This window comes from Hymenobacter sp. (assembly GCF_036388155.1).
Lineage (GTDB): Bacteria > Bacteroidota > Bacteroidia > Cytophagales > Hymenobacteraceae > Hymenobacter.
The window spans coordinates 1-84,568 of record NZ_DASVSI010000129.1; the positions used below are offsets into that span (position 1 = coordinate 1).

An 84,568-nucleotide genomic window follows, 5' to 3' on the forward strand; every position below is an offset into this window, starting at 1 on the left:
TGCCTTCCGAAAGCACCTTGCGGGTTTCCAGCGGGTCAATCACGGCATCGACCCAGAGGCGGGCCGCCGCGTAGTAGGGCGAGAGCTGCTCCTCGTAGCGGGCCTTGATGCGGTCGAGCAACTCCTTTTCGGCTTCGGGGGTAATGACTTCGCCCTTGGCTTTGAGGCTGGCCACTTGGATTTGCAGGAGGGTATTGGCCGCCGCGGCGCCGCTCATTACCGCTAGTTGGGCGGTGGGCCAGGCCACGATGAGGCGCGGGTCGTAGGCCTTGCCGCACATGGCGTAGTTGCCGGCCCCGTAGCTGTTGCCTACGATGACCGTGAATTTGGGCACCACCGAGTTGCTCATGGCATTCACCATCTTGGCGCCGTCTTTGATGATGCCGCCCTGCTCAGATTGGCTGCCCACCATGAAGCCCGACACGTCGTGCAGAAACACCAGCGGAATGCGCTTCTGGTTGCAGTTCATGATGAAGCGCGCCGCCTTGTCGGCCGAATCGGAGTAGATGACGCCGCCCATCTGCATGCCGGTTTTCTTGCTCTTCACGATTTTGCGCTGGTTGGCCACAATGCCCACTGCCCAGCCATCAATACGCGCCAGCCCGCAGATGAGCGTCTGGCCATACAGGTCCTTGTAGGGCTCAAATTCGGAGTTATCCACCAGCCGGTTGATGATGTCCATCATGTCATAGGGCTTCACGCGGTCCGACGGCAGCAGGCCGTAGATTTCCTGCTCATCCTGCGCGGGTTTGGCCGGAGCCACGCGGCTGAAGCCGGCCGTGGCCTGCCCGCCCATCTTGTCGAAGATGTTGCGGATGTGCGTGAGGCACTCCTCGTCGGTATCGAACTTGTAATCAGTAACGCCCGAGATTTCGGAATGCATGCTCGCGCCGCCCAGCGCCTCGTTGTCAATGGTTTCGCCAATAGCCGACTTCACCAGATAAGAGCCGGCCAGGAACACTGAGCCCGTGCCGTTCACAATCATGGCCTCATCGGACATGATGGGCAAATACGCCCCACCGGCCACGCAAGGCCCCATGATGGCCGAAATCTGCACGATGCCCATGCTGCTCATCACCGCGTTGTTGCGGAAGATGCGGCCGAAGTGCTCCTTATCCGGAAAAATCTCATCCTGCATCGGCAGGTACACGCCCGCCGAGTCCACGAGATAGATGATGGGCAGCTTGTTTTCGATGCTGATTTCCTGGGCCCGCAGGTTCTTTTTGGCGGTGATGGGAAACCACGCGCCGGCCTTCACGGTGGCGTCGTTGGCCACCACCACGCACTGCCGCCCGGCCACGTAGCCCATGACGACGACCACGCCGCCGCCGGGGCAACCTCCCTCCTCCTTATACATGCCCTCACCTGCGAAAGCGCCGATTTCCACCTGCGCCGCGCCCTTATCCAGCAAGTAGTCAATCCGCTCGCGGGCGGTGAGCTTGCCCTTGGCCTTGTGGGCTTCGATGCGCTTCGGGCCGCCGCCGAGGGCTACGCGTTGGAGCTTTTGGGCGAGATTGACGCTGAGCTGCTTGAGTTGGTCTTCGTTGCGGTTGAACTCGACGTTCATAAGAGGAATGGTGGTGGGCTTTTGGGAGGATTGGCACAAAAAAATCCGCCCGGAGGCGGATTTCAAAGGTACGGGGAGTTTACAGCACGAACTGTGGCGCGAAGTAACGCGCACTGTGTAGTTCGCGTCCCTAGCGGAAACCCGAACGACTCTAACGGCGCGGGGACGTGAACTACACAGTGCGCGCTACTTCACCGTCGTTTTGATTTCGGTATCGGTTTTAGCGCCGTTGGGCTTGGTCGTAGTGGTTTCCACTTCGGTTTTTTTCTTGCTGCCCCCGCCCCCAAACACCGAGAAGTGCACGTAGCGCTTGGGGTTGGCTTTGAAATCGACCAGCAACTCGTTGGAGCTGGCCGTGGTGGCAGCCAAGTTGTTGTAGAGCGTAGAGTCGCTGAGCAGCTTGCCCATCGACCCGTTTTTGTCGTTGATGGCGCGGTTGAGGCCGGCCACGGTGGTTTGGGCTTCGGCCATGGTGGCGTTGAGGCGGCGCAAGGCCGGGCCCACGGGCGCTTCTTTCAACGAGTCGGTCAGCTCCGAGAAGTTCACAGCAATGCGGTCGAGCTTGGCCGTGGTCTTGTTCAGCGCCGAGCTCATCTGGGCCAGGTTGCGGGTAATCTGATTGATATTGCGCTGGTTGTCGACGATGAGCTTTTGCAGGGCTTCGCTGCTGCCGCGGGCGCTGCGCAGCGTGCCTTGGATGTTGGTTTCGGCGTCTTTGTTGATGATGCCGTTCACGTGGCGCAGCGTGGAGTCGAGGCTGGTGAGCACGGGCAGGGCGCGGGCTTGAAGGGCAGTGGCCAGGCCGGCAATACCCGACGCCGACACGGTTTTTAGCTCCTCGCCGCCGCTAAACTGCTTGCTGTTGCGACCTAAGCTAAGGGTGATGGTTTTGGAACCCAGCAGCGAGCCGCCCAGGCTGGCCACCGTGGAGTCGCCCAAGGCAATTTCTTTGCTCATCTCCAGCGCCACGCGCACGGCATTGGCTTTTTCGGGCTGCAGTTCGAGGTTTTTTACCTGCCCCACTTTGATGCCGTTCAGGATGACGGGCGCGCCCACATTCAGCCCATCCACGTCGGGGTAGGTGGCGTAGTAGGTGTTGTCGGAAGACAGGATGTTGCTGCCGCGCAGAAAATTATAGCCGATGACGAGCGCGGCGATGGCTACCAGGGCCAGAAGCCCAACTTTTATTTCTTTAGACACGAGGAGCGGATGAGTGAGTGGGAGAATGGGGTAGCAGGGGCACAACCAAAGGACGGTACGGGAGAACGCGGGCAACAGATTGCATTGCCCGGTGGCAGTCGCTCAACTCAGGCGCCCGTCAGCCACCCTCCAGTTCGCGCTTGTATTCGCGAAAGGCGCGGTAGATACCTGCAGCCATATACGACTGGTTGGCTTTGTTGTTGAGGTAACGCTCTTCGGCAGGGTTGGTGAGGAAGCCCGACTCGATGAGCACCGAAGGCATGGTGGATTTCCAGAGCACAATAAAGCCGGCCTGCTTTACGCCGCGGCTGGGCCGCTTCACGCTGGTGCGCAGCTGCCGGTCTATCTGCTGGGCAAAGCGCAGGCTGTTGGTGATGTACGCCGACTGAAACAGCGAAAACATAATGTGGCTCTGGGGCGAGTTGGGGTCGAAGCCGTTGTAGCGCTTCTGGTAGTCCTTTTCCTGCAGAATAACCGAGTTTTCGCGCTGGGCCACGCCCAGGTTGGCGGTGGTTTTGTGCAGGCCCATGGTCCAGACTTCGGTGCCGTGGCTTTGGCTGGGGCCGGCGTTGCAATGGATGGAAATGAAAAGGTCGGCCTTGTTGCGGTTGGCAATGGCGGCCCGCTCGCCCAGTTCCACAAACACGTTGGTTTTGCGGGTGTAAATCACCTTTACGTCGGGCATGTTTTCCTGAATCTGGCGGCCCAGGGCCAGCACCAGGCTCAGGGCCACGTCGGCTTCGCGGGCGCTGGCTCCGGCGCAGCCCCGGTCTTTGCCGCCGTGGCCGGCGTCGAGCACCACGGTGCGCAAGCGGTAGCGGTAAGGAGAATTCGCAGCCGATGAATTCGCAGCCGAAGAAGCTGAATCGGGCGCGAACTGAGTGGAATCGGGCGTGGTTTGTGCCTCGGCTTTCCACTCCCCGCTTCCGGCGCCCAACAGGAGCAAGGCCGCACTGGCCAGGATGACAATAATCCGCACGTCGTTCGTTGAAGGGGCGGTAGCGACCTGCTACCTTTGTAGAAGCCCCAAAAGTAAACGATTTAACCCCTATAATACTTTGCCTGCTTGGTTTGGCTTTCTCTCTGCCGCTGATTTTGGGGCGTCGACGCCGCACCTCGCGGGTCGTTTTTGGGTCCGTGTGGGCCAGGCAGGGCTTCTTGTGTCGCTGCTGCTGGCTCTTGCCGGCTCGGCTTGGAGCCAGACGGTGACGCCGGCCAAGCCCAAAAAGAAGGCAAAAACCACCAAAGCCCGCCAGGCCAACCCCACGGCCACGGCACCGCCCGGCCGCCTCGGCCCCGCGGCCCGGCCCGATACCGGCAGTACCCGCCCGGCTCCGCGCCCCGTGCGCACCGCCAAGCCCGGCCAGCGCCCCGGCAGCGCCCCTACCCCGCCGGTCCGCTACATCTCGCCCGACCCGCGCGACCCCGTGGGGCCGCCCCCGCCCGGCGTGCAGAACTCCGGCCAGCCCCGCATTCCCGGCGCCTCGCAAAAGCCCGTGCCCGACACCCTGGCGCCCGGTGGCGCGCGGCTGCCCGGCACCATACCCACCGACAGCACCAGCCTGGTGAACGGCGTGACCCGCAGCGGCGACTCGTTGCAGCTCGCCGCCCGGCGCCGCGGCCAGATAGAAACCACCATCAACTACACGGCCAAGGACTCAATTCAGTTTGACGTGACCCAGAAAGTGGCGCGGCTCTACGACAAGGCCAGCGTGACCTACGGCGACACGGACCTGAAAGCGGCCGTCATCACGGTGGATTATGGCAAAAACACCATGACCGCCAACGGCCGCCAAGACTCGGTAAGAAACCGGTTGGACCAGCGCCCCGTGCTCAAAGACAAGGGCGGCCTGTACACGGCCGGCAGCATTGCCTACAACTTCAAGAGTAAAAAGGCCAAAGTGACCGAGGCCGTGACCACCCAGGGCGAGGGCTACGTGGGGGCTCAGGTCATCAAGCGCCTGCCCAACGGCGACATCAACGGCCTCATGGGCCGCTACACCACCTGCAACCTGGAGCACCCGCACTTCTTCATTCAAGCCAAGAAAATGAAGGTCATTCCGGGCGATAAGGTGGTCACGGGCCCCTTCAATTTGGTGATTGGCGACGTGCCTACGCCGCTGGGCTTTCTGTTTGGTTTCTTCCCCACGCCCACCAAAAGCCGGGGGTCGGGCGTCATCATCCCCACGTTTGGGCAGGCCGCCGACCGTGGCTACTTCCTCACCAACGGCGGCTACTACTTCGCCCCGAACGACTACATCGGCGTGCGCCTCACGGGCGACATCTACGCCGGCAACGCCCAAACGCTGGGCGGCTTCGGCGCCACGGCCGACGTGTCGTACCTGAAACGCTACACCTTCCAGGGCAATTTCAACTTCCGCTTTACGAACCGGCCCACTGCCCCCACCGTAGCCAGCGACGCCCTCAGCACCAGTCCGCTCTACATCCGCCCACCTGACGCCAACTCCTTCTGGGTGACGTGGAATCACACGCCCACGCCCAAGCCCGGCGGCGGGCGCTTCTCGGCCAGCGTGAACGCCGGCACCAGCAGCTTCAACAAAATCAACAGCCTCGACGCCCGGCGCTACCTCACGGCGCAGTTCAACTCCAGCGTCAGCTACTCCAAGCAAATTCGGAATTCGCCCATTCAGTACGACATCCGGCTGCAGCAAAGCCAGGGCGCCGACGGCTCCATGGCCTTCACCCTGCCCGACCTGAGCCTGGGCGTGGCCCGGCAGTATCCCTACCAGTGGTTTGGCGTCAAGCCAGGGCAGGGCGGCAAGTTCGGCACCAACTTTTACGAGCAAATCACGCTGAGCTACAACGTGCGGGCCAGCAACGAGGTGAAGAACACCGTGGCCGCCCGTACCCTCGACAACGGCTTGCCGCTGCTGGGCGGCTCGGCCGCCACCACCATCCCCTTCAATTTTAACAACATTGGCCGCTTGTTACGTAACGGCCGCAACGGCGCGCAGCACACCTTCGGCATTGGCCTGGGCTCTTACACGCTGGCGCAGCATTTCAAATTCAACCCTTCGGTGTCGTACGACGAGGTATGGTATGGCCAGCGCCTGAATTACGAGTTCAGTCCAGTGGCACAGGCCGTGCGCATCGACACTACTTATGGTTTTTACCGGGCGTTTAGCCACCGCTACGGCGCCAGCCTCAACACCGCTTTCTACGGCACCATTGTGCGCAAAGGCAACCGAAAAATTCAGGCAATTCGCCACAAGGCCACGCCGAGCATCAACTACAGTTACTCGCCAGACTTTACCAAGGCCGGCACTGGCCGTAACGACGTGTTTCAGCAAGTAAACCTGCGCGGCCTGACTGATGTTTTCGGCCGGCCAATTGAGAGCCAGGATGCCTTGAACCGATACATTTTCAACAGCTACAACAACTTCCTCTTCGGCACGCCCGGCGGGCCGGAGCAGAATCAAATTTCCTTCACCCTGCAAAACGCGGTGGAAATGAAGGTGCGCGACCCCAACGACTCCACCGGCCTCAACCCGTTCAAGAAGGTAAGCCTGATTGACGGCCTCAACTTTGGCATTGGCTACGACTTCGCGGCGCCTTCCTTCAAGCTGACTCCGCTAACGGTTCAGTTCAACACCCAGGTAGCCCAAAAACTGAGCTTGAACGCCAACGCGCAGTTCGACCCCTACCAGCGCGACAGCCAAGGCCAACGCATCAACGAGTACCTCTTCAAAGCCAGCCCCGGACGGTTGGCCCGCCTGAGCACCGCCAGCCTGCAAGCCAACTACGCGTTCAACCCCACCACCGGCAAGCGCCGCAGCGTGGTGCCCCGCCCCGTGGCCCCCACCAACGACCCCACGCTAGGCACCGTAGGTCTCCCGAATTACTACGCCGACTATGTGGATTTTGACATTCCCTGGCAGTTGGCCCTCACGTATTCGGCCGGCTACACCACCAACCCTATTCCGCGGCGAAACACCGACCGGCGCCCGCCCATCTTGGCCGTCAACAGCATCGGGGGCACGGGCTCGGTAAAACTCACCGAGAACATGCAGCTCAGCTACAACCTGGGCTACGACTTCGTGCAGAAAACGGTGACCTACCCCAACATCACTTTCTCGCGCGACCTCCACTGCTGGCAAATCAACGGCACCTGGATTCCCTTCGGCATCACCAAGGGCTACACCTTCACCATCGCGGCCAAGAGCAGCCTGCTGCAGGATTTGAAGCTCAACCGCAACCGCTATACCCAATTGCAGTAGGCCGTAGCCGACGTTCAATGGGTGCCGGGCATCACTGGCGGGGCGCAGGACTGGGTTGAACGTTAATGACGGTAAATGGGACAGTTGAAGTAGTTTCTTTATAAACCTCTTCGCTGCCTACCCTACTCTCATGAACACTTCTTTTCTGCGCGTTTTACTTGCTGCTGACTCTGTTCAGCAGACCGCTTTTTTTGAGCACCATCTGCGCGAAGCTGGCCACGAGGTCGTAACCGTGGAGGCCCGCGGCGACGCCACCCTCAAGGCCGCTCGCCTCATTTTCCCCGATTTGGTGGTGCTGAGCTGCCCTTTGCGCGGCAGCCTCGACTTGGGAGCCCTTTCCGCCGCGCTCCAAGCCGGGCCGGCCGCTCCCACGCCCGTGCTCTTCATCACGGACGCTTCGCAACTGCCGGCATTGCTCGCCATGCAAGCGCCTACCTGCACGTGCCGCACCCCCACAACGGCGCTCTCCGGGAACGTCGCTTAGGCTTGGGCAAGCGGCGTTAAGGGTTCCTTCAGCTGCAATTCGGTCATGCTGCTAAATGGCTTGCTGTTGCGTTAGGCAAGCGCAGGAGGCTTTTTTGGGCCAGTGCGGCGCGGGATAAAGAAATTGTTGCCAGCTTTGCCCCGCCAAGCGGCGCTTAACCCCGCAATTCCGCCCTCCTCGCCCCATGTCCCAGCACAAGGAAATTAAACTCGTCACCACCCACCAAATGCTGGCCATGAAGCAGCGGGGGGAAAAAATCTCCATGCTCACGGCCTACGACTACTCGATGGCCCAAATCCTCGACGGCGCGGGCATCGATGTGCTGCTGGTGGGCGATTCGGCCTCTAACGTCATGGCCGGCCACGAAACCACCCTTCCCATCACGCTCGACCAAATCATTTACCACGCCCAAGGGGTAGTTCGCGCCGTGAAGCGGGCCTTTGTGGTGGTCGACATGCCCTTTGGCTCTTATCAGGGCAATTCGTCGGTGGCGCTGCAGTCGGCCATCCGCATCATGAAAGAAAGCGGCGGCCACGGCGTGAAGCTGGAAGGCGGCGCCGAAGTAAAGGACAGCATCATTCGCATTCTCACGGCCGGCATCCCGGTGATGGGCCACCTGGGCCTCACGCCCCAAAGCATCTACAAATTCGGCACTTACACCGTGCGCGCCAAGGAAGAAGCCGAAGCCCAAAAGCTGCTCGAAGACGCCCGGCTGCTCCAAGAAATTGGCTGCTTTGGCCTCGTGCTGGAGAAAATTCCCGCGGCCCTGGCCAAGCAAGTGGCCGAGGAGCTCAGCATTCCCGTCATCGGCATCGGTGCCGGCCGCGACGTGGACGGGCAAGTACTGGTGGTGCACGACATGCTGGGCCTCACCAAAGAATTCAAGCCGCGCTTTCTGCGCCGCTACGCCGAGCTGCACGACATCATGACCGAGGCCGTACAACACTACGTGGCCGACGTGAAGAGCCGCGAATTCCCCAGCAAAGAGGAAGGCTACTAAGTGCCAGCCGTGCCAAACCGCTCGTTGCACAAGCCCAGCGCAGTTCTCTTTCTCTGCACGGCCGCCAACTTGCTGCTTTTTCTGCTGCGCTACTACGCTTCCATTCCCCCACCGAAGTGGCTGTTTTTGGCAACCGGCATGCAACTGCCGGCGGTGTTCATCGGGGCCACGCTGTTTCTGGTTTACAAGCTCCTGCGCCAGCAAAAGCGCCCCTCTTTTCTGCTGTACACTGTTGTGCCGATGGCTTTGGCCAATTACTGGCTGTTTTCGGTCATTGTGGACCATGCAGTACGCGCCAGATAGCCTGCGGCAATCACCGGCCCCACACTCTCGCTCAGCTTCGTATCTTCGCCGTCAGAAGAGCAAGAGCGGAGCGCCCGGTGTGTGTGGTCTGATGTCGTGCGGAAGCCCCCTGGTGGGCCCTGGCCCCCTCCTGCTGCCATTTCCTATCCCGCCCGCACCCGCCGCGTGAATCGTCCCAATATCTGGTCCGAAGGCAGAGAAATTCTGTTTGAAGACAATCATCTCCTCGTCATCAACAAGCCCGCCGGCCTGCTCGTGCAGGGCGACGCCACCGGCGACGAGCCCCTCTCCAAGAAAGCAGCAGAATACCTGCGCTTCAAATACAAGAAGCCCGGCGAAGCCTTTGTGGGCGTGTGCCACCGCATCGACCGGCCCGTGAGCGGCATCGTGGTGCTGGCCAAGACCAGCAAAGCCCTGAGCCGCCTCAACGAGATGTTTCGCGACAACTTGATGAGCAAAACGTACTGGGCCCTCACCGGCCGCCCGCCCGTGCCCGAAAGCGGTACCCTCGTGCATTGGCTGGTGAAAGACACCATCCGGAACGTGACCAAGGCCTATTCCGAAAAGCATTCGCAAGGCCTGCGCTCCGAGCTGCACTACGAATTGCTGGGCCAAGCCGGCAACCGCTACTTGCTCCAGGTAAACCCCGTAACCGGCCGGCCCCACCAAATTCGGACGCAGTTGGCCACCGGCCTGGGCACTCCCATCGTGGGCGACGTCAAGTACGGCTTCATCGCACCCCTGCCCGACGTAAGTATTGCCCTGCACGCCCGCCAGTTGAAGCTGCAGCATCCCGTCACCAAAGAGGCCATGACCTTTGTGGCACCCTTGCCCGATGCCCCGCACTGGGACGCCGCCCGCGAGCTCTACAATCAGCCCCACCAGTAACTCGCGTCACTCCCGCCTCCCTGCTGGAAGTAGGGCCACCCGATACTCACTGGAGAAACGGCTGCCGGGCAAGGCCAGGTGCAACATTTTGGCCTTATTGGCCCTAAAGATTCGCCAGCCTGCCCGCTGGCCGTAATTTTGCGTTACCACTTCTGAACCTTACCCCAGGCTTTTTGCTTGTGCGGGCAGTTCACGTTTGCAGTTCGCTATGGCTATTCTGATTTTTTTCGTTGCCCATTACTACTTGTCTCTGTTCACGCAGACATTTTACCTGCACCGCTATGCGGCGCACAAAATGTTCACGATGAACAAGTTCTGGGAGAAGTTCTTCTTCCTGTTTACCTACATCTGCCAGGGCAGCAGCTTCCTCTCGCCGCGGGCCTACGCGCTGCTGCACCGCATGCACCACGCCTACTCCGACACCGAGCTGGACCCACACTCGCCGCACTTCTCGAACAACGCGTTCGACATGATGTGGAAGACCAAAGTCATCTACAACGACGTGGTGAACAACGAGCACGAAGGCGCCAAGCGTTTTGAAGGCGACATTCCGGAGTGGAACTGGCTTGACAAGTTCGGCGGTACCGTGTACTCCCGCGTCGGCTGGGGCACGGCCTACGTGCTGTTCTACATTAACTTCGCCACCGCGTGGTGGCAGTACCTGTTGCTACCCATCCACTTCCTGATGGGCCCCATCCACGGCGCCATCGTGAACTGGGGTGGCCACAAATACGGCTACCAGAACTTTGACAACCGCGACAAATCCCGCAACACGCTGGCCCTCGATTTCTTGGCTTTTGGCGAACTGTTCCAGAACAACCACCACAAGCTGCCCATGCGCGTCAACTTCGGCGTGAAATGGTGGGAGTTTGACCCCACCTACGTGGCCATTTGGGGCCTGGACAAAGTGGGCATCATCAAGGTGAAGCGCAAAAACATGAACCTGAACGCCATTTCCAAGCTGGCCAAGCCCAAGCGCGAAGCCATGGCGGCATAGCAGGAAGCCGCTATTAAAAGAGAAAGTTGGGGGAGAGAGAAGTTTTGTCGTTCATTTACGGCATTATCTTTTCTCTCCCTTTTTTCTTTTTCTTTTTTATGAAAAATTTGGTACGCATGCTTGCCGTTGTCCTCTTCGGCGCCCTTTCCTTTGCATTTCGCCCAGTTCCCCCGGCCGAGGAAACGGCCACTATCTACATCTACCGCGGCGGCCAGTTTATGGGCGCGCTGGCTAATTATGCGGTTTATGTGAATGACCAGAAAATTTGCAAGCTGAGCAACGAGCGGTACATTGAGTACCAGGCAAAACCCGGCAAGCTCAACATCATGGCCAAGAATGGCGGCGTGGAAGTATTCAAAAAAGAAACCGGCTTGGAACTGACCGTTGAAGCCGGACGCAAATACTACGTTCGCGGCGACATCAAAACCAGTTTCACCCGGGCACGCATGGAGCTTTCGGAGGTAACCGAAAACACCGCCAAGCGCGACATGGAAAAACTCACGGCCGACAACTGCCAGCAGGCCGCCAGCAAGTAGAAGGCCCGTGCGGGCAGCTTTTATTTTCGGGCTTGCGCTAGCTAATGCCCTGAACAAACGCTACCTTTGCACTCCCAATTTCGGGAAATATTCATCAGACGCACGAGCTGCGTCGCACAAAACCCCACCGGTTTATGGCAGTTAAAATCCGCCTCGCCCGCCGTGGCCGCAAAAAGGCCGCGACTTACGACATCGTAGTAGCCGACTCCCGCTCGCCCCGCGACGGTCGTTTCATCGAGAAACTTGGCACCTACAACCCCAACACCAACCCCGCCACCATCAACTACGACGCCGACCGCGCGTTTTACTGGATGATGACCGGTGCTCAGCCCACCGACACCGTTCGGGCCATGCTCAGCTACCGCGGCGTGCTCTACCGTCGTCACCTGCAGTTGGGTGTTGACAAGGGCGCCATCACTCAGGAGGTTGCCGACGAGCGTTTCAATGCTTGGAAGAGCGAGAAAGACGCCAAAATCGAAGGCAAGCGCACTGGCTTGGTTGACGCGAAAGAAGAAGCCCGCAAGGCTGCCTTCGCTGCTGAAACCAAAGTGAAAGAAGCTCGCTCGGAGGCTCAGCGTCAGAAAGCCGCTGCTTTGCTGGCTGCTAACGCGCCCGCTCCGGCAGCCGACGAGGCCACCGAAGCCCCGGCCGAAGCCGAAGCCACCACGGAGGCTGCAGAGTAGTTTTTAGGTTTTTAAACCGAAAGGGTTTGGGGGTTGTGGGCCGGACTGGCTGGCAACCCCCAAACTTTTTTTCGTTACGCCCATCCCATGCTTCTCGACGAAACCTATCAGCTCGGCTACATCATTAAGACCCACGGCCTGCGCGGCCACGTAGTGGCCCATTTCGACGTGGACGACGCCACGGCCTACCAAAAGCTCAAAACGGTTTACCTGACCTTGGCCAGCGCCCCCACCAAGCTGGTGGAACACCAGGTGGAAAAGGTGCAGCCGCAGGCGAATTCGCGCGTGCTGCTCAAGCTGCGCGGCGTCGACCGCATTGAAGACGCCGAACCATTGCGGGGCTCCCAGTTGCACTTGCCGCTCACCCAGCTGCCAGAGTTGGCAGAAGACCAATTCTACTTTCACGACGTCATCGGGTTCACCGTAGTTGATGAAACCTTGGGTGAGTTAGGCACCGTGGAAAATTTCTACGAATTGCCGCAGCAAGACATGCTCGCCATGCGCTACCAGGGCCAGGAAGTCCTCATTCCGGTGGTCGATGAGCTGGTGAGCCACGCCGACCACGAGAAAAAACAAGTGCACGTAAACCTGCCCGAGGGCCTGCTCGACGTGTACCTGAAGCCCTCCTCCCGGGATAAAGACGAGCCCGATGAATTTGACGAGGCGTAAAGTAGCGCGGACTTGTAGTCCGCGAGTGAACCGCACTCGAACGAATTAAATCACTCGCGGACTACAAGTCCGCGCTACTTCCAACCATGCGCATCGACATTCTTACCTGCCTGCCCGAATTGTTGGTCAGTCCCTTCGCGCATTCTATCGTGAAGCGGGCGCAAGACAAAGGCCTTGTCGAAATTCACCTGCACCACTTGCGCGATAAGGCCATTAATAAGCACGGGCAAATCGACGACGCCGTGTTTGGCGGTGGCGCCGGCATGGTACTGCGCGTGGAGCCCATTGCGGCCTGGATAGACGAGCTGCAAGCCCAACGGCCCTACGACGCCATCATCTACCTCACACCTGACGGAGAAACCCTGCGTCAGCCCTTGGCCAATCGGTTGTCGTTGTTCCAGAACATCATCATGCTCTGCGGCCACTATAAAGGCATCGACGAGCGGATTCGCCAAACCTACATTACCCACGAAATAAGCGTAGGCGACTACGTGCTCAGCGGCGGCGAACTCGGGGCGGCCATTCTGGTGGATGCCGTGGTGCGGCTATTGCCCGGCGTGTTGGGGAATGAAGAATCGGCTTTGTCCGATTCCTTTCAGGACGATTTGCTGGCGCCGCCGGTGTACACGCGGCCCGCTGAGTGGCGCGGGCAAGTGGTTCCGGAGATTCTGCTTTCGGGCAACACGCCCAAAATCGAGGAGTGGCGGCACGAGCAAGCCCTGGCCCGCACCCAAGCCCGCCGGCCCGATTTACTGAGCTAGTGGAAGTCCTTACTGCTTTGCGTAATAAACACTTGCTATCCTCAATCGAAAGTCCTATCTTTGCGCTCCGTTTCGATAAAATACTAATTCCCGACGGCGGCGCCGTCTTTCGCAATTTTCTCAGCCATGAGCGTACTACTTGACTTTATCCAGGCCGAATCGCAGGAGCGCCGCGCCAGCTTCCCCCAGTTCGCCGCCGGCGACACGATTAACGTGCACGTGAAAATCCGCGAGGGCAACAAGGAGCGCATTCAGCAATTCCAAGGCGTGGTGCTGCAGCGCCGCAACCCCAGCTCGAACGGCGAAACCTTCACCGTTCGCAAGATTTCTAACCAAATCGGTACCGAGCGTATCTTCCCCCTGCTGTCGCCCAACATCGAGAAAATCGAGGTGGTGCGTCGCGGCAAAGTGCGTCGTGCCCGTCTGTTCTACCTGCGCGGCCTCTCGGGCAAGCAAGCTCGTATCAAAGAGCGTCGCTTGAACGTAGCCACCAAGGCTACCGCCTAAGCATACCCGCAACCCTCGGTTGCACCCAACAAAAAAGCCGGCCCCATGCGTGGGGCCGGCTTTTTTAGGCTCTGACTAAATTATTGTCGGGCCTACGTTGGCTTAGCTGTGCGACGAGTAATCTTGCGGCAGGTTGCCATCCACTTCAATCGGGCCGCCGCTTTGCAACTGCTGAGCAACGGCCGTGAGCACTTCGCCCAGTTTGGTCACCCGGGTGGCGGTGTTCACGTTCTCGGGGAAGTTGGCGGCCAGGGTGGTTTGCGCACCCAAGCGGGCTAGCAGCGGGGCAATCACGTTCACGTCGAGCGTGCCACTGCCGAAGTGCGCCTTTAGGGCTTGCAGGTCGACCACCAGTTGGTGAAAAGCGGGATTGTTGGCGTCTTTCAGGTCTTCAATCCAGCGCTGCAGTTGATTGTCGAGGCCGGCGCGCTCGGTTTCCTGGGCGAGGTCGCCAGTCAGTAATTTGATGGCGCTATCTAGGTGTACTTGGTGTTGGGATTCTGACTTTTCCATGGGTGGGCGTTGTAAGGTGTAAGCGACAGTTTAGATTACTGTCACATTAGCGAACGTAGTTCCCGCCCACGGGGTTGGGCCGGCATGCAAACAAAAGGCCCCGCCGGTTCCGGCGGGGCCTTTTGTTTCGCAGCGCGAGTAAGGCTCGCAACTACTCGATTTTATTCATCCGGTCTTTTACAGCTTCCAGGGCCACGCGCATGTTCACAATGTCGCCGCGAGCGGCTTCCTGCTCTTTCAGGTTCGAGTCGATGAGGTTATTGAACTGCTGCAGTTCGGCGGCGTTGGCGGCCAGCATCTGCTGGATTTCAATTTTGCGGGCTTTGTTCTTCTCAATGTCCTTCTTGATGGTGTTGGCCTTTTCAATCACCGACATGTGGTTATTCTGCGAGGCCACCAAGGCGCGCTCGGCTTCGGCAATCTGCGACACCAAGTCTTCGCGGTACATCATGCGGGCAAAATCCTTGAGGTACTTCTCGGCCGACTTCCACTGCACGGGCGTCTTCTCTTTGGCGAGGTAGGCATTGCCCAGGTCAATGCTCCACCATACGGTGGTACCGGTAGGAGCGGCTTCAACTTTGCTGATGATGCGAATGGGCGTGGGGGAGATTTCTTCGATAATTACACCGTCCATGGTCAGCACCCCTTTATTGTTCTTGAGTTTGCTGCCAAACTTTTCGCTGAGCTGCTTCAGCCAGGCAGCTTCCACTCGCTTATTGTCCAATTGCATGCTCACGCGCTGACCGGTGCGCGGCACGTTGTTGATAGACATATCGTACTCGTCCACCAAGGATTTTTGAGCGTAGCTGCCCAACGTGGTTAAGCATAGCAGGAGCAGGATGAGTAGGCTTTTTTTCATGGAAATAACAACTAATGAAGCTTTAAAGATGGTCTGATGTAAGTCGTCTTAACAGGGTAACGCTTTTCGGCTTTCCAAATTTAGTGTCTTTCTTCGATGCAAAATCCTTATTCTCTCAGTTTTTTCGGAATAATGCTGTTTTTATTGAAATAGTGCCAGTAATGCATCTCAAAATTACACTAACTATTTTATTCCAATTGCATTCCTATTATTGTTGCCTCAACTTGGCGCAACAAAGCTTGGCGGGTAGGGGTTGTATGCCCCTATGCAAGTCACTGTTTGCCGCACCGAGCATTTCAACGCCGCCCACCGCCTACACAACCCCTCCTGGACTGCCGAGCACAACCAGCGTGTATTCGGCAAGTGCAATAACCCTAACTACCACGGGCACAACTACAACCTCACCGTACGCCTGACGGGTAACGTTGACCCGGAAACTGGCTACGTGTACGACCTCAAGCGGCTCAGTGACCTGATTAAGCGGGAAGTACTGGACCGTTACGACCACCGCAACTTAAATTTGGACACGGAAGAATTCCGTGCGCTTAACCCCACGGCTGAAAACATCGCCGTAGTCATTTGGCAACGCCTGCGTCCGCACCTGGAAGCCGAACTTGCCCTTTCGGTCACGTTGTATGAAACGGACCGCAACTTTGTAGAATACCATGGATAACCCTTCCGGGCCGACCCCGGCAACCGACTCGCATTTGCCTACGGGCCTGCGAACGCCCCTTCGCGACGACGCCTTTGCGCAAACCGACGAGGCAAAAATCACGGCCATTGCCGGTCATTTTGAGGCCATCATGCACGAGCTGGGCCTCGACCTTACCGACGACAGCTTGGCCGGTACTCCGCGACGCGTGGCCAAAATGTACGTGCAGGAGTGGTTCAAGGGACTCGACTCCCGGAATCGCCCCGAGGTGCGCATGTTCGACAACCGCTACAACTACCACCAGTTGCTGGTGGAGCGCGACATCACGCTGTTTTCCTGCTGCGAACATCATTTCGTGCCCATCATCGGCAAGGCGCACGTGGCTTACCTGCCCGGCGAGCACGTGGTGGGCTTGAGCAAGCTCAACCGCGTGGTGCAGTACTACGCGCGGCGCCCGCAGGTGCAGGAGCGGCTTACCCGGCAGATTGCCGAAGAGCTCAAGCAAAGCCTTGGCACCGACGACGTGGCCGTCCTCATCGAAGCCGACCACCTGTGCGTGATGAGCCGGGGCGTGAACGACACCAGCAGCTCGACGCTGACCAGCGAATACGGCGGCCGGTTTGCCACCGACGAGGCCTTGCGGCGCGAGTTTCTGCGCCAAATCGGCAAGTAAAATCGAAAGTGTTGCCGCCTGTTTGTAGGTTCAAGCCCTGAAACAGTTTTCTCACTCACTCTGCGCCCATGTGTGGAGGCCAGGAAGACCGTTTGACTATTTGTTTGACTCACAACCATGACCGAAAACTCCCCGCGCAAAGTCCTCATCACCGGTGGCACCGGGCTGATTGGCACCCGATTGGCTGAACTGTTGATTGACAGCGGCTTTGAAGTGGCGCTGCTGAGCCGGGAGCCGGCCAAAAGCAGCCATTACCGGAGCTTCCGGTGGGACCCGCGCGCCGGCACCATCGACGAGGCCGCCGTGCCCTACGCCGACTACATCGTGAACCTGGCCGGCGCCAGCGTGTCGGACGGGAAGTGGACGGACGAGCGCAAGCGCGACATCATGACCAGCCGGCTGGGCGGGCTGGCCCTGCTGAGCCGGGAACTGTCGAAACCCGGCCACCACGTGCAAGCCTTCATTTCGGCTTCGGCCATCGGCGTGTACGGCGACACGGCCAATACCCTGCTCACGGAGGAATCGCCGCCGGGCTTGCCGACGCACGACTTTCTGGCCGATGTGGCACACCAGTGGGAACTGGCGGCGGCCCCCATCGCAGCGCTGGGCATCCGCACGGTTATTCCCCGCATCGGCATCGTGCTGAGCACGGAGGGCGGAGCATTACCCCAGATTGCCCGCCCGGTGAAGCTGGGCGCGGGCGCGGCGCTCGGTAGCGGCAAGCAGTATATGTCCTGGATTCACCTGGATGACATTTGCCGCTTGTTTATGGCCATGCTGGAAGACCCGGCCTGGCACGGCACATACAACGCGGTAGCGCCCAACCCGGTCACCAATCAGCAATTCACCGAAACGCTGGCCCACGTGCTGCACCGGCCGCTGGTGCTACCCAAAGTGCCGGCTTTTGGCCTAAAACTGGCCATGGGCGAGATGAGCGAAATCGTGCTGGGCTCGCAGAACGTGAGCGCGCAGAAAGTGCTGAAGCAAGGCTTCAAGTTCGAGTACCCGGAGTTGCAGGGGGCACTTGAGGCGCTGTACGGGGGATAAATACATGCTGGGCATGAATTGGACAGCATTTGCACGATGCCTTTGGAGCTCTGTGCTACTTGGCATTTTCACCTCAGATGTTTTTGCTCAACCCGTGAAAGTTCGTCCACTTACGGAACTCATCAATACGCAAGACCCCGGCTGGGCTCTGGTACAATACTGGATTAAGACGGCCAAGAACAAGGTTGAGGTACTGCCCAAAACACCCGCTAGAGCCGACAGCACCTTGTTGGCAGCTCAGGTTACAACTCGTTCCCCAATGGGCGCAGTGGTTTATGAGACAGGCGGAATTCTTATTGATGATGGCTGGCTTCGCATTCTCGGGTCCGGCTCGCCTGCGCTTGACCGTGACCTGATGAGCTGGAACAGAGAAAAACAAGAGGGCTTGCTTCTGATAGCCGATGATGTACTCGGCGGTTTCTTCGCCATTAATGGCGGCGCGTTCGGTCAAGGGTCGCTTGGCAAAGTTTACTACTTGGCCCCGGATAGCTTGGAATGGGAGGCGCTTGATTTCGGATATTCTGACTTCTTAAAATTCTGCCTCTCCGGTAGTCTGGACAAATTTTATAGCGACTTGCGATGGAAAGGCTGGCAGAAGGAAATAACAGCTATTACTGGGAATCAAGCCTTCTTCTGTTTTCCTCCCTTGTTCACTGAAGAAGGGAAAGACTTAAAAAAAGTCGTTCGAAAGCCAGTGCCAGTCGCGGAATTGTGGGGCTCACACAATGATTTCCGAAAGCAATTAGGCATTCACTAGCCCTACCTATAAACTATCCGGCACCCCTCCCACCCCGCTGTTCATGCGCTCTAGCAGGTTGTCGGCCGCTATGGTGTCCACAGCTTCGGAGCGGCGGCGGGGCTCGCTGGGCGAGACGCAGTTGTACTTCTTAGCAATTTTGACCGATGCCTTGGGGAATTGGCCGTAGGTGTAGCCCAGCTCTTTGTCGCGGTACACCTTCTCCATAAACTTGCCGAAGATGGGCAGGGCCGTGCGGCCGCCTTCGCCCTGCTGCGAGCCCACAAAATGGATGCTGCGGTCCTCGCCGCCCACCCACACGCCGGTCATCAGGTCTTTGGTCATGCCCATGTACCAGCCGTCGGAGTAGTTGGAAGTGGTGCCGGTTTTGCCGCCAATTTGGTTGTTTTTGCGCCAGAGGTCTTGGAAATCCCACAGGGCCTGGGAGGTGCCGCCGGGCTCTTCCATGCCACCGCGCAGCATGTAGGTCATCAGCCACGCGGTTTCGGCGGGGATGGCGCGCTTTTGCACGGGGTCGAACTGCTTGATGACGTTGCCGTTGCGGTCTTCGATGCGGGTCACCAGGCGGGGTTCGGAGCGGAAACCGGTGTTCATGAACGTGCTGTAGGCGTCGACCATTTCGTATACGCTCACGTCGCCGGCTGAGCCCAGGCCGATGCTGGGCACCGGCAGCAGCGGCGAGGTGATGCCCACTTTGTGCGCGTATTTGGCCACGTTCTCCCAGCCCACTTTCTCGGTCAGCTGGGCCGTTACGGAATTCACGGAGCGGGCCATGGCGTGCCGCAGCGTCATGTTGATGCCGGTGTATTCGCGGGTCACGTTGTCGGGCTTCCACTCCATGGGCTGGCCGTTCTCCACATAGTTGATGGTCACGCGCTCGTCGCGGATGCGGTCGCAGGGTGCGTAGCCATTGTCCAGGGCGGTGAGGTATACGAAGGGCTTGAACGTGGAGCCAGCCTGACGCTTGCCCTGCTTCACGTGGTCATACTGAAAAAACCGGTAGTCGAGCCCGCCCACCCAAGCCTTAATCTGGCCGGTGAAAGGGTCCATGGTCATCATGCCAGCCCGCAGGAAGTGCTTGTAGTACGCCAGCGAATCGAGCGGTGACATAACGAGCGTGGTGTCGCCGTCGTCTTTTTTCCAGGTAAACACCTTCATCGGCCGCTTGGCGTTCAAGGCCGAATCGAGGCGCGCGGGCTGGTTTTTGTAGCGGTTGGCGAGCGTTTTGTAGCTCTGGGTGCGCTTCATCTGGGTTGCGATGAAGTCCGGAATTTCGTTGCCCTCGTCGTCCACCCACGGGTTTTTGCCGCGGTTGCGCCAGAAATTATCGAACTGACGCTGCAGGGTTTTCATGCGCTCGTGCAGGGCTTCTTCGGCGTGGGCCTGCATCCGCGAGTCGATGGTGAGGTAGATTTTCAGGCCGTCGCGGTACATGTCGTGGCCCGTGCTGTCACACCAATTGCCCACAAACTGGCTGATGGCGCTCCGGAAGTACGTGTCCGGCCCGTCGATGTGGCGCTCCACGTGGTAGTCGAGCACAATCGGTTTCGCTTTGAGGGCCGCGATTTCGGCGGCGGGCAGCACGTTGGACTGGCCCATGCGGTCGAGCACCACGTTGCGGCGGCGCAGGGCCGCGGCGGGATGGAACTTCGGGTTAAACGCCGTGGGGTTGTTGAGCACGCCCACCAGCATGGCGGCTTCTTCCGGCTTGAGGCTGTCGGGCGAGGTGTTGAAGAAGGTTTTGGCGGCTACTTTAATGCCAAACGCGCTGGAGCCGTACTCCACTGTGTTCAGGTACATGCGCAGAATTTCTTCTTTGGTGTAGCGCTGCTCCAAGTCCACGGCGGTGAGCCATTCCTTGGTTTTCGACACGATGGTGCTCACCACCGGGATGTAGCCCAGCCCGCCGCGGCTCTGCTGGCGTCGAATTTTATACAGGTTTTTGGCGAGCTGCTGGGTGATGGTGGAGCCGCCCCGCTTTTCGCCGCGCAACGACGACACCGCCCCGCCCACCACGGCTGCCAGGTCAATGCCCGAGTGCTCGTAATAGCGCACGTCCTCGGTCGCGATGAGGGCTTTGATGAGCACCGGCGACATCTGGTTGAGCGCTACCGGCGAGCGGTTTTCGCGGAAGTACTTGCCAATCAGCACGCCATCGGACGTGTAGAGCTCCGAGGCCTGTTCTACTTTGGGGTTTTCCAGGTCCGACAAGCTCGGCGACTTGCCGAAGAGGAACATGAAATTGGTGCTCACCAGAAACGGGTACACCAGAAAAAGGGTGATGACCAAGCCGAACAGTACCCAGGCCCAGCTGATGACCCGGAGGGGCCAGCGGCGACGCGGAGCTTTCGGAGTGACGCCCGCGGCAGGGGCAGGATTTCGCGGTTTGAGGTTGGCCATGCGAGGCAACAGGTGGAAGACGGGCCCAAAGTCCCGCGGCAAGGAAGGACAAATATACCAGCCAGTGGCCCCAAAAGTCAGCGCTGCATGCCCGATGCTCCGGTTGAACGAGTTGCGCGGGCAGCGTTAGTGGCGGTGCCGGCCCGCCAGCACGGCTTGGTGGTGCACGTTGCGCCGGGCCTTGACGCGGGGGGCCTGCCAGCGCCACCCCAGCTCGGCCAGGGCCACTAAGATAATGCCCAGCCCCAGGAAGTAGCTCCAGTACAACATCCGGATTTGGGCGCGGGTAGGGGAATCCAGTTCCTCGAACAAAAACAGGCCCCACAGCTCATCGAGCAGGGTCAATGCCCACACCACGGCGGCAAACACCCGCCCGGCCCGGCCCAGCGCCAAGTGCCAGTGCAGCAAGTACAGCACCACGCCCGGCAAGGCCGAGAGCAGCACCAGCGGCGCCTCTTTTACCAAGGGAAGGCCCAGAAAAATGATGCTCAGCGTTTCTTTAAGCACCTGCGCACCGGCCAGGGCCCGGCCGAAGCGCGAGAGTTTGGGGAAAGCGGGCGACGGGTGCAGGTGGGTAGAAGTGGGCATAGCGGGAGCAAAGACGTGGAAGCCAAGTAACCACCGCCAATATAACGAGTTGCCGCTAGTAACGGCGCGCCATGACGCGGCTGGCCTGGCATCGACCAGTGAGAACGAGTATCAGCAACCCTTTTACGGAATCCAGCAACAAATTATCGGGTTTGCCGAAGGTGTAGTAAATGCCAATGCCAAGAGCTATCCACCACAAGCCCAGCAGGTAGCACCACGTTGCAAAGCCTGGCCGACGCTTCCATACCTGCACCGCGGCCATGCCCGCCACCATCGACACAAACAGCAGGAACCACGCCACGATGTAGGCCAGGAACTGGGTTTCGGGGCCGTACTTCACCCCAAACTGGGCCAGCGTGAACACTGGGTACCCAAACGCGCCCACCGTCAGGGCCAATTCCAGCAGCAGGGAAATCAAGAGAACAACCAGCAGCGCTGTACGGGCCATGGAGCAGAGGCAAACGTGAAACCATCAGGGCCTTTCCTCGGTGCCGAGGGCCCAATGGGGCGCCAAGCTAAACAATAAACTTCGATACATCATACTAATCAGGTGTTGCAGTATGACAGGCGGGAATTACTAAACTTAAAATGCAAATAAGGCCGCCCCGATGAACAGCACGGCGCCGAACATTGCCAGCCCGCCCACCGTGGCCGTTACAACGAAGCGAAACAGCACCCCCGCCCACTTTGGCCCGGTGTACGTAGCTGCCCAGCGCCATAAGATTCGCAGAGTCTCGATGCCCACTGCCCCAGCGGCGAGGTACGCTACCACCCGCCACACCAGGGAGGCCTGGGGCGTATTGGGCCAGATTTCGGCGAGGAAACACAAGTTCAGAGTGGCCACTGCAAGCAGGGCCAGCGTGAGCCAAAACCGGCGGGACACAACTGGCCACTGCGGCAGCAGCTGGCGCCACATGCTGGGGGTGCTGGGTGCGCTCATGACGACGGCTTAGCTTAATTATTGGACCACAACAGCATGAGCTGGGTAAAGGCCAACAGCAGCAGGCCCAACAGCACCGCCGTGGCCGGCAGCACGCCCCGCACGAAGCGGCGCCACCGGCCTTCGGGGGAGGGTGCGAGCTCCTGCCATGTGAGCAGCACACCGAGCAGGGCCACGTCGCCGATGCAGAAAAGAACGCCCAGCAGCGTGAGCACGAATTGAGGAATAGAAGTCATGGCGTTAAAGAGTGGTGGTGCCGGGTGCGGCAAAGGATGTTTCAGTTCGTGGCTGGCGGGGTTTCCAGTTCTTGAGCGCCTCATGGGTTTGCCAGTCGGCGTAGGTGCGGCCCTGCCAGTCGGGGTATTGCTCGTATTGGCGAAGCCACCGGTTGATTTCCTGGTCGAGCTGCCGTTGGGCCTGGTAGGCACTGATGAGCGTGGGGGTGCCGTATTCGGTATCTGCCGAGAGCTCGGCGGCGTGGTCGAGTAGCGCGCGGCGGGCCAGCAGCGTGGGCAGCGCGCGGCCGGGCATGTCGAGCAAGAAGCCGATGTCGACCTTGCGGAAGCGCGGCTGCAGGTTGTACTGCGCTATCCACACTTCCCAATTGCCGGCCGCCAGCAGGAGCAGCACCGCGTACACGGCCAGCGAGTTGAGGCGAATGAGGCTGTAAGCCGAGCGCCGCTGCCAGATTTTGAGCAGCACCGTGACCAGCCCGAAAAACGTCAGCAGCAGGAAAAAGCACACCCCGATGCGCTTGTAGGCCAAGCCGCTGTTCAAAATGTAGTAGTAGTTGCGCAGCCCCACCGACGCCGCCAGCACCGCGTTTTGCAGCACCCACACCGTGGCGCCCCACCGCAGCCACGGCAGGCCCGGCGCGTAGAAATTGAGGTTGCGGCGGAAAAACCACAGCACAATGCCCATGGCCAGCAGGATGCTGAAGATGAGCACATACGTCCCTTCGTGCACAAACTGCGCAAGGTCGAAGCCGGGCGCGGGCACAAAGCCAAACCACAGCCAGTTGATATCAATGATGTTCACAACCAGGAGCAGCGCATTGACCAGCCCAAAGACGGCCACCGCGGCAATGAACTCCTTGCGCAAGTCGAGCGCCCGGGTCGTTTTCCAGCCAAAGTCGGGGCGCCGCACCCCGAAGGAGGCCACCCGGTCCCGCTGACGGCGCACAAATTCTCCAAAGCGCGACTCGTGGTCGGCGAAGAAATGCACCGGCACGGCCACCACAATGCCCGCCGTGACCACAAAACCCAATAATAGAAAGAAGAAGTGGGCCAGCGAAATGGCCGGCAGCAGGCGCACCAACCACTCGCCCAGCCAGGCAAAAGCCCGGCTGCTTAGGCTGGCGTACACGGGGTTGGCCACCACAAACAGGCCATGAAACGCTACCAAAATCACCAGCGGCACCAGGAACAGGCGGCCGTAAAACCAGCCGCGCCGCACGCCCGCACCGGTGTAGCGGGGCGCGCGCAAGCTGCGCACCACCCGCGGGCAAGCCTGCACCGCGCTATTGAGCGCCGTGAGCAGCGCGTACAGCACCAGCTTGAGGTGAGGCTGGTTTACGTAGCCCAGCATCAGCAGCACCGAAGCCGTGCAAGCCAGCACCGCCGCACCCGAGCCATACACGGCCACCATGCCCGCACTAAACAAACTGCCGCCTACCATCAGCCAAAAGAGGCCCGAGCGCCGCGCGGCCGCATGGCGCGGCAGCAGCACTAGTTGCGCCACCACCACAAACACCGTAAATACCAGCACGTTTGGCCCGCCTCCCTCCCGCCAGAAAAGCCAGTCGAATAACACCACGCCCAATAGCAGCAGCACGTGCTGGGCGGTGGTGAGCGGGGTTGCGGCGGGTTTGGCAACGGTGGCGGGGGCCGAGCCCAGCGCACGGCCCAAAGGCCAGGTTTGTGAAGATTCCATATTATTTAAAAGTACTCTGTGATACAAAGTTTGAAAACAAAAAAAGGGGCGCCTGCGCAGCACAGGGCGGCTGGGGTACTATCCGCTGAACGACGGCGCCGTTGGCCTGCTGCATTTGCTCGAGGCGGGCATACTCGGCCGCAATGGTGTGGCTGAAGCGCCCCAGCCCATACCCGCCGGCCCGGAAAGTGCGGTGGCTCGCCGCGTACACCACCAGCGCGGTACCGGCCATCAGCCCGCGGTAGAACTGCTGCCACAGCCAAGTGCTCAGTCGGCCCCGGTCCCGGCCCCACCGCTGAATGGCCAAGCAATGGAAAGCAAGGTGCATTTCCTCGTCGTGCAGAATGCGGTGGCATATCTGCCGCAGCAGCCCCGAGAGTGTGGCCTGGCGCAAGGCGCGGTAGTACACCGCCGCCACTACCTCGGCCGTCAGTATCACCCGCACCATGTGCTCTAGGCCCAGCGGCCGGCCCAGGCTGCGGAAAACTTCGTGGAGCCAATGCGTTTCGAGACGTGGAATACCCTGCTGGTCCATGAACTGCCCCAGCATAGCGGCGTGGCCCTCCTCTTCCTGAATGAACAGCTGCATGGCCGCCGCGTAGTCGGGCTCGCTCCATTTGGTGGCCAGCGCCATCAGGTGGTCGCCGCCGGTGCCCTCACCGCGCTGGAAAGTTTGCAGGGAGGTGCTCACGGCGCGGACCTCCGCAGGCGAAAGGCGGTACAGGTCGTACCAGCTCAGGTCGGCCAGTTGGGCGCCGTTGGCTTCGAAGTAGGTTTTGACATCGGTGAAGGTCATGTCAGTTATCTGGGTCCGTTGTGTTTGTAATTCAACATATAAGTAGTCAAAACACCATTGGCCCACTCAAACCAAAAGCCAAAGCCAAAAGCATCACTCCCAGAAAACACAGCTGAAATAATACCAGAGCTATAAACCAGACTGTTGCCAGTCCAGTGAATTTGTTGGGTTCGGTATTGGATGCTCGTAGTAACCGCCAACCACTTGCCACTGCTTTTTGCCATATCAGCCAATGCGCGAGCAGGAGGCTGATGGCAACTAATAATGCCGTCACGTCAGTATCTAATCTCAAAAACAGCTTACCACCAACGACAACAAGCCCCATCCAGCCTCCTAAGCTGCTTAACACCCAGCAGAGGCTACTTATTAACCAATCAGTGTATGTCAGAGGCTTAGCTAAAGGATTTTTCATTATCACTATGAGGTGTTTTTGATTTCTAAACTTGTAAGTAATCTCACCGCTGAAGCACCGGCAGCGGCATTAGCATCTCGGAGTCCCCCGCTGGCTGAGACAAGGGGTCGATAGTGGCATTTCCATCCTTGCCGCGCACCTTGCTCAGGATGGCTTCCAGCAGCGGGCGCATCGAGTCGAGGTGGCGCGACTTTATCATGAAATTCCAGAGCGGCTCGAATTTTTTCCAGCCGCCAGCGTAGGCGAAGTGCTTGAGCTGGTGGCGCAGCGTGTCGTGCACCAGGCTGGCTTTGGTGATGTTGGTCCAGGAATAAAAGTCGCGGTAGGCCCGGTCGTACCCGTCTTTCAGTTGGCGGGCGGTGAGGTGCGGGCCGGGCTGGCACACCACGGTGCGGGTATCGTACTCGTTCCAGCGGCGGTGGAGCAGGCGGCCCTGGGCCTCCATTTGCTGGAAAAGGGCCGTGCCAGGATAGGGCGTGGCAATGTGGAAAGTGGACGTGGTGATGCCCTGGCCCACGGCCCAGTCCACGGTGCGCTGGAACACGTCGGGCCGGTCGTCGTCGAGCCCAAACACAAAGCTGCCGTTCACCATGATGCCTAAATCGTGCAGCCGCTGCATGGCCGCGGCGTAGTCACGGCCCAGGTTCTGAGGCTTGTTGCTGGCTCTCAAATTCACCGGGCTCAGCGTTTCGAAGCCCACAAACAGGCTGCGCAAGCCGGCTTGGGCAGCTTTTTCCAGCAGGCCATTATTCCGCAAGATGCTGTCGACGGTGGCCGCGCCCTGAAACAGCCGGCCCATGCCGCGCATGCCCTCAAACAGCCCCGTGGCAAAGCGGGTGTGCCCCAGCAAATGGTCATCGAGGAAATAGAGGTGGCGCCCCGGTAACCGGTCAATTTCGGCCAGGGCGTCGTCCACGGTCTGCGTGTAAAAACCCTTTCCGCCCTGGAAAAAGGCGTCTTTGTAGCAGAAGTCGCAGTGGTGCGGGCAGCCGCGCGTCACCACAATGGAGTTGGGCACGAGGTAGCGCTCCCGCTTAATCAGGTCACGCCGAATGGGCGGAATGCCCACCAGCGTTCGCCCCGCACCCGACACGTAACGCGGCCGCGCACGCCCCGTCTGCCAGTCCTTCAGAAACTCCGGAAATATTTCCTCGCCGGGCCCTAGGAAGATGCTATCGGCGTGCGGGGCGGCTTCGTCGGGAAGGCTGGTCACGTGCAAGCCGCCCAGGCACACGTAGGCGCCACGGGCGCGATAGTGGTCAGCCAGCGCGTAGGCGCGGTACGCATTGGTGATGTAGACCTGGATGATGACGAGGTCGGGCTCGTCGTCCAGATGTAGCGTTTCTACGTGCTCATCCTGCATGTCGGCCTCCCAGTGCGCGGGCAGGTAAGCCGCCAGCGTGGCCAGCCCCAACGGCGGAAACAGCGAGTACTTGATGGGCCGCCAGTACGGGCTGGTGGCTTCGGTCAGGGCCGGGAGAATGAGCTTTACTTTCATCTTAAAGAACTTTGTAATTCAAAGTAAATAGGCAAAAAAGAGAGGCTTTATCAGATGTCTCGTATAGTTAATTGAAGCTGACGGCTTCCATCGGAGGCGCGGCCACCCTACCGTACGCGATGAAGGGCTTTGCCCGCGGGTATGCGACCCGGATGAGGCCGTCGTTGAGATTGCAGTGAAAGCGACCAACGTGAAACCGCGTGTAGGAACGCCGGGTAAGGGGCTGGAAAAAGTAATTGTCGTAAAACACCACGGCGCCCGGCGTCCGACGGATGTAGAGCAAATCGAAGGCGTAGTACAGGCCCCAGTCGGTGCGACGAGCAATGTAAAAGGGCCCAGCCTCTGCCTGATGCCGGAAAGTTATGCCCGGCTTGTTTAGCCGGAGAGCCTGCTGAACCTCGGGGTGCTGCAGCAAGGCTCCCGCGTCAAAGCGCAGGGTGTCGCCGCGGCCGTCGCAGTAATAGTCCAGCAATTCCGCTACCTGCGGGTACACAACCTGTCCACCCAACTGCAACGTGCCATAGAGCAGCCGCAGGCCCAGCTTATCGGCGGCGGTGGACTGGCCCGCCAAGGCCCGGCTTTCCACGCCGTTCAGCACGCGCTGCGTCAGGCCGAAGTCACCAACGGCAACCAGGATTCCGGCCCCGGCCAGCACCGCCACCAGCGCTCCGGCCAACCGGTGTAGCCAGCGGCGCGAGTGCTTAGGAGCGGGAGCAAGCAGTAACATGAATGCGAAAAATGTGAAATGGATACCCTTTACCCGGCCCTCTCCTACCCTCGCAGCAGCTTCTCCAGTGTCGCCAGGTGTTGCTGAAAAGCCACTTTGCCGGCTTCGGTGGCGGCGTAGGTAGTGTTGGGTTTTTTGCCAATGAATTGCTTGCTCACCGCCACGTACTCGGCTTTTTCGAGCGCGGCGACGTGGCTGGCCAGGTTGCCGTCGGTAAGGTCGAGGGCTTCCTTGAGGTCGTTGAAGCTCACCGATTCGTTGGCCATCAGCACGGCCATTACGCCCAGCCGCACGCGGTGGTCAAATGCCTTGTTGAGGGTATGAATGAGGTGCTTCACGCAGAGACGTTGGGTTTGGCTGCTACACCGGCCACGCGCGGCCGTTCGTAGCGGTTGTACATCACCAGCCCATAACCGATGTGGCCGAGGCCGAAACCCAGCGCAAAGAAAAGCAGGCCCCAGTCGGGCAGCAGCATGCACACCAAGCCCAGGCCAATTTGGGTGAGGCCCAGCCAGCGAATTTCGTCCAAAGTGTATTTGCTGGCATTGAGCAACGCCAGGCCGTAGAACACCAATAGGCCGGGCACCACCATGGCCACGTCGCCGCCCAAGTACAGCCGCAAGCAGAACAGCCCGCCTGCCACCAGCGGCACGGCCAGCGCCACGGCCAGTCGCCGGCCTGGGGCACTCCACAGCTTTTGGCCGCCTTGGTGGGTGCGCCGCCGGGTAAAGAAAAAGGCCACCAACAGCGTCAGCGTAATCATGGAACCGGCTAAAAATAACAGCGCGGGCAATTCCGCCTCTCTCGCCTCGGCCGAGGCGTGGAGCATACGCTGATACCCCCCGGCCGCGTACCCACTTTCCTCTTGAAAGGCGCTCTCCAACAGCCGCATGCTAAAGGCCGACCCAAGCAAGGCCACCACCCCCGCCCCTATTCCGCTCAGGCCGGATAGCGACAAGAACCGAGAACTGCGGTCCATGATGGCGCGGATTTCGGTGAGTTGGGCAAGCGGGTCGGGGTTGGCGGGCTTCATAATTATCGAAGTGCTTTGTGACGCAAAGTTAATTAGAAAAATTGCCTCAGCTATACATTTTTAGTTGACAAGAAAAAAAGTTCTTCCCAAAAATAGAAAGTGGCTTCAGCGACTCTAGCCGTTCATTTCAGCACTCTTCGTCCGAAACATCGAACGCAACGAGCAATGCCATTCGTCGGAGCACCTTTTGGCCCGAAATCAAATTGGGAAAGCTGTTCTCATAAATATAATTTATCAAACCATAAAACCAGCCATTTACAAGGCCCCGTATATTTTTTTAACCGGTATAAAACGAGCTTTCACCTGGCATAATCATTCATTCACCGGCACTTTCCGCTACTTACCTTATTTTACCCTCACCTCTTTTTTTGCACTATGAAGTTTACTTACACTCCCGACATCGCCACTTCTCGTCCTTCTGCCTTGGCTCGCACTTTTGGTGTGTGGCTGCTAAGCAACGTGGGTGGCACGGCTTTACTTACTCTGGACTTTAACTACAAATACCCATCTGACTTGTCCGTTCCGCTGATGATAGGCCTTTTGGTGGCCCTGATGTCGTTGGCGTGCGTGCCTCTGGCGTGGCCCTTCTTCGCATATGCCCAGCGCGCCTGCACCGGTTGGCAGTGCCGACTGCTCGTATTGGTGGGCGTGCTTGTGGTATTCGCCGTGGCCAACCTCTCGTTGCTGTATTTGCTGCCCATTGGTCCTATTAGCAGCTTGTTAGGTTTTTCGCAGCCCTATTTGGGGACGGCAATAATGGCCATTGCGTGGCTGTACCGGCCTCGCCAGATGGCGATGCAGCTGTCGACGATACAGCCGGTGCCGTCTGCCATTCTGCACAGGCTGGGCTGGCGCAAAGTCACCCCGGCGCTGGTGCGCTAACGGACGTGCCTCGTGGCGGCTATCAGGCCGTGTTTAGTCAGAAGCAATGGCGTTTGCCGATGCTTTTGCGTATCCTAGGCCATGCGTCTACGGCTTCGGCTATTTGAATTTGAAGATTTGCCCTGGTTTCCGGCCGTCATCCGCGCCGGGATGATGGACTACTTGCGGTTCATGATTTCAACCATGGGCATATATAAGCCCATTGCGCCGCTGCTGGCCGAAGCTTTGCGCCGCACTGGCCAAACCGCCATCCTGGAACTGGGCGCCGGAGCGGGCGGCGGCACCGAAACCGTGCTGGCCGCCCTGCGCACGCACGGCCAACCCCAGGCCACTATCCTTCTCACCGACCTTTATCCCCAGTCCGCCGCCTGGGCCGACATCGCCCAGCGCACTCACGGGGCCATCGGCTACGAAGCCTCGGGCGTGAACGCGCTGGCGGTACCAGCGCACTTAAAGGGATTCAGGACCATTTTTTCGGCGTTTCACCACTTCTCGCCCGACGCAGCCGAGGCTCTGCTGCGCGACGCCGTGCGCGCCGGCACCGGCATTGGCGTGTTCGAGGGGGCGGGCAAGCACTGGGGGGAACTCCTGCTGGCCTGGACAGTGCTGCCCGTGGCGCAGCTGCTGCTCACGCCGTTTTACCGGCCGTTTCGGCTCAGCCGGCTTTTTTTTACCTACCTCGTGCCGCTCATTCCGCTTTGCACCATTTGGGACGGGACCGTATCCTTGCTGCGCATGTATTCAACCGCCGAACTGCTGGCGTTGGCGCAGCGAGCCGACCCCACTGGAAGCTTTGAGTGGCAGGCGGGCAAGGTGCGCCATTGGTGGGGCCCGGAGGTAACCTACTTGGTGGGCAGGCCAAAACAGTGAGCCTCTTGCACGGCCCGCTTGTTAGCTAACCGCTCCCCTTCGCTGATACTGCTCAGCCAAGTACGTCATGGCCGGGCCATTTGTGTGGTTTTACTTATCTTTCAGCACGCATTAATGATATAGTCAAAACCGGAAATCTATTAACTTATAACATGCATTACTAAATAAATTTATTCTCTTACTCACCTTTATTATTTTCAACCAATGCATTAATTCAAATTTTTCTCTAATCTAATGAAAAAAAAATTAGCTTTTATAAGTGCTGGCTTAGGCAATATTTCCAGAGGCTTTGAAATTTCTGCTGCTACTTGGGTGGAAGAACTCAAGCAATTGCCTCAATTTGATGTCCGTTTGTTTTCAGGAGCTAAATATCAAGATGCAACTCCCGTCTGGAATTTACCCAGAAATGGAAACGTAGCTAAGCTTCTGAGAAAAATCAACTTTATTAAGGATGGCTGCAGGCTGGAGCGAATTACTTACGGCTTAGGATTTTTATCTCACGTTCTGACATACCGCCCCGATGTAATATGGCTTCAGGAAGGGACCATAGGAGATATTCTTTTATCCTTCAGGAAAGTATTTGGGTTGTCTTATAAATTGGTTTTCTGCGACGGAGCCCCCATTGGTTATCACCTGGCAAAACAATTCGATTACCTAATTTTTCTGCACGATTACGCTAGAGAAGAAGCACTATTGGCAGGTGCCGACCTCGAGAAGTGCATTGTTATTCCTCACTTGTCGCTGTTTCCAACAACTGAAATCGACAAAACAACTGCAAAAGCTTCCCTGGGGCTTAATCCGCAGAAGCTGGTTATAATATGCGTTGCCGCTTGGAACAAGCACCACAAACGCGTTGATTATCTGCTTCGGGAAACAGCAAAATTAGGTCCGGATGTAACGCTGCTATTATGCGGCCAAGAAGAGAAAGAATCTGATGAGTTGAAAGCGGAAGCCGCTCAACTAGGACTAGACGTGCAGTGGCGGACGCTGAATCAGAAAGAGCTATCGGTGGCTTATCGGGCTGCCGATTTTTTTGTATTACCAAGCTTGCACGAGGGCCTGGGTGTGGTATTGATAGAAGCAGGTGCACATTCATTGCCGATAATTTCTCATCCGCACCAAGGCGCTAGGTATATATTAGGAGAAAATTACTTTGGGCTTGCTGACTTATCCGAGGAAGGAAATTTTGCGCGTCAGGCCCAAGCCCTTCTCCAGCGCGGTCCATTGCCTGAGCAGGGCGCAGAAACCTTTGAAATAATTGATAGTAAATTCAACAAAAAAATACTAATAGAAAGATTCGTGAAATTTATTGACATGATTTGCAAAAAATAAAAATACCCGTAGCTCTTGTAAACTCAACCTTACTTTTCTTGAATGATGTAGCCGCCTACCGCCGGGCCCTGCCGCTGCTCCGCATCCCCTTTTCGGTGTACCTCATGCCCGTTTTCTGGTTTGGGCTGAGTGCGTTGCGCGGGCCTTGGAGCGGCCCACGCGCGGCGGGCGTGTTCGTAGTGCTGCACTTGTTGGCGTACCCTGCTTCCAATGGATATAACTCTTACTACGACCGCGACGAAGGCAGCATCGGGGGCTTAAAGGCGCCGCCCAAAGTCACGCCGGAACTGCTGCACTTGGTTTGGCTTTTCGATGCGTTGGCCGTGGGCGGTGCCCTGCTTCTATCGTGGCAGTTCGCGGCGCTGGTAACCGTGTATTTGCTGGTGTCGAAAGCCTACAGCTACGAGGGCATCAGGTTGAAGAAATACCCGCTGGTGAGCACGCTGGTCGTAGTGGTGTTCCAAGGAGCCTTCACGTTTTTGATGACGCAGGTAGGCGCAGGAGCTACTTCCGCACAGTTGTTCGAGAACACCAACTTGCTGCTGGCGCTGGTGAGCACGCTGTTTTTGTGCGGCTCCTACCCCCTCACGCAGGTGTATCAGCACGAAGAGGACGCCCGGCGCGGCGACCGTACCCTGAGCTTGCGGCTGGGCATTCGGGGCACGTTTGTGTTTGCGGCGGTGGGGCTGCTGGCCGGCGCAGCCGCGCTGAGCCTGGCGTACTGGCTGCGGCAGGAACTGCGGCCGCTGCTGCTGTTTCTGGTGGCCACGGGGCCGGTGGTGGTGCTGTTTAGCCGGTGGGCCTGGCTGGTGTGGCACGACGAATCTGCTGCCAATTTTGAGCACACCATGCGCATGAACCAGGTTTCGTCGTTGTGCCTGAGCGCGGCGTTCATGGCCATGCTGCTATGGCGGTAGCGAAGCCGGCCATCGAAAAGCGGTAACTTGAATGGCTCGCCGCCGCGTAAAACAGCTGTTTCACCCTACTACCCTTCGGACCTATGCGTTGTTCCTGGCTTGCTCTCTTGCCGCTGCTTGCGGCCTGCAACTCCACTCCTTCGGCCGTACACGAAGGCACGGTTGCGCGCATCACCGACAAAACGCCAAAGGATTCTTCGGCCTTGCCCCCGCCCGACACCTCCCGTACCAAAGCCGTGTCGGCCAGGAGCGACACCCTGCGGGTAGTGCGGGAAAAACGCCATTTCACCAGTAACCAAGGGCTGCCCGATGCCTTTCAATTGGTTTTTCGAGGTCCTTCAATTTTGGAAGGCACTGGCGAGTTCACCATCACCAGCGCCGACGGCGACGTCATTTTTCGGGAGATGCTCACCGAGCCCGACCTGGAAGCGTCGCTGGTGTACGAGATGAAAACGCCCACCGCCACCCGTGCCGAACGCGAGACGTTTGTGCTACGGCGTATAGACCGGTTTTTCGTGCCTTCCCAGTTTCGCACCCCTGCCATCGACGCAAAGGCTACTTTCCCTACCGGAATTGAAAACCTGGACCGGACCGCCTGGAACGACCTCAAGCAGCGGCCCGACGCCATCGGCTTTGAATACCTGAAGGGCAAGGAGGACCGCCAACGCATTGCGTGGTCGCCGCTCAAAAAACAGGTGGTGCGGGTGCAGTAATGCCTCCTACGCGCCTTCTTGCTGCAGCAACTGCTCCAAGCCGGCTCGCAGCTGTTGGTAGGGCTGGTAGCCGCGGGCCAGCACGTAGCCCTGCTCCCCAATGCGCACAATGGCCGTGGGCAAGCCCTCGACGCCAATGCGAGCTACGGCGGCAAACTCCTGCTGGGTGGCACGGGCCGTCTCCGGCGCAGCCCAGCGCCGCTGAAACTCGACCACATCCACTCCAAACGGTAGCAGTAGCTCGTTGTAGGCAGTGGGATTGTTCAGGTCCTGCCCGTCTCGAAACAGCGCGGCTTGCACAGCGTGAGCAAAAGCCACGGTGCGGGCGGGGTCCTGCGTAATCTGGCGGAAGGCGGTAATGGCCCGGCTCGGCGGTTCGGAATTGTAGGTGTACTCGCCGGCGGCCCCCAATTCGCGGAATGCTGCGCCGAACTCAACGCCGGTGGTGCGCTCAACGTCGCCGAGGGCCTGCTTGAGGTAGTCCCAGGTCTCGGCAATGGGGCCGACGTCCTCGCCCGTCACCATGCCGCCGCACAGCACCGACACGTCCACGCGGCCCGCAAAATCTTGCTGGAGTTGGTTGATGTTCGGGCTCATGCCATAGCACCATCCGCACAGCGGGTCGTGGATGTAGAGCAGTTCGGGCAGATTGGCGGGCGTGGTTTCCATAAGCAGGTGGCAAAATAACCGCATGATTTGCGGGCGGCGGCCGAAACCTTCTTTGGCTTCCGAGAAAAATCTTCAAATTGCCTAGCCACTTGCTACTTGCCTCATGCAAACCTCTACTCCGGCAGTTCCGCACATTGCCCCGGCAGTGCCCATCTCCGCAGCCGAGGCTCCTACCTGCGCCAGCTGCGGCACGTCCCTGGCCGGCGCATATTGCCACGAGTGCGGCGAAAAGCGCCTCCATCGCCACGACTACGCCCTCAAGCACTTTCTCGAACATGCCGTCGACACTGTCACGCACTTCGACTTGCGCGTGCTCCGCGACCTGTGGCACCAGCTCCGACGGCCCGGTTTTTTGGCGGCCGAGTGGCTGCACGGACGGCGCGTGCGGCATGCCCCGCCCGTGCAGTTGTTTTTGATTACCAACCTCCTGTTTTATCTGGCCGCCGGGGCATCGCATTTCAGCACTTTCGAAACCCAGTTGCGCTTCCACTTCAGCAGCAACAATTTCTACGGCCGGTTTGCCTACCGCCTTGTGCAGGAACACCTGAGCAAAACCGGCTTGTCGTTAGAGGCTTTTGCGCAGCGTTTCGACGGGCTCACCCACGGCTACTCCAAAAGCTTGGTGTTTCTGTTCATTCCCCTGCTAGTGGGGCCGCTGTGGCTGCTTTTCTACCGGCAGCGGCGCTACTTTGTGGAATGGCTAACCCTGGCCACTTACCTGTTTGCCGGCATACTGCTGGTATACGGAGTAATGGGCCTGCTCATGCTAGGGCTTCGTTGGTCGTCTCTTCTCCTGCCGGCCCTCAACCATGACGGCGTTGTCTCTTTACTGATGGTCACCCTCACCACAGTTTATGTAGCCGCATTTGTGCGCAGGGCGTTTCTGAGCCAGTCGTGGCCGCTGCGGTGGGGCAAAGCGTTGGCTTTTACTTTCAGCTTCGCAGTGGCGCTGATGATTCCCTACCGTTTTATGCTATTTATGGTGTGCTACGGGCCGCGAAGTAGTATGTGGCTACGTTGCTACGCTTGTAAGGGCATTCATAAAAAAAGCCCCGTTGCATTGCTGCGACGGGGCTTTTGCTTAACGTTAGTGGAACAGCTTACCCGTTCATCGATATCAAGAACTCTTCGTTGTCCTTGGTACCTTTGATGCGGTCCTTCAGGAATTCCATGGCTTCGGTGGCGGTCATGTCGGCCATGAACTTGCGAAGTACCCACACGCGGTTCAGCTCGTCCTTGCTCATCAGCAGGTCTTCGCGGCGAGTGCCGGAAGCCGGAATGTCGATGGCCGGGAACACGCGCTTGTTGGCCAGCTTGCGGTCGAGCTGCAGTTCCATGTTGCCGGTGCCCTTGAATTCTTCGAAGATAACCTCGTCCATTTTGGAGCCGGTTTCAATCAGGGCCGTGGCAATGATGGTGAGCGAACCGCCGCCTTCCACGTTGCGGGCCGCGCCGAAGAAGCGCTTAGGCTTTTGCAAAGCGCCCGCATCGATACCACCCGACAGGATGCGCGACGAGCTGGGCTGCACCGTGTTGTAAGCGCGGGCAAGGCGGGTGATGGAGTCGAGCAGAATCACCACGTCGTGGCCGCACTCCACGAGGCGCCGAGCCTTATCGAGGGCCATTTCGGCAATTTTCACGTGGCGGTCGGCCGTCTCGTCGAAGGTCGAGCTGAGCACTTCGGCCTTCACCGTGCGCGCCATGTCGGTTACTTCCTCGGGGCGCTCGTCGATGAGCAGCACCATCAGGTACACTTCGGGGTGGTTCTCGGCAATGGAGTTGGCCACTTCCTGCAGCAGCACCGTCTTACCGGTTTTGGGCTGAGCCACGATGAGGCCCCGCTGCCCTTTGCCGATGGGCGCAAACAAGTCGAGCACGCGGGTGCTGATTTGCGTGGGCTTGGTGGTCAGTTTGAGCTTGGAATCAGCAAACAGCGGCGTGAGGTGGCTAAACGGAACCCGGTCGCGGACTTCCTCCACGGTGCGGCCGTTCATGCTTTCCACGCCCACCAAGGCAAAATACTTCTCGCCCTCGCGCGGCGGCCGAATAGTGGCCACTACCGTATCGCCGGCTTTCATGGCGTACTGCTTCACCTGCTGAGGCGACACGTACACGTCGTCGGGCGAGGACAGGTAGTTGTAGTAAGGCGAGCGCAGGAAGCCGTAGCCGCCGTCGGGCATCAGCTCGAAGGTGCCGCCGCCGGGCACCACCAAGTCCAGGTCCTGCCGCGGGGGGCGGGCCGGCTGCTGGTTTTGGGGCTGGTCGGTGCGGGGCGTGCCGTCGGGGTTGAGGGCGCGCTGCTGCCGCTGCTGGTCGCGCAGGGCGTAGCGCTCCTCGCGGGTCAGGTTCCGGTTGTCGCGGTCCTGGCGCTCGGGGCGGTCTTGGCCGTTGCGCTCTTGCCCATTGCGGGGCTGGTCGTTGCGCGGTTCGCGGGGCTCACGCGGTTGGTCGTTGCGGGGCTCCCGGTTCTCGCGGGGCTGGTCGTTTCGGTTTTCACGGGGCTGGTCCTGGCGCAGGGCCCGGGGCTCGCGGTTGTCGCGCACTTCCCGGTTGTCGCGCTCAAACCGGTCGGCGCGGTTTTCGCGGCGGTCAGCAAAGCCATTCCCGCCAAATTCGCGGCGGTTTTCACGGTTACCCTCACGGGTTTCAGCGCCGTTTTCGCTGGGGTTTGCAGCCGCCTCCGCAGCAGCGGCTTCGGCCGCAGCTTTTTCGGCGGCCATCTCGGCGGCGCGCTGCTCGGTTATGGGGCGGCCGGCGCGGTCTACCCGCTCGCGGCGCTCCCGGCGCTCGGGGCGGGGCTGGTTCGCATCGAGCTGTTGCTCGGTGCCGTTAATCTGCTGGTCAGCGCTGGGCGCAGCATCGGCGGCCGGCTCGGTAGGCGCGGGCGCTTCCACTGGCTCATTGGCTAACGCAGCGCCAGTTGCGTCAGAGGCGGGCACCAGGGCTAGTCCTTCGAGCGGGTCCAGAATTTCGACTGTTGCCTCGGGCGCGGCTTTGGCCGCGGGAGCTTCACGGCGCGGTTCGCGCGGCTCACGGGCAGGGCGGCTGGTTTGCGCCTTGGCCGCGGGCGGGGCCACGTCAGAAAAAGGTTGTTCGGCAGTGCTGGGGGCGGGGCGCCGGCCCGCGGCTTTGCGAGGGGCAGCCGGAGCAGTAGCCACGGCGGCAGCAGCAGGTGCGGGAGTTGCAAGCGCGGCAGTGGGCTGCTCGGCGGGACTTGGCATCAGGGCCTGCTGGTCTAGGATTTTATAAATCAAATCCTGTTTGCTGAGCCTTTTGAAATTGCCCACGTTCAGTTGCTCGGCAATTTCTTTGAGGTCGGACAGCAGGCGGTCCTTCAACTCGTTAATGGTGTGCATAAAGGGAATAAGGGGAGAACAATCGGCTTGAGCGAGGGGGAGCTGGCGCCAGCAATAGGCCCGCGAGGGGCTCAAAAGGCCAGCTATGGCACGGAAGCGGCAAAACCGCGGTATAGCATTCGCAGGGTACGCGGGCTATGAAATAATAGCAGCGCGCGGCGCGCAATGAATAGACAAGAAGTTAGGTGCAGAATGGGCCGCTGGGGATTCAGCAAAAGACGGGCCGAAGGCGAACACTGGGGTCCACTGGCCCGGCTACGGCGGCCGGTTGCTAGCGCAATGTTAGCGCATTACGAACAAACCGCCAAATCGGATATCCTCTACTGTGACTTTAAACACGGGAGACTTGAAAATAAGTTGCGACCGGTGGGCCGGACTTGTGTAATTAGCCGGCGGTGAGGTCCTTTTTATTCCGACCTTTGCCCCGTTCTCCCAATCGCATCCCATGCTGCAACTTTCCGTTCTCCGCGACCAAACCGACTTTGTACTGGCCGGCTTGGCCAAAAAACACTACCCCACCGGCCCAGCCGACGTGGCCGCCATCCTGGAACTGGACCAACGCCGCCGCTCCCTCCAAACCAGCCACGACGCCGCCCAAGCCGAAGCCAACGAATTGGCCCGCCAAATCGGAGGCCTGATGAAAGCCGGTGACAAAGCCGGCGCCGAAGCCCTCAAAGTCCGCACCGCCGAACTCAAGCAGCACACGCAGGCCGCCGCCGCCGAACTGGCGCAGGTGGAGGAAGGCCAGAAACAATTACTCTTTAAGCTGCCCAACCTGCCCCATGCCAGCGTGCCCCAGGGCCGCTCGGCCCAAGATAACGAGGTGGTGCACGAACACGGCACCAAGCCGGAGCTAGGCCCCACCGCCCAGCCGCACTGGGACCTGATTAAGAAGTACGACATCATCGACTTTGAGCTGGGCAATAAAATCACGGGTGCCGGCTTCCCGGTGTACAAGAACCAAGGCGCCCGGCTTCAGCGGGCGCTTATCAACTTCTTTTTGGACGAAGCCCGAGCAGCGGGCTACACCGAAATGCAGCCGCCTATTCTGGTGAACGAGGCCAGTGGCTACGGCACCGGCCAGCTGCCCGACAAGGAGGGCCAGATGTACCACGACGCCAAGGATGACCTGTACCTCATTCCCACGGCTGAGGTGCCGCTAACCAATATTTACCGGGACGAAATCATTGCTCTGGATAAACTGCCGGTGCGTATAACTGGCCATACACCCTGCTTCCGCCGCGAAGCCGGCTCCTGGGGCGCCGACGTGCGCGGCCTCAACCGCCTGCACCAGTTCGACAAGGTGGAGATTGTACAAATCACCGAACCGGAGCACAGCTACGCTGCTCTCGACACCATGGTGGCGCACATTGAAGGCCTGCTGCAAAAGCTGGAACTCCCCTACCGCGTGCTGCGCCTCTGCGGCGGCGATATGGGCTTCACCAGCGCCCTCACCTACGATTTAGAAGTGTGGAGCGCGGCCCAGGGTCGTTGGCTGGAAGTAAGCTCGGCTTCGAACTTCGAAACTTACCAAGCCAACCGCCTCAAGTGCCGCTACCGGGCCGACGGTGGCAAAACCCAGCTACTGCACACGCTGAACGGTTCGGCCCTGGCGCTGCCGCGCATCGTGGCCGCGCTGCTAGAAAACAACCAGACGCCGGAGGGCATCAACCTGCCCGCGGTGCTGCACAGCTACTGCGGATTCAGTAAGATTGGCTAAGCGCGTATTAGTCACAAAAAAAGCTCAGTTGATTGCTCAGCTGGGCTTTTTTTCGTGGCTTTAATATTCTGCCATGTCCTCGTCCACATAGCACCAGAGCCAACGCTCGCCGGGCTCGGCGGAGGCGATGACGGGGTGTTTGGTTGCCATGTAATGCCGGGTGGCGTGCTTATTCTTAGAATTGTCGCAACAGCCGATGTGGCCGCATTCCTGGCACGCGCGCAAGTGCACCCAATCATCGCCGAGTGCGACGCATTCGGGGCAAACGTATTCGGCAGCGGGCGTGAGCTGCGTGAGCGCGGCGAGGTGCTGACAAGGTTCTGGCATGGTGGGAAGCCGGGTGAGGGGACAAGGCACTCCCAAATGCAACGGCAGCAAAAGGGCGGCCCCAACCGCAGTTGGGGCCGCCCTTTTGCTGCCACTAGCCTGTGCTTATAAATTAGGACTTGGGAGTATAAGGAAATTTCTTGGAGGCGTTACGCATCAGCGCGTCCACGATGGTTTCGGGCGAGCTGAACACCGAGCCAGCAGCCACGTAATCGTACTTCCACAGCAAGTTGCCAGCACCGCCTTCATGAATGTTTACGGTGATGTTGGCTTGGTTGGTAGCACCCCAGGCGCCAGCAATGAGGCCAACGGCAACGGCCGCGCCGTCGCTCATGGGCTTGCTGGTGCGCACGCTGGTGGTCAGCACGGCGTCAACGCCCAAGATTTTGGCTAATTCCTGGGGCGTGCGGCTGCGCAGCTGGTCCATGGGAATGCCGCTTTCGCGCAGGCGAGCATCGGTCTGGCGCACGTCCTGGAAGCTCACGGTGTAGCCGCGCTGCTGGCCGCGGCGCAACAACCACGCGTAGATTTTTTCCTGGAAGTCCACACCGCTTTTGGCCTCCATGTCGTGCTGCTGGGCAGCGGAGGTGTTTTTGGCTTGGTTGGGGCGCAACTGCATGGTTACGTCGGCCGGCAGAATGGCCACCACTTTGTGCGAGGGGGCATAGGTCCGGAAATCCTTAGCCAAATAAATAGTTGGCCCGCACGCAGTGAGCAGCAAGGCAGCAAAGACCACAACAGCGGTGGTCCGAAGAGTAGAAAGACGCATACAGCGATTCGAAAAAGGTGAAAAAGAAATTGCATTAAGCCGGCTTAGAGGCTTACAAATATAGCATCTTTTCTGCTTTATCGGCCGTCACGGGTCGGCGGTAATTCCAAATTCAGCGCTTGGTCGCGCATGCACTTGAAATGGCCTTGCGGGCATTTCTCAAACCCAATCTTGGAACACGGGCGGCACGGCAAGCCGGGCACCTCCAGCACCCGAAAATCGGTGCGGTAGGGGTACATCCCAAAGGCCGGGACGGTATTGCCCCACACGCTGAAAATTTCCTTGCCGAACGCAGCCGCGATGTGCATCAGGCCCGTGTCGTGGCTCACCACGAACTGCGCTTGGCGCAGCAGCGAGGCCGACTGATGCAGTGAATAGCGCCCGCAGCCGTTGTGTATCAACGTCTGAGGAGCCTGACGGTCCGCCGACTTGGCGGGGAAACGGTAAGGGTCGTCGGGAATGGTGGCCGCGGGCGTGGCCCGGGCAACATTCGCTCCAAACGCCTGCTCGATGACGTGGCCGATGCTTTCGTCCTCGGGCCCGCCGAGCAGCACGATGGGCCGGGCCAGCTTGGCGCACAGCTCAATCAGCTTTTCAACGGGCAGGCGCTTGGTGGCGTGCTGGGCACCGATGGCCACGGCCACGTAGCCCCGCTGAAACGGCGCTGGGAGTGTGGTCAACTCAACTTCTTGGCCAGCTGGAATGAAATAGTCGAGCCCCTGCCGGTCGTCTTTAAGGCCCAGCGCGGCGCCGGTTTCGAGGTAGCGCTGCACGATGTGCACCCGCGGTAGTTTGTCAATTTTGAAGTTGACCAGCAACCATTTTTGCCAATTCAGCTTGTCGAAGCTGCTGGCCGGCACGCCGAGCCGTAGCTTGAGCAAGCGGGTGCGCAGGTTGTTGTGCAGGTCGATGATGTAGTCGAACCGCTCAGCTTTCAGGGCCTGCACCAACTCGCCCAGACTGCCGGTGAGGCAGTGCACTTTGGCGATGTAAGGGTTGGGTTCCAGCAGGCTCCGGTAGGCTGGCTTGGTGGCATAGTGCACCTCCGCCCCCGCTACCTGCTGGGCTAGGGCGCGCACCACCGGCGTGGTGAGCACGATGTCGCCGATGGAGGAGAAGCGGAGAACGAGAATTTTCATGCAATGCCGGTAGAACGTCCAAACTCCCCTCCTCAGCCGAGGAGGGGATGTTCGAACCGAAGGTTCGGACGGGAGTGGTTGAGTTGTTGAACAACGCCGGAACGATTTCGTGTCAAAGACCCAGACGCCCGCAACCACCCCAGTTGCCGCGCGCGGCAAACTCCCCTCCCTGATAAGGAGGGGAGTTTGCTGTTCAACTACTCGAACAACGACTTCTTGTATTCTAATGGGGGCGTGATGTTGGCTTTCCGCGCTTCAAAGTACGCCGCGGCTTCGTCCGCCGACTTAGCGTTGAAGGTCATTTCCTTAGTCAACAGCCCCTTGCGGCCCATGAGCACGCCGTAGCGCATGTCGGCGTAGCCGTCGGTATGGTGGGCGTCGGGGTTGATGCTGAGCTGTACGCCTTGGTCGAGGGCGTAGCGCACCCAGCGCCAGTCGAGGTCGAGGCGCCAGGGGTTGGCATTGATTTCGATGATTACCTGGTGCTTGGCGCAGGCGTCGATGACGGCTTTGTAGTCGATGGGGTAGCCTTGGCGGCGCAGCAGCAGGCGGCCGGTGGGGTGCCCCAGCATGGTGGTGTAGGGGTTTTCGATGGCGCGCAGCAGGCGGTCGGTGGCTTTGCGCTCATCCATTTTCAAGTTGGAATGCACCGAGGCCACGATGAAGTCGAAGCTGGCCAGCACATCGGGCGCGTAGTCCAGCGAGCCATCGCCGAGGATGTCGCTTTCGATGCCCTTGAAAATGCGGAACGGGGCCAATTCCGCGTTCAGCTTGTCGATTTCCTGCTGCTGCTGGCGCACCCGCTCCGGGCCGAGGCCGTTGGCGTAGTGCGCGGCCTGGCTGTGGTCGCAAATGCCGAGGTACTCATAGCCGTGGTCGCGCAGCCAGGTGGCCATTTCGCGCAGGCTGTGGTTGCCGTCGGAATAGGTGCTGTGGTTGTGAAGGGAGCCGCGCAGGTCGCCATCTTGGAGCAGGCGGGGCAGCTTTTTATCGGCGGCCAGGGCAATTTCGCCTAGCCCTTCGCGCAGTTCAGGCACCACGAATTGCAGGCCGGCTTTCTCATAAAGCGCCTCTTCCTGCTGAAATTGTTCGCGGCGCGCCCACTGGCGCAAGGTGGCCGGTGCGCCACCGCCGTGCCCCTCCACGCCGGGCAGGGCTTCATCTAAATGTTCTTCGGCAGCCGAGTTTAGGAACACTTCCGTGGTGAAGGCCTCGGGAGACACGAGCAGCACTTCTACCTGCACGCCGGATTGGGTGGCAGTGCCACGCCACGCAAACGGGCCCGAACGGCGCAGGTCGGCGGTAAGGCCGTCCATTGAGTTCAGCAGTTCGTGGGCTTTCAGGGGCTGGTCGGTGGCGGCCACCACGCGCACGGTTTCCACGGTCTCGAGGCGGCGGCGGATTTCGCCAGTTACGGCCACTTTTTCGGTTTTTAGGGCGTCGCGCAGGCGCTGGGCAATGTCTTCGGCTAGTTGTTCGGCCTGCGGGTAAAGCAGTTTGCCTTTGCTTTGGCCGGCAAATTCTAAGGCTTCGAGGATGGACTCTTGGGTCTTTTTGCCGAAGCCTTTCAGCTTGCTGACTTGGTCGCTTTCGGCGGCCTCGCGCAGCTGCTCCGTGCTTTCGATGCCCAGCTCACGCCACAGGCTGCGAATTTTTTTGGGCCCGATGCCTTTGATGCCCAGCATCTCGACCACGCCGGGTGGGGTGGCTTCGAGCAGGCGCTGCAGCTCGGAAAACGTGCCAGTATCGAGCAGCTCGGCCACTTTGGCGGCGGCGGTTTTGCTCAGGCCGGTGCGGTCGGGCAGGCCCGAGCGCTCAATTTCGGACACCGGAAAGCTCAAGGCGTCGAGGGCATTGGCTGTGCCTTCGATGGCGCGAATTTTAAAAGGGTTTTCGTCGTGCAGCTCCATCAGCTGGGCGGCCAGCTTGAAGGCGCGGGTCAGGGCGCGATTATCCACGGGGCAGGGGGTTTGTGGGAACGAATGTAGCGGTTGGGGAGACTTACGCGAGCGGCTGAACGGCGGCCATAACTGCCGGCATCGCGTACCAGCCTGATTAGCGCTACCTTTCCGCCCACCCACATTGCTAAGTTATTTCTATGAATACGCTTCGTTCGTTCACCCGGCTGCTTCCGTTGTCGTTGCTGCTGTTGTCGGCCACGTGCCAGCAGCGCAAGCCCGCCGTTGTCACCCCCACCGCCATGAAACAGATTGAAGGAACTTGGCTGGCCTCGCACGAGGAAACCAGCGGCGACACCCTGGTGTACCGCCCCAACACCTACAACTTCCCGCCGGCGCGGGGCCGCACGGGCTTTGCCATCAAGCCGTTCGGTCGGTTCGAGCAATTCGACATCGCCCCGACCGACGGCTTAGCTGGCCGCCCGGGCACGTGGACAGATGCCGGCGACAACCGCCTGCGCATCCACCTCACCGACGGCCAGGAACCCGACTACACCCTGGAAATCATTTCCGCAGAAAAGAAAGTATTGAAGGTAAAACGCTTGCAATAAGTCATTAAGCCACTTACTCTGTTAATATATTTCCTTTGCAGTGTGTAAACCAGCGGCTGGTGGGCATCTGATGCCTAAGCGGGCCGCTGGTTTGCATTCCTACTAGTCCGCATTCCCACCTATCATTTTCCTTACCCGTTGAAACATTGGCTCGTTAAATCCGAACCTGAAGCTTACTCTTGGGCCACTTTTGTGCAGGAAGACGGCACCGCCTGGACCGGCGTGCGCAACTACCAAGCCCGCAACAACCTGAACCTGATGCAGCCCGGCGACCTGGTACTGTTTTACCACAGCGTGAGCGAAAAAGCCGTGGTGGGCGTGGCCGAAGTGGCCGCCCTGGCCGCACCCGACGCCACGGCCGAAGCCGGCTCGCCGTGGGTGGCAGTGGCGTTGCGCCCGGTGCACCCGCTGCCCCAACCCGTGAGCCTGGCCCAGCTCAAAGCCGATGCCCGGTTGGCCGAACTGGCCCTGCTGCGCCAGTCGCGCCTGTCGGTGCTGCCGGTGCGGCCCGAAGAGTTTGACGCCGTGCTGGCGTTGAGCACGAAATAAAGGCCCTTGCAACGCGTAAACGGCTGCTGCGGTCGTAACTTTAGAGTAAACCTCACTGGTGAAAGTGGGTTTTGTAGTTGCTTTCTTCGCCACGCCCGGGCATGAACTTCCGCTTCCTTTCTCTACTGCTCTTGTTACTGGCGCTCACCGGGCCGCTGAATTTGCGCGCGCAAAAGCGCTCCAAGGATGCCCCGCCGCCGCCCAACGCGCCCCGGCAGGTGGCCCGCACCGAGCTGCCCCTCGAACCCGGCGAAAGCGAGGTGCACGTGCAGACCCTGCCGGCCGACAGCACAGTGGTCCTGCTTATTGGCCGCGACCGGCCCCTTTCCAGCAAAAACAACTTTGCCTTTCAGCAGTACGACCACACCCTGCGGCTGCGCAACGAACTGGCCCTGGAAGTGCCCGAAGAGTTTGACTTCACGCGCATGTGCTCCGAAGGCAACGTCGTGTTTGCCCTGTTCTCTTCGCGCAGCAAACCGGGCCGGTTGTGGGCAGCAGCTTACAATGGCCATCTGGGCGAGGTGCGCACCCAGCAGTACGAAAGCAAGCTGAGCAAGGAAGTGGTGGAGCTGAAAGCCGTGGACGGCCGCCTGTTTGCCACGGTGCTGCTCAACGACCAACTGCACGTGTCGGCCCTGTTGCTGGACCTGGCCACCGGCCAGATGCAGTACCTGTCGTCCATCTACGAGCCGCTGCCCACCCAGCTCACGTTTGTGGCCGATGCCGCCAGCCGTCGCGCCGAGTACGTGCTGAGCCAAACCAACGGCCGCAAGAGCCGCCTGTTACTCAAGCGCCTCACCGAACGCGGCCAGCTCGTCAGCTCTGAGTTTGTGCAAGCCGAGAGCGAGCGCAGCCTAATCACGGCCCAGCTTACGCCCCCGCAAGACACCACCGCCCGCTTGCTCATGGGCACGTACTCGTTGCGCAACCCCGCTTACGCGCAAGGCTTGTTCGCCACCGACCTGCGCACCGCCGCCAACGCGGGCATCAAGCCCCCGCTGCGCTTCTACGACTTCCTGCGCCTCAAGCACTTTTTCGACTACCTCAAGCCCCGGCGCCAGGCCCGCCTGCGCGAGCGCAACGAGCGCCGCGCGGCCCGCTCCGTGCCGCCGCTGCGGTGGCGCTACCGGCTGCTGCTGCACGAGCTGCTGCCCCAGCCCGACGGCGGCTACGTGCTGGTGGCCGAAGTGTACTACCCGCACTACCGCTACAACAGCTACAACAACTACATGGGGCCGTTCAACAACATCGGCAACCAGTTTGGGTCGGCCAACTACGGCAGCTCGCGCGTGTTCGACGGCTACCAAACCACCCACGCCCTAGTGTGCGGCTTCGACCGGGCCGGCACGCTGCTCTGGGACAACACCTTTGTGGTGGAGAACCTGCGCCGCTACGAGCTCGAAGAAGCCGTGCGCCTGCAAACCCTGCCCGACGGCCGCCTGGTGCTGGCCTACCTCGACGAAGAAAAGCTGCGCTACAAAATCATCAACCGGGCCGAGGCGGCGCCCAATGACCACGAGGTGCCGCTACAAACCGGTGTTAGCCCCGCTGCTGATACCACCGGCGCCAAGACCAGCGCCGTCCCCATTGAAAAAGTTACCAGCACGCAGCAGGCCGATATTCTGCCGTGGTTTGGCAGCCGCTTTGTGGCCATTGGCTACCAGCGGGTGCGCGCCGGCAACGGCCCTGACCGCGAAGTGTTTTTTCTCAACTCCATCGTTTTTTAGGGCGTGTCGTTAGCCGTTGCGGCTGGCGCCAGGCAACCGTGCCGAGGTGAGTATGCGTACAACGCACCCATCTTCTCGCCACCTTTGCCCCATGATTCTAAAACTTCGTTTCCCCGCCCTTTTCCTGTTTTTGCTGCTTGTAGGCTGCCGCGCCGGCGGTCCCGGCACGCCGGCCACCACCGTGGCATCCTTCTTCTCGAAATACGAAAAGCGCAGCGGTTTCAAAGCCACCGAGTGGTCGGCCGACTTGCTCCAACGTCTGGCCTTGGTGAAAGCCGCCAAGCTGCTGGGCGGCTCCAACCTCACCGATGCCATCACCGGCATCCGCTCGGCGCGGGTCATCAGCTTCACGCCCACCACTTCTTCGGCCCAGGAACTGGCCGCGCAAGGCTTGCGCGGCGAGGCCGAAGGAATACTTCGCAACAACAAGTACGAGCCGCTTTCCACGGCCGGGTTTGGCGGCAGCAACTACGCCATTTCCACTCGCGGCTCGGGCAGTAGCGTATCGGAGTTTGCCGCGCTGGGCACCCTGCCCGATGTAGCCGATTCGTTCGTGCTGGTGTCGGTGCAGGGAAATTTCACCCGCTCACAAGTAGAAGCCCTGAGTAAATACCTCCCCCAGATTGTGCAGGCAACCGCTCGTTAATGTGTTGATTTCTCGATGTGCTGATGTGCTGAAGGTATTCGCACAGTCGCTTTAAAAGAAAGGCCAGTTCCGTTCAGGAACTGGCCTTTTCATTTGGACAAACCCATGTGCCAGCACATCAGCACATTAAAGAATCAGCGCATTAGCGAGCCATCAACGCCTCAATCTCCTCAGCCTTTAGGGGAATGTCGGCCATCAGGTCCTCGTTGCCGTTGGCGGTGAGGAGGATGTCGTTTTCCAGGCGGATGCCCAGGCCCTCTTCGGGGATGTAGATGCCGGGCTCGCAGGTGTACACCATGCCCGCCTCGAAGGTGCGGTATTTGTAGCCCACGTCGTGCACGTCGAGTCCAAGGTAGTGGCTGGTACCGTGCATGAAATACTTCTTGTAGAGCGGCGCGGCGGGGTCTTGGTTCTTCACATCGGCGGCATTCAACAGGTCGAGCTTGATGAGTTCCTGCTCCATAAACTCGCCCACCTGGCGGTGGTATTCCTCGATTTCATTGCCGGGCACGAGGCGGGTTTTGGCGAAGTTCATCACAGCCAGCACGGCATCATACACCTGGCGCTGGCGGGCGGTGAATTTGCCATTCACGGGGATGCTGCGCGAAAGGTCGGCAGCGTAGTTGGCGTACTCGGCACCAAAGTCGAGCAGAATGACGTCGCCGTCCTGGCACTGGTTGTCGTTAGTGGTGTAGTGCAGCACGTTGGCGTTTTTGCCGCTGGCCACGATGCTGCCGTAGGCCGGGCCCCGGCTGCGGTTGCGCATGAATTCGTGCACGATTTCGGCTTCGATTTCGAACTCCCACACGCCCGGCTTCACAAAGCCCATCAACCGCCGAAACGCCTTGCCCGTGATGTCGCAGGCCTGGCGCATCACCCGAATTTCCTCGGCCGTCTTGATGGCGCGTAGGCGGTGCAGCAGCGGCGCCGCGCGGCGGTAGGTGTGCAGCGGGTACTGGCCCTGAATAGCTTTGATGAAGCGGGCGTCGCGCGTTTCTACTTCCACCACGGCCCGAATGTGCTCGTTCGAGTTCAGGTACACGTTCTCAGCCTCGTTCATCAGCGCGGGCAGCACCGACTTGAAGCTGTCGAGCCACATGATGGTGCCAATGCCGGAGTTCTGGCGGGCCTCGTCCTTGGTCAGCTTGTAGCCCTCCCAAATGAGAATGTGCTCCGACGTTTCCTTCAGGAACAGGATTTCGCGGTGCTGCGGCAGGCGCGCATCCGGAAACAGCACCAGGATGCTCTCCTCCTGGTCGACGCCGCTCAGGTAGAACAGGTCGTTGTTTTGCCGAAACGCCATGGTGCCGTCGGCGTTGGTGGGCATGATGTCGTTGGACTGGAAAATGGCCAGCGACGCCGGCGGCAGCAACTCGCGGAAACGGCGGCGGTTTTCAACAAAAAGCTCGGGAGCGAGGGGGGCGTAGCGCATGTGTAGCGGGGTTGGGAATGGGCGCGCAAGTTAGGCGAAGGGCCGCTGTTGCGCCGGCGCGGGCCACCAAAAAGCGGTAATCTCCGTGTTTTGACCATCTCCCGCCTTTGTCGCCACGCTAAAACGCACTGCCCTTGCTACCCACAACAAAAAGCCCCCGCCAAAAGGGCGAGGGCCTTTCGTTGCCTATATGACGTGACTTACATTTTTGGCTTCACCGACTTGGTGGTCGTCTTGTTGGTTTTGTAGCGCATGTCGGCCGTGCCGTCGGCTTTCATGGGGCCCGTAACGGTTTTGGTGCTGGCGGTTTTGTTGGTCGAATAGCGCATGTCGGGCGTGCCGTCGGCCTTCATTTTGGTGCTGGTCAAGGTCTTGGTCACGCCCGAGGGCGTGGTCATGGTGCTCGACTTGCTTGTGGTGGCCTCGCTCTTGGTCGACATCGACGACTTGGTCATGCCGGCCGGGTTGGTGCTCGACTTGGTGGTCGTGCGAGTAGCCGGGGCTTGGGCCGTGGTGGTTTCCGAGGAACTCGTGCTCGTTTTGGAAGTAGACGTGACGGTGGGCGTTTGGGCCAGAGTGACGGAGCCACCCAGCAGGCTCAGGGAAACGAGGAAACCGAGAATGCGCTTCATAAAATGTGGAAAATGAAAGGTGAAAGATGGAATATGGGTGAAGCATCGGGCTTCGCCGGGGCCGCCAATGTAGCCTTTTTTGCGAGTTTACGCGGCTGGGCCATTGGCAACCCAAGTGTATACGTCTCAGAACCGTGCCAAGTAATTCGACGCACCGTCAATTGCCCTTGGTTTACACCCGCCAAAAGCAAGAGACCAGGGTTGCAATGTTATTTTTTTGAAGCAGCGATGATTTAGTATGAATATTATTTTATCTAAATCTATTATTCCATACTTTAGTGCACTTCCAAGCCCCTCACGGTGCGGAAGCATTCATCCTTCTTTCACTTCATAAACCATCCTGTTCCTCTGCGCTCCATGAAACAACACCTTTACCTTCTATTGGCTGCTGCTGGCCTTTTCCTCTCCACTGTCAGCAACGCCCGCACCACCCACAAGCCTACCCCGCCCACCGAAACCCCAGCCGCTGCCGAGCGCAAAACCGCTGCGGCCGAACGCCGGGCCGCCGCCGCTACCAAAGCGGCCTCGCGCAAGACCTCAGCATTCAGCCTGACCCGCAAGTCATCGCTCAAGACGCACCGCACCGCGTACCGGGGCCTGGCACCCAGCAAGAGCTTTACCACGCCGCAGCAGCTGCGCTGGCAACTGCACCAGAACCAAAACCACCTCAAGCAGCGGGCGCGGCAGGAAGCCCGGGCGCGCCGGGCGCGGTGCATCCGCCAAATGAACTAAGCCAAACACCAACCCTTCAAAAACTGTCTTTCAACGAAAAAAGCCCCTTACCTATCCGGCAAGGGGCTTTTTTATATTCGCAACGGGTGAATTAGGCCGTTACCTGAGCTTCGAGTTTCTGAGCCAGCACGTGCTTGGGCACGGCGCCTACTTGCTTGTCAACGATTTGACCGTTCTTGAAAACCAGCAGCGTGGGGATGCTGCGGATGCCGAACTTCATCGAGGTCTGGGGGTTGGCGTCAACGTCAACTTTGCCCACTACCACTTTGCCTTCGTATTCACCGGCCAATTCTTCCACTACGGGGCCTACCATGCGGCAGGGGCCGCACCATTCGGCCCAGAAATCGACTAATACAGGCTTGTCGCCGGCGATGATTTCGTCAAAGTTGGCGTCGGTTATTTCAATTGCTTTGTGTCCCATTTCAGTTTGGGTTGGGGTTAATGATGGTCTGGCGTGTACGGCCAACGGGGTCGCAAGGTAGCAGATTGGTTGCTTAACATCGTCTGCGAGGTAAAGTTCAGCCCCTTCGTAGCCCACCCGTCTCCGCCGCCAGCCAATGGCCCAATTGGCTATCCGAAAGCCCACAAAACCACGTTGGACGCCGACAGTGACTAGATGAGGGTGCAGACTTCCATCTCCATCTCGTGCATCTTTTCGATGAAAGTTTTGGGCTCAATCTGGAAGCGCCGCGAGAACATGTCCACGGCCAGGTGCTCGTGCGGCTCCACGAACTGAATCTCGAGGCGCTTGCTGCCCGGGGCGTGGTCGATGGCGTCCTGCAGGCGGTCGAGCATAGGGCCGGTCACGGTGCGCAGGTCGAGGCGCACGCGCACGCCCTTGCTGCGCTTCTCGGCCACGTCGGCCAGGGGCTCCATCGTGAGGATGCGCAGGTCCCATTGGTCCTGGGTGTGGCGGCGCAGCTCCTGCTTGAGCTTCACGTACATGGGGGGCACCTGCTCGTTGGGGTAGTTGCGCGGGTTGATGAGGGGCGCAAACTTGGTATAGTCGTCGCGGAATAGCGCTGGGCTGATGCTCGTCTCGTAGTCCTCCAGGGTGAAGGTGCAGAAGGGCTGGCCAGTTTTGGTGGTCTTGAACAACACGTTGGTGATGAGGCCCGCCACGGCAATTTCCTTGTTCTTAATTTCCTCAACCTTGTCCAAGCCGCAGGTGCAGTAGGCGTCCAGCTCCAGCTTGTAGCTGTCGAGCGGGTGGCCCGAGAGGTAGAAGCCCACCACTTCTTTTTCGCGGCGCAACTGCTCGGTTTTGCTCCAGGGCTCCATCTCGTGCATCTTGGGCAGCGGCGCGGCCACGGCTCCAAAGGCGCCCGCCCCAAACAAGCTGTGCTGAGCCGACTCCTTTGCAGCGGCGTGCTGCTGGCCCATTCTCATGGCCTTCTCGATGAGGTTCTGGTCACCGGAAGGCGCGTCGAGATACAAGCGCCGGTGCTTGCCAAAGCCGTCGAAAGCGCCGGCCTGGGCCAGACTTTCGAAAGTTTTCTTGTTCACGGTGCGCAGGTTCACGCGCTTGGCAAAGTCGAAAATGTCGGTGTACTCGCCGCTTTTCTCTCGCTCCTGCACCATGCTTTCCACCGCGAGTTCGCCCGCCCCTTTCACGGCGCCCATGCCGAAACGGATGGCACCCTCCTGGTTCACGTTGAACTTCAGCAAGCTTTCGTTTACGTCGGGCCCGAGCACGGGCACGCCCTGCTTGCGGGCCTCCTCAATGAAGAAGGTCACCTTCTTGATGTCGCCCATGTTGTTGGTGAGCACCGCGGCCATATACTCGGCGGGGTAGTTCGCCTTCAGGTAACCGGTCTGGTAGGCCACCACGGAGTAGGCGGCCGAGTGCGAGCGGTTGAAGCCGTACTCGGCAAATTTCTCCATCACGTCGAAGACTTCGTTGGCCTTCTTGGCTGGGATGCCGTGGATGGTTTTGGCGCCTTCGATGAACTTCTCGCGCTCCAAGGCCATCTTTTTCATGTCCTTCTTGCCCATGGCGCGGCGCAGCAAGTCGGCGCCGCCCAGGGAGTAGCCGGCCAGAATCTGGGCCGTCTGCATAATCTGCTCCTGGTACACCATGATGCCCTGGCTGTACTCCAGAATGGGCTTAAGCAGCTCGTGCGGGTACACCACTTCCTCGCGGCCGTGCTTGCGGTTGATGAAGTTCGGGATAAACTGCATCGGGCCCGGCCGGTATAGGGCGTTCATGGCAATCAAGTCCTCAATATTCGTCGGCTTCAAGTCCTTCAAATACTGGCGCATGCCTTCCGATTCAAACTGGAAGGTGCCGATGGTGTCGCCGCGCTGGTAGAGGGCGTAGGTCTTTTCGTCGTCGAGCGGAATTTCGTCAATGTCGATTTTCACGCCGTGGTTGCGCTCAATCAGGTTCATGGCGTCCACAATGACGGTCAGGGTTTTGAGGCCCAGAAAGTCCATCTTCAGCATGCCCGCAGATTCAATCACCTTGCCGTCGAACTGCGTAATGAGCAGGTCCGAGTCCTTGGAGGTCGAAACCGGGATGTACTTCGTGATGTCGTCGGGCGCGATGATGACGCCCGCCGCGTGAATGCCGGTGTTGCGCACCGAGCCTTCCAGCTGCGTGGCGAGGCGCAGAATCTGGCCCTTGAGGTTGTCCGGCGAGTCGTCGCGCCGAATCATGTCGAGCTCCTGGTTTTCGGCGAAGGCGCCGGCTAGCGTGGTACCCGGTTTTTCGGGCACCATCTTGGTGAGGTCGTTGGTCTGCGGCAGGGGCAGCTCCATGGCCCGCGCCACGTCCTTGATGCTGGACTTGGCGGCCATGGTGCCGAAGGTGATAATCTGGGCCACCTGCGTCTTGCCGTATTTCCCCACCACGTAGTCGATGACTTTCTGACGGTTCACGTCGTCAAAGTCAATGTCAATATCAGGCATCGACACACGCTCAGGATTGAGGAAACGCTCAAACAGCAACGAGTACTTAATCGGGTCGATGTTGGTGATACCTACGCAGTAGGCCACCGCCGAACCAGCGGCCGAGCCCCGGCCCGGGCCCACGGCCACGCCGATGTTGCGGCCGTGGTTGATGAAGTCCTGGGTGATGAGGAAGTAGCCCGCGAAACCCATCGTCTGAATGATGCGCAACTCATAATCAAGCCGTTCCTCGATTTCGGGCGTGCGCTCAGAGTAGCGTGGCGGCTTGGTCATCGTCACGGTGCCGGTGCCGGCGCTCGGCCCGAAGGCGCCCACGTAGGTTAGCTCGCGCAGAAACTCGTCGGCGTTGGCGAAGGGCGCGGGAATAGGGAAGTTGGGCAGCAGAATGTCGCGCTGCAGCTTGGGCGGCGTGATTTTGTCGACAATCTCGTTGGTGTTGTCCACGCTCTCCGGCACGTCGTGGAACAGCTTGTTCATCTGTTCCTGGGTCTTGAAGAAGAACTGGTCGTTGGCGAAGCCGAAGCGGGTGTGCGGCTTGGGCTTCTGCAGTTCCTCGTCGATGCGGCGGAGCTGGCGCTGGGCTTTTTCGTCGCGGGAATGGTCGCGGCGCAGGTTGTCGAGCAGGTCGTACTTCACCTCGCCCTTGCCCGTCATCAGGGTGTAGTAGTTGGTGCGCATGTCGCCCACCGGGATGCTGTGCTCCTCGCCCGTGTTCACGCACAGCAGCAAGTCGTGGGCCGCGTAGTCGTCCTGGTTGACGTAGTGCGAGTCGTTGGTGCAGATGACCTTGACGTTGTACTTCCTGGCGAAGCCGAGCAGAATTTGGTTCACGTCCTCCTGGCTCTTGCCGGTGCCGTCGAAGTTCATCAGCCCGTGGCGCTGAATTTCGATGTAGTAGTCCTCGCCGAACAAGTCCAGCCACCACTTCAGCTTTTCCTCGGCCTGGGCCTCGGTGCCGAATAAAATGGTTTGCGGAATCTCGGCGCCGATGCAGCACGACGTCGCAATCAGGCCCTCGTGGTACTTCACCAGCAGTTCCTTGTCGATGCGCGGAAACTTCGAGTACACGCCCTCGATGAAGCTCATCGAGCAGAGCTTGCTCAGGTTGTGATAGCCGGCCTGGTCCTTGGCCAGTAGCAACTGGTGGTGGCGCACGTCCCTCTCCCCTTTTTCCCGGCTGAAGGCTTTCTTAAACCGGTCCTCCACCAAGTAAAACTCGCAGCCCACGATGGGCTTCACGTTGTATTTATTGGCCTCGGCCACGAAGTTGAACGCGCCGAACATGTTGCCGTGGTCGGTGAGGGCGACGGCGGGCATGCCATCGGCCTGCGCCTTCTTCATCAGGGCCGAAATGCTGGCTTGGCCGTCGAGCAGCGAATACTGGGTGTGGCAGTGGAGGTGCGAGAAAACGGGCATAAGGAAGGGCGTTGAAAACGGGCTAATCGTAAAGATACCCCCGGCCGGCGGGCATTCCCAAACCCCAAATCCCTGCTGCCTGATTCCCTGAGCGCTGCGTTTTTTCAGCAAGCGACGCCCCTGCTTCGTCGTAATTCCGGCTTCGAGACAAACCGACCGCGCCCCCGGCTTCGCAGCGCCGACCTGCTCCAAACGGAGTAAATCAGCGCCGCGTGGCCGGGGGCGCGGTCGTGGAAAAAGAGCCGCTATTTCGCAGCTTGCCTTACTTGCAGCACTTCGCCCAGCTTTGCGGTCTGGTCGAGTTTGCCGTTCCAAGCCTGCAAGTCCGCCACGGTCACCTTGTAGAGGCGGGCGATGCTGTACAGCGTTTCGCCCTTCGCCACGGTGTGGCGGATGGTGGTGCCGGCGGCATCGGCTGCGGCTGGCGCGGGCACTGCAGGTATGTAGACCGGAGCCGCCGCAGCAGGCGCAGGCTGCGCCCAGCCCTTCGCCTCCAGTTGCAACACCTGGCCCACCAGCAGATTGGCCGGCGGCGTCAGGTTGTTGATGGCCATGAGCGTGGCCGGCGGAATCTGGTAAAGCCGGCTAATGGAATACACGGTTTCCTTGGGCGCAACGCGGTGCGTCTTGGCACCGGTGGCGGCCGTGGTGGTTGGCACAGCAGCTGGGGCGGAGGCCGGAACTGGGGCCGGTGCCGAAGCGACCGGAGCAGGCAGCGGCACAGTTGTCACTGTAGGCGTGGGCTCTGGCGCGGCCACTGGCGCATGCTGGGCTACGGCAGGCTCCGCTGCCAGCGCTGGTTCGGATGCAGGCTCAGGCGCGGGCTCATTGCGGGGTTCATCGGCCAGCGGAGCGGGCGCTGGGGCAGCGGCTGGCGGAGGCAAAGCCGCCGTTTGCGGGGCTGGAGCAGCAGGCCGCTCTGTCGCGGGTGCGGGACTCGGCGTGGTTCCAGCAACCGGCGTGGCCGCAGGTGCAGGCTGAGGCGCTGGCGTTGCTACCGGCGCAGGCGCAGCGGGCGCTACAGCGGGAGTGGCGGCCGCCATGGTAGCGGTAGCCAGGGCCTCGCCCCAGCCCTCTTCCACCGAACCCGATTTGGCCACTGCCGCCCCGCCGGACGAGGACCGGCTGGGCGGCACAGATTCGAGAGCGACGCTTTCGGTCAGGGTGCGGTACTCCACGGCCACGTCACGGGGCCTGGTGTGCTGCAGCCACAGCAGGCGGCCGGGGCGCAGCTCATCCACCCGAGACAAGCGGTTCTTATTCCGGACGGCCTTTTGGCGCATGCCGTATTTCTGGGCCACATCAAAAATGGTTTCGCTGGGTTGCACTACGTGGTATTCCACGGCGCCCACGTCGCGCTTGCTTTCTAAGTAGTACGGGCGCCCCACTACGGCTGCGTCGAAGGCCGTGAGCTCGTTATGCTTCAGAAACTCGCCCAAGCGCTTGCCGCCACGCCGGGCCAGGTCGGCGGTGGTTTCGCCGGGCAGGGCAATGATGGCGCGCAGGTCGTTGAGGCGCACCTCGGCCGAGTTGGCGGCCACGGCGGGCATGGTGATGAGCTGCGGGCTGCTTTGCAGGCGCTGGTTGGCCAAGATGCCGGTGGCCTGGGTCACGTCGCCCACGGGCACAATCAGCGTGTAGGGTTTGTCGGTGGGCACGGTAGCGGCCAGCAGCCAGCGGTTGTGCATGGCCAGGTTGGCGGGCTCAGCGTGTACAAGGCGGGCCTGAGACTCGAGGGTTTGGCCGGGTTGGGCGGGAAACTCCTGCAGGCGCAAGGGCGGCTTGGGGTTGAGGCCGCAGGCCGGCTCGAAGGCCAGCTTTTGGGCCAGGAACATCAGTACGTAGGGCGAAGTGGCCTCCGTGATGGTCATTTCGCGGGCGTCGAAATCGGTGGGCAGCGTGTAGGGCTTCACGCCGGTCAGGCCGAGGTTGTAGCTGAGCAGGGCATTGAGCCAGTTGTGCAGGCTGGCGTTGTTGCGAGCCAGGTAACGGGCTGCGGCGCGAGTGCTGGCGGTGAGGTGCTTGCGCTCATCCACTTGGTCATTCACCACTAGGCCCAGGTCGGAAGCGGCTTCGCGCTTGAGCTGCCAGTAGCCTACAGCCTCGTGCACGCTTTGCGCATCGCCAAGCAGGGCGCTTTCCTGCAGCACGAGGTAGCGAAAATCCAGTGGCACGCCTTCCTCCTTCAGCACCCTGTCGATGATGGGAAAAGCGGCGTCGGCGAGGTTCACACGGGCCTGGAACGAGGGTTGGTGGCGCCGCAAGCCGTCAGCTTTCTGTTGCACCAGCCGCCGGGCAGCGTCGTCGAGCACCACGTGCACACCGGCAACATCGAACGCGGCCGGCACAACCAGCGCAGAGACCGAAGTCGCCGACTGGCCCGCCGCTGGGCGCGCAAAGGCCACGCCCATCATCAAAAGCACTACAATCAAATTTCGCATAAGCCAAGCGGGCGGAAGAGGGCCACCGCGGCCTTTTTCCGCCCGGAAGCTGCAAAGAACCTGATTTTTGCGCAAATAGCGCTAGCATGGTTTATCAAACCTGCGTCATGCTGAGCGCAGCCGAAGCGTCTCTCCCGCCATACTAAATCAGATTAGTGACGCAAAAGAGATGCTTCGCCGCGCTCTGCATGACGTCCTTTCGTCATGTTTACAGGCTTAAGGCCGGTCGCCTCCACCACCCGGGCGGCCACCGCCGTCTGGGCGGCCAAAGCCACGCTCACCCCGGCCTTCGCCACGGCCCTCGCCGGCGGGCGCCACCACGTTGCCGCTGCGGATGTTGTAGGTGAACATCAGCATGAAGTAGCGCTGCAGAATGGTGGTTTGCACGTCCTCGTAATACGCCTCGGTCACGTTGCGCTGCACGGCGCGGTTCTGGCCCAGCAAGTCGAAGGCGTACACCCGAATTTCGCCGCGCTGGCCGGGAAATATTTTCTTACCAATGCTGGCGTTCCACAGCGCATAGGGCTGGTTGTAGCCGCTGGAAAGGCCGGCGTAGGCCTGGTGCACAAGGTCGGTTTGGATGTTGATGCCGGGGCCCACAATCCAACCCACCCGCAGGCGCGTCACTTGGGAGAAATAGTCGGTGTTGCGGTTGGCCTGCAAGGTGTTGCGCACGTAGTTTTTGTTCGACGTGGTGGAGGCCGTGAAGTCCAGGTTGGGGCTGATGTTAGAGCTGAGCGTGAGGCCCGCCCCGAACGAGGGCACGCGGGCGTAGTTCAGGCCGCCGTTCACTAGGCCGGGCGTCTGGGTGTAGTTAGCGTTCAGGCTCAGGTTCACGTTGGTTTTAATGGCCGTGATGGGCCGGCCGTAGCTCACCAGCGAGCGCACGTTGTACTGCTGGCTGAGGTTGGTGGGCTGGGTGAGCTGGCCGCCGGCGGGGAGGCGCACACTGGGAGCGCCTTCGGGCGTCACCAGCGTGTCGCGTATGGCCACCTGGGTACGGTTGGAAATGGGGTCCTGGGTGTAGGCGCCGGAGAGCACGGCGAAAAAGTTGCTCGACTTTTCGGGGTTGGAAGCCGTGTAGCGGAAGTTCACCGAATGCTGGAACTCCTGACGCAGCGTGGGGTTGCCGATGGTGAGTTGCAAGGGGTTGGAGTTGTTCACCACGGCTTGCAACTGGTTCACGCTGGGCGGATTGGTGTTGGTGCGGTAGTTGAAGCGCAGGTTTTTCTGGCGCGTAAAGCGGTAGTTGACATTGGCGTTGGGCAGCAGGTTCACGAAGGTGTAGCGCCCCACGCTGGGCCGCGGGTACTGGGCGTCGCTGTACAGCTCCGAATGTTGCCCCGACAGGCCCACGCTGGCTTGGTACTTGGGCGTGACGTGCCGGTAGGTGAGCCCGCCCGACTGCGTGAGGTAGTAGTTCTCGAACACGTTGCTCAGCCCTTCGTTCAGCTGCCGAAAATCGCCGCTCAGCACATCGAAGGTGTATTTCTCCGAATTGTTCGGCGCGTAGTTGATGGCGTAGTTGCCCTGCAGCACGTCCTGCCTGCTCAGGGCTTCGGTCAGCGACAAGTTGGCGTTCAGGTTGCCGCCGTTTTGATTGAGCGTGCTGGCCTGGCTCAGGGTGTTCAGGGCCGAGCCCGTGTCGTTGGTGCGCAGGTTGGTGTTAGCCTCGCGCTGGCTGTAGGAACCGCCAATGCTCAGGCTGGCCGTGCGGCCGGGCTTGGGGAAGCGGTGGCGCAGCAGCAGGTCGCCGCCGGTGTTCATGCCTTCGTTGTCGGAGTTGTAGCGGCTGTTGATGTTGCTCTGCTCCTCGCCGCCGCGGCGCGTCACGCCCAGCACCTGGCTGGCGGCGTCGTTCTGCTGGTAGCTGAAGCGCGGCCGAAAAAGGATGGACGTGGCCGAATCAATCTTGTGCTCCAGGCGCATGTTGAAGCGCTGGTTGGTGTTGAGGCTGGTGGTGTTGGCGTTTTGGGTGTAGGTGGTGCTGGCTTGCTGGGGCAGCACGTACTGGCGCTCGGTGCTGCTGTTCAGCGCGTTGTTGGCGCGGTTGAAAAAGTAGCTGGCCGAGAGGTCGGTTTTCTTTCGCCAGGAATTGGAGTAGTTCAGGCCCGCCGCGTTGGTCGTGGTGATGCCGCCGTTCTGGTTCACGAGGAAGTCGCCGGCGTTGCCGCCGTTGCCGCCGTTGCCCTGGCCCCGGCCTCCCCCGCCCCGGCCGTTGCCGCCTTGGTTGGAGTTGCCCACCACACCCAGCAGGTCTTCGGTGCCGAAGTTCTGCTCGTTCACGTTGTTGGACTGCGCCAGCACCGAAATGCGCTGGTCGCCCTTGAAGGTATTGATGTTGCCACTGGCGCGGTAGCGTTTGTCGCCGGCCCCGGCCACCACGCGCCCAAACGTGCCGTTGCGAAACTCCACCTTCGTTACGATGTTGATGGTTTTGGTGGTGTTGCCGTCGTCGAAGCCCGAAAAGCGGCTTTGCTCGCTGCGCTGGTCGAATACTTCCACCTTGTCCACCATTTCGGCGGGCAGGTTCTTGAGCACGGCGTCCGGGTCATTGCCGAAAAACTCCTTGCCATCCACCAGCACCCGCTGCACGGCTTCGCCCTGGGCCTGCACCTTGCCGTCGGTGCCTACGCTCACGCCGGGCATCTTCGTCACCAGGTCCTGGGCGTTGGCGTCGGGGTTGGTTTTGAAGGCGCGGGCGTTGAACTGCGTGGTGTCGCCTTTCTGCACCGATTGGGCCGCCTGGCCCGTCACCACCACGCCTTTCAATTGAATGCCGCCGGTTTGCAGCGCCAACGCGCCCAACTGCACCGGAATGCCGGCCACCGTCACGGGCTGGCGCAGCTTCTGGTAGCCCACAAAGGAAGCATCGAGCACGTAGCGGCCGGCTGCCACGTTGTCGAACTGGAACCGGCCTTCGGCGTCGGCCGCGGCCCCGGTTCTCACCGAGTCGGGCAAGCGAATGAGCAGTACGTTGGCGCCAATCAGCGGCGACTGGTCTTTGCCGTCGGTCACGCGGCCGCTCACCGTGGTGGGCGCCGGGGTTTGGGCTTGCACCGCGCCCAGGCCCATCCACAAGAAAACCAACAGAGTAAAGTGCCGCATGAAACTGGGTAGCGTGATGAAAGTAGGTCAGACGGGGTTCGCCTGCGCAGGGTTTACTGAGCAGTCAATCGATTGTATCCGCGGCTACTTTTTACGCAGCAGCAGCAGCCCATCGCGCAGGGGCAAAAACACCGGTTCCACCCGCGCATCCTGAGCCATTTGGTCGTTGAAAGCCCGGACCAGCGGCGTGTCCTTGTCGCCGGTTTTCACCGCGTGGGTGGGCAGCACCTTGCCGCTCCACAACACGTTGTCGACGACGAGCAACCCGCCGGGCCGCACCTGCTCAATGACTGCTTCAAAATAAGCGCCGTTGCTGCGCTTGTCGGCGTCAATAAAGACCAAATCCCATACTTCACCGACCAATTCCGGCAAAACGTCGAGGGCCGCCCCAATGTGCAGCCGCACCCGCCCGGTGAGGCCCGCCGCGGCCACGTACCGCCGAATGCGTGCCTCCTTTTCCGGGTCTATCTCAATGGTGTGCAGCAGGCCGTTATCGGCGAGTCCTTCGGCCAGACACAGGGTGGCGTACCCGCAAAAGGTGCCGATTTCCAGGATGCGTTGCGGGCGCACCAAGTGGCTCAGCAGGCTCAGCAGGCGCCCTTGCAGGTGGCCGCTGCTCATGCGGGGCAGCAACGTTTGCAGGTGCGTTTCGCGGGTGAGTTGCGCCAGCAGCGGCGGCTCCGGGGCGGTGTGCAGCTCGGCGTAAGCTTGGATGGAGTCAAGCATATCGGTGGTTAAGCTTTCCCGCAGAGGGCGCGGAAGGATGCGCAGAACGTTCAGCGACTTCTGCGCATCCTTCCGCGCCCTCGGCGGGCGAAAAATTCAAGAACACGGCCTTAGCCGAAACACGTACACCTGAAAGCCAGACTTCCCCGGCCCGTAGCTGGAGACCACCACTTGGTAGAGTCCCTCGTAGCGGTACACGTCGGGTCCGTTGTCCTCAGCCGGCACTTTGCGCAGCACCCGCACCGGCAAGCCCGTTTCGATGCTCTTCAGCAAACTCAGGATGCCGGTGGTAGCAACTTGGTCGCTGATTTGGTGGCCGGTTTTGGGGTCCCGTCCGCCGTTGCCTGAGTACAGGATTTCATCTTCGCCAAATTCGTCCTCCTCGTACTGGCCCGCCAGCACAATGCTTTCGGCGCCTAGCTGCTGCGTGCCGCACACGCCGGCCCGGCGCGGCCGGTGCACGCCTGTCAGGGCCAAGTCGATGCGGTTGCGGAAGGTATCGCCGGGCCGGTAGGTGCCCACGTGGCCGAAGATGGGCATGGAGAATTAGCTATGCTATAGTGTAACGTCAAATCGGCCTTGACTGATGCGAAGTGTATCGCCGCTGATGCTGTGCAAGGTTCCTTCAAACGTGCCAGCTATGATGTTTTGCTTGGCGTTAAAATGCGTGATAGTTAGGCGTGCCGGTTGGGCGGCAACACTCATATAAATACGATTTTTTTCATCAGTCCCAAGACGAGTTAGCTGCAGATAATTGGCGTCGGCAGTTGGCATGAATGAGGCGTCCAAAGGACTGCGGCGGCCGAGGTAATAAGTGCCTAGTCCATGAAAATTGGTGAGGGCAATAGTGAGCCACTCGGTGTTGTTCGGAGCTGGCAAACCCAAGTTTGCGTCTAGTCCTAGCGGGCCATTGAGTCGGGCGTGGACATCTATTCCATCCGTACCACCTTGGTCATTGCGGCCAGTTAAGCGGTTCTGGCGGTTTTTACCGTTCGCAGCATACCCTATTGTGCCAGTTCCGAGTTGAGTAGCAGCCGGTAAGGGCAAGGCATCACGAACGAGGTTGGCCGAATCAGCGCTGGCTTGCAAGCGGCCCAGATAGTGTTCGAATTTGCGTTGCTGGGCCACTTGCTCGTAGCGGCTGCTAATGAGGGTACGACCGTAAGGGTCAAGCACGGTCCACGTGGAGTCTAGCTTGTACGGGCCCACGGGTGTCACCCACTCTAAGAGTTGGGTTACGGGCCTCACGATGACGGCAGTGCCGTTAATATCAGATTCAGATTGCCACCGGATACGCTGGTAGCGCACAACAGCACTTCCTCGTCGCAGCAGCGGACTTCCAATTCCGGATTCAAAACCTTCTTTGGTGACGTTGAAATCCAGAAAAAAACTGTAGAGAAAAAACAGCCCGTACCAAAGCATCAGCAGCGGCAGGGCTGCCAGCACCCACTGTACTCGCGGAATCCACCGCAAAAGTGCTCCTAAGGCGGAATTCGTCGTGCGAGTAGCGAAATAGCCCGCACCGCTGAAAGCCAGCAGCCAAGCGGTGCTGTGCACCAAACTTCTGTGGGCAACGACCCGAAAATCAAGCTGGGGCAAGCAGGTAAGCAATGTCAGCGCCAAGCAGGCTACCCACAGCCAGGCTCCCATTGCCAGCACCAAGGCCCGTACTTTTAACATGTTGGTCAGTCAAAATGAAGTATGAGAGGGCTCTGCAAAGCAATGCGCTACCAGTCAGCCACACTCACGTCGTCTTCCCTTCCGGCACGTACTGCAACACGCTTAGATGCTCCTCAGTCAGCACTTCGTTGGCCATTTCCTGCAGCTCAGCGGCTGAGACGCGCTCAATCTTCTGGAAGATTTCGCTCAGGGGTTCTACGCGGCCCAAATCAAGGGTGCTTTTGCCGAGCAGCTGCATCAGGCCGCTGTTGCTTTCCTCGCTCATGGCCAGCTGGCCCATCAGTTGGTGCTTGGCGGTGTGCAACTGGTTAGTAGTCAAGGGCTTTTCGCGCAGCAGCTTCAGCTCTTTCTGCACCAGGCCCAGCGTGCGCTTCACCTGCTTGCCCTCGGTGCCGAAATAGATGCCGAACAGGCCCGTGTCGGTGTAGGGCGAATACGTGCTGTCGATGGTGTACACGAGGCCGTACTTTTCCCGCACGGCCAAGTTGAGGCGCGAATTCATGCCGGGGCCGCCCAAGATGTTGTTCAGCATGAAGAAGGGGATGCGGCGCGGGTCGTTCAGTGAGTAAGCCGGGCCGCCCACCAGGCAGTGCGCCTGCGAAATGGGCCGGGTTTCCACTTGGTTTTTGCGCTCGTAGCCGCCCACCGGACGGCGCACCCGGGGGCCGAGTTTAGCGGGCAGCGGGGCCAGGAATTTGTCGGCCAGCCGCTTCACCTCCGCAAATGACAAGTTGCTCACAGAGCTGAACACCAGCCGGTCGGTGCGCATCTGCTCCTGCAAAAAGGCGTGGAAGTCGGCCGTTTGGAAGCGGCTCACGCTCTCGCGGGTGCCGAGGATATTCACACCCAGGGGGTGGTCGCCGAACACGACGGTGTCGAAATCGTCGATGATGGCGTCCTCCGGCGCATCCTGGTACATGCTCATTTCCTCCAGAATCACGCCTCGCTCCTTTTCCACCTCGCGGCCCGGAAAAACAGAGTTGAAGGTGAGGTCCGTGAGCAGTTCAAACGCCCGCTCGAAGTGCGTGCTGAGCAACGCTGCGTAGAAGCAAATTTTCTCCTTGGTGGTATAGGCGTTCAGCTCGCCGCCCACGGTTTCGAGGCGGTTGAGGATGTGAAAAGACTTACGTTTTTTGGTGCCTTTAAAGGCCATGTGCTCCCAGAAGTGGGCCAAGCCTTGCTGATGCGGCGCTTCGTCGCGCGAGCCGATGTCCAATAAAAAGCCGCAATGGGCAATTTTAGTGTGCAGTACCTGCTTGTGTAAGAGGCGGATGCCGTTAGGGTATTCGTGAATGTGATAGTCGAGCATAAGGCTGCAAAGGTACGGCTTCGCTTAGCGGTTAATGGTTAGTGCTTAGTGATTAATGGTTATCGGTTAGTAGTTTGAACCGGCGCGTATTAATCATTAACCACTAACCACTAATCATTGATTCGAGCAGTTGTCCTACCTCAATGCTATGCGCGCACCGGAAGTGCCCGAGCGGGCAAGCTCCGTGCCCGTGCAGGCCGCAGGGCTTGCAAGCCAGCTTCTCTTTAGTCTCGACGACGAAAGAAATCGGGCTCAGCGGCCCAAAACCAAACGCGGGCACCGTGCTGCAGAACACCGCCGTCACGGGCGCGTCAACGGCCGAACACAGGTGCATCGGGGCTGAGTCGTTCACGTAGTTCATCACCGCGCCCCGCATGAGCGCCGCCGAGGCCAACAAGCCCAACTTGCCGGATAAGTTCTCCACCCCCGCCCGGCCGCTAGCGGCGGCCAACCGCTCACAGGCGGCCACATCAGGCGGGCCACCCAGCAGCAGCACCCGCAAGCCGGAAGGCAAGGCGGCAAGCAGTTCCAGCCACTTTTCCTCGGGGTACTGCTTGGTGAACCACACCGAGGTGGGCGCCACGCATACGTAGGGCCCGGCCGCATACGCCGCGGCAGTGGCTTCATCGGCGGCCGAGGGATAAAGCCGGGGCTTTGACGCTGCCCTTAATGAAGAATGAGCAATGAAGAATGAGGAATTGGAGGCGTCAGTCAATTCCTCATTCTTCATTCCTAATTCCTCATTAAGCAACCGCAGGTTGCGTTCCACCTCGTGGGTGCCGTCGCCAATGGCATGCGGCACTCGGCGCGTGAAAAACCCACTCAATGGGTTCTTGGAGAACCCAACCCGCTCCGGCGCTCGCGAAAAAGCCGTGAGAAAGCCGGTGCTGGCAAAGCGCTGCAGCGTCACCACGCGTCCGTAATGGGCAGCCCGAATCTGGCGCAGCAGGTCCCACAGGGCGGCGTATTTGCGGTGCTTTTTGTCCCAAATCAGCACGTGGCGCACGTGCGGGTGGCCCGCCACCAGGCTTTCGTTGCCCCGCCGCACCAATACGTCCACGGGCGTGGCCGGCTCGGTGTGGTGCAGGTACTCCAGCAGCGCCGTCATCAGAATCACGTCGCCGATGAAAGCGGTTTGGATGAGCAACGTGGCGGGCGGAACAGTGGGCATGGCAGAGCGCAAAAGTACGCCCGGGGCCTGCTCAACCAATAAGCAACGGGGCCGCCGCCGTGCGCATCGGCACACGGCGGCGGCCCCAAAGGCACTCCTTGGCGCGGCTTAGGTGAGCTGCGCCGGGCGGCTAATGACTTCTTCCAAGGAAATGAGCGTCTCGGTGCGCTCGATGCCGTCGATGGGTTGGATTCGGTCGTGCAGCACGTCGCGCAGGTGTTGGGTATCGCGGCATACCAGGCGGGCAAATACCCCGTAGGCCCCGGTGGTGAAATGAATGCTGACCACTTCGGGAATCTCACGCAGCTGATTTACCACGCTGGTGTACACCGAGCTTTTCAGGAGATAGATGCCCAGAAAAGCATTTACACCGTAGCCCAGTTTCTGGTAATCGATGCGCAACGTTGCGCCCTGCACAATGCCAATCTCCTCGAGGCGGGCCATGCGGACGTGCACGGTGCCCCCCGAGACGTTGACTTTGCGGGCAATTTCGGTGTACGGCATTTTAGCATCTTGAATGAGTAGATTCAGGATGTTCCGGTCGGTGTCATCAAGTTCGTAATTACGAGCCATGTTTTGCAGAAAAGGATTAAAAACAATACAAAATTAGGTGGCAAAAATTAGAGATTTTGCAAATTTTGAGTTAAAACAATCGATTATTTGCATCATCTCAGTTACCTTCTTACATTTGTCACAATCCAAAGGCAGAAGGCCGCGGCGTAAAGTAGTAGGTTAAATGGGCTCATCGGCGTTGGGCAACTAGCGCTTTTCAAGCTGATTCCTTAATGAAATGATAATGTCATTTCGCTACGGCCGTGGTTGGATACGGAGGAGAAGAGGGGAAAACGGGAAGCGCATCTGGGTGGGTGCGCTCCTCACATTTGTGAGAGGCGGCCTCTGGGTGGGGGCCGCCTCTTCGTGTTTTAAATCGTTTGCGGGCATAATTCATTCGCACTGCGAAGCAACTCAATCGATTGACTAGCGGGTAGCCATAGGAGCCCGCCGGCTGTTGAACTGCTTGGTACCGGCCTTCAAGAACGCGCTGAACTGCGCAACATCGGGCTCATAGGCCAAAGGTTGCACCAACGGTTGGTTGGTGGCGTCGTTGGGGTCGAGCAACACGTAATACGGCTGGGCGTTGAACCCGTAACGAGTCACCTGCAGGTCGGCGTTTTGCTTGCCCAGGGTGCTTTTCACTTGCTTGTCGCGCGGCGAGGTGTACCATTCGCTTTGCGGCAGTTCGGTTTTGTCATCCACATAGAGGGCCACCACCACGTAGTCGTTGCGGAGTTGCTCGAGCACCTGCGGGTCGCTCCACACCGTGGCTTCCATTTTCCGGCAATTGACGCAGGCGTGGCCCGTGAAATCGATGAAGACGGGCTTGTTCTGCTGGCGGGCCACCCGCTTGGCCTGCTCCAGGTCGAAATACCCGTCGAGGTTGTGGGGCAGCTCCAGAAACTCGCCGAAGCGGGGTGCTTCGCGGCCAACGCTGCTACCGGCAGTGACCACAGCGGCGGCATTATTACCGGTAGCCAACGAAAAATCGCGCTTGGTCTGGGGCGGCAGGTAGCCGGCCAGCAGCGGCAACGGAGCGCCAAACAGGCCCGGCACCAAATACACAGTGAAGGCAAAGGCCAGCACCGCCATCAGCAAGCGGCCCACGCTGAGATGGTCGAGCGGGGAGTCGTGCGAGAGGCGAAACTTACCCAGCAGGTAGAACCCCAGCAGCGCCGACAGCACAATCCACAACACGATGTACACGTCGCGGTCGAGCAGCTGCCAGTGGTAGGCCAAATCGGCGGTACTCAGGAATTTGAGGGCCAGCATCAGCTCCACGAAGCCCAGCACTACTTTCACGGTGTTCAGCCAGCCGCCCGAGCGGGGCAGGCTTTTCAGCCAGGAGGGGAAAATGGCAAACAACGTAAACGGCAGCGCAAACGCCAGCGAAAAGCCCAGCATGCCCACGATGGGCGTGATGCGCTCGCCGCGAGCGGCCATACTTATGATGCTGCCCACGATAGGTGCAGTGCATGAAAACGACACCACTACTAGCGTGAGAGCCATAAAAAAAATACCGAGCCAACCGCCTTTGTCAGCTTGGGCATCCACAGTGTTTACGATGTTATGCGGCAACGTGATTTCAAACAGCCCCAGAAATGAGAGTCCAAAAACCACAAAGACTGCGAAGAAAATAACGTTCGGTAGCCAGTGAGTACTTATTAAGGTAGGACCATCATCGCCAAGGATAGCGGAAACAAGGACACCCACCAACACATAAATGCCAATGATGCTGGCCCCGTACACTAGTGCCTTAAAAATGCCCCGCTGCCGGCTATCGTTTCCGCTGGTAAAGAGCGAAACTGTCATGGGCACCATTGGGAACACGCAAGGGGTGAACAAGGCAGCCAATCCCAGGGTGAATGCCAGAAACGCGAAGCTCCACAAGCCGCCGGCTGCGCCTACCGGGTCCTGCAAGGTAGCCGCCGAGGCAGCCGGTGCCGCAACGGTCTCAGCGCTCTGAGCCGCGGGTGCTACAGGCTTGGTGGCCGGGGCAGGCACCGCCGCAAGGTTTTTGGCCGAATCAGTGGGAGCCAATGCTTGGGAGGCGGCCTGGGTGGTTGGGGCCGTTGGCGCCACGGCGGCTACATCAGGGGTTTTGGCGGGAGCCGCGGTCGGCGCTACGGCGCGGGTGGCTTTGGCGGGAGCCGCCGCGGCGCCGGTCACGGCGAGCGGGCCAAAGCTCAGGGTTTCGTTGCCGGGCACGCAGCGGCCGTCCACGGTGGTGCAGCTTTGGTAGTCGGCTTCGCCGGTGATGGTGAGCGGGCCGGGCTGCAGCACTTTGATTCGCTGGCGCATCTGGCCGGTTTTTTCCCAAAAAGCTACTTCGCCTTTGAAAACTTCGTCCTGCTCGTGGTGGGACTTGATGGATTGCAGCTTGCCCACCAGCGCGTAGGCGGGGCTGGGCTTGAACTTCATGGTGAACACCACGGGCCCCACTTCGTCGCTGAAATCAGAGGCATATAGGTGCCACTTGTCGTCGATGCGGGCGTTGATTATCAAGTCTACCTCTTCACCTACCTTGGCGCTGGGCTGGCTCAAGGTGGCGCTCAGGTGGGTGGGCGTGAGAATCTGCGCCGTAGCGGGCACAAAAGCCCACAGCCAGAGCAGCAATACCTTAACTACCAAAAATTTCTTCATAATGGCAAACCAGAGGACCGGTGTTTGTTGTTACCTCTTCGCAATGGGAAAAGGCTCTTGCTGTGGAATGCGTTCCCGCCAGTGTCCTGGCATAAAGACTCGCTCTGCGGTTTATTTACCGGTCTTTCTTCTACAAAATAAGGTTGTCCGTACCACAAACTAGTGGCCGGAAAGTTCAGCGGCCCAACCAGCCGCACTAATCTCCGTACTTTTGAGCAACTAAGGCTCCCAGACCGACCGCGTCGCGGGGGCCGCCATCATGGGTTTAAAAATATTATTCACCGTTTTACTGGTTCTGGTAAACGGATTTTTTGTGGCCGCCGAATTCGCGCTGGTCAAGGTGCGGCTCTCCCAGATTGAGCTGCGGGCCAAGGAAGGCAACCGCCTGGCCAAGCTCACCCTCAGCATTTTGCAGGATTTAGAAGCCTACCTCTCGGCTTCGCAGCTGGGCATTACGCTGGCGTCGCTGGGGCTGGGTTGGATAGGCGAAAGCGTGGTGGCGTCCATCATTCTGGCCGCTGTGCACGCCCTGAACCTGGACGTGACGCCCGAGCTGGCCCACCAGATTGCGCTGCCGGTGTCGTTTGCTACCATCACGGTGCTGCACATCGTCATTGGCGAGCAGGCCCCCAAAATGCTGGCCATCCAACGGCCCGAGGCGCTGAGTATTGCCATTGCGCTACCGTTGCGCCTGTTTTACATCGTCAGCTACCCGTTTATCTGGGTGCTAAATAAGCTCTCGGGCATGACCCTGCGCTTATTTGGCGTCGACTCGATGCACGGTCAGGAGGCCCACACCTCCGACGAGCTGCGCATTTTGCTGGACCAAAGCAAGGAGAGCGGCGAGATTCAGGACTCGGAGCACGAGCTGATTGAGAATGTGTTCCAGTTCAACGACCGGATGGTGAAGCAGATTATGGTGCCCCGCACCAAGCTGTCGGCCCTGGACCTGAACGCGCCCGCCGAGCAGATTCTCGACGTGGTGTTCAGCGAAGGCTTTTCGCGCATGCCGGTGTACGAGGGCAACATCGACAACATCGTGGGCGTGCTCAACGTGAAGGACTTGCTGCCCATCATCCGCCGCCAGGAGCCCGTGGAGCTGGCCCGCATCATGCGCCCGCCCTACTTCGTGCCCGAAACCAAGAAAATCAACCGCCTGCTGCGGCAGTTTCAGCGCAAGCACATTGTGATGGCCATCGTGAGCGACGAGTTTGGCGGCGTGTCCGGCATCGTCACCATCGAGGACATCATGGAAGAGCTGGTGGGTGAAATCCAGGACGAGTACGACAACGAAGTGCCCGTGGTGGAAAAAGTGGCCGAAGACGAGTACCGCGTGAACCCCGCCACCCCCATCTCCGACGCCAACGAGTACCTCCCTTTCCCGCTGCCCGAGGGCGAAGACTACGAAACCGTGGGCGGCCTGCTCAACGTCATCTACGGCAGCATCCCGGAAGTGGGCGACGTGGCCGTGCTCGACCCCTACGAATTCCGGGTGCTGCAACGCTCGCGCCGCGCCGTGGAGTTGGTGCAGCTCCGCGTGACCACCCCCGCCGAGCGCGCCGAGCCCCGCGGCGACCTGGGCGACGAGCTGTAATTACTTGGTGGGGTCGAGGGCGGGGGCTTCGGGTTTAAGCCGAAGCTGAAAAAAGCGCGGGTGAAACCGACCGTTAAAGGGCTTCAGGTGGCCGGTCAGGATGCGGACGACATCGAATAGAGCGATGAGGAGCGATGTGACGATAGCACTAGCACCCACGATGTTGACCAAAATCGCCAGGACGAAGCCACCGGCTAAGGCTCCGCTAGCCATGGCAGCCCCCACCAACAGCAGGGCCGCTCCGGCCAGCGTCATAAGCAAAATACCTGACGCTGAGCCGGGCTCGCGCAGGTAAAACAGGTGAGCCCCCAAAACACCAAACACCAAGGCCAGCAAGATTGCCAATGCTTTGCTGCGGTACGGCACGGGCAACTCCGAGTGTTGCCGGGGAGCGGCACGCTGGCCACCGGCTGAACTGGTGGCCGCGCCGCGCTGTAAGGAGGCTACTGCTCCGCCAGGCACTCGCTTCATAGTCGCAATCGGCACCCTCTTACTCTTCTTTTGGCGAATGAGGACCACCTGGCCAGCACGCGCACCGCGAAAACGCCTTGGTTGCGGAAGCAGTTGCGCGAGGTGTGGTTGCCGACGGGTGGCCAGCGCGGTGGACAAAGAAACCACTGGGGCTGGGGATAACGAGGAGTTCTCAACGGCTCGGAACTGGTAGCTGGTGCGGTGGCAGCCACTCAACAGCCCCGCCATCAGCAGAATTAATAGCACACAAAAGCTGTGGAGGGCACGAAGCATAAAACCACTGGTAGCGCGTTGAGAATGGTGTTGAAGATACCATCAGCCGCAACGAAGACCTCGACACTCACAATTTTTACCGGAACCAGCTGGCGTAGGTCTGGTAGTTGGCGGCCGTGCGCTTTAAGCCTTCGCGCTGCGCTTCCGTCACGGGCTTGATTTTTTTGGCGGGTACCCCGGCGTACAGAAACCCCGGCTCGCACACAAAATTTTCCAGCACCACGGCCCCAGCCGCAACAATGCAGCCCGTGCCCACCACGGCGTAGTCCATCACAATGGCGCCCATGCCAATGAGCACGTCATCCTCCACGGTGCAGCCGTGCACCAGCGCCCGGTGCCCAATGCTCACGCGGCTGCCGATGGTCAGCGGGGCCTTTTGGTAGGTGCAGTGCAGCACCGCGCCGTCCTGAATGTTGGTCTCGTCACCGATGCGAATGCTGTGCACGTCGCCGCGAATAACGGCGGTAAACCACACGGTGCACTTAGCGCCCAGCACCACATCGCCCACGATGGTGGCGTTATCGGCCACGAAACAATCGGCGGGAATGGTGGGCGAGATGCTGTGAACGGGGAGGATGAGAGGCATGGGCGTTGACTAAGGAAGACGCAGGGTAAAACCTTCGCGCCGGTTCGCCGCTAAATTAGCCCGATGGAAACCGATAACCCCACGCTGCCGCTCTTCACCGAAACGCAGGTCATGGGCCGCCATTGGTGGTGGCTGGCCCTGGTAATAGCCGCGCTGGGCTTTTTTCCCAGCCTGCTGATGCCCGAAACCGCGACGTTTTGGGTGCGCAGCGGCCCGGTTTTTATCGGCGCGGCGGCGGGCAGCCTGCTCTGGCTCATGCGCCTCGAAACCCGGATTGATGCCGCGGGCATTCACTACCGTTACTTGCCCCTGCTCAACCGCTGGCGGCACTGGCCCTGGACGGAATTCCGGCAGGTTCGTCCCCGTACCTACTCCCCGCTCGGCGATTTTGGCGGCTGGGGCATCCGAGGCTTCCCTGGCAACCTAGCTTACAATGTGTGGGGAGTACACGGCTTACAGCTGGTTTTTCAGAGCGGCGACCGGCTATTGCTAGGCACGCAGCGCCCAGAAGAGCTAGCCGCCACGCTGCAGGCGCTGGGCCGCCTATCGGGTTAATAGCCGCAGCTACGCCCCAATCAACCGTTTCCAAGTCCCTTTTTCCCAGTTATACTTAAGGGTGCTAGGCAACGCCTGCCAGAAATACTTGCTGGTTTCGACGGCGAAGCTGGGCTGCATGTAGCAGTTGATGGTGCAGCCTTCGCACTGCGGCAAGCGGCCTTCCAGCGCGGCCAAGCGCTGCGTTTCGGGCGCGTTATACAGGTCGTACAGCTTGCCATCGATGGGGAATTTCTGCTCGCCCAGGTGGTAGCAAGGCAGCACCAGCTCGTTGCTGGGCGAGATGACCAACGTGGTGCTGGCGGCCCGGCACACAGGCGCGGCCACGTGGTTGCCCCCGTCGCGCCGCAGCTGGATGAACGCCTCGTTCAAATACACGCCCTTGCGCTTGCCGAAAGCCGAGAGGTAATCCAACTCTTTGGGCGTGAGCTGCTCGCCGGTTTCCACGTCGCCGTATTCGAAAGCCGGGTTCAGAATGAGCACCAAGCCGTTGGGCTGGGCAATGTCGCGGTACACGGCTTCCAGGTCGGCCAGGTTTTTACGGAAAACGGTGAACAGAATGTCGGGGCGCTCGCCCAGCTCTTTGGCCACCCGGATGCTTTCGAGCACAAAATCGTAGCAGGCCACGCCGCGGCCTAGGTCGTGGGTGGCGCGGTCGGCCGAGTCGAGCGAGAAGTGGAGCATGTCGACCAGCCCGCGCAGCTTCTCGGCGTTTTTGGGGTAGAGCAGCCCGTTGGTAGTCACGGTGGTGATGAAGCCCAGCTGGCGGGCAAGGGCCACAAACTCGGGCAGCTGCCGGTGCAGCAACGGCTCGCCGCCGGTGAAGTCAATGACCGACACGCCCAGACGCTTGAGGTCGCGAAGGTTGCGGGTCACGTCTTCCAGCGTGATGTAGGGCGAAGGCTTTTCCCAGATGTCGCAAAACGCGCACTTCGCATTGCAGCGGTACGTGACGTAGTAATTGCACAACACAGGATGCTTGACGAGGCGCATGGTGGTAGCGTGGACTTTTAGTCCGCGCCTGAAGAAGGCGATAGGGCGGAACTGTCGCTCCGGGCGCGGACTAAAAGTCCGCGCTACAAAGCTAATGCGGCAGCTTGCCCCAGGCGGCGGGGTCCCATTGGCTGGGCGTGGCGGCCAGCGCTTCGGGCGTCGCGGCGCCGTAGTGCTCCTGGTAGTAGTTGCAAAAGCCCTTGAGCGGACAACGCGGGCAGTTGGGCTTGAGGAAAAAGCAAATTTGCTGCCCGTGCCAATAGTTGTGCTTGTGGAAGTTGAACAGCGTTTCGCCGTCGGCCGGCAGCAGCGCCAGCAGGACGGCGTGGGCCTTCTCCACCGACACCTTCGGCCCGAGAAACCCCACCCGCTGGGCCACCCGGTGCACGTGGGCATCAATGGGCAGCACGGGCTTGTGGTAGTTAAATAGCAGCAGCAGCGAAGCCGTCTTCAGGCCAATGCCTGGCATGTCGGTAAGCCAGGCCATGGCGCGCTCCAGGGGCCAGTCAGCCAGGAAATCCAAGTCGAACGGACCACCGGTTTCCGCCTGAATGCGCCGCAGGATTTCCTGAATGCGCGGCGCTTGAGTGTCGGGCCACCGCGTGGTTCGAATGGCGTGCGCCAGGTCGGCCGTGGGCGCGGCCAGGACGCCGGGCCAGTCGCCAAAGGCTTCCAGCATGCGGTCGTAGGCCAGCTCTTCGTCGGCGTGGGTGGTGCGATGCGAGAGCACCGTGGAGATGAGCTCGCGCATGGGCGTGCGGCGCGGCTCCGGCGGCAGGTGCCCGTAGAAGTGGTCGAGAATAACGTGGTCGGCCCAGGCTTTATCGGCCGCGGCAGAGGCGTAGGTAGCATCGGGTGAAGGCATGGCCGGTTGTACCCAACCGGGCCGGGCAAGGTTGCCTCGTCCATTGGCCAGTGCGCCCAAGACACAAAAAAACCGGCAGCCATCAGGCTGCCGGTTTTCTTAATTAAAGCAGAAGAATGGCTTAGAGCTGGCCACGCTTGGCAGCTTTCTGCATCTTCTCGTTGGCGAAGATGGCCACTTCTACGCGGCGGTTGGCGGCTTTGCCAGCGGCCGTGGTGTTGTCGGCCACGGGCTGGGTCGAGCCGTAGCCGGTCGACGTAATGCGAGCATCGTCGATGCCTTGGGCCGTGATTTCGTTGGCCACGGCTTGGGCGCGGCGCTCCGACAGGGGCTGGTTGATGGCGTCCGAACCGCTGGCGTCGGTGTGGCCTTCAATCACCACGTTGGTGTCGCCGTACTTCTTCAGGGTAGCGGCCAGTTGGTCGATGTTGCCAGCGGCTTCACCCGTTAGGGTAGCCGAGTTGGTGGCGAAAAGGATGCCCGAGGCAAAGGTGATTTTGATGCCTTCGCCCACGCGCTCCACTTTGGCGCCTTCCAGGTCGCGGCGCAACTCAGCGGCTTGCTTGTCCATGCGGCGGCCGATGAGGGCACCGCCCGCACCGCCCACAGCGGCACCAATGATGGCGCCCTTGGCAGTACCCGATTTGCCGCCGATGAGGCGACCAGCTACACCGCCCGCTACCGCACCACCCAAGCCGCCAATGAGGCCGCCTTTGAGGGTTTTGCTCATAGTGCCTTTGGGCTTGTCAGCCGAAACGGTAGTGCTTTGCGCCTGGGCGAAGTTGTTTACCAACAGCAGCAGGGCCAGCAGAAATGCAAATGACGAACGAAGAAATTTCATGTTTGAAAAAGGTTTTGGTAAAAATATGCCCGCAAATGCCAAAATAAGGGCATTGCGCCGGCAAGTACGCCATTTGCAACCACCTTGCCAAACTTTCGGCCAAGTGGGCTGCTGGTGCATTGCCAGTCCTGATGTGGCGTAAATCAGCTACAAAAAAACGGCCCTACTGCTGTAGTAGAGCCGTTTGGAGTGCCCTAACGCAGTGCATTGACCGGCGGTTCACTACTTTCTTTTGTTCCGGTAAGCGTCGTAACGGGCCGGGTTATCTTTTTTGTCTTTCTTACGGCCCAGCAGGCCACCGCCCACCACGCCCGCTGCGCCCCCAATGACGGCCCCTTTGCCGCCGCCAATCACGGCGCCCGTCACGGCACCCGCACCACCGCCAATGGCGGCGCCTTTGGCTTTATTGCTCCACCCCTTCTTGGGGGTTTGGGCCTGAGCCCCGGCAGCCAGGAAGAAGAACGTTATCAATAGCAGGAAAAACGATTTGAAGGCTTTCATATCAAATTCGGATTAAGGTTGATAAACCACGAGTCTTCAGCACTCGGTCTTGGGCCACAACCGGCAAGACGTTTTCCATCGAACCGACGGGGCCATGCTGCTCGTGACTACTGCCTTAAACGAACGCAAAGTTGTTGAGGTTGTAAACCGATAAGTGTGGCCTGGAGAGCCACAAAAAAGGCTGCCCGCTTGGGCAGCCTTTTCAATTTGCGGCGGGCTTTCCACGCTGGAAAGCCATACCGATAACATTTACAAGCGGCCTTGCTCGGCGGCTTTCTTCATCTTTTCGTTGGCGTAGATGGCAATTTCTACGCGACGGTTGGCTTGCTTGCCTTCGGCCGTGGCGTTGTCGGCAATGGGCTGGGTTGAGCCGTAGCCCTGGGTGGTGATGCGGCTAGACGACACGCCTTTGGCAATGGCCTCGGCGGCCACGGCCTGGGCGCGGCGCTCCGACAGGGGCTGGTTGATGGCGTCCGAGCCGCTGGCGTCCGTGTGGCCTTCTACGAGCACGTTGGTGTCGGGGTACTTCAGGAGCACAGCGGCCATCTTGTCGATTTCGCTAACCGAGGCCGGACGCAGCGTGGCGGCGTTGGTGTCGAAGAGGATGCCCGAATCGAAGGTGATTTTGATGCCTTCGCCCACGCGCTCCACTTTGGCGTTCTGCATGTCGCGCTGCAGGTCTTCGGCCTGCTTGTCCATCTTGCGGCCGATGACGGCGCCGGTCGCGCCACCCGCAGCGGCGCCCACAATGGCGCCAATGGCCGTGCCACGGGCACCGCCACCAATCACGCGGCCGAGGATAGCACCCGCCGCAGCGCCGCTACCAGCGCCAATCAAGCCGCCTTTGGTCGTTTTGCTCATGCCCGTTTTGCGAGCGCCAGTGCCGTTGTTGGTCGAAAGGTCAGGCTGGGTGGTGCTCCTGCCAGAGCCGCCACCGGCTTGCTGCGACGTCGCGCAGGAGCTGAAAAGCAGCACGAAAGCCATCAGCACAGAAAGAAGGGATTTGGGGGTGTTCATGAGGGGAATAAAAAATGGTGAGTCAATTTCCGGGCTTATACGGGAAAAACCCGCTCCGGTACCGGAAAGCGGGCTTTTCAAGAAGCGTGCCGAAAGTAAAAAGGCTCCTCTATAGGCGCTTACTGCACTTTGGTGGAGACGCGCCGCGCTTCCCGCTGCTCGGGGACGGCCACGGGCGCCGGCCGCAGCATGCCCAGCAATTGGGCCAGGCGCTGCTTGAGTTCGCGGCGGTCCACGATGAAGTCGAGGAAGCCGTGCTCCAACACAAATTCGGCGCTTTGGAAGCCCTTGGGCAGGTCTTTGCCGATGGTTTCCTTGATGACGCGCGGCCCGGCAAAGCCGATGAGGGCGCCCGGCTCGGCAATGTTGAAATCGCCCAGCATGGCAAACGACGCCGTGACGCCGCCCGTGGTGGGGTCGGTGAGCAGGCTCACGTAGGGCACGCCGGCTTCGGCCAGCAGGGCCAGCTTGGCCGAGGTTTTGGCCATTTGCATCAGCGAGTAGCCGGCTTCCATCATGCGGGCGCCGCCCGAGCGCGAAATCATCAGGAACGGCGTGCGTGTTTTGCGGGCGTGGTCGATGGCCCGGGCAATTTTTTCGCCCACCACCGAGCCCATTGAACCGCCAATGAACTTGAAGTCCATGGCGGCCACCACCAGCGGCTGCCCGCCCGACAGGCCGTAGGCCGTGCGCACGGCGTCTTTCAGGCCGGTGTTGTGTTCGGTGGCGGCAATGCGCTTGGGGTACTCTTTGGTGTCGACAAACCGCAACGGGTCGCCCGAGGTCAGGTCGGCGTCGAGTTCGGTGAAGTGGTTGTTGTCGAAGAGAAATTCAAAATAATCGGCGGCGTCGATGCGGTCGTGGTGGCTGCAATTGCCACACACAAAGAGAAGGCGCTTGTGCTCGGCCATGGTGGCCACGGTTTTGCACTCGGGGCACTTGTACCAGAGGCCGTCGGGCGTCTCTTTTTTCTGCTCGGTAGGGGTAACGATGCCCTTTTCTACGCGCTTGAACCAGGCCATATATGAGAAGGTGTGAGTAGCTGGGAGCTAGTAGTTGGAAGTAAACGGTAGGGTCAAAAGTAAGGAATAGTCGGGGCTGAAGCCGAAAAGCCGTTCGCGGAGCCTGCGGCGGTTCCGGTTTCGTTGGCCGCCGCAGGCTTTTACGCCAACGTAATTGAATGGTCGAGGTATACGTTTTGGATAGCATTCAGCAGGTCCACGCCGTCGGCAAAGGAGCGCTGAAAGGCTTTGCGGCCCGAAATAAGCCCTTGTCCGCCCGCGCGCTTGTTGATGATGGCCATCCGGATGACGTCTTCGCGGTCGGTGGCGCCGCGGCTTTCGCCGCCCGAGTTGATGAGGCCAATGCGGCCGGCGTAGCAGTTCAGCACCTGGTAGCGGGCGAGGTCGATGGGGTGCTCGGTGGCGAGCTTGTCGTACATCGAGGGAAAGATTTTGCCGAATTTCAGGGCCGAAAAACCGCCGTTGTTCGCCGCCATCTTCTGCTTGATGATGTCGGCGCCCATGCTCACGCCCAGGTGGTTGGCCTGGCCGGTGAGGTCGGCGGCCACGTGGTAGTCGGTTTTCTCGGTTTTGAAGGCGTTGTTGCGGGTGTAGCACCACAGCACGGTGGCCATGCCCAGCCGGTGGGCTTCTTCGAACGCTTGGGTTACGTCCCCAATCTGGCGGTTGCTCTCCTCCGAGCCGAAGTAAATGGTGGCGCCCACGGCGGTGGCGCCCATGTCCCAGGCCTGCCGCACCGAGCCGAACATGATTTGGTCGAACTTATTGGGGTAAGTCAGCAGCTCGTTGTGGTTGATTTTGACGATGAACGGGATTTTGTGGGCATATTGCCGGGCCACCGCGCCGAAGCTGCCAAAGGTGGTGGTCACGGCGTTGCAGCCGCCTTCGGTGGCCAGCTTCAGGATGTTTTCGGGGTCGAAATACACGGGGTTGGGCCCAAACGCCGAGCCAGCCGTGTGCTCCACGCCTTGGTCGACGGGCAGAATGCTCAGGTAGCCGGTGCCGGCCAGGCGGCCGTGGTTGTAGAGCGCGCCCAGGCTCCGCAACACTTGCGGCGGGCGGCTGCCGGGCACGAAGCAGCGGTCCAGGAAGTCGGGGCCGGGCGCGTGAATCAGGTCTTTGCCAACCACGCATTCGTGGCTCAGCAGGGCTTCGTTTTCGGAACTCAGGGCGAGGGAAGCAGCCATGGAAGAGGTGCGGGCGGGTGGTTTCGGTGGGGGCAGCCCCAGCCGGGAAGGCGAACAAAGATAGACCGAAAAATGCGGCACAATTGGCCTGCGGACGAGCTAAGCGCGTGCCAAGCACTACCTTGTCACGGCAAAGCGCCCGGACTGTCCGGCCGCCCATCCCCCAGCATTTCTCCTCCTTACGCCTCGCCCGTGAAAAGACTTTCCCCTACCCTGCTGGCTTTGTCGCTGCTGGCGGCCCCTGTGCTGAACAGCTGCGTGACGGCCAAGAAATACGACGACCTGAGCGCCCGCCAAAAAGCCGACGCCGAAGGCAAAGCAACCGCCGAGAGCCAGTATCGCAACGCCACCGCCGAGCTGAAAAAAGCTTCCGACGAACTGGCCCAGCTGCGCCTCACCCAAAAGCGCCTCGTGACCGACTCTGCCGAAACCGGCGCGGCTTACCGCAAAACCCGCAGCCTCTACAACGAGCTGAACAACAGCTACGACAAGCTTCTCAGGAACAGCGACCGGGAACTGGCCAACAAGTCGTCGGACTACAACAAAGTGGCCCAGGACCTGGCCCGTCGCGAAGCCGAACTGGGCGCCCTCGACAACTCCCTGCAAAAGAGCAAAGCCGACAACGACCGCCTGGCTGCTGACCTCAAAGTGCGCGAAGCCCGCCTCACGGAGCTCACCAAAGCCCTGGCCGACAAAGACCAGGCCGTAACGGACCTGAAAGCGCGCGTGAGCAAAGCCCTGCTCAGCTTCAACAGCAGCGACTTGCAGGTGAAGCTGAAGGACGGCAAAGTGTACGTGTCGCTCTCCGAGCAATTGCTGTTCAAATCGGGCTCGACCAAAGTGGACCCCAAAGGCCAGGAAGCCCTGAAAAAGCTGGCCACCGTGCTGCAAGAGCAAAAAGATGTGAACGTGGTGGTGGAAGGCCACACCGACTCCGTGCCCATTGTGCGCGGCACCGCCGGCCTCACCGACAACTGGGACCTGAGCGCCCTGCGGGCCACTGAAATTGCCCGCCTGCTCACCACGGCCGGCGTGACCCCGGCCCGGATTACGGCTTCGGGCCGCAGCCAGTACGTGCCCGTGGCCGCCAACGACACCCCCGCCAACAAGGCCATGAACCGCCGCACCGAAATTATTTTGACGCCGAAGTTGGACGAGCTATTCCAGATTCTGGGCAGCAACTCGGCCGCGCCGGCCGCGGCTACCGGCAAATAATTTTTGCATGACGCACAGCGGGTTATATATATTTCCAGCAAAGGTTACTACCTTCATTTGCTGGCAATAATTCATCCATCTACCCCTCCTTTCCGTCGTGCGTATGCGCCTGCCTTTCCTCCTTCGCAGCCTGGTTCTTTTACTTTGCTGTAGCGCACACGCCTTTGTTGCGCGCGCCACTCATGCGCTGGGCGCCGAGATAAACTACAGCTACGCCGGGACAGCGACGAATCCAAACGAGTACCGCATCACAGTCCGGCAATTCAAAGACACTTCGTCTCTAATCGGCGACGACTATGTTGATTTGACCTGTGGCAAGAATGACTGTGGCAATACCTTGCCGGGAAGCTTCATCACAAGGCTGCTACGCACTAGCATCACGCCGATGGCTAGCAGTTGCGCGGTTGGGGGCGGGGCTGCTGGAGGAATTATGTACGAAATCAGGACTTTTGAAGGCACCGTGCAGCTGCCCCCCGCCCTCTGGACATTCAGTGTCAATTTTGAGAACCGGCCAAGTGGATTGATTAACATTAATCAAGCGTTCGACCAATCTCTGTACGTGCAGGCCCTACTGGACAACACTGCGGGCCTGGTCAACTCCTCGCCTCGGTTCACCAACAGCCGCCTTATTCAGATATCGGGCACGCAGGCGCAACGCTACAGCGTGAATGCTTTCGACAGCGAAGGCGACTCGTTAACGTATCAATTGGTGAGGTCTTTTTCGAGGCCGGCATTCAGCGCCCAGTGCGCTGCTCCCACCCCTGGGGTCATTGCCCCGCATTTCCAACTCGACGCCGCTACGGGAGAACTCGCTACCATCCCGTCGGTGGCATTGCAACAAGGCCGCTACGTTTTGGCAGCGCGGGTAGATGAATACCGCCGCATCAACGGAACCTGGCAGCAAATCGGGAGCATCACCCGCGACGTAATTTATTCGGTGGTAGCCGGCACCAACCAGGTTCCGGTATTCACCCGCGTGGCGCCCACCGGAAACCCCAACGCGCAACTGCTGGGCCAAACCATTCCCGTCAATCCCGGCCAAACGGTTTCGTTCACGCTCACTGCCACCGACCCCGACGCTGGGCAGGTGCTCACCTTGGGCAGCGACGCAGCGGGCATAGTGCCGGGCGCCGCCTTTCAAAGCCAGGGCAACGGCCAAGGGGTGTTCACCTGGCAGGTACCAAATGCGTTGCCAGAAGGCCGGTACGCGCTTACGGCTTCGGCCACGGACAATGCCTGCCCGGTCTACGGCTCCGGCGTGGTGACTTTGCCTTTCCTGGTCACCCGGCAGGTGTTGGGCACGCGCTCGCGCCAGCCGTTGGCGCAGCTCCCGCATCCGGTGCCTTTTCAGGACGAGGTGCGTTTTCAACTGGTCGGCGCAGGCCCGCAAACCGTGCTCATCGTGGACGAACTGGGACGCACGGTGCAGCAGCTCACCTCCGCGCCCGACGGCCGCGTGGTGTGGCGGCCCGCCGCTAGCGTGGCAGCCGGCTTGTACTTCGCCCGCAACCTGAGCGGCACCCAAAGCGCCCGGCTGGCCTACAAGGGCCAGTAGCGAGCTTGCTTCCCATAAGTTTCAAAATAAAAAGGCCTCCCCATAGTTCGGGGAGGCCTTTTTTAGCATCAGAGAAGAGTCGCTCCGTTAGGGCAGCGTCACGTTGACGCGGACGAAGTAGTAGGCGCCGGTGAAACCGAATTGGTTGGCCGGGTACACGAAACGGCCACGGTTGGTGTTGTCGAGCGTCGAGATGTAGCTCTGGTTGGGGTCGGCCGAGAAGTTGAACTCGTTGTTGCGCGGGTTCTGGATGAACTTGTCGGGGTAGACGTTGAAGAGGTTGCTGGCCCCCACCGTCAGGCCCACTTGCTTAATGAGCTGGGCGCTGAACGTGAGGTCGGTAATCCATTTGGCCGCGAAGGTCTGGTCGAGGAAAGAACGGGCCGGGTCGGCGTCTTTGAACTGGATTTCGCCAAAGCGCACGGTGCGGGCTTCAATGCTGAAGATGCCGTAGCCGTAGTTGGCCGACAAGTTGACTTTCGAGCGCGGGTTGCCGTTTTCGAGGCGGGTGCGCTGCTGGCGGTCGAAGAGCGTGTTTTGCAGGTTGCCGGTGCCCACGGTCTGGTCGTTGTTGATGGTCGTCGAGGAGCTGTTGAAGCTGCGCACCACGGTTTCGTTGAGGTTGGCGGCCGCCGTGAGGGTCAGGCGGCTTTTTGGGCCCAGGGTCAGGCGCTCGTTGGCCACGATGTCGAGGCCGCGGGTGCGGGTGTTCACGGCGTTGGCGAAGAACTGCACGCGGCTCACGTCGCGGCCGTCCAGAATCTGGTCCACAATGGTGACCGGGGGAGCCCCCACGGCGTTGGTCTTGGCAAATTGCGACGACAGCACAATGCGGTCGGCAATGTCAATCAGGTAGGCGTCCACCGTCAGGGTGATGGTGCGGGCCACGCGGGCGGTGAGGCCGGCGCCGTAGTTGGTGGAAGTTTCCTGCTTGAGCGGGGCCACGCCGAAGCCCTGCTGGCCCGCGCCCCCGGGCGTGAAGGAGTTGCGCACAATCGGGTTGTCGTTGTTCACGGTAAGCACCTGGTTGGGCAGGCCGCTCACAAACTGGGTGCTCGTGTTGGTGAAATAGCGCTGCTGCAGCGAGGGAGCCCGGAAGCCGTTGCCAACAGAACCGCGTAGCGCCAACCCGTCGATGATGCTGAAGCGAGCGGCCACTTGGCCGCTGAAGTTGCCGCCAAAGTCGCTGTAGTTTTCGGCCCGGCCAGCAGCGCGCAGCAACAGCTTCTCGGTGATGTCGCTCTCCAAATCCACGTAGCCGGCCACGTTGGTGCGGCTTCTGTCCACTTCGTCCTGGGGCTGATAGCCCGGAAACACCTGGGCACCCGCTGCGGCCGGGCCAAAGACGGGGAAGCCGGCGGCCGTAAAGCCCGTTACTACCCGCCGGCCGCCGTTGATGTACGAAGCGTATTCGCCCCGGCCCAACTGGAAGTTATCGACGCGAAACTCGCCACCAAAAGCCACGTTCAACGTTGCCAAGGGCCCCAGGCCGGTGAACTTGCGCGAGAAGCCCAGGTTGGTGGTGTTTTGCCGAAAAGCCAGACGCCCGGCGTAGAAGCTGGTGGGGTTGAGAGTAACGCCCTGCGGCAGCGAGGCATTGACGGTGCCGTCGATGTCGTAGCGCAGCTCGTTGCGGCCGAAGGTGTTGCTCAGGTCGGCCGCAAAGCCGAAAACCGACCGGCGCAGGCCCACAATGGCCGACTGGTCGTAGATGGTGGTGTTGATGAAGGGCAGGAAGCCGTTGGGAAACAGCGCCAGGTCGCTTTGGGCGGGTTGGGACGGCAGGCGGTTGAAGCCCGGCCCCCGGCCGGTGCGGTACGACGCGCCCGCCGCCACGTACAGCTCGAAGCCCTGGCCCAGGCGGTAGCCGCCGTTCAAAAACCCGCCGAAGTTGCGCGACGCCGACTGCCCCACCCGGATGTCGACGCGGTTGAAGCCGTTGGCCGCCACCAGAGCGTCATCTTGGGCTTTCAGGTCGCGGCGCAGCTGTTCGGTGTTGGCCGTGGCCGGGTAGTTGCCGCCGTTGCTGCCCAGGTAAATCAGGGGCGAAGTATCGGGCAAGGCGCGGTTAACGTAGCCGCGGTTCAGAAACTGCCCGCTCAAGTCCAGGAAGCCGCGCTTGTTCAGGCCGATGCCCACGTTGAAATCGACTTGCTGGGTTTTGCCGTCGCTTTCCACCGTCTGGCCGTAGAGGGCGCTGGTGCTCACGCCGGTCGAGTCGTCTTTCAGCTGAATGTTAATCACGCCCGCAATGGCGTCGGAGCCGTAGAGGGCCGCTGCGCCCTCCCGCAGCACCTCGATGCGCTTAATGCTGGCCGTGGGAATCACGTTCAGGTCGGTGCCCACCGAGCCGCGACCCACCGTCCCGTTGATGTTCACCAGCGCCTGGCTGTGGCGGCGCTTGCCATTTACGAGCACCAGCACCTGGTCGGGGCCGAGGCCGCGCAGGCTGGCCGGGTCCACAAAGTCGGTGCCGTCGGAGATGGATTGGCGCGACGACTGAAACGAGGGCGCCACGAACGACAATACCTGCGTCACGTCGGTTTGGGCAAACGCCTTGATTTCGCGGGCCGAAATCACGTCAACGGGCGCCGTGGTGAGGATGTTGGAGCGGCCCTCCGTGGCGCGCGAGCCCGTCACCACCACTTCGTTCAGGTCCTGCGCGGCGGCCACGAGGCGCACCTCCACGCTGGTGCGGCCGTTCAACGGAATTTGCTGCGTGGCAAAGCCAATGGCCTGGACGGTGAGCGTGGCTTGCGGCGACACGGACAGCGAGAATTCGCCGGTGCTGCCGGTGCTGGTGCCGTTGCTGGTGCCGCGCTCCAGTACCGTGGAGCCGGGCAGGGCCTCGCCCGCCGCGCCCACTACCCGGCCACTGACCGTAATTTTTTGGGCAGTAGCCGAGAAACCGGCCAGCATCAGCAAGACCAGAAGTATTAGGTTTTTCATAAAATGGTTGGTTGGTGAGAAATGATAAGAAATGGTAGCAAAGCACAACCCAAGCTGCACCAGTTGCGCAAAAGGGCGTACGCGTCCAAGCCAAGCGCTTGGCTTGATAGACTTGACTGTCAAGAAAATAGGGGGAACAGTTTTTATTGCAGCTTCGCGCTTAGCGGCAGCAACAACTGCCGGCTTTGGGGCAACAACAACACGACCTGCAGGCGGCGGACAAACGCATAAAAAGACACTGTTGCCACAAGCTTACAACATCTCGGGCAAAACGCCAACCAATCACCTACTTTATTGGCTGATGCGATGGCTGCCCCCAACTACGCCAGCGGCGGCCCGGCAGCCACTTCTGTGCGGTACCCGCCCAGCTCAAGCAGCACCCTGGAGTGTCCCAGCCAGGTCACGCGCAGGGCAGCGGCCAGCACGGGAGCGGCCAGCGCCGCAACATCGGTGCGGAAAGGACCTGGCGGCGCTTTGGGCTCCTGCTCTTCCTTGCCAAACAGGAGGCGTTTCAGCATGCCCCGCAGCCAAAGGGCGGACTGAAGGTGTTGGGAATGGCGTTCTGTCACTCCTTTTCGACGTGACGGGGCTGCAGTTGCGTGCGTTGAACTGATGGCGATTGCCCAAAGCAGCGCCGATACCCGGCCAAGACGCGTCGGAAACCCGAATATGTTGGCGGGTTTAGCGCAACCGGTAAGCCAGCCCCAGGCGCACCGTGCGGGAGTACACATTGCGGTCGGCGCCGGTCAAGCCCCTTTGGTACGAGAGCAGGCCGTGCGAGTAGCTGGCGTTGGCGCCCAGCCGGCCATACCACACGGTGGCGTCGGCACGCAGGCGGGCATCGACTTGGTTGTCGATAAGGGAGGCTGAGTTGATGCTCCAGGCGGTGCTGCCATTGTAGGTACCGCTGCCTTTTGTGCGAAAGCCGTACACGTAGGCGGCTTCTGGTCCCACCGACGCATCCAACCGCACCGCCCCAGTCCCAAAGCGGTGGCCTACACCCAGAAAAGCCGTTACCTGCTGGCTTTGCAGCGCAATGCTGCCCGTGGCCCGATAAGTCTGAATGCTACTGCTGAGGTACGGAGCCGAGAGGACCTCCCGCACATCGCTCCAGCTGCGCAGCCGTTCGTAGCCCAGGTCGAGGGCCAACAACCCCTCGCTTGCGCCCACGCGCTGCAGCCGGGCGCCCACCGAGAAGCCCGTGCCCAGCCGGCTGCCATACGGTCTGTTAGCGAGGCCAAAGCCGGGAAGTCCCCATTCATAAAGGCTGGTAGCGCTTACGGCATCAGCGCCGCCAAAGGCCAAGAGGCCGAGCCCAGCGCGGCCCACAAGTTCGGTGTGCTGGGCTGCGGCCGGCAAGGCCAAAGCCAGAACTGGCAGGAGTAGTACACGCTTCATCAGGCA

General features: G+C 60.2%; 79 protein-coding genes. 31 read left to right on the forward strand and 48 right to left on the reverse strand.

The window, feature by feature from the left end; all coding sequences use genetic code 11:
* The 3 genes from VF629_RS17800 to VF629_RS17810 form a co-directional block, all read right to left on the reverse strand.
* Nucleotides 1-1,567: acyl-CoA carboxylase subunit beta (locus VF629_RS17800; RefSeq protein ID WP_331059846.1), on the reverse strand; the 1,567-nt coding region annotated here is incomplete at its 3' end.
* A gap of 186 nt (nucleotides 1,568-1,753) precedes the next feature.
* Entirely contained in the window at nucleotides 1,754-2,767 is a 1,014-nt protein-coding gene (locus VF629_RS17805) for an MlaD family protein (RefSeq protein WP_331059847.1), read from the reverse strand.
* A gap of 118 nt (nucleotides 2,768-2,885) precedes the next feature.
* On the reverse strand, nucleotides 2,886-3,578 hold the full coding sequence (locus VF629_RS17810) for an N-acetylmuramoyl-L-alanine amidase (protein ID WP_331059923.1): 693 nt from the start codon (nucleotides 3,576-3,578) through the stop codon (nucleotides 2,886-2,888).
* 247 nt (nucleotides 3,579-3,825) lie between these two features.
* Between VF629_RS17810 and VF629_RS17815 the strand changes: the two genes are divergently transcribed.
* From VF629_RS17815 to rplS, 11 genes are all read left to right on the forward strand, one after another.
* Complete coding sequence (locus VF629_RS17815) at nucleotides 3,826-7,005, forward strand: putative LPS assembly protein LptD (protein ID WP_331059848.1); 3,180 nt, start codon at nucleotides 3,826-3,828, stop codon at nucleotides 7,003-7,005.
* A gap of 130 nt (nucleotides 7,006-7,135) precedes the next feature.
* A complete protein-coding gene (locus VF629_RS17820; RefSeq protein ID WP_331059849.1) occupies nucleotides 7,136-7,489 on the forward strand; it encodes a hypothetical protein in 354 nt (117 codons plus the stop codon).
* 184 nt (nucleotides 7,490-7,673) lie between these two features.
* Complete coding sequence (gene panB / locus VF629_RS17825) at nucleotides 7,674-8,489, forward strand: 3-methyl-2-oxobutanoate hydroxymethyltransferase (RefSeq protein ID WP_331059850.1); 816 nt, start codon at nucleotides 7,674-7,676, stop codon at nucleotides 8,487-8,489.
* 9 nt (nucleotides 8,490-8,498) lie between these two features.
* The gene (locus VF629_RS17830) at nucleotides 8,499-8,792 is read left to right on the forward strand and encodes a hypothetical protein (protein WP_331059851.1); all 294 of its coding nucleotides are present in this window, start codon (nucleotides 8,499-8,501) and stop codon (nucleotides 8,790-8,792) included.
* Nucleotides 8,793-8,957: 165 nt separating this feature from the next.
* Entirely contained in the window at nucleotides 8,958-9,680 is a 723-nt protein-coding gene (locus tag VF629_RS17835; RefSeq protein WP_331059852.1) for an RluA family pseudouridine synthase, read from the forward strand.
* 208 nt (nucleotides 9,681-9,888) lie between these two features.
* Nucleotides 9,889-10,677: an acyl-CoA desaturase gene (locus tag VF629_RS17840; protein ID WP_331059853.1), complete on the forward strand. Its 789-nt coding sequence runs from the start codon at nucleotides 9,889-9,891 to the stop codon at nucleotides 10,675-10,677.
* A gap of 98 nt (nucleotides 10,678-10,775) precedes the next feature.
* Nucleotides 10,776-11,213: a DUF2846 domain-containing protein gene (locus VF629_RS17845; protein ID WP_331059854.1), complete on the forward strand. Its 438-nt coding sequence runs from the start codon at nucleotides 10,776-10,778 to the stop codon at nucleotides 11,211-11,213.
* A gap of 134 nt (nucleotides 11,214-11,347) precedes the next feature.
* Nucleotides 11,348-11,896, forward strand: coding sequence for a 30S ribosomal protein S16 (locus VF629_RS17850; RefSeq protein ID WP_331059855.1), 549 nt, complete (start codon nucleotides 11,348-11,350; stop codon nucleotides 11,894-11,896).
* 87 nt (nucleotides 11,897-11,983) lie between these two features.
* Nucleotides 11,984-12,565, forward strand: a complete 582-nt coding sequence (gene rimM / locus VF629_RS17855) for a ribosome maturation factor RimM (protein WP_331059856.1) — start codon at nucleotides 11,984-11,986, stop codon at nucleotides 12,563-12,565.
* An 86-nt stretch (nucleotides 12,566-12,651) separates the two neighbouring features.
* Nucleotides 12,652-13,326: a tRNA (guanosine(37)-N1)-methyltransferase TrmD gene (trmD, locus tag VF629_RS17860; RefSeq protein ID WP_331059857.1), complete on the forward strand. Its 675-nt coding sequence runs from the start codon at nucleotides 12,652-12,654 to the stop codon at nucleotides 13,324-13,326.
* 126 nt (nucleotides 13,327-13,452) lie between these two features.
* On the forward strand, nucleotides 13,453-13,833 hold the full coding sequence (gene rplS, locus VF629_RS17865; protein WP_331059858.1) for a 50S ribosomal protein L19: 381 nt from the start codon (nucleotides 13,453-13,455) through the stop codon (nucleotides 13,831-13,833).
* Nucleotides 13,834-13,935: 102 nt separating this feature from the next.
* On the opposite strand, the gene VF629_RS17870 is transcribed toward rplS, so the two are convergent.
* A complete protein-coding gene (locus VF629_RS17870; protein WP_331059859.1) occupies nucleotides 13,936-14,346 on the reverse strand; it encodes a hypothetical protein in 411 nt (136 codons plus the stop codon).
* A 151-nt stretch (nucleotides 14,347-14,497) separates the two neighbouring features.
* A complete protein-coding gene (locus VF629_RS17875) occupies nucleotides 14,498-15,205 on the reverse strand; it encodes a hypothetical protein (protein WP_331059860.1) in 708 nt (235 codons plus the stop codon).
* Nucleotides 15,206-15,470: 265 nt separating this feature from the next.
* On the opposite strand from VF629_RS17875, the gene VF629_RS17880 reads away from it, so the two are divergent.
* From VF629_RS17880 to VF629_RS17895, 4 genes are all read left to right on the forward strand, one after another.
* On the forward strand, nucleotides 15,471-15,878 hold the full coding sequence (locus VF629_RS17880) for a 6-pyruvoyl trahydropterin synthase family protein (protein ID WP_331059861.1): 408 nt from the start codon (nucleotides 15,471-15,473) through the stop codon (nucleotides 15,876-15,878).
* Nucleotides 15,871-16,530 carry a GTP cyclohydrolase I FolE gene (gene folE, locus VF629_RS17885; RefSeq protein ID WP_331059862.1) on the forward strand — a complete coding sequence of 220 codons (660 nt, stop codon included), beginning with the start codon at nucleotides 15,871-15,873 and terminating at the stop codon, nucleotides 16,528-16,530. Before VF629_RS17880 ends, folE begins: the two co-directional genes overlap by 8 nt.
* Nucleotides 16,531-16,647: 117 nt before the next feature.
* On the forward strand, nucleotides 16,648-17,577 hold the full coding sequence (locus tag VF629_RS17890) for a TIGR01777 family oxidoreductase (protein WP_331059863.1): 930 nt from the start codon (nucleotides 16,648-16,650) through the stop codon (nucleotides 17,575-17,577).
* Between the two features lie 94 nt (nucleotides 17,578-17,671).
* Nucleotides 17,672-18,334: a DUF2625 domain-containing protein gene (locus VF629_RS17895; RefSeq protein ID WP_331059864.1), complete on the forward strand. Its 663-nt coding sequence runs from the start codon at nucleotides 17,672-17,674 to the stop codon at nucleotides 18,332-18,334.
* A 6-nt stretch (nucleotides 18,335-18,340) separates the two neighbouring features.
* On the opposite strand, the gene VF629_RS17900 is transcribed toward VF629_RS17895, so the two are convergent.
* The 12 genes from VF629_RS17900 to VF629_RS17955 all read right to left on the reverse strand — a co-directional run bounded on the left by VF629_RS17900 (nucleotide 18,341) and on the right by VF629_RS17955 (nucleotide 28,660).
* Entirely contained in the window at nucleotides 18,341-20,734 is a 2,394-nt protein-coding gene (locus VF629_RS17900; protein WP_331059865.1) for a transglycosylase domain-containing protein, read from the reverse strand.
* 126 nt (nucleotides 20,735-20,860) lie between these two features.
* A complete protein-coding gene (locus tag VF629_RS17905; protein WP_331059866.1) occupies nucleotides 20,861-21,322 on the reverse strand; it encodes a hypothetical protein in 462 nt (153 codons plus the stop codon).
* Nucleotides 21,323-21,377: 55 nt separating this feature from the next.
* On the reverse strand, nucleotides 21,378-21,770 hold the full coding sequence (locus VF629_RS17910; RefSeq protein ID WP_331059867.1) for a hypothetical protein: 393 nt from the start codon (nucleotides 21,768-21,770) through the stop codon (nucleotides 21,378-21,380).
* Nucleotides 21,771-21,905: 135 nt separating this feature from the next.
* A complete protein-coding gene (locus VF629_RS17915) occupies nucleotides 21,906-22,262 on the reverse strand; it encodes a hypothetical protein (RefSeq protein WP_331059868.1) in 357 nt (118 codons plus the stop codon).
* 14 nt (nucleotides 22,263-22,276) lie between these two features.
* Nucleotides 22,277-22,498 (reverse strand): hypothetical protein, encoded by a 222-nt coding sequence (locus VF629_RS17920; RefSeq protein WP_331059869.1) that lies wholly within the window; start codon nucleotides 22,496-22,498, stop codon nucleotides 22,277-22,279.
* A gap of 4 nt (nucleotides 22,499-22,502) precedes the next feature.
* The gene (locus VF629_RS17925) at nucleotides 22,503-24,194 is read right to left on the reverse strand and encodes a DUF4173 domain-containing protein (protein ID WP_331059870.1); all 1,692 of its coding nucleotides are present in this window, start codon (nucleotides 24,192-24,194) and stop codon (nucleotides 22,503-22,505) included.
* A gap of 1 nt (nucleotide 24,195) precedes the next feature.
* Nucleotides 24,196-24,990 (reverse strand): ferritin-like domain-containing protein, encoded by a 795-nt coding sequence (locus tag VF629_RS17930; RefSeq protein WP_331059871.1) that lies wholly within the window; start codon nucleotides 24,988-24,990, stop codon nucleotides 24,196-24,198.
* 46 nt (nucleotides 24,991-25,036) lie between these two features.
* On the reverse strand, nucleotides 25,037-25,402 hold the full coding sequence (locus VF629_RS17935) for a hypothetical protein (RefSeq protein ID WP_331059872.1): 366 nt from the start codon (nucleotides 25,400-25,402) through the stop codon (nucleotides 25,037-25,039).
* Between the two features lie 43 nt (nucleotides 25,403-25,445).
* Nucleotides 25,446-26,900, reverse strand: a complete 1,455-nt coding sequence (locus VF629_RS17940; protein ID WP_331059873.1) for a B12-binding domain-containing radical SAM protein — start codon at nucleotides 26,898-26,900, stop codon at nucleotides 25,446-25,448.
* 67 nt (nucleotides 26,901-26,967) lie between these two features.
* Nucleotides 26,968-27,627 (reverse strand): hypothetical protein, encoded by a 660-nt coding sequence (locus tag VF629_RS17945; protein ID WP_331059874.1) that lies wholly within the window; start codon nucleotides 27,625-27,627, stop codon nucleotides 26,968-26,970.
* 44 nt (nucleotides 27,628-27,671) lie between these two features.
* Nucleotides 27,672-27,965 carry a transcriptional regulator gene (locus tag VF629_RS17950; protein ID WP_331059875.1) on the reverse strand — a complete coding sequence of 98 codons (294 nt, stop codon included), beginning with the start codon at nucleotides 27,963-27,965 and terminating at the stop codon, nucleotides 27,672-27,674.
* Entirely contained in the window at nucleotides 27,962-28,660 is a 699-nt protein-coding gene (locus tag VF629_RS17955) for a hypothetical protein (RefSeq protein WP_331059876.1), read from the reverse strand. Before VF629_RS17955 ends, VF629_RS17950 begins: the two co-directional genes overlap by 4 nt.
* A 375-nt stretch (nucleotides 28,661-29,035) precedes the next feature.
* On the opposite strand from VF629_RS17955, the gene VF629_RS17960 reads away from it, so the two are divergent.
* The 5 genes from VF629_RS17960 (at nucleotide 29,036) to VF629_RS17980 (ending at nucleotide 33,374) form a co-directional block, all read left to right on the forward strand.
* Nucleotides 29,036-29,542, forward strand: a complete 507-nt coding sequence (locus VF629_RS17960) for a hypothetical protein (RefSeq protein ID WP_331059877.1) — start codon at nucleotides 29,036-29,038, stop codon at nucleotides 29,540-29,542.
* A gap of 81 nt (nucleotides 29,543-29,623) precedes the next feature.
* Nucleotides 29,624-30,412, forward strand: a complete 789-nt coding sequence (locus VF629_RS17965) for a class I SAM-dependent methyltransferase (RefSeq protein WP_331059878.1) — start codon at nucleotides 29,624-29,626, stop codon at nucleotides 30,410-30,412.
* Nucleotides 30,413-30,646: 234 nt separating this feature from the next.
* Nucleotides 30,647-31,744 (forward strand): glycosyltransferase family 4 protein, encoded by a 1,098-nt coding sequence (locus tag VF629_RS17970; RefSeq protein ID WP_331059879.1) that lies wholly within the window; start codon nucleotides 30,647-30,649, stop codon nucleotides 31,742-31,744.
* 38 nt (nucleotides 31,745-31,782) lie between these two features.
* Nucleotides 31,783-32,661, forward strand: a complete 879-nt coding sequence (locus tag VF629_RS17975; RefSeq protein ID WP_331059880.1) for a UbiA family prenyltransferase — start codon at nucleotides 31,783-31,785, stop codon at nucleotides 32,659-32,661.
* An 83-nt stretch (nucleotides 32,662-32,744) separates the two neighbouring features.
* A complete protein-coding gene (locus VF629_RS17980; protein WP_331059881.1) occupies nucleotides 32,745-33,374 on the forward strand; it encodes a hypothetical protein in 630 nt (209 codons plus the stop codon).
* A gap of 6 nt (nucleotides 33,375-33,380) precedes the next feature.
* Here the strand turns inward: VF629_RS17980 and VF629_RS17985 are convergent, their stop codons facing one another.
* The gene (locus tag VF629_RS17985) at nucleotides 33,381-34,043 is read right to left on the reverse strand and encodes a DsbA family protein (protein WP_331059882.1); all 663 of its coding nucleotides are present in this window, start codon (nucleotides 34,041-34,043) and stop codon (nucleotides 33,381-33,383) included.
* A 103-nt stretch (nucleotides 34,044-34,146) separates the two neighbouring features.
* Here VF629_RS17985 and VF629_RS17990 point away from each other — a divergent pair, with 103 nt between their 5' ends.
* Entirely contained in the window at nucleotides 34,147-35,193 is a 1,047-nt protein-coding gene (locus VF629_RS17990) for a DUF3667 domain-containing protein (RefSeq protein ID WP_331059883.1), read from the forward strand.
* Here VF629_RS17990 and rho read toward each other — a convergent pair.
* On the reverse strand, nucleotides 35,144-37,399 hold the full coding sequence (rho, locus tag VF629_RS17995; protein WP_331059884.1) for a transcription termination factor Rho: 2,256 nt from the start codon (nucleotides 37,397-37,399) through the stop codon (nucleotides 35,144-35,146). The genes VF629_RS17990 and rho overlap by 50 nt on opposite strands.
* A gap of 445 nt (nucleotides 37,400-37,844) precedes the next feature.
* Between rho and serS the strand changes: the two genes are divergently transcribed.
* Entirely contained in the window at nucleotides 37,845-39,119 is a 1,275-nt protein-coding gene (serS, locus tag VF629_RS18000) for a serine--tRNA ligase (protein ID WP_331059885.1), read from the forward strand.
* Between the two features lie 60 nt (nucleotides 39,120-39,179).
* Here serS and VF629_RS18005 read toward each other — a convergent pair whose 3' ends face one another.
* The 4 genes from VF629_RS18005 to polX all read right to left on the reverse strand — a co-directional run bounded on the left by VF629_RS18005 (nucleotide 39,180) and on the right by polX (nucleotide 43,312).
* Nucleotides 39,180-39,446 (reverse strand): UBP-type zinc finger domain-containing protein, encoded by a 267-nt coding sequence (locus VF629_RS18005; RefSeq protein WP_331059886.1) that lies wholly within the window; start codon nucleotides 39,444-39,446, stop codon nucleotides 39,180-39,182.
* A gap of 112 nt (nucleotides 39,447-39,558) precedes the next feature.
* A complete protein-coding gene (locus VF629_RS18010) occupies nucleotides 39,559-40,215 on the reverse strand; it encodes a hypothetical protein (RefSeq protein WP_331059887.1) in 657 nt (218 codons plus the stop codon).
* A gap of 77 nt (nucleotides 40,216-40,292) precedes the next feature.
* Nucleotides 40,293-41,354: a glycosyltransferase family 9 protein gene (locus tag VF629_RS18015; protein ID WP_331059888.1), complete on the reverse strand. Its 1,062-nt coding sequence runs from the start codon at nucleotides 41,352-41,354 to the stop codon at nucleotides 40,293-40,295.
* Between the two features lie 197 nt (nucleotides 41,355-41,551).
* On the reverse strand, nucleotides 41,552-43,312 hold the full coding sequence (gene polX, locus VF629_RS18020) for a DNA polymerase/3'-5' exonuclease PolX (protein WP_331059889.1): 1,761 nt from the start codon (nucleotides 43,310-43,312) through the stop codon (nucleotides 41,552-41,554).
* 140 nt (nucleotides 43,313-43,452) lie between these two features.
* Between polX and VF629_RS18025 the strand changes: the two genes are divergently transcribed.
* The 4 genes from VF629_RS18025 (at nucleotide 43,453) to VF629_RS18040 (ending at nucleotide 46,785) form a co-directional block, all read left to right on the forward strand.
* Nucleotides 43,453-43,863, forward strand: coding sequence for a hypothetical protein (locus VF629_RS18025; RefSeq protein ID WP_331059890.1), 411 nt, complete (start codon nucleotides 43,453-43,455; stop codon nucleotides 43,861-43,863).
* Between the two features lie 138 nt (nucleotides 43,864-44,001).
* Nucleotides 44,002-44,412, forward strand: a complete 411-nt coding sequence (locus VF629_RS18030; protein ID WP_331059891.1) for an EVE domain-containing protein — start codon at nucleotides 44,002-44,004, stop codon at nucleotides 44,410-44,412.
* A 101-nt stretch (nucleotides 44,413-44,513) separates the two neighbouring features.
* Nucleotides 44,514-46,139, forward strand: a complete 1,626-nt coding sequence (locus VF629_RS18035; protein ID WP_331059892.1) for a hypothetical protein — start codon at nucleotides 44,514-44,516, stop codon at nucleotides 46,137-46,139.
* 91 nt (nucleotides 46,140-46,230) lie between these two features.
* Nucleotides 46,231-46,785 carry a DUF4252 domain-containing protein gene (locus VF629_RS18040; RefSeq protein WP_331059893.1) on the forward strand — a complete coding sequence of 185 codons (555 nt, stop codon included), beginning with the start codon at nucleotides 46,231-46,233 and terminating at the stop codon, nucleotides 46,783-46,785.
* Nucleotides 46,786-46,927: 142 nt separating this feature from the next.
* Here VF629_RS18040 and VF629_RS18045 read toward each other — a convergent pair whose 3' ends face one another.
* Together VF629_RS18045 and VF629_RS18050 are read right to left on the reverse strand one after the other, a co-directional pair.
* Nucleotides 46,928-48,217 carry an aminopeptidase P N-terminal domain-containing protein gene (locus VF629_RS18045; protein ID WP_331059894.1) on the reverse strand — a complete coding sequence of 430 codons (1,290 nt, stop codon included), beginning with the start codon at nucleotides 48,215-48,217 and terminating at the stop codon, nucleotides 46,928-46,930.
* A gap of 200 nt (nucleotides 48,218-48,417) precedes the next feature.
* On the reverse strand, nucleotides 48,418-48,849 hold the full coding sequence (locus VF629_RS18050; protein ID WP_331059895.1) for a hypothetical protein: 432 nt from the start codon (nucleotides 48,847-48,849) through the stop codon (nucleotides 48,418-48,420).
* Nucleotides 48,850-49,206: 357 nt separating this feature from the next.
* Here VF629_RS18050 and VF629_RS18055 point away from each other — a divergent pair, with 357 nt between their 5' ends.
* Entirely contained in the window at nucleotides 49,207-49,581 is a 375-nt protein-coding gene (locus tag VF629_RS18055) for a hypothetical protein (protein WP_331059896.1), read from the forward strand.
* Nucleotides 49,582-49,672: 91 nt separating this feature from the next.
* Here VF629_RS18055 and trxA read toward each other — a convergent pair whose 3' ends face one another.
* The 11 genes from trxA to VF629_RS18110 all read right to left on the reverse strand — a co-directional run bounded on the left by trxA (nucleotide 49,673) and on the right by VF629_RS18110 (nucleotide 67,540).
* Nucleotides 49,673-50,002, reverse strand: coding sequence for a thioredoxin (gene trxA, locus VF629_RS18060; RefSeq protein ID WP_068192441.1), 330 nt, complete (start codon nucleotides 50,000-50,002; stop codon nucleotides 49,673-49,675).
* 191 nt (nucleotides 50,003-50,193) lie between these two features.
* Nucleotides 50,194-53,907: a DNA polymerase III subunit alpha gene (dnaE, locus tag VF629_RS18065; protein ID WP_331059897.1), complete on the reverse strand. Its 3,714-nt coding sequence runs from the start codon at nucleotides 53,905-53,907 to the stop codon at nucleotides 50,194-50,196.
* Between the two features lie 245 nt (nucleotides 53,908-54,152).
* Nucleotides 54,153-56,348 (reverse strand): LysM peptidoglycan-binding domain-containing protein, encoded by a 2,196-nt coding sequence (locus tag VF629_RS18070; protein ID WP_331059898.1) that lies wholly within the window; start codon nucleotides 56,346-56,348, stop codon nucleotides 54,153-54,155.
* A gap of 216 nt (nucleotides 56,349-56,564) precedes the next feature.
* Nucleotides 56,565-59,456: an outer membrane beta-barrel protein gene (locus tag VF629_RS18075; RefSeq protein WP_331059899.1), complete on the reverse strand. Its 2,892-nt coding sequence runs from the start codon at nucleotides 59,454-59,456 to the stop codon at nucleotides 56,565-56,567.
* An 84-nt stretch (nucleotides 59,457-59,540) separates the two neighbouring features.
* Nucleotides 59,541-60,182: an O-methyltransferase gene (locus VF629_RS18080; protein ID WP_331059900.1), complete on the reverse strand. Its 642-nt coding sequence runs from the start codon at nucleotides 60,180-60,182 to the stop codon at nucleotides 59,541-59,543.
* Between the two features lie 96 nt (nucleotides 60,183-60,278).
* On the reverse strand, nucleotides 60,279-60,722 hold the full coding sequence (locus tag VF629_RS18085) for a YDG/SRA domain-containing protein (protein ID WP_331059901.1): 444 nt from the start codon (nucleotides 60,720-60,722) through the stop codon (nucleotides 60,279-60,281).
* Nucleotides 60,723-60,737: 15 nt separating this feature from the next.
* The gene (locus VF629_RS18090) at nucleotides 60,738-61,862 is read right to left on the reverse strand and encodes a hypothetical protein (RefSeq protein ID WP_331059902.1); all 1,125 of its coding nucleotides are present in this window, start codon (nucleotides 61,860-61,862) and stop codon (nucleotides 60,738-60,740) included.
* Nucleotides 61,863-61,926: 64 nt separating this feature from the next.
* Nucleotides 61,927-63,171, reverse strand: a complete 1,245-nt coding sequence (locus VF629_RS18095; protein ID WP_331059903.1) for a pitrilysin family protein — start codon at nucleotides 63,169-63,171, stop codon at nucleotides 61,927-61,929.
* 103 nt (nucleotides 63,172-63,274) lie between these two features.
* Nucleotides 63,275-64,342: a glycosyltransferase family 9 protein gene (locus VF629_RS18100; protein ID WP_331059904.1), complete on the reverse strand. Its 1,068-nt coding sequence runs from the start codon at nucleotides 64,340-64,342 to the stop codon at nucleotides 63,275-63,277.
* A 108-nt stretch (nucleotides 64,343-64,450) separates the two neighbouring features.
* A complete protein-coding gene (locus tag VF629_RS18105) occupies nucleotides 64,451-64,915 on the reverse strand; it encodes an Lrp/AsnC ligand binding domain-containing protein (protein ID WP_331059905.1) in 465 nt (154 codons plus the stop codon).
* Between the two features lie 405 nt (nucleotides 64,916-65,320).
* Nucleotides 65,321-67,540 (reverse strand): protein-disulfide reductase DsbD family protein, encoded by a 2,220-nt coding sequence (locus tag VF629_RS18110; RefSeq protein ID WP_331059906.1) that lies wholly within the window; start codon nucleotides 67,538-67,540, stop codon nucleotides 65,321-65,323.
* A gap of 259 nt (nucleotides 67,541-67,799) precedes the next feature.
* On the opposite strand from VF629_RS18110, the gene VF629_RS18115 reads away from it, so the two are divergent.
* Complete coding sequence (locus tag VF629_RS18115; protein WP_331059907.1) at nucleotides 67,800-69,134, forward strand: hemolysin family protein; 1,335 nt, start codon at nucleotides 67,800-67,802, stop codon at nucleotides 69,132-69,134.
* On the opposite strand, the gene VF629_RS18120 is transcribed toward VF629_RS18115, so the two are convergent.
* Together VF629_RS18120 and VF629_RS18125 are read right to left on the reverse strand one after the other, a co-directional pair.
* Complete coding sequence (locus VF629_RS18120) at nucleotides 69,135-69,605, reverse strand: NINE protein (RefSeq protein ID WP_331059908.1); 471 nt, start codon at nucleotides 69,603-69,605, stop codon at nucleotides 69,135-69,137.
* A 349-nt stretch (nucleotides 69,606-69,954) separates the two neighbouring features.
* Nucleotides 69,955-70,464: a gamma carbonic anhydrase family protein gene (locus VF629_RS18125; RefSeq protein ID WP_331059909.1), complete on the reverse strand. Its 510-nt coding sequence runs from the start codon at nucleotides 70,462-70,464 to the stop codon at nucleotides 69,955-69,957.
* A gap of 63 nt (nucleotides 70,465-70,527) precedes the next feature.
* On the opposite strand from VF629_RS18125, the gene VF629_RS18130 reads away from it, so the two are divergent.
* Nucleotides 70,528-71,019, forward strand: a complete 492-nt coding sequence (locus VF629_RS18130) for a hypothetical protein (RefSeq protein ID WP_331059910.1) — start codon at nucleotides 70,528-70,530, stop codon at nucleotides 71,017-71,019.
* 9 nt (nucleotides 71,020-71,028) lie between these two features.
* On the opposite strand, the gene VF629_RS18135 is transcribed toward VF629_RS18130, so the two are convergent.
* The 7 genes from VF629_RS18135 to VF629_RS18165 all read right to left on the reverse strand — a co-directional run bounded on the left by VF629_RS18135 (nucleotide 71,029) and on the right by VF629_RS18165 (nucleotide 77,445).
* On the reverse strand, nucleotides 71,029-72,012 hold the full coding sequence (locus VF629_RS18135) for a radical SAM protein (RefSeq protein WP_331059911.1): 984 nt from the start codon (nucleotides 72,010-72,012) through the stop codon (nucleotides 71,029-71,031).
* Between the two features lie 91 nt (nucleotides 72,013-72,103).
* The gene (locus VF629_RS18140) at nucleotides 72,104-72,877 is read right to left on the reverse strand and encodes an endonuclease III (protein WP_331059912.1); all 774 of its coding nucleotides are present in this window, start codon (nucleotides 72,875-72,877) and stop codon (nucleotides 72,104-72,106) included.
* A gap of 121 nt (nucleotides 72,878-72,998) precedes the next feature.
* Entirely contained in the window at nucleotides 72,999-73,718 is a 720-nt protein-coding gene (locus tag VF629_RS18145) for an OmpA family protein (RefSeq protein WP_331059913.1), read from the reverse strand.
* A gap of 222 nt (nucleotides 73,719-73,940) precedes the next feature.
* The gene (locus VF629_RS18150; RefSeq protein WP_331059914.1) at nucleotides 73,941-74,219 is read right to left on the reverse strand and encodes a YMGG-like glycine zipper-containing protein; all 279 of its coding nucleotides are present in this window, start codon (nucleotides 74,217-74,219) and stop codon (nucleotides 73,941-73,943) included.
* A 249-nt stretch (nucleotides 74,220-74,468) separates the two neighbouring features.
* A complete protein-coding gene (locus tag VF629_RS18155) occupies nucleotides 74,469-75,236 on the reverse strand; it encodes an OmpA family protein (protein WP_331059915.1) in 768 nt (255 codons plus the stop codon).
* Between the two features lie 119 nt (nucleotides 75,237-75,355).
* Nucleotides 75,356-76,258: an acetyl-CoA carboxylase, carboxyltransferase subunit beta gene (accD, locus tag VF629_RS18160; protein ID WP_331059916.1), complete on the reverse strand. Its 903-nt coding sequence runs from the start codon at nucleotides 76,256-76,258 to the stop codon at nucleotides 75,356-75,358.
* 140 nt (nucleotides 76,259-76,398) lie between these two features.
* Nucleotides 76,399-77,445 carry a class I fructose-bisphosphate aldolase gene (locus VF629_RS18165; protein ID WP_331059917.1) on the reverse strand — a complete coding sequence of 349 codons (1,047 nt, stop codon included), beginning with the start codon at nucleotides 77,443-77,445 and terminating at the stop codon, nucleotides 76,399-76,401.
* A 192-nt stretch (nucleotides 77,446-77,637) separates the two neighbouring features.
* Here VF629_RS18165 and VF629_RS18170 point away from each other — a divergent pair, with 192 nt between their 5' ends.
* The gene (locus tag VF629_RS18170; protein WP_331059918.1) at nucleotides 77,638-78,660 is read left to right on the forward strand and encodes an OmpA family protein; all 1,023 of its coding nucleotides are present in this window, start codon (nucleotides 77,638-77,640) and stop codon (nucleotides 78,658-78,660) included.
* A 460-nt stretch (nucleotides 78,661-79,120) separates the two neighbouring features.
* Entirely contained in the window at nucleotides 79,121-80,215 is a 1,095-nt protein-coding gene (locus VF629_RS18175) for a hypothetical protein (RefSeq protein WP_331059919.1), read from the forward strand.
* An 87-nt stretch (nucleotides 80,216-80,302) separates the two neighbouring features.
* Here VF629_RS18175 and VF629_RS18180 read toward each other — a convergent pair whose 3' ends face one another.
* The 3 genes from VF629_RS18180 to VF629_RS18190 form a co-directional block, all read right to left on the reverse strand.
* The gene (locus VF629_RS18180) at nucleotides 80,303-83,164 is read right to left on the reverse strand and encodes a TonB-dependent receptor (RefSeq protein ID WP_331059920.1); all 2,862 of its coding nucleotides are present in this window, start codon (nucleotides 83,162-83,164) and stop codon (nucleotides 80,303-80,305) included.
* Between the two features lie 320 nt (nucleotides 83,165-83,484).
* A complete protein-coding gene (locus VF629_RS18185; protein WP_331059921.1) occupies nucleotides 83,485-83,682 on the reverse strand; it encodes a hypothetical protein in 198 nt (65 codons plus the stop codon).
* Between the two features lie 163 nt (nucleotides 83,683-83,845).
* Nucleotides 83,846-84,568, reverse strand: a 723-nt coding sequence (locus VF629_RS18190) for a hypothetical protein (protein ID WP_331059922.1), incomplete at its 5' end; no start/stop codon positions are given.

Coding starts and splice junctions, on each gene's coding strand:
- VF629_RS17850 (WP_331059855.1), top strand. CDS start 11,348: ATGGCAGTTAAAATCCGCCTCGCCCGCCGTGGCCGCAAAAAGGCCGCG.
- rho (WP_331059884.1), bottom strand. CDS start 37,399: ATGCACACCATTAACGAGTTGAAGGACCGCCTGCTGTCCGACCTCAAA.
- VF629_RS18185 (WP_331059921.1), bottom strand. CDS start 83,682: ATGCTGAAACGCCTCCTGTTTGGCAAGGAAGAGCAGGAGCCCAAAGCG.
- VF629_RS17960 (WP_331059877.1), top strand. CDS start 29,036: ATGAAGTTTACTTACACTCCCGACATCGCCACTTCTCGTCCTTCTGCC.
- VF629_RS18085 (WP_331059901.1), bottom strand. CDS start 60,722: ATGCCCATCTTCGGCCACGTGGGCACCTACCGGCCCGGCGATACCTTC.
- VF629_RS17875 (WP_331059860.1), bottom strand. CDS start 15,205: ATGAAAAAAAGCCTACTCATCCTGCTCCTGCTATGCTTAACCACGTTG.
- VF629_RS17940 (WP_331059873.1), bottom strand. CDS start 26,900: ATGAAAGTAAAGCTCATTCTCCCGGCCCTGACCGAAGCCACCAGCCCG.
- VF629_RS18115 (WP_331059907.1), top strand. CDS start 67,800: ATGGGTTTAAAAATATTATTCACCGTTTTACTGGTTCTGGTAAACGGA.
- dnaE (WP_331059897.1), bottom strand. CDS start 53,907: ATGCCCGTTTTCTCGCACCTCCACTGCCACACCCAGTATTCGCTGCTC.
- VF629_RS17970 (WP_331059879.1), top strand. CDS start 30,647: ATGAAAAAAAAATTAGCTTTTATAAGTGCTGGCTTAGGCAATATTTCC.
- VF629_RS18180 (WP_331059920.1), bottom strand. CDS start 83,164: ATGAAAAACCTAATACTTCTGGTCTTGCTGATGCTGGCCGGTTTCTCG.
- folE (WP_331059862.1), top strand. CDS start 15,871: ATGGATAACCCTTCCGGGCCGACCCCGGCAACCGACTCGCATTTGCCT.
- VF629_RS17955 (WP_331059876.1), bottom strand. CDS start 28,660: ATGAAGCCCGCCAACCCCGACCCGCTTGCCCAACTCACCGAAATCCGC.
- VF629_RS18125 (WP_331059909.1), bottom strand. CDS start 70,464: ATGCCTCTCATCCTCCCCGTTCACAGCATCTCGCCCACCATTCCCGCC.
- VF629_RS18105 (WP_331059905.1), bottom strand. CDS start 64,915: ATGGCTCGTAATTACGAACTTGATGACACCGACCGGAACATCCTGAAT.
- VF629_RS17935 (WP_331059872.1), bottom strand. CDS start 25,402: ATGAAAAATCCTTTAGCTAAGCCTCTGACATACACTGATTGGTTAATA.
- VF629_RS18145 (WP_331059913.1), bottom strand. CDS start 73,718: ATGAAATTTCTTCGTTCGTCATTTGCATTTCTGCTGGCCCTGCTGCTG.
- VF629_RS17945 (WP_331059874.1), bottom strand. CDS start 27,627: ATGTTACTGCTTGCTCCCGCTCCTAAGCACTCGCGCCGCTGGCTACAC.
- VF629_RS18035 (WP_331059892.1), top strand. CDS start 44,514: ATGAACTTCCGCTTCCTTTCTCTACTGCTCTTGTTACTGGCGCTCACC.
- rimM (WP_331059856.1), top strand. CDS start 11,984: ATGCTTCTCGACGAAACCTATCAGCTCGGCTACATCATTAAGACCCAC.
- VF629_RS17900 (WP_331059865.1), bottom strand. CDS start 20,734: ATGGCCAACCTCAAACCGCGAAATCCTGCCCCTGCCGCGGGCGTCACT.
- VF629_RS18090 (WP_331059902.1), bottom strand. CDS start 61,862: ATGTTAAAAGTACGGGCCTTGGTGCTGGCAATGGGAGCCTGGCTGTGG.
- serS (WP_331059885.1), top strand. CDS start 37,845: ATGCTGCAACTTTCCGTTCTCCGCGACCAAACCGACTTTGTACTGGCC.
- VF629_RS17870 (WP_331059859.1), bottom strand. CDS start 14,346: ATGGAAAAGTCAGAATCCCAACACCAAGTACACCTAGATAGCGCCATC.
- VF629_RS18005 (WP_331059886.1), bottom strand. CDS start 39,446: ATGCCAGAACCTTGTCAGCACCTCGCCGCGCTCACGCAGCTCACGCCC.
- VF629_RS17910 (WP_331059867.1), bottom strand. CDS start 21,770: ATGGCCCGTACAGCGCTGCTGGTTGTTCTCTTGATTTCCCTGCTGCTG.
- VF629_RS18120 (WP_331059908.1), bottom strand. CDS start 69,605: ATGAAGCGAGTGCCTGGCGGAGCAGTAGCCTCCTTACAGCGCGGCGCG.
- VF629_RS17905 (WP_331059866.1), bottom strand. CDS start 21,322: ATGCCCACTTCTACCCACCTGCACCCGTCGCCCGCTTTCCCCAAACTC.
- VF629_RS17930 (WP_331059871.1), bottom strand. CDS start 24,990: ATGACCTTCACCGATGTCAAAACCTACTTCGAAGCCAACGGCGCCCAA.
- VF629_RS18025 (WP_331059890.1), top strand. CDS start 43,453: ATGAATACGCTTCGTTCGTTCACCCGGCTGCTTCCGTTGTCGTTGCTG.
- trxA (WP_068192441.1), bottom strand. CDS start 50,002: ATGGGACACAAAGCAATTGAAATAACCGACGCCAACTTTGACGAAATC.
- VF629_RS17990 (WP_331059883.1), top strand. CDS start 34,147: ATGCAAACCTCTACTCCGGCAGTTCCGCACATTGCCCCGGCAGTGCCC.
- VF629_RS18015 (WP_331059888.1), bottom strand. CDS start 41,354: ATGAAAATTCTCGTTCTCCGCTTCTCCTCCATCGGCGACATCGTGCTC.
- VF629_RS18135 (WP_331059911.1), bottom strand. CDS start 72,012: ATGCGCCTCGTCAAGCATCCTGTGTTGTGCAATTACTACGTCACGTAC.
- VF629_RS18155 (WP_331059915.1), bottom strand. CDS start 75,236: ATGAACACCCCCAAATCCCTTCTTTCTGTGCTGATGGCTTTCGTGCTG.
- VF629_RS18150 (WP_331059914.1), bottom strand. CDS start 74,219: ATGAAAGCCTTCAAATCGTTTTTCCTGCTATTGATAACGTTCTTCTTC.
- VF629_RS17965 (WP_331059878.1), top strand. CDS start 29,624: ATGCGTCTACGGCTTCGGCTATTTGAATTTGAAGATTTGCCCTGGTTT.
- VF629_RS17980 (WP_331059881.1), top strand. CDS start 32,745: ATGCGTTGTTCCTGGCTTGCTCTCTTGCCGCTGCTTGCGGCCTGCAAC.
- VF629_RS17845 (WP_331059854.1), top strand. CDS start 10,776: ATGAAAAATTTGGTACGCATGCTTGCCGTTGTCCTCTTCGGCGCCCTT.
- trmD (WP_331059857.1), top strand. CDS start 12,652: ATGCGCATCGACATTCTTACCTGCCTGCCCGAATTGTTGGTCAGTCCC.
- VF629_RS18040 (WP_331059893.1), top strand. CDS start 46,231: ATGATTCTAAAACTTCGTTTCCCCGCCCTTTTCCTGTTTTTGCTGCTT.
- VF629_RS17985 (WP_331059882.1), bottom strand. CDS start 34,043: ATGGAAACCACGCCCGCCAATCTGCCCGAACTGCTCTACATCCACGAC.
- VF629_RS18095 (WP_331059903.1), bottom strand. CDS start 63,171: ATGCTCGACTATCACATTCACGAATACCCTAACGGCATCCGCCTCTTA.
- VF629_RS18165 (WP_331059917.1), bottom strand. CDS start 77,445: ATGGCTGCTTCCCTCGCCCTGAGTTCCGAAAACGAAGCCCTGCTGAGC.
- VF629_RS17915 (WP_331059868.1), bottom strand. CDS start 22,262: ATGAGCGCACCCAGCACCCCCAGCATGTGGCGCCAGCTGCTGCCGCAG.
- VF629_RS18080 (WP_331059900.1), bottom strand. CDS start 60,182: ATGCTTGACTCCATCCAAGCTTACGCCGAGCTGCACACCGCCCCGGAG.
- VF629_RS18070 (WP_331059898.1), bottom strand. CDS start 56,348: ATGCGAAATTTGATTGTAGTGCTTTTGATGATGGGCGTGGCCTTTGCG.
- VF629_RS18010 (WP_331059887.1), bottom strand. CDS start 40,215: ATGCGTCTTTCTACTCTTCGGACCACCGCTGTTGTGGTCTTTGCTGCC.
- VF629_RS18050 (WP_331059895.1), bottom strand. CDS start 48,849: ATGAAGCGCATTCTCGGTTTCCTCGTTTCCCTGAGCCTGCTGGGTGGC.
- VF629_RS18100 (WP_331059904.1), bottom strand. CDS start 64,342: ATGCCCACTGTTCCGCCCGCCACGTTGCTCATCCAAACCGCTTTCATC.
- VF629_RS17890 (WP_331059863.1), top strand. CDS start 16,648: ATGACCGAAAACTCCCCGCGCAAAGTCCTCATCACCGGTGGCACCGGG.
- VF629_RS18075 (WP_331059899.1), bottom strand. CDS start 59,456: ATGCGGCACTTTACTCTGTTGGTTTTCTTGTGGATGGGCCTGGGCGCG.
- VF629_RS18045 (WP_331059894.1), bottom strand. CDS start 48,217: ATGCGCTACGCCCCCCTCGCTCCCGAGCTTTTTGTTGAAAACCGCCGC.
- VF629_RS17840 (WP_331059853.1), top strand. CDS start 9,889: ATGGCTATTCTGATTTTTTTCGTTGCCCATTACTACTTGTCTCTGTTC.
- rplS (WP_331059858.1), top strand. CDS start 13,453: ATGAGCGTACTACTTGACTTTATCCAGGCCGAATCGCAGGAGCGCCGC.
- VF629_RS18110 (WP_331059906.1), bottom strand. CDS start 67,540: ATGAAGAAATTTTTGGTAGTTAAGGTATTGCTGCTCTGGCTGTGGGCT.
- VF629_RS18055 (WP_331059896.1), top strand. CDS start 49,207: ATGAAACAACACCTTTACCTTCTATTGGCTGCTGCTGGCCTTTTCCTC.
- panB (WP_331059850.1), top strand. CDS start 7,674: ATGTCCCAGCACAAGGAAATTAAACTCGTCACCACCCACCAAATGCTG.
- VF629_RS17925 (WP_331059870.1), bottom strand. CDS start 24,194: ATGGAATCTTCACAAACCTGGCCTTTGGGCCGTGCGCTGGGCTCGGCC.
- VF629_RS18140 (WP_331059912.1), bottom strand. CDS start 72,877: ATGCCTTCACCCGATGCTACCTACGCCTCTGCCGCGGCCGATAAAGCC.
- VF629_RS17920 (WP_331059869.1), bottom strand. CDS start 22,498: ATGACTTCTATTCCTCAATTCGTGCTCACGCTGCTGGGCGTTCTTTTC.
- VF629_RS17880 (WP_331059861.1), top strand. CDS start 15,471: ATGCAAGTCACTGTTTGCCGCACCGAGCATTTCAACGCCGCCCACCGC.
- VF629_RS17820 (WP_331059849.1), top strand. CDS start 7,136: ATGAACACTTCTTTTCTGCGCGTTTTACTTGCTGCTGACTCTGTTCAG.
- VF629_RS18130 (WP_331059910.1), top strand. CDS start 70,528: ATGGAAACCGATAACCCCACGCTGCCGCTCTTCACCGAAACGCAGGTC.
- accD (WP_331059916.1), bottom strand. CDS start 76,258: ATGGCCTGGTTCAAGCGCGTAGAAAAGGGCATCGTTACCCCTACCGAG.